The organism is uncultured Croceicoccus sp. (assembly GCF_947496385.1).
GTDB lineage: Bacteria > Pseudomonadota > Alphaproteobacteria > Sphingomonadales > Sphingomonadaceae > Croceicoccus.
Genome location: NZ_CANMCP010000002.1, coordinates 275,755 through 386,943, shown reverse-complemented (window position 1 = coordinate 386,943; position 111,189 = coordinate 275,755). Strand labels below are relative to the sequence as shown.

Genomic DNA, 111,189 nt, shown 5'->3' with positions numbered 1-111,189 from the left:
CTCGTCAGCGCGCGCCGCAGCCTGTATTTCATTCACAAGTATGAATTGCAGAAATCGCTGTCGGAAATTCCGGACAATGCGATCGTGGTCATCAATCTCAACCGGGCCGATTTCGTCGATCCCGACAATATCGAGATCATCAACAGTTTCGTGAAAAATGCCCGGTTCCGCGACATCGACGTCAGCGTGCGCCACGATTCCGATCATCTGGCGAATAGCGGACTCGAAGCGCCGCTCAGGAAGGTAAACTACGCATGAGGACGTTTGAGGAACTGCTCCTGTCGAACAAGGGCTGGGCGCGCGAAATGCAGGAGCGCAAGGCCGATTTCTTCACCGAGCAGACGCGCGGTCAGAACCCGGAGATCCTTTGGATCGGTTGTTCCGACAGCCGCGTGAGCCCGGATCAGATCACGCAGACCCGGCCCGGCGAATTGTTCATTCACCGCAATATCGCCAATCTGGTGCACGAGGATGACGACAATCTCGCCTCGGTCGTGCAATTCGCGGTCGAAACGCTCCGCGTGCGGCACGTGGTGGTGTGCGGCCATTACGGGTGCGGCGGGATCGAGGCCGCGCTCGAGGGGAACACCGAGGGGCCGATCGACAAATGGCTCGAAAACGCGCGCCAGGTCGAGCGTGACCATGCCGAGGAGCTCAAGCATCAGACCGACCATCGCAAGCGGGTGAACCGTCTGGTCGAACTGAACGTGCGGGACCAGCTCGTTCGCCTGTCCAGGTTCGGGCCGATCCGCGCGGCGCATGAACGCGGCGACGAGCTGTGGCTGCACGGCATGGTCTATGACCTGCGTGACGGGCTGATCTCGGAATTGCTGACCATCGGCGGTGATGACGCGGCGGCGCCCCCGCCGGTGCCGCAGACCGTCCTCGCGTCCTGATCCGCCGATTTCCCTTTGGCATCTTTTCACGACCCCGCCGCTCCCAACGGCGGGGTCTTTGCCATGCGCAGCCCTTTGCCCCCGTCGCGACTTGCTAGGCTCCTCTTTACGGGATGTTATCCGGTTCGTGCGATTTTGCGTGCGAAGCTGACCGAAAAGGGCGTCCTTTGAATTATTTATCTCACTACGATGGCGGTGCCCCGATGGCGGGCCGATGCGCATTGGAAGCCCGGGTATGAACCAGCCCGTCGATCCCCGCGCGTTCCGGCAGGGGGGGAATGCGCCCGCCGCCTGCGAAGGATGCCGCACCGCCAAGCCGCTTCCCATGGCGATCACCATGGCGTTTCAGCCGATCGTGAATATCCAGACCGGCCGAATGTTCGCGTACGAGGCGCTCGTGCGCGGGGTGGCCGGCGAATCGGCGGGCGCGATCCTTTCGCAGGTCGAGCCGGACATGATCTATCGCTTCGACCAGACCTGCCGGGTGAAGGCGATCGAGCTTGCGGGCGGGTTGTTTCCCCGCGACGATGGCACACGCCTTTCCATCAATTTCATGCCAAACGCGGTTTACGAGCCGGAGGCCTGCATTCGCGCCTCGCTCGCCGCATCGGCGCGGGTCGGTTTTTCGCCGCAGCGTCTGATGTTCGAATTTACCGAGAACGAGCGCATGACCGACACCGGCCATGTGCGCAACATCATCTCGTCCTACAAGGCGCATGGTTTTACCACCGCGATAGACGATTTCGGATCGGGTTATTCCGGGCTCAACCTGCTGGCGGAACTGACGCCGGACCTGGTGAAGCTGGACATGGATCTGCTGCGCGGGATCGACGAATCCTACGCGCGGCAGCGGATCGTGGCGAATATCGTCAACCTGTGCCGCGAACTGGGCATCGAATGCATTGCCGAGGGGATCGAGACGCCCGGCGAACTCAATGCCGCCCGCGACCTTGGCATCGAGCTCGTGCAGGGCTATCTCATCGCTGCGCCGCAAACCGAGCGTCTGCCCGAAGTCGCGGTGTAAACGGACGCACCCGCGACCCATGCAGCGCGATCAGGCGCGCAGTTCACCTTCCGCCTCGGCGATGTAGTCGCGCGTGAGCGGGAGCGCGCGGCGGTCGCGGCAATACTGTATCTGGTAATTGCACATGCCGCCGTTTTCGAAACTGGACACCGCGCCGGCGAGGTAGAACGTCCACATGCGGAAGAAGCGCGCATCGTACATCGCCTCGATCGCCTCGCGGTGGGCCATGCACCTGTCGTACCATGCGCGAAGGGTTCGCGCGTAATGGAGGCGCAACATTTCGACGTCGCTGGCGATGAGACGGAATTTCTCGCTCGCCGCGACGGTTTCGGACAGGGCGGGAATATATCCGCCGGGGAAGATATATTTGCGGGTGAAGGCATCGGTCGTGCCCGGCCCGCCGATCCGCCCGATCGTGTGCAGCAGCATGACGCCGTCATCGTTCAGCAGATTGGCGCAGTTCTCGAAGAATGTCTCGAATTGCGGACGGCCGACATGTTCGAACATGCCCACCGAAACGATCCGGTCGAAACGGGTGCCGCGCGCCGGAAGATCGCGATAATCGACCAGTTCGAACGTCACCCTGTCGGCGACGCCCGCATCGGCCGCGCGTTCGCGGGCAAGCTCGATCTGCTCGCGCGAAAGGGTGATGCCGTGCACGCGCACGTCGAAATGCCGGGCAAGATAGATCGCCATCCCGCCCCAGCCGCACCCGATGTCGAGCACCGTCTGCCCATCGCAAAGCCGCAGCTTGGCCGCGATATGCGCAAGCTTCGCCTCCTGCGCCTGTTCCAGCGTGTCGACGCCGTCGGGCCAGTAGGCGCACGAATATTGCATGTGGTCGGCATCCAGCATCAGCCGGTAGAGCGCATTGCCGATGTCGTAATGATGCGCGACGTTGCGCTGCGACCCGATGCGATTGTTGACGGCTTCGCGCGCGAAGGCGACCCGGTTGCCCAGCCGGCGGAGCAGGGCCGGCTGCCCGATCGAGCCGCCGCGATCCCACGGGCTGTTCGACCGGAGCAGTTCGACCAGTTCCATGATCCCGCCCTGTTCGATGACGAGCCGCCCGTCCATGAAGGTTTCCGCCGCGCCCAGCCGGGGGTCGAGCACGATGTCGCGCGGCACGCTTGCATCGGTAAAGCGGATCCGGACATCGGGAAACCCGTCCTGCTGCCGGCCATAGAATGCGGGCGACCCATCGGCGAAGGTCACGCCGAGCGTGCCCTTCTTGATGATGCGGCCGAGATAGCGGTGGATCAGTCTGTCGCTCATGACCTGCGACATATTTCACCGCGCCCGCCATTTCCAGACCCATTTGTGAGCATGTGTTACACGCTTGCGCCGCCTCTTTGCGGAGGGATTGCAATGTGCCATATCGGTCCGGGTCCGGGCGGTTCGCATCCCGGCAGAAGGCTTTGCGACGGATGCCGGGGGGCGCCGCGTGCGGCCGGTCGGACCGTCGTTCACATTCGGGATAGCACTGATCATATCATGGGCCATGGGGCGCAATCGTAATGGCGGGACAACGCCTTGGATATCGCGACGCCTTGTCGTGGATGTCGCAGATCATCGGGCCGGATTCGCGCTACGTTTCGCTCGGCCTCATCTATACGCTCGCGATCAGCCTGCTTTCGCTGGCGACGCCGATCTCGGTGCAGATGCTGATCAATTCGGTCGCGCGCACCGCGCTGCCCGCGCCGTTGTGGACGCTGTCGGGCGTGTTGCTGATGCTGCTGCTGATCGTCGCGTTTTTGAGCGCGCTGCGGTTCTATATCATGCATCTGTTCGAACGGCGCTTCTTCGCGCGCGTGGTCGCGCAGATCACGTTGAAGGCGGTGCACGCGCAAAACCCGTTCTTCAATGACGAGAACCGCTACAGCCTGTTCAATCGCTATTTCGACCTGACCATCGTGCAGAAGGCCGTGCCGAGCCTCGTCATCGGTGCGTTCACCATCATATTGCAGGCCGCGGTCGGGCTTGCGGTGACGAGTTTCTATCACCCGTTCTTCCTCGCCTTCAACGCGATCCTGGTGTCGATCTGCGCGCTGATCTGGATCGTGTGGCGGCGGGGGGCGATCACGCAATCGGTGGCGCTGTCCCATGCAAAACATGACGCGGCACACTGGCTGGAAAGCGTGGGCGCGTCGAACGGTTTCTATAAATCCAGCCGCCATCTCGGTTTCGCGATGGACCGGTCGGAGCAGGTGACGGCCCATTACGTCGACACGCACAAGCGCTATTTCCGGTATATCTTCTCGCAGACGCTGGCGTTTTTCCTCGTCTATGCCTTTGCAAGCGCGGCGCTGCTCGCACTCGGCGGGTCGCTGATCCTGAGCGGGGAGCTGACCATCGGGCAGCTTGTCGCGGCGGAGCTCATCCTGTCGGGCGTGTTCTACGGCATTTATCAGCTCGGCTGGTATCTCGACACGTTCTACGACCTCATCGCCAGTTCGGAGGAGCTGATGCTGCTGTTCTCGATTCCTCAGGAAGACGCCGAGGCATCGGGCGAGGCGCCGCGCGACGGGGCGATCCGCATGCGCAATGTGGAGGTCGAGGGCGGTCGGTTCGACTTTTCCGTGAGCAGCGGCGAACAGCTCGTCACCGTGATGGAGCCGGGGGTGGACCGGATGCTCGCGCTCCTGCTCAAACGCCACGCCATGCCGGATCGCGGCATCGTGTCTATCGGCAACAGCGATCTTGGCGCGTTCGACACCTATCTGCTGCGCTCGGCCGTGATGGTGCTCGACCGGCCGACCATCGTGGAGGTCACGATCCGGCAGTATCTTACCCTCGCGGCACCGACGCGGTCGGGCGAGGAGATCGGCCGCGCGCTCGAGCAGGTGGGGCTGAGCCCGCGGATCGCGATGCTGTCGGACGGGCTCGATGCACAGCTTGCGTCGTCGGGCTGGCCGCTGTCCATTGCGGAGGTTATGGCGCTCAAGCTCGCCAATGCCTTGCTCAGCCAGCCGCGCGTGCTGGTGCTCTCGCAATTGTACGACATGATGGCGCTCGACCGGCTACAGGGTGCACTCGACGAGCTGCGCGCGGCGGGCACGACCATATTGCTGAGCACCGGGCGGCCCGAGGCGCTCGAGCGGGACGGCTATCTCTGGCTCGGCCGGACGGAGCAGAAACGGTTTTCCAGCCGCGCCGACATGGTCGCATTCGTCGAAGGCAAGGCGATCCCCAATGCCTGATCGTCCCCAGCACAGCGCCCACTTCACCACGCTGGCCGGCATGCGTCCTCCTCGCATCGCACGCGTCGTCGCGCTCCTGATCTTGGGCGGAATCGCGCTGTCGGCGGCGATCCTGTTCTTCGTCCCCTGGGTGCAGACGGCGCAGGGCACGGGCGAGGTCATCGCGCTCGACCCCGACGACCGGGTGCGCGAGGTGACGTCGCTGATCGCCGGGCGGGTTACCGAATTCTACGTGCAGGACGGCGAGGAAGTGTCCGAAGGCGACCCGATCGCGCGTGTCGAGGATGTCGATCCGCGCCTGATCGAACGTCTTCAGGCCGAGCGCGATCAGCTCATGATGGAGATCGACGCGATCGCGCGGCGGCGGCAGGGCGCCATGCTCGACGTCGACCGCAACCGGCAATTGTTCAACGAAGGGCTGGGCTCCCGCCGCGATTTCGAACAGGCGCAGATTAAGGTCGCGGAGGCCGATGCCACGCTGGCCGATGCGCGCGCGCGGGTGCAGCGCATAGATACCGAACTCAGCCGGCAATCGGCTCAGATCGTGCGTGCGCCGCGCAATGGGCGAGTGCAGCAGATCAATGTCGCGGCGGGAAGCGAGCTCGTCTCGCAAGGCACGGTGCTGGCCGTGATCGCGCCGGAGGAGATCGAGCGCGCCGTCGAGCTTTACATCAACGGGCGCGACGTGCCGCTCATCCATGATGGCAGCCCGGTCCGGCTCGAGTTCGAGGGGTTTCCCGCCGTGCAGCTGAGCGGGTGGCCCTCGCTCGCGCAGGGAATCTATGACGGGCAGGTGCGCTCGGTCGATCCCATCGCGCAGCCGAACGGGCTGTTCCGCGTCATCGTGGAACCGGTTCCGGGAAAGAGCGACTGGCCCGGGCGCCGCTTCGTGCGGCAGGGCAGCAAGGTGATGGGCTGGGTACAAGGCGAGGAAGTGTCGGTCGGCTACGAATTGTGGCGGCAGCTCAACGATTTCCCGCTCGAATTCGGGCCGCGCGCGGATGCGGCCTATGGCGGCGGCGGTGCAGCCGAGGGGGCATCTTCGGGCGCCGGTGGCGGACAGGCGCCGGCGAAATGATCGGACGCGGGCGGGATGGTATCGCGCGGCTGGCGCTGTGTGCCGCGTTGTCGGCAGGCGCGCCCGGCGCGGTGGCGCAGGATGCACCGGACCTCGCGGTCACGCAGCCTGACGAGATGGGCGAACTGGGCGAGGGCACCGTCGTCGCCGACCCGTGGGACCGGAGCCGGCAGCTGCGCTATCCCCGGCCTGCGCAGGACGGGCTTGATACAGCGTCGCTTCCCGACGGTCCGGCAGAGGCGCGCAGCGGTATCCTCACGCTCGACGATGTGCTGCGCTCGTCGGCCCGCACCGCGCCGCAGATCATCGAAACGCTCGCCGGGATCCGGCAGGCCGAGGGGCGCGCGCTGTCCGCGCAGGGTGCGTTCGACATCGTGTTCGATGCCGAGGGGCGTGGGCGGGCGCTCGGCTATTACGACGGCACCTATCTCACCGGAGAGGCGAAGCGGCCGCTGCGCGACAATGGCGGCTATCTCTATGGTAAGTATCGCGTGGCGCGCGGCGATTTCCCGATTTACGAGGACCAGTATTTCACGAACCAGCTGGGCGAGGTGAAGGTTGGCGGGCTGTATTCGCTGCTGCGCGACCGGCTGATCGACGAGCGCCGCGCCAAGCTCAGCATCGCGAGCCAGGACATCGACATCGCCCGCTTCGAATCGCAGGCGACCGCGATCGGCGTGCAGGTGCGCGCGATGCGGGCGTATCAGCAATGGCTGGCCGCCGGCCTGCGGCTCAACGTGTATCGCGACCTGCTCGCGCTGGCCGAGCAGCGGCGCGGCGGCATCTCCCGGCAGATCGAGTTGGGTGCGCGTGCGTCGATCCTGCTGACCGAGAATGATCAGAATCTCGTCCGCCGCCGTGCCCGCGTCATCGATGCGGAGCAGGCATTCGTGTCCGCCGCCAACGATCTTTCGCTGTTCTACCGCGATGCCGACGGCCGACCCGTGCGCCCCACCGCCGCGCAATTGCCGGCAAGCGGCGCCGCGCTGGCGGGGCCGGGGGCGGTCGTCGAAAGCTTCGCCCTGCGCGACCGGCCGGAGATCCGGACCCTCCTCGCCCGCGTGGATCAGGGGCTGGCGAGGCTGGCGCTGGCGGAGAACGATCTGTCACCCCGCCTCGACGCATTTGGCGAGGTCGGCAAGGATTTCGGCGCCGAAGCGCTTGGCGGGCCGAGCCGGACCCCGCTTGAGCTGATCGTGGGGTTCCGCTTTTCCATGCCGCTCGAAAACCGGGCCGCGCGGGGGCGTATCCGCACGGCGCAGGGCGAGCTCGACGCGCTCGAATGGCGGCAGCAGTATCAGCGGGACCAGATCGTCAACGAGATCGAGAATCTCGCCATCGAGATCGAGACGACGCGCCGCCTCGTCGAGATTACCGAACAGGAGCTCGCGCTCGCACAGAAGCTTGCCGCCGCCGAACGCCGCCGCTTTCAGCTGGGAGCAGCCGATTTCTTCATCGTCAATCAACGCGAGGAACTGGTCGCGGATATCGCTGTCCGGCTGGTCGATACGCAATTGCGCTATGCCGCGGCGAAGGCCGCCTATGCCGCCGCGGTCGTCGACCGGGAGGCGCTCGGCCTCGTTCGCTAGCGCCCGCCGGGCTTAGCCTGCAAGCTGCACCACCTGCTGCACCGCGAGGATGACGAACAGCACGGCGGACCCTGCGAGCGTCACATTCGCGACCGCGCCATTGCGGGCGGCGGCAGGCAGCCGGTCCGAATTGTTGAGCAACAGCAGCGTGATCGCCAGAAACGGCATGAAAAGCGCGCCGAACGCACCATAGACGATCACCAGCAGAAAGGGCCGGTCCGCGAAGAGCAGGATCATCGGCGGAAAGGTCAGCCAGCCGAGGTACACGCGATAGGCCGTGCTGCCCTCGCGCCCGCCTTCGACCTCGTCACGCCCGCGCAGCTGATACCACCAGTCGGAGAAGAACAGGCTCATCCCCTGCCACACGCCGAGCAGCGAGGACACCGATGTCGCGGCGAAACCGACGAGGAACAGCGTGGCGACGATCCGGCCGAACCGCGCTTCGAGCACGTCCGACAGGCCGAGCAATCCGCGGTCGCTATCCTCCAGCGCGATACCGGCGGAATGGAGCAGTTCGGCGCCCACGATCAACATGGCGACCACGAAAATGCCGGTCACGACATAGGCGACCGCATTGTCCACGCGCATCATCGGCAACCATGGCGTGCCGCGCCACCCCTTCGCCTGAGTCCAGTAGCCATAGGCCGCGGTCGTAATCGTGCCCCCGACCCCGCCGATCAGGCCGAGCGTGTAGAACAGCGACCCCTCCGGCAGCGAAAATGCCATCCCCCGCGCGAGGTCCGGCAGGCCGGGCGCGACCAGGATCGCAAGGCCGACCATGATGACGAACATCGTACCCACCAGGACCTTCATCACCGTTTCGAAGGTGTCGTAGCGGTTGAACCACACGAACACGAAACCGAACAGCCCCGCGATCATCGCCCAGCTGCGCAGCGAGAGCACCGGGAACAGCGCGGTGAGCGGGAGCGCGGTCGCGCTCATCGCCGTGGCGCCGTAGATGAAGCCCCAGATGACGACGTAGATCCCGAAATACCATCCCGTCCACCGGCCGAGCGAGCGCCAGCCGGCAAGGATGGTCGAGCCGGTGGCGAGGTGATAGCGCGCCGACCCTTCGGAAAGCGCGATCTTCACGATGCATCCCGCCACCGCCGCCCATAACAGCGCATAGCCAAATCGCGACCCCGCGATGAGCGTGGCGACCAGATCGCCGGCCCCGACGCCTGTCGCCGCGACGACGATGCCGGGGCCAAGATGGCGCCACATCCGTCCGCGCGGCGGAGGAGCCTCCCCCGCGTCCGGCCCGGTCGCGGTATGCCGCCCTGCGCTATCGGCTGTGTCGCTCATCGATTTTTGCCTCCCGTTTCCTCGTCGTTACAGGGGCAGGGGGGTAAGCGGAAGCCCGCCGGCAAGGATCAGCGCGCGCCGCCCAGAAGGGTCGGGCCGTCGATCGTGAATTTCAGGCCAAGCACCAGCGCATCGGGAATATCCGTGGTGCGGAACGGGGCGCCGGTCTGATCCGGGTCGATGATATATTGCACGTTCGGCGATATGCGGATCGCGGGCGTGAGCTGCATGCCGTAATGCAATTCCGCCATGTACTGGTGCCGCGCAATATCCGCGGTTCCGCCCGCCGACACGCGCGCTGCGCCCATGCGCGCGATGGCGAGGTCGGAAAAACGTTGATCCGTGATCATGATGCCGAACGTATCGGTGTCGCGGCCCGCGAACGTGCCGGTCTGCACGGCGCCCACCGCCCGGAAATCCGACAGCTCCACCTCGCCCGAAAGATTGGTCATGACCACGCCGAATAGCGAGAGGCCGCGCGGATCGCCGTTTCCGGCGCCGGTGACTTTCTGTTCGGCGCGGAAATAGAGGCCCGACCGGCCCCGGCGCTCCAACGGATCGCGCCCGCTCAGAATCGCGATGCCGCCTGCCTCGTCGCGAAGCGGATCGGCATATTTCCCCCGGTCGATCCACCCGCCGAGAATGTAGCGGCCCGGCAACCCGGACACCAATCCCGCATCCGGCGTATATTCGATCTCCCACGGCATGACGACGCCGGTCGCGCCCGAAAAGCCGAAGACAAAACCGTTGTCGTCGGCGCGCTTGCGCTCGGGATTGACCTCGTAGACGCCAACATGGAGCGCGATGTCGTCGGTGAAGGCGGCGCGGGCATGCGCCATCCAGCTCGACGCCGGGAAATAGGTGAAATTGCTGTTCTTGAAGACGAAGGTCGGATTGCCGCAGATCGCATTGCTCTGAAAATGACAGTAGAGCGGCGAATTGAGGAAATGGATATTGGCGACGCTCTTGCCCGCCTCGATCATGAGCCGGTCGTCAAGCAAGCGCTGTTCGTAGGTGAGGATGGCGAGATGCGTGTTCTGCGTCCCGAAAACCTCCTGAACCGAGGTGTTGTTGCCGATCGCCACGTCGGTCAGGCTCTTGCCATGGCGGTTGGTGACCGCGGCGTGCACCGTGCCGCCCGAAAGGCCCGCGATACGCTCCATGTCGAGATCGGCCCCTACATAGATCTGCCCCGTATAGGCCGCGTCCGTGCGGATCCCGCCGGTGAGATTGGTGGCGCCCTCGCCGGTATAGCTGAGCGCGAGGGTGATGCCCTCCTCGGCGAAGGGCTGGTACGGGTTGCGCGGACCCGTGGCCGGTTCGGGGAGCGAGGGCGGCGGCAGGTCGGCGGGGTCCGACACGGCGCTGCCCGCGTCGCGCGCCACCTGCGCCGTCACAGGCGATGCGAGCATGAGGGCAGGCACGAGAGCGAGGGCGGCGGTCGCCGCGTGGCGCGCGAATGGCGCGGGGGTGGCGGGCAGGGCAGCGCCCGCCCGGACAGAGGTTCCGGACATGGGAAGATACTCCTTGGGGAGAGATGCGTTACGCGGGCGGCGTGCCGGTGGCGGCAGGCGGCGCCGCGCGTTTGAGAAGGCCGATCAGCGCCGCGCTCACCGCCGTTCCCGCCACGATCGCCAGCGCGTAGAGCGCCACATGCGTCACCGCGCCGGGTATCGGCAGCACGAAGATACCGCCGTGGGGTACGCGCAGCTGAACGCCCGCGACCATCGAAATGGCCCCGGCGGTGGACGCCCCGGCGATGAAGGCCGGGATCATGCGAAGCGGGTCGCGCGCGGCAAACGGAATCGCCCCTTCGGTCACGAAGGCGAGACCCAGCACCGCCGCCGCGCCGCCCGCCTCGCGCTCTTCTGCGGAAAAGCGGGCGGCGAAGAGCCGGGTCGCCAGCGCGGCGGCGAGCGGCGGGGTCATGCCGGCGGCCATCACCGCGGCCATCGGGGCGTAGATATTGCTGGCAAGGGCGCCGATGCCGAAAGCGTAGGCCGCCTTGTTCACCGGGCCGCCCATGTCGAAGGCCATCATCGCGCCGAGGATGAGGCCGAGCACGATCGCGCTCGACCCCTGCATCGCGCGCAGCCATTCAGTCATCGCCGAAAGCGCGAGCGCAACCGGCGCCCCGATGGCGTAGATCATCAACAATCCGGTGATCAGCGTGCCGAGCACCGGCAGCACCAGCACCGGCATCAACCCGCGCAGGTTCTTGGGCAACACGATCACGCGGTTGAGCCAGTACACGCCGTAGCCCGCGACGAAACCGGCCACGATCCCGCCCAGGAACCCGGCGCCCAGCGAATTGGCGAGCATGCCGCCGATCATGCCGGGCGCGATGCCGGGCCTGTCCGCGATGGAAAAGGCGATATAGCCCGCCAGCGCCGGCACGATCAGCGCAAAGCCGCCCTCCGCCCCGATCCGGAACAGCGCATGGGCCAGCGTGCCCTCGGCTGCCTCGGCATTGGCGTCGATCCCGCCCAGCGCGAACGCCATGGCGATGAGCAGCCCGCCCGCCACCACGAAGGGCAGCATGAAGGACACGCCGGTCATCAAATGCTTGTAAGGGCCGGTCCGCTCCTTCGCCGCGGGTTGGGCGGTGTCCTGCGCGGCGGGGGTGTCGCCTTGCACCGATGCCTCGGCGAGGGCGCGTTCGATGAGAGCGGCGCCGCCGGAGATGGCGGGCTTCGTGCTGGAGGCAAAGACACGCTTTCCGGCGAAACGGGACCGGTCCACCTCGCGGTCGGCGGCGATGATGACGACATCCGCCGCCGCGATTTCCGCATCGGAGAGCGGCTCTCCCGCACCGACCGACCCTTGCGTTTCGACGCGGATCGCATGGCCGAGCCGTTTGGCGCCTTCCTGCAACCCCTCCGCCGCCATGAAGGTGTGGGCGATGCCGGTGGGGCAGGACGTGACCGCGACGATGCGCCGGTTTGCGGCCATAGGGGCGGTGTCGGCGGGCCCGGTTCCGCTCTCGTCAAATACCGCATCCGGGTCGGCCAGCACGGCGTCCAGCGTCATGCACCGATCCGCGCGTTCGACAAGTTCGGGCGCCATGGTGTCCAGCGGGCCGATCAGCAGCAACGTGCCATCCGCGCCCGGCGCCCCATCGGGCAGCGGATCGACCGCGCCGTTTGGCGTGCGCACCTCGATATCCGCCGAATGCCCCTTGGCACGCGCGGCCTTGCGCAAGGCTTCGGCGGCGAGGAAGGCGCGCACGCCTGCCGCTTCGTCGGCGACGATTACATGGAATTTGGTCATTCGGCCTCTCCCAGCCCGTTCGTGCGTTCCAGCCTTGCCGCATTGTCACGGCGCCCGTGTGTCTCGGGCTTGTCCAGCCAGCGGATTTCGACTTTTGCCGCCAATGTCCCGATCTCGGCGGCGGGGGGGAGGTTCGGTCCCTCCCGGCTCAATTTGCCCACCGCGAAGGCCGTGGCGAGCCGGGCGATCCTTTCAAGCGGCTCCTCCTCGATCAGGGCGGCGGCGATACCGGCCACCATCGCATCGCCCGCGCCGACCGTGCTGGCGATGGTGTCGACGGGAAGACGGGCGGTCAGCGCCCCCTCGCGTGAAACGAACAGCGCCCCGTCCTCACCCGCCGACACCACGACCCATGCCACGCCGCGGCGGTGGAGCCTGTGCGCGGCGTCGAGCAATTCGTCCGTTGTCCCGAGCGGTTGCCCGATCCATTCGGCAAGCTCGTCGCGATTGGGCTTTACTGCATGGGGCGAGGCATCGGCATCGAGCGCCAGCCGAAGCGGCACCCCGCTGGTATCGAGGAGGACGGTGCAGCCCCGTTCGCGCAGCCGCGCCGTCAGGGTCGCGTAAATATCGGGCGGACATCCCGGCGGCACGCTCCCCGCGAGCACGACGAGATCGCCGGCACGCGACACCGTTGCCAGTTCTTCGCAAAGCGCGTCCGCCATTTCCGTGGTAACCGCGGCGCCGCTGAGGTTGATGTCGGTGGTGCCGGCCTCGTCCACGAGCTTCAAATTGGTGCGGGTCGCGCCGCCGACATGGGTCATCCGGTCCGCAACGGATTTTGCATCGAAAAGCGTATCGAACGGCGCCGCATTGTCGGACCCCAGGAACCCGTAGGCCGCGATTTCGCCAACCGGATGCGCCGCCCGCCAATCGGCAAGGCAGCTTGCGACATTGATCCCCTTGCCGCCCGCATGGGCGCGGGTGTCGCGGGCGCGGTGCACGGCGCCGGGGGTGAGCCGGTCCAGCGTGACCGTCTGATCAATGGCGGGGTTGAGCGTGACGGTCAGAATGCTCATGCCGTCGCGCCCTGCGCTTCGTTGGCGGCGCCATGCGGTTCGGTGGGCGAGCCTTTACGGTCGAGCGCGCGAACATCGTCGGCGCCCGCGGCGCGCAGCGCGTGGCCGGCTAGCGTCTCCAGATCGGCGAGGCTGGACGTGCGCAGGCGTGCCTTCACCGCGGGAATATCGCGCGGCGTCATGGACAGTTCCGTCACGCCGAGCCCCGCCAGGATCGCCGCCCCGAAAGGATCGCCGGCAAGCCCGCCGCACACGCCGACCCACCGGCCATGCGCCCGGGCCCCCTCGACACAGGTGGCGATAAGGTTGAGCACGGCGGGGTGAAGGCTGTCCGCCTCGCTCGCCAGTTCGGGGTTCTGCCGGTCGATGGCGAGCGCATATTGCGTGAGATCGTTGGTTCCGACCGAAAAGAAATCGGCATGTTCGGCAAGCACGCGGGCCTGCACCGCGGCGGCGGGCACCTCGATCATGATGCCGATGGGCACCGCGGGGGCGTCCAGCTCGGCCCGGATTTCCTCGCACCGGGCGCGCAGCCTGATCAGCTCCCATGCCGAGGTGATCATCGGGAACATGATGGAGAGCGATCCGCCGCCCTTCGCCGCGCGGTAGAGCGCGCGCAATTGCGGGTCGAGCAGGTCGGGCCGGCGCAGCAGCAACCGCGCGCCCCGCACGCCGAGAAACGGGTTCTCCTCCTGCGGCAGGGCCAGATGCGGGACCTGCTTGTCACCGCCGATGTCGAGCGCGCGCACGATGAGCGGGCGGCCGTCGAGCGCGTCGATCATCGCGCGATAGATGCCATATTGCGCGTCCTCGTCCGGGGTTTCGCCCGCCTCGAGGAACAGGAACTCGGTCCGCATCAGCCCGACCCCTTCGCCGCCCTGCGTCATCGCGAAGGAGACCTGATCGGGGCGGTTCACATTGGCGGAAACCTCGATCCGCACGCCATCGCTGGTGATCGCGGGCTTGCCACGCTCGGCTTCCTGCGCCGCGCGTTGCCGGTCCAGTTTCGCGATCCAGTCGCGCGCGGATTGCAGATCCTGCGCCGCCGGATTGATCCAGATGCGCCCGCTGTCGCCGTCGACGATGGCGGTGGTGCCGGGCCGCGTCGCGAGCAGTTTCGCGCCGCCCGCCACGACCGACGGCAGGCCGAGCGTCCGCGCCAGGATCGCGCTATGCGAGGTGGGCCCGCCGAGTGCGGTGGCGATGCCCGCGACCCGTTCGGTGTCGAGCGTGGCCGTGTCCGACGGCGAAAGATCGGACGCGACGAGGATCACCGGCGCATCGGGAAGATCGGCCAGCGACCCGTTCGACAACGACGGATCGAGCTGTGCCAGGACGCGGCGGCCCACATCGCGCAGATCCGCGGCCCGCGCCGCCAGCACCGGATTGCCGAGCGCCGCGAAACGCCCGGCGATCCGTTCCACCGCATTGTGCCATGACCAGGCGACCCCGTGCCCCTCGACCATCATCTGACACGCGAGGGTGATGAGGTCGGTATCGTCGAGCAATTCGGCCTGCGCCGTGAAGATCGCCGCATCGCCCGCGCCCAGCCGCCGGGTCGTGTCATCGATCAACGCCTTAATATGCGCGCGCGTCGTGCCCAGCGCGGCATCGAGCTCGGCACCGCCCGTCACGAGATCGACCGGCGTGTCGGGCACGTCGAGTTCGGCCGCGGCCAGCACGTGGACGGTGCCGATGGCAAGGCCGGGGCTCGCCGCGACGCCGGTCACCATTTCGGCCTCGTGTTCCGGCTTCCAGCCGTGGATCGGCGCGGCGGCCTTTTCCTCGGCGCGTTCGGCATCGCGCTTTTCACGGGCGGAGAGGCTGCGCGCCGTGCGCACGAGCGCGTCGAGCGCATCGCGCGCGCCGTCCCCCTCGGCCGAGAACACGATTTCATCGCCGGCACGAAGCCCGAGTTGCAGCAGGGAGATCAGGCTGCGCGGGTCGGCGCTTTCGTTCTCGTGGCGCACGCGGAGCCGGGCCTTGCCGGACTTGGCGCTGTCGACCCAGGCGGCGGCGGGCCGGGCGTGCAGGCCGGAGGGGTAGTCGACGACCCATGTCTCGCTCTGCGCGAAATCGGTGGCGTCGGCGGTTTCGCGGTCGGGCGCCTCGTCGGTTTCGAGCGCGCGGGCGATCATGTCCGGATCGTCCGCCTCGATCAGCGCGCGAAGCCGGTCCTCATCCTGAATAAGCCGGGTCAACCGGCGCAGGATGACGATGTGATTGTCGGAATTGGCGGCGATGCCGACGACCAGATGCGCAACCTGTCCGGGGTTCCATTCCACCCCGTCGCGCAGTTGGAGCACCGCGATGCCGCCGTGATGCACGAGCCCGCGATCTTCCTTCAGCCCGTGTGGGATCGCGACGCCTGAACCCAGGAACGTGTTCGCCACCGCCTCGCGCGAGAGCATCGATTCGGCATAGCCGGGATCGACCGCGCCGCCCGCCACGAGAAGCTGGCCTGCCTGGCGGATCGCATCGTCCTTCGACGCGGCGGTGGCGGCGATGCGGATGTGCGATTTGCGCGCGTGCGTCGGCGTGGGGCCTGCCGGCATGGTGATTCTCCCGCTGGGTACGTTTCTTATGCGTGCGAGAAAACGTTTTCTCGGCGTCTTTGTCAAGGGTTGGCTTGCTCTGCGCCGTGATATTCGCCATCGTCGAACCGTTCGGACCACGCGATACGCGCAAAGAAAGAGAACGTTTTCATGGCAGTCGGCATCCGCGATGTGGCACGGGAAGCCAATGTCTCCCCCGCCACCGTTTCCCGCGTGCTCGGCGGAAAGCCGGTCAATCCGGCCATGCGCGAGCGGGTGTTGCAGGCCGTCGAACGCACAGGTTACCGCCCCAATCTCGCCGCCCGGCGGCTGCGCTCGCAGCGGTCCAACACCATCGGGCTGATCGTCGCCGACATCCGCAACCCGTTCTTCACCGCCGTATCCCGCACGATCGAGGATATCGCGGCACAGCGCGGGATGCGCGTGATCCTGTGCAACACGGACGAGGACGCGGCGAAGGAGGCCGCCTATCTCGATCTCATGGCGCAGGAGCGGGTGAGCGGGGTGATCCTGGCCCCTGCGCGGAGGAAGGGTGCCGGGCGCAGGCCACCGCCCAGGCCGGATTTCCCGGTCGTGCTCATCGACCGGACGATACCGGGCGCGACGTTCGATTGCGTGATCCTCGAAAATGCGGCGATGGCTGGCGAGCTGGTCGACCATCTCGCACAGGCGGGGCACAGGCGGATCGTCGGCCTGTTCGGCGCCGACAGCGGGACCGGGCGCGAACGGCGCGAAGGGTTCGAGGAGGCATCGGCCCGGCACGCACTCGACGCGACGAGCCACCTTATCCCCCATGGCGAGACGGAGGGCGCGCAAATGTTGCGCGATCTCCTTTGCACGGCCGAACGTCCCGACGCGATCATGGCGAGCAATGGGGTGATGCTGCTCGGTGTCCTGCGTGCGTTGCGCGCGCTGCACATCGACGTGCCGGGCGATATCGCGCTTGCCGGGTTCGACAATAATGACTGGATGGAATTCGTGGGGCAGGGGCTGACCGTGATAGAACAGCCGGTGGAGGATATTGGTGCCACGGCCATGACGATGCTGCTCGACCGGATCGACAACCCGGATGCCGCCGCGCGCCGGGTCGTGCTGCGCGGACAGCTTGTCGCGCGCGGATCCACCGTCCCCCCGGCTGGTACGCCTGCCCCCGGAACAGGAGCACCTGCATGAAAACGAAACCACCGCTCGGTCCCGCAACCCGGCTCTGCATGTCGCTGTCGGGGCGGCCGGGACGTTCGGGCACGATCTTCCACAACCGGCTCTACGAATTGCTCGGTCTCGATTATATCTACAAGTCGTTCGGGACCACCGACCTCGCCGCGGCGGTGGCGGGCATTCGGGGCCTGGGCATTCGCGGCTGCGCCATCTCGATGCCGTTCAAGGAGGATGTGATCGCGCTGATCGACAGGGTGGAGCCGTCGGTGCGCGCGATCGACAGCGTGAATACCATCGTCAATGACGATGGCGTGCTCATCGGCCATAACACCGATTTCGTGGCGGTGCGCGATATTGTGGCGGCGGCGGGAATCGCGCCAACGACCCCCTTCGTCCTGCGCGGCAGCGGCGGCATGGCCAAGGCGGTGACGGCCGCGTTGCGCGATCTCGGCTTTGGCACGGGCACCATCGTGGCGCGGAACGGCGAAACGGGGCCGGCACTGGCCGAAAAATACGGCTATGGCTGGCGTGCCGATCCGGGCGAACCGGGCGCGGCCATGCTGATCAACGTGACACCGCTTGGCATGGAGGGCGTTGATGCGGACGCGCTGGCCTTTCCGCCCGCGCATGTCGAGGCGGCGCATGTCGCGTTCGACGTCGTGGCGCAGCCGGTCGAGACGCCCTTCATCAAAATGTCGCGCGCGCAGGGCAAACGCGTGCTAACCGGGGCCAGTGTCATCGTGCTTCAGGCGGTCCGGCAATTCGTGCTCTATACCGGGCACACGCCGACGCCCGCGATGATCGAGGAGGCCGCCGCGCTCGCCCATGGGCAGGAGGCCGCCGCCGAAATTGCCGCCGTGCTGGCTGCCTGAAAGCGCAGGAGAATGAACGACATGACGACGACGGACACGATGACCCGGGACGACACCGCAACGCCCCGCATGACCGGGCGCCCCACGCTGAGCCGGTTCCTCATCGATCAGCAACGCCAGCCCGACTCGACCTGCCCGGCGGAATTGCGCCTGCTGATCGAGACGATCGCGCGGGCCTGCAAGGTGATCAATCACGCCATTTCCAAAGGCGCACTCGGCGATGTGCTCGGCAGTCTTCAGTCCGAGAACGTGCAGGGCGAGGTGCAGAAGAAGCTGGACGTGATCGCCAATGATTTGCTGCTCGACGCGAACGAATGGGGCGGGCATCTCGCCGGCATGGCGTCGGAGGAGATGGAGGCGATCCACCCCATCCCGAACCGCTATCCCAAGGGCGAATATCTGTTGCTGTTCGATCCGATCGACGGGTCGAGCAATGTCGATGTCGATCTTTCGGTGGGCACGATCTTCTCGATCCTGCGCGCGCCGGAGGACAGCGCGGGCCGCGATGTGCGCGAGGCCGATTTCCTGCAACCCGGACGGTGTCAGGTGGCCTCCGGCTACGCGATCTACGGGCCGCAGACGCTCATGGTGCTGAGCGTGGGGACGGGCGTGTATGAATTCACGCTCGATAGCGAGATCGGGTCGTGGCGGATGACCGACGGGCCGATCACGATTCCCGGCGGCACGCCCGAATTCGCGATCAACATGGCGCGGCGGCGGCAATGGTCGCCCGGCATCGCCCGCTTTGTCGAAGAGCGTATTCTTGGCACCGAAGGGCCGCTCGGCAAGGATTACAACATGCGCTGGACCGCCTCGATGGTGGCGGACGTGCACCGCATTCTGAAGCGTGGGGGCGTGTTCCTCTACCCCGGCGATCACCGGCGGGACGGCAAGGCGAAGCTGCGGCTGCTATACGAGGCGAACCCGATGAGCTTCCTGATTGAGCAGGCCGGCGGCGCGGCAACCGACGGCGCCACGCGGATCCTCGACATAGACCCGGTCGGCCTGCATCAGCGCGTCGGCGTCATCCTCGGCGATGGCGAAGAGGTGGCTGCCGCAACGCCGTAGCGGCCGGACCATCGGCGCAGATGCGGCGCGTCATGGCCGCGGGGTTATGACTGGTCCGGTCGGCATGACGGCTTTCCGACAAGACCGGTCCGGCCCCACGCCACTGGAAACAGGCGATCGCCGTGAAGCCTTGGCCGAAGGTTTGTACGCGATCGAGGAAGCGCAACTCGCGAACGACCGCAGCCATTGGCGACGAAAGGTCGGATGCGATGCATCCGGCCGATGATGGTCTGCGGCTCCGGGCTTCCTGTGGTGTCTTTGGCTATAGTTTGCGGTTTGTCTGCGTGATGGTTCTTCGGTTCGTGGAGAGCACCGACTCACATCCGCCAAGCGCCATAGTTTGGGAAACTGGCGCGACACTCCGGCGCGTCTGGAAGCAGCCTCAAGGCGCATATGGCCGGGCGGCGATTGTCAGGCCGCGCCCGGAGCGATGTTTTTCTGTCTCGAAAGAGCGTGAAGCGGCCGTTCCGCAGGGACCGTTTGCAACGTTCCTCGACGCGGGCATTTCGACCGGTGCCCAACCCTTCCGGACGGAGCGAGCGACCTTCCACCGGTATGTCCTGGTGCAAGGAACGTAAGCGGTCCGCATCCGCCCGTTGCCTCGGACCATCACGCTCAGATGAGCGGCGGTGCGTCGGGGCGGCGGGCCTCCGACGTTCTGCAGGTGAATCGCAAGCGAGCGCACGTCGGATTCCGGCGCGCACGCTGTGGCAAAGAGCGGTGCTGGCGGAATGGCGTTACCGGTTCTCCGAATGCACCGCGGACGTCCGGCATTGCGCGCGGATTGTCTGGAACAAGGCCGTGAATGGCGGGCGGACGCGGCCCCTACATCGGCAATAACGAGTTTTTCACGTCTGAGGCTTACGGCGGCGCTGAGAAGAAGACGGACGATAAGCTTGAAGCGCCAATATAGAGGCCCCGCCGCCTTCGCGGTCGCGGTGCTCGGAACAGCTCTGCCCTTATCCTCGGCCACCGGGCAATCCATTCCCGCGCCGAGCAGGGTCGTGCCCGAGGCGATCGCGCCGCCTTTACCGGAAATCGGGCGCAACACGATCAATCCGCGACGTGCCGAAATCGTCGGGTCGCCTGACCGGGCCGACGATCTTTCGGTGACGCTGTCCTCGATCCATGTCGCGGGACTCCCCCTGCGTTATCGCAAACAGGTCGACGCACTTGTCGCGCCGCTCGTCGGTGCGCGCGTGAAAGTATTGCGGCTCTACGTGCTCGCCCGGGAGATCGAGGCGATTTTCGCGCGTGACGGCCATGTCCTGACCCGCGTGGTCGTGCCGCCGCAAACGCTTGCCGATGGCGGGGATCTGCGGCTGGAAATCGTCGAAGGTTTTATCGAAGGCATCGATACCGGTGGATTGCCGGGCCGCGTGCGCGGCGCGGTGTCCGCCCCGCTGATCCGCTTTGTCAAACGGCCCGGTATCACGCTGCCGGAGATCGAACGACAGCTTCTCCTCGCCGGGCGCGCGGCTGGCGTGACGCTGCGGTCCGCTCTTGTCGCGGGTCAGGAGGCGGGCGGCACGCGCCTCGTACTGGAGGCCGGCTGGAAACCTGTTTCCGGTACCGTGACGATCGATAATCGGCCGGGCGACGTTTACGACAATGCGAAAATCGACAGCCTCGTCGCGATAAACGGCGTGTTGGGTTCGGGGGAGCGGATCTATGGCTATCTCTCGACCGCGCCCGATCTGGCGCTGACCTCCGCGTCGCCGTTGCGCCGGATTTTCGGCGCCGGTTTCGACATGCCGATCGGTCGCGACGGGCTGGTGTTCCATGTCGACGGGATCACCGCCGATATCAATCCGCGCACCCCGGCGCGCGTGGCAAGGCTCGTCGGGACGTTCGACCGGGTCGGGGCGGGGTTGCGCTATCCGGTGGTGCTGCGGCGGCGGGAGCAGCTCGACGTCGATCTGTCGCTGGAGGCTGTACGCGAAATTCAGAGCTTGCCGCAGTTCGCGACGGATCTCAGCCGCGATCGGCTGCGGACCGTGTCGCTCGCGGTGAACTGGCGCAAATCGTGGGGCGCGGCGATGCAAACCGGCTTGCGCGTGGCCGTTGCGCAGGGTCTCAATGCGCTGGGCGCGCGCGATGCAGCCGATGCGGCGGCGTCCGGCATACCCCTGTCCCGGCTCGGCGCACAGCCTGATTATACGGCGCTGCGTTCCGAAGGCGAGCTGTCCGCGCCGCTGGGCAGGGGGTTTCACGGCACCCTTTTCCTTCGTACGCAAATCAGCGCGAGCGGCGCGCTTCCCACCGCCGCGCAATTTTCGATCGATGCGCAGGACGCGGTGGCCGGATACAGCCTTGGCGCGCTGAACGTCGATGAAGGGGCAACGGCGCGTGCCGAGCTGTCGCGCGCGTTTACGCCGGGCCGCTCCTTCGCCGTTTCGCCCTATCTGCTGGCCGCTTATGGGCGCGGGCGGCTCGACCGACCCACCGCGCTGGAGCGGGGGCGGGGCGATGCGTGGTCCCTGGGCGGCGGGATTCGCGCGCGTCTTCCCGGTTCGCTGAATGGCGTGGCGGAGCTTGCCTATGCCGAAGATACGCTGCGCGAGGCGGGCGGCGTGCGCCTCACCGCGAGCCTGAGCCGCAGCTTCTAAGCGGGGCGAGCATCCGATGGATACCCGACCATGACATTGACGAGAACCGCTCTCCTTGCATCCGCCGCGCTGTTGCCCGCAGTGGCCGTGCCCGCCGCCTCGGCGCAGGATCTGCCGACCGGGGGCCGGGTCGTCGCGGGCGATGCCATGATCGGGACGCCCGTGTCGGGCACGATGACGATTACGCAGGCAAGCGAACGGGCCGTTATCGACTGGACAGGCTTCGATATCGCGCAAGGGCGCGGTGTGGTTTTCGACCAGCCGGGCGTCGATGCCATGATCCTCAACCGCGTAACCGGTTCGACAGGTAGCGAGATCGCCGGGACATTGCGGGCCAATGGTTCGGTCTTCATCGTCAATCCCAATGGCATCCGGCTGTCGCCGACCGGACAGGTTCACGCGGCACGGGGGTTTGTCGCCTCCACGCTGGACCTCGCGAACGAGGCCTTCATGTCGGGCGGAGGAATGCTGTCCGGTGCGGGCGACGGCGCCATCGTCAACAATGGCGGCATCACGGTCGGCGAACATGGATTTGTCGGCCTGCTCGGCAATAGCGTGTTCAGTGACGGAACCATCGTCGCGCCGCTCGGCAGCATCACCATCGGGGCCGCAAGCGTCGCGACCCTCGACATTCAGGGGGACGGTTTTCTGCAACTGGGTGTGCCTGCTGCTCCTGCTGCTGGCGGGACGCATGTCGCCGTCGGCATGGCGCAGGCGCAGGACCTTGCCCGCAATGTCGTCAACCTGCCGGGCGAGGCCACTATGGTCGGGGGCAGCGACGGCAATATCGTGCTGATGGGGCAGATCGAGGCGCGCGGCGGCACCGTCACTGTCATTGGCGGGGGCGCGATTACGCTGAACGGCGTGTCGATCGACGTGTCGGGGATGGAGGCCAGCGGCGCGCAGGACGGCGGGGCCGTGCGCATCGGCGGCGACTGGCACGGGGAAGGACCGACGCTGCGCGCGGCGAACCTGCTGGTTGACGGGCAGAGCGTCATTCGCGCCGACGCCGCCGGTGCGGGGGATGGCGGCAGCGTCGTCCTGTGGTCCGATGGCCGCACCGATTTCGCCGGCACGATCTCGGCGCGGGGCGGCGGGGTCGGCGGCGATGGCGGCATGGCGGAGGTGTCGGGCAGGCACATGCTTGCCTATACCGGCGCCGCCGATCTGCGGGCGGTCGCCGGGCGGACCGGCCATCTCCTGCTCGACCCCTACAATATCACCATTTCGAACGGCCCGAACACCGGTCCCGGCTATGACAGCATCATCAACGCGTCAACGCTCGAAAATCAGCTGGAGACCGCGAGCGTCACGATCTCCACCCGCGGCGGCGGGACGCAGGCCGGCGATATTACCGTGGCGGTGCCGCTGGCCTGGGATGCGAACACGCTCACGCTCCTCGCCGCGGGCAGTGTGAACGTCGATGCGGTGATGACCGCCGGAGGCACGGCGAAGCTAGCCGTACTGACCGCAAATGGCGCGCTGAACGTGCGTGGGGGGCGGGTCGATTTCACCGGCACGGGCAACGGACTGTCGATCAACGGTGACCCCTATACGATCATCACCGCACTGGGCGAGGCAGGATCGGCGACCGGAACCGATCTGCAGGGTATCGATGGGCGGCCCGACGGGTTCTACGCCCTGGGTGCCGATATCGACGCATCCGCCACCGCAGGCTGGAACGCAGGCGCTGGATTTGCGCCCATCGGCGGCGGCGCGGCGGAGTTCACCGGCAAGTTCGACGGACTGGGCCATGTGATATCCGGCCTCACCATTCAACGCCCCGATCAGAGCAACGTCGGTCTGTTCGGCACGGCGGCACGCGCGGCGATCGGCAATGTCGGACTGATCAATGCGCAGGTGGCGGGGAACGAGCAGGTCGGCACGCTGGTCGGGCGGTTCTTCAACTCCAACCTGCGCAATGCCCATGCGTCGGGTTCGGTATCGGGCAATTTCTTTGTTGGCGGGCTGGTCGGTTTCGCCTTCAGCGACAGCACCATTCGCGCGGCGTGGAGCGATGTCGCCACATCGGGAGGCGAAGCTGCGGGCGGGATTGCGGGCGGCGCGATCAATGCCTTCGTGTCGGAGGTGCTGTCCACCGGATCGACCAGCGGGAGCGCCCAACTCGGCGGTATTGCAGGCCTCGTCGACAGCAGCACCATCGCCGATGCGCACGCCTCCGGGCCGGTGTCGGGCACATCACGGCTCGGCGGCCTCCTCGGCGGTGCGTATAATGCCACGGTCATCAACAGCTATGCGAGCGGGAGGGTGCAGGGACAAAGCGATACAGGCGGCCTCGTCGGAGTGGACGCATCGCGCCTGATCGCCAGTTCGTACTGGAACACCGAGACGAGCGGCATCGCGGCAAGTGCGTCGCAAGGCGGGGTCGGCAAGACCACGGCGGAGTTGCAGAAGGCGGCGACCTTTGCCGACTGGAGCCTCGACAATGTCGGCGGGCAGGACGCGGTGTGGCGCATTTACGACGGCTATACAGCCCCGCTTCTGAAGGTATTTTTGACGCCCGCGGTCGTCGACGTCACGGGGCAAGGCACCGCCGTCTATGATGGCACGGGCCAGCTCGCCGGGGTGGCCTACGCCTTGCGAGGCGGTTTGAGCACCGGGCCGGTAAAGGGCGGATTGATCGGCAGGACCGATGCCGGCACCTATGCCATCGGGATGGACGGCCTTTATTCTGGACAGCTGGGATACGATCTGATCGGCGGGACGGTGGGGAGACTGACCATCACCCCGCGCCCCCTCACCATCACGGCGGACGCCATCACGCGCATCTATGGCGACGGCAATCCGGCCCTCACCTATGCCATCACCGAAGGAAGCCTCGTCGCCGACGACGCTTTGCGGGGCGCGCTTTCCACCTCCGCCCGCGGCGATAGCGATGTGGGCCGCTATGCCATCGGCGCGGGTACGCTCACCGCGGGGCCGAATTACGCGGTTCTGTTCCGCGGCGGGACGCTGACCATCGCGCCGCGTGCACTCACCGTGACCTATACCGCCGACATGGCAAGCCGCATCTATGGCGATGCCGGGCCGGCGCTCGGCGGGTCTGTCGCGGTGAGCGGCCTTATGGATGGCGATGCACTATCGGGAATTGCCGTATGGCGCACCGATGCGACCGCCCTGTCCGGCGTGGGCCATTATGGGGTGACCGGATCGGGGCTGTCGGCGGGGGGCAATTATGCGCTGAACACCGTCCAGGCCGCGGGCAATGCGACCGCGCTCACCATCGCGAAACGCGCGATCACGGTGGTCGCCGACGACCAGTTCCGCGTTTACGGCGATGCGAACCCGCAGCTCGGCTATAGCGTGACCCATGGCAGCCTGGTCAATGGGGACACGCTTCACGGCGCACTTGCGACAGACGCGAACGTCAGGAGCGATGTCGGGCAATATGTCATCGACGCAGGCGCGCTGTCCGCCGGCGATAATTACGATCTGACCATCGGCAATGGCGTGTTGCGCATCGCCCCGCGTCCGCTCACCATCATGTATGGCGCCAATGCGGCGGAGCGGATTTACGGGGACGCAAATCCCCCGCTTTCCGGCGAAGTGACGGTCATCGGCCTCGTCAATGGCGATCTGTTGTCGGGAACGGCGGACTGGACAACCGATGCGGGAATACGCAGCGATGTCGGACCGTACCGCGTGACGGGCTCCGGCCTCGACGCAGGCGGCAATTACAGCGTCACTCGATTACAGGCGGATGGAAACGACCGCGCACTGACCGTGAACAAACGCGTGCTCTACGTGGCGGCCGACGATGCCATCCGCCTCGAAGGGGAGGGCATTCCGCCGCTCGGCTATACGATCACCGCCGGCAATCTGGTGAACGGCGACGTGATGACCGGTGCGCTCGCGACCGACCCGATGGCCGCACGCAGGGCAGGGGACTACGCCATCCTTCCCGGCACGTTGACGGTTTCGGGAAATTACGATCTGCAGTTCAGCGCCGGCACATTGTCCGTGCTGGCCCGGCCGGCAACGATCCCCGCGCGGGAGGTTGCAAGCCACGGCAGGATCGGTCAGTTGCCTGCGAATGATCGGGATACCCTCGATTTCTGCAACACGCTCGCCCCCTGCGCCTCGGTTGCGGGCGCCGCGGGCGATGCCGATCGGGAACAGGTCGACGCAGGATCATAGACGGCGGCAGGCTGCCGGTCCGTTCCCGGCCGTCGTAATGGCAGGCTTCCATCAGGCATTGGTTGCCATCGCGTTTGGAACGCGATCGCGCCGAACCGCAAGATCGGTCGGGCAATATCCCCGAACCCGCGCCAGGATGGTGTCGCCACGATGGAGCGGACAGTGACGACAGCACTTCAAAATTACCGAGACCGGATGAAACGGGCGCTCGATAATATCGATCGGCATCTCGACGATCCGCTGGATCTCGACACGGTCAGTGCTGTCGCGGCGTTTTCGAAGTTTCATTTCCACCGGCAATTTACCGCGACTTTCGGACTATCCGTGCATCGCTACGTGCAGCTTGGCCGGATGAAGCGCGCGTCGTTCCGGCTGGCCTATCGTCACGATCACAGCGTGACCCGGATCGCGATGGATGCCGGTTACGACGCCCCCGATGCCTTTGCCCGCGCCTTTCGGCAGCGCTTTGGGCAGTCGCCGTCATCGTTCCGGAAAGCACCCGACTGGGAGCCGTGGCTTGCCGCCTTCGGGCCTCTCACCAACGCGAGGAGCAAGATCATGCACCAGCCTTTTGATGCAAGCGACGTCACGATACGGGAGGCAGACGCCGTTCCGGTGGCGATCATGGAGCACCGCGGACCACCGAACGAGATCGGGGCGACCATTCGGCGGTTCATCGCCTGGCGAAAGGCAAACGGCCTTCCCCCGCGGAGGAGCAGGACGTTCAACATCTTCCATTCCGATCCAGGCGATACCGATCCTCGCGATTATCGCATGGATCTGTGCGCAGCGACGGAGCAGGTTTTCGACGCGGACGAGCACGGCTTGGTGGCCGGGATCATACCGGGAGGACGCTGTGCCGTATTGCGGATCGTCGGGCATACTGACGATCTGGAATCCGCGGCCCTCTATCTCTATCGCGACTGGCTTCCGCAAAGCGGTGAGGAGGCGCGAGACTTCCCGCTTTATTGCGAGCGCATCGCGTTCTTTCCCGACGTGCCTGAACCAGAGGCAATCGCCGACCTTTTCCTCCCGCTCAGATAGCGGCAGGCAACGCGCGGCCCGCCTCCAATCGGCTGGGGTAGCGCTCTGCAGGGAGCGGACGGGCGCATCCTGACTCTGTGGGTCGACGCCATGTCTGCCTTTCGCGATCAATTCACGCGACAATTTCGGCATCGGGACCAGCCGCGTGCAGAGAGGCGCTCGTCCAGCTTGCGCGCATATCTGTGCCGCAGAGACGAAGATCGGGATCAAGCCGGCGGGGCGATTGGGCCGCATGCGAAATGGCACGCGAAGGCCGGGATCGAGACTTGCATCCTGCCCGTTCGTCCACAGCCCTACAGCCGGGATATGGCCGCGACGTGCTGCGCTATGCCCGGGACGAAGCCGCAAGTGTCTTGGCGGCCAATGCCGATCGGCGCTTCCAAGCCCGCGCCCACCGCGATCGAAGCATCGCGACATCGCTCAACAACGAAAAATGAAAATGGTCGGGGAGACAGGATTCGAACCTGCGACATCCTGCTCCCAAAGCAGGCGCGCTACCGGGCTGCGCTACTCCCCGAACCGGGATGGCCTTAAAAGAGCGCGCGGGCAGGCGGCAAGCGATTTCTTTGACCGTGTGCAGAGCGGCGCCGCCGCAGGCGTCAGAAAATTGGTGGGCCCGGCAGGATTCGAACCCGCGACCTAGCCGTTATGAGCGGCCAGCTCTAACCGCTGAGCTACAGGCCCGTTGGGGGAGAGCGGGTAACGTTCCCCCGCCGGTTTGGCAAGCGGCTTTGGCCCGGGCATGCCGCGCGGCACGATACGGCGCGATCCGCCATAGGGCGCGATAAATTGCGACAGGTCGCGGATCATTGCGGCAAATCGCGTTCGCCCGCGTTGCAATGGGAAACAATTTTGCGTAGCAATCCGTTTGTTACGGCATATGGCGGTTCGGCCGCTCGCTTATTGCCCGCCATGGGCGAATCATTCCAATATGGCGAAACGCAACACGCCATGGGCCATCGAAGAGGTTTGTCCGCCACATGATTCATGATGAAATCGACCGTCGCCTGCTTGCCGAATTGCAGGAAGAAGGGCGCATCACCAATGTCGAGCTGGCGCAGCGCGTCGGCCTGACCGCGCCGCCGTGCCTGCGCCGGGTTCGCGCGCTCGAGGAACGGGGCGCCATTCGCGGCTATCACGCCGATCTCGACCCGGCCGCGCTCGGCTTTACCATCACCGTGTTCGCGATGGTCAGCCTCAAGAGCCAGGCGGAGGAATCCCTTCGCGCGTTCGAGGATCAGATGGCCGAATTGCCCGAAGTGCGCGAATGCCACATGCTCAACGGCGAGATCGACTTCATCGTGAAGATCGTCAGCCGCGATCTGCAGAGCTTTCAGGAATTTTTGACGAGCAAGCTCACGCCCACGCCCAACGTCGGCAGCGTGAAGACCTCGCTCGTCATTCGTTCGTCGAAGGTAAAGCCGGGCGTCCCGCTGGAATAGGACGCCCGGGCCGATGCGGGGCGGCGCCTATTCCTCGCGCTGCTCCATCCATTCTTCCAGCCATTTGATGGTGTAGTCGCCGGTCTGGAAATCGTCCTGCCGGATCAGCGTTTCGTGAAGCGGGATCGTCGTCTTCACGCCCTCGATCACCATTTCGCCCAGCGCGCGTTTCAGGCGCATGATGCACCCTTCGCGCGTGCGGCCATACACGATCAGCTTCGCAATCATCGAATCGTAGAACGGCGGAATGCGATAGCCGGCGTAAAGCCCGCTATCGACGCGCACGTGCATCCCGCCCGCGGCGTGATAGCTCGTCACCTGTCCCGGCGATGGGGCAAAGCTGCGCGGATCCTCGGCATTGATCCGGCATTCGATCGCATGCCCGGTAAAGCGCACCTCGTCCTGCGTTACGGAGAGCGGTTCGCCCGCCGCGATGCGGATCTGTTCGCGCACGAGGTCGAGGCCCGTAATGGCCTCGGTCACCGGATGTTCGACCTGCAGCCGGGTGTTCATCTCGATGAAGTAGAACTCGCCGTTTTCCCACAGGAATTCGATCGTGCCCGCGCCGCGATAGCCCAATTCGGCCATCGCGTCGGCGCATGTGCGGCCCATGCGATCGCGATCGGCGTCGCTGATCACGGGGGAGGGCGCTTCCTCGAGCACTTTTTGATGCCGCCGCTGAAGCGAGCAATCACGTTCGCCGAGGTGGATGGCATTGCCATTGCCATCGCCGAACACCTGAAACTCGATATGGCGCGGATTGCCTAGATATTTCTCGATATAGACGGTGGAGTCGCCGAACGCGGATTTCGCCTCCGACTTGGCCTGGCTCATGAGGCTGGGCAGTTCGTCGGCGTTCTGCACGACTTTCATGCCGCGCCCGCCGCCGCCCGATGCGGCCTTCACCAACACCGGATAGCCGATCTCCTCGGCAAGTTGCAGTGCCTCTTCCGCCGTTTCGACCGCGCCGTCGCTGCCGGGGACGAGCGGCAGGCCGAGTGCGCCCGCGGTACGTTTGGCCTCCACCTTGTCGCCCATCGTGCGGATATGCTCGGGCTTCGGCCCGATCCATGCGATGTCGTGAGCCTCGACGATTTCGGCGAATTTGGCGTTTTCGGACAGGAAGCCGTAACCGGGGTGGATCGCGTCCGCCCCGGTGATTTCGGCCGCCGAAATGATCGCCGCCATGTTGAGATAGCTGTCCGTCGCGGACGGCGGGCCGATGCACACGGCCTGATCGGCCAGCCGGACATGCATGGCATCGGCATCCGCGGTCGAATGCACGGCAACCGTTTCAATGCCCATTTCCTGCGCCGCGCGATGCACGCGCAGGGCGATTTCGCCGCGATTGGCGATGAGTATCCGGGTTATCGCCATGAAAGCCTCAATCGACCACGACGAGCGGCTGATCGAATTCGACCGGCTCCGCATCGCCGACGAGGATCTGGCTGACCGTGCCGGCGCGCGGGGCGGGGATGGCGTTCATCACCTTCATCGCCTCGACGATGAGCAGGGTTTCGCCTGCCTTCACCTTGCTGCCGACCGCGATGAACGGCGCGGCGCCCGGCTCTGCGGAGAGATAGGCCGTGCCCACCATCGGCGATTTGACCGCGTCGACCGGCGTGCCGGGCAATTCGGCCTGTTCCGCCGGAGCGGTACCGGCGGATTGCGCGCCGACCGCTGGTGCGGCGGCGGCCGGCGCGGGGGCCATGGCGTAGGCGCCAGCGGGCGCGGCGCGCGAAACGCGGATTTTCCGGCTGCCTTCCTCGACCTCGATTTCGGTAAGATTGGTATCGTTGAGCATGTCGGCCAGTTCGCGCACGAGCGCGCTGTCGATGTTCATGCCCGAATTCTCGGCGGTTTTCTCGCCCATGAAAGTCCCTCGCTGTAAATCCAGCCTGTCAAAGTCTGGCGCTATGCGCGCCGAAAATCGCAATGACAAGGGGGCGGCGCCGGTACGCACCGCCCCGAGGGTCTGTTCGCGCCTAGTCGACGCCCTTCACCTTGCCCCACTGGCGCGCCGCGGTATAGCCGAGATAGCCCGTCCCGAAGAGCGCATAGAGCGGTTCGGGAAGCCCGTTGAGATAGCTTGTCATGCCATTGCCGATCGCATGCGCCGTCGCGGGATTGAAGGCGCCGATCACGCCCATGGGGATGGCGAACAGGATGATGAGATACATGACGTAGAGAAATCCGGGTCGCGCCCGGCTGGTCCATGGGTCGGGCGATTGCGCCTCGGTGACGATCGCCGAAAGCCGCGCCTCGATCTGCTTGAGCTCGTGATCCGCTTCGAGGCTCAGGAGTTCCAGCTTGGCCCGGTCGCGGGCTTCCTTGTCGGGGATGACCTTGTCGATGATGCGGGTGATGGGCCCGATGAGGGATTCGAGAATGGGCATGGCTGCGCTCCTTTGCCGATGGACGCTGGATCGCTAGAATGGTTATATGCTGTAGGAAAATAAAACCATATAGGTTAACTATTTAGATGTCGGGCAGTTCCTGCTCTGCAAAACCCCATCCCGCCAACGCGTCGTCTTCGGCCCGCCGCAACAACCGATCTGCGTCATCGATTGAAAACGGGTGCGCATCCTTGGCATCGTTCAACGCGTCCCAGGTGATCGGCACCGCGACGGGCGCCCCGCTTCGTGCCCGGGCGGAATAGGGCAGCACCGCCGTCGCCCCGCGCTGATTGCGGAGCCAGTCGATGAAAATGCGGCCCTTACGCTTGGCCTTGCTCATCGTCGCGACGAAGCGATCGGGTTCGGTCAGGGACAGCGCCTCGGCAAAGCGGCGGGCGAAATCCTTGTGCGCGTCCCAACCGTGCGCCGGCGATAGCGGAACGACGACATGCACGCCTTTGCCGCCCGAAAGCATGGGAAAGCTGACGAGGCCGATATCGGCCAGCCGGTCGCGAATATCGCTCGCGGCTTTTTTTACGTCGGCAAAATCCACGGCCTCATCGGGGTCGAGGTCGAAGATCATGCGGTCGGGCGCTTCGACATCGTCGGTGCGGCTGCCCCAGCCGTGAAATTCCACGCTTCCCATCTGCACGCAGGCCAGAATGCCGGCGTCATCCTCCAGATAGAGGTAATCCTCCATCCCGCCGTCCTTTTCGGCGATGGCGACGGCGTGCACATGCGGCCCGAACGCGCCGCTGTCGTGTTTTTGAAAAAAGCATTTCTTTGCGCGGCCCCGCGGGCAGCGCACGAGGCTTATTGGGCGCCGTGCGGCAAACGGCAGCATGAGCGGGGCGATCGCCGCATAATAATCGGCAAGCTCGCCCTTCGTCTGTCCGCTATCGGGAAAGACGATGCGCGAGCGGCTGGAGATCTCGACCGGATGCGGCGCGGGCGGTGGGGCGGCGGCGGTTTCGGGCCGCACCTCACCGGCATCCTTGTCCTCGCGAAGGGCGAGGAAGCTGCCGTGACGTACCTTCCCATCCGCGGTGAACTCGGCGAAGGCGACTTCGGCAACGAGTTTCGGCGTCACCCAATGCGCGCCGCGCGCGTCGGTTTTCGCGACCGTGAGCGGCGGCGTCTTGCGCGCGATCCGCTTCATTTGTGACGAAAGATCGTCGAGCGTATCGGCGTCGAAGCCTGTGCCGACCTTGCCCTTGTACTGCAATTCGCCGCCTTCGTTCTGCGCCAGCAGCAAGGAGGCGAACGGGCGTCCCTTCGCCTTTGATTCGCTATACCCCACGATGACGAACTCCTGCCGCCGCGTGCACTTCACCTTGACCCACGCCTTGCTGCGCGCGTGGCGATATTTCGCGTCGATCCGTTTCGAGATGATGCCTTCCTGCCCGGCATCGCACATGGTCCGATACAGCCGCTCGCCCGCGCCGATGACATGATCGGCGACATGCACCGGCGGCGCGGCGTGGCGCAGAAGCGCTTCCAGCCGCTCCTTACGCTCGATATTGGGGAGCGCAGCCAGATCCTCGCCGCCACTCGCGATCAAATCGAAGGCGTGGAACGAGAGCGCATCGCCATCCCCCTGCGCCCCGGCCCCGCGTTTCAGCACGGATTGCAGCGCCGAAAAATCGGGATTGCCATCCTTGCCATAAGCCACGATTTCCCCGTCGAGCAGCGATGGCGGAAGGTCGAGCGCCGCAATATGCGCGGCGAGCGGTCCAAATTTGTCGGTCCAGTCCTTTCCGCTGCGCGTATAGATCGTCACCGCGTCACCCGCCGCCGCGACGATGGCACGATAGCCGTCGAACTTGATCTCGTGCATCCAGCCATTGCCGGTCGGAACCGCGTCGACCAGCGTGGCAAGCTGCGGCTTGGCAAAGGCGGGCGGTTTCGCATCGGGATTGCGCCGCGTTCGGGCGCGTTTCTGGCCGCCCGTCTTTTCATCACCGCCGCCGGATTTCGGGTCGGCATTCGCGGCGATTTCGGCCATGGAACGCCCTGTCGATACGCTGGTGAGGCAACGCTCGACGAGCGGATCGCCGCTCTGCGCATGCGCATCTTCGATCTTGCGCAGCAGCCAGTTTTCGCGGCGTTCGCCCTTGCGCGGGTTCATCCGGACGAGCAGCCATTCGCCCTTCATCCGCTCGCCCGACAGGATGAAATGCAGATGCCCGTCGGCAAGGTCGTCCGCGCTCTTCCCCTCGACAGGTGCCCATGTTCCGTGGTCCCAGATCATGACCGTGCCACCGCCATATTCGTCGTCCGGAATGGTGCCCTCGAACGCGGCATAGGAGAGTGGGTGATCCTCGGTCCGGACCGCCAGCCGCTTTATATCGGGGTCGGGCGAGGGGCCCTTGGTCACCGCCCAGCTTTTCAGAACGCCATCGCTCTCCAGCCGCAGATCCCAGTGCAGGCGGGTCGCATCGTGTTTCTGAACGACGAAACGATTGCCGCCCGGCGCGCCCGCATCGCCGGTGGGCTCGGCGGTCCTGCTGAAATCGCGCTTCGCGTTATAGTCGGCGAGCGGGTCGGATGGTTTTGTCATCGGCGTTCGCGCGGCGCGGTGCCGTCGTCCTGTGACAATCGTCGATCGGGACCCATGTGCCGTTCGAGAATGCGAAGGAGCCTCAGCATCACGATCGAAATGATCGTCGCGACCAGCACGAGCGGCCATTGCGCCGCCCCGCAAGCCACCCCGATGATCGCGGCAAGCCAGAGATTGGCGGCGGTGGTGATATTGTGCAATTGCCCACGCGAAAATACGATCAACCCGGCACCGACGATACCGATGAACGAACCCGCCGCCTCGAACAGGCGAAGGGGGTCCATTCGTTCCGGACCGAGTTGCAGATAAAGGGCAATGATCGAAACGGTCGCCGCCGCGGAGGTAAAGCAGATCAGCCCATGCGTGCGCATTCCGGCCGCATGCCCCCGCAATTCGCGATCCAGCCCCAGGACGAGGCCGAGCACCGCCGCGACGCCCAGCCGCAGCATCAATTGCCAGTCAAGCCATTGGAGCGCGATCGATGGGTTGAGTTCCATGGTCGTCCCGCCGTTCAGGCGCTCTTCTTGCGCGATGTCTTCTTCGAAGGCGATTTGCCATCATCGTCGCCCACCGATTTCTTCAACGCGGCCATGAGGTCGATGACATTGCCGCCCTTGCCGCTTTCCGGCTTCTCGACATCCTCTAGGATCTTGCCGCCCTTGTCCTTCGCCTTCTTCTCGATCAGCCGCTCGAGCGCGTCGGCGTAGCGGTCGTGGAATTCCGACGGATCGAACGGCGCGCTCTTCTTCTCGATCAGTGTCGTGGCGAGTTCGAGCAATTCGTCCTCGGGCTCGTCCTCGCCGATTTCGCCGAAAAAGGCCTGACCCTTGCGGACCTCGTCGGCATAGCGCATCGTTTCGAGCAATATCCCCTTGCCGCAGGGTTTGAGCGCGACGAGCAATTCCTTGCCGCGCACCGAAATCTGCCCCAGCGCGACCTTCTTCGTCTGTCGCAGCGCGTCGCGCAGCACGACATACGCATCCATCGCCAGATCGTCCGCAGGCACCACGAAATAGGGTTTCTCGTAATAGAGGGCGTCGATGTCATGCGCGTCGACAAACTGAACGAGTTCCAGCGTCTTGCGGCTTTCGACCTTCGCCGCCTCGATCTCCTCATCGTCGAGGAGCACGTAATTGTCTTTCGAAATTTCGTAGCCGCGAATGATGTCGTCGCGGTCGATGGGGCCGATGCCCTGCACGATCTTCTCGTAATTGATCGGCTTGCCGCTCGGTTCGTGGATCTGGCGAAAGCTGATCTTCGACCCCGATTTGACGGCGGTATAGATTTCCACCGGAATCGATACCAGCGCGAGCCGGATCTGACCCTTCCAATAGGCGCGTGCGGCCATTGTCGTCTCCCCTTCGTTCGAAGGGAAAGCGCATCAGGCGCGATTCGGTTTCCATCGCGGCGCGCGGGCCCGCTTCCCACGCGCGAGTACGCGGCGGGTGGGGCATTCAGACGGCGATGATGAAAGGAAATTTTGGTCGGGACGAGAGGATTCGAACCTCCGACCCCCACACCCCCAGTGTGATGCGCTACCAGGCTGCGCTACGTCCCGACCGGAACGGCGCCAATAGCGGGGCGCGGATCGCTTGGCAAGGCTTGCGGGACAGAATATGCGATATGGCTCACGGACCATCGGGCGACGGCACCGGGCGGGGGGCGCATTGCCACGCCTGTGCAATGCTGCTAATCGCCGCGCCCTGGACGCTGGCGGTGCCGTGATGGCGCCGTCCCGAGCCATTTCATTTCTGATCGAAAGAAGCCGGTAAACCGTGAACAGTTCCCTGCTCATCCTCGCCGCGGCGCCCGCCGCCGCCGGACCGCCCGCCTTCATGAACCTCATCCTGCTGGCCGCGATGGGCCTCATTTTCTGGTTCCTCGTCTTCCGCCCGCAGATCAAGCGGCAGAAGGCGCATCAGGCCAAGATCGCCGGATTGCAGCGTAACGACCGCGTCGTGACCGCAGGCGGGCTCGTCGGCAAGATCACGAAGCTGGACGATGATTTCGTCGAGATCGAGATTGCCCCCAACGTCCGGGTTCAGGCCGTGCGCCAGACCATCGGCGACGTGATGCCCAAGGGCGGCGTCAAGCCCGCCAACGACTGAGACCGCCCATGCTCGATTTCCCGCGCTGGAAAGTCATCTGGCTCTCCGCGATTACCGCGATCGGGGTGTTCTTCGCCCTGCCGTCGCTCGTTTCCATCGCGGGCGGGACCTGGCCCGATGCGCTGCCCGATCCGGAGGTCAATCTCGGCCTCGATCTCGCAGGCGGCAGTCACATCCTGCTGGAGGCGGATACGGGGCAGGTGCGCGGGCTTCGGCTCGAATCGATGGAAGAGGACGTGCGCCGCGTCCTGCGCGAGGCCGATGACGAAGTCGAGATCGGCGATATTTCCCGCAGCAACGGGCGCCTGTCCTTCATGGTGCAGGACGCCGATCAGGTCGACGCCGCGCGTGAGGCGCTGCTGCCGCTGACCGATGGCGCGGGGCTTACCGGACAGCGCGACTGGACCATCAACGTGGTCGATGGCACGCGTTTCATTGTCGTCCCGACCGAGGCGGGGCTGGAGCAGGGTGTCGAGCTGGCGATGGACACCGCCACCGATGTCGTGCGCCGCCGCATTGACGAGCTTGGCACGCGGGAGCCCACGATCATCCGGCAGGGCGACAATCGCATCGTGGTGCAGGTCCCCGGCCTCGACGATCCGCAACAGTTGAAGGATCTTCTGGGGCAGACGGCGAAGCTTGAGTTCAAGCTGGTCGATGGTTCCGCGGCGCCGGCCGATCTGGCGCAGGGTATCGCCCCTCCGGGCAGCGAGATCCTGAACTTTGCCGCCGGTGGTCAGCAGACCGGCCCGATCGCGGTACGCCGGCTGGGCGGAATTCAGGGCGACAACCTGACCGACGCGCGGCAGGGCTACGATCAGAACGGCGCCCCCGTCGTCAATATCACCTTCAACCAGGAAGGCGGGCGCAAGTTCGCGCAGCTGACCACCGATAACGTCAACAAGCCGTTCGCCATCATCCTCGACGGCGAGGTGTTGTCGGCGCCCAATATCAACGAACCGATCCTCGGCGGATCGGCGCAGATCAGCGGCAATTTCACCGTCGACAGCGCGAATGCGCTCGCCATCTCGCTGCGCTCCGGCGCGCTGCCGATCGATCTTCAGATCGTGGAGGAGCGCACCGTTGGCCCGGATCTCGGCGCCGATTCGATCCGCAAGGGTCTGCTCGCGCTGATCGTGGGGGGCGCGGCGGTCATGGCGTTCATGTTCGTGAGCTATGGCCGGTTCGGCATCTACGCCGACATCGCCATCGTGCTCAACGTGTTGATTATCCTCGGTATCATGGCGATTCTCGGCTCCACCCTGACGCTGCCGGGGATTGCCGGCTTCGTGCTGACCATCGGTACGGCGGTTGATGCCAACGTGCTCATCAACGAACGCATACGCGAGGAACGCCGCCGCGGTCGCCGCGTGGTGCAGGCGGTCGAGGTCGGCTATCGCGAGGCGCAGCGCGCCATTCTCGATGCGAACATCACCAATTTCATCGCGGGCGTGCTGTTGTTCCTCTTCGGCTCCGGGCCGATCCGCGGGTTTGCCATCGTGTTGATCATCGGCATCGTCACCTCGGTCTTCACCGCCGTCACGCTGACCCGCATGTGGGTGGCAAGCTATCTGCGGAAAAACCGCCCCGCCGAGCTGAATATCTAAGGGACGTGCCATGAAACTGCTCAAACTCGTTCCCGACAATACGAATATCCGCTTCCTGCGGTTGCGCGTGCCGTTCTACATCGTCTCGCTGCTGCTGATGGCGGCGAGCTGGGCGCTGGTGGCGACGAACGGGCTCAACCTCGGCGTCGATTTCGTCGGCGGGCAGATGATCCGCGCGACCTTCACCGAAACGGCGGAGGCACCGGTCGCCGAATTGCGACGCAGCATCGGCGGGCTCGGCTATGGCGACCCGGTGATCCAGCGTTTCGGACAGCCGAACGAGGTGTCGATCCGCATGCGCCTGCCCGAAGGGACCGGCCCCGATTCCACCACGCTCGCCGACCGCATGACGCAGGACATCACCCGCGCCATGGAGACGGAGCATCCCGACGTGCGCATCGACGGCGTCGATTCGGTGTCGGGCAAGGTGTCGGAGGAGCTGTTTTCCACCGGGATGTATGCGCTGCTCGCCGCGATGGTGGCGATTGCCATCTATATCTGGGTCCGGTTCGAGTGGCAGTTCGGCGTGGGGGCGCTTTTCGCGCTGATCCACGACGTGTCGCTCACCATGGGATTTTTTGCGATTACGCAGCTGGAATTCGACCTCAATATCGTGGCGGCGATCCTTGCCATCATCGGCTATTCGCTGAACGATACGATCGTGGTGTATGACCGCATCCGTGAAAACCTGAAGAAATATCGCCGGATGCCGATGGAGGAACTGCTCGATCTGTCGGTCAATGAAACGCTGTCGCGCACGGTGGTCACCTCGCTTACGACGCTGACCGTGCTGACGGCGCTGCTCGTTCTCGGGCCGCAGGCGACCTTCGGTTTCGCGGCGGCGATCGCGCTGGGTATTTTCGTGGGCACCTATTCCTCGATCTACATGGCGGCGCCGATCCTCATCTGGCTGAAGGTCGATTCCAACAGTTTCGTGCCGAAGGAAAGCGCAACCGACCGCCAGGAACGGATCGTCCGGGGCGAGGGCTGAGCGCTCAAAAAGGTCAGCGCGGGCCGGGCAGCTCGTCCGGCGCGCGGACATCGGCGAGCGTTTCGGCCTCGTCGATGGTCATGTCGCATTTCGTGATGACGCTGAGCACGCCATTGGTTTCGAGGATGACCCAGTTGGCATCCTCGAACCGGGTGATCCCCTTCTGACGCAGGGCACCGCGCAGCTCCTCGGGTGAAATGCGCGTGCGGCGCATCGCGTCCTCCAGCACGCGGCCCTTGTGCAGCAGCAGCGTCGGCGAGGCCTCGGCCAGTTTCGAGACCATCCCCCCGCGCAGCACGAGCAAGGTCGTCGCATATTGCATGAGGCCCAGCACGACGATGCCCAGCACGGCGTCGGCAAAGGAGATATCCCGGCTCAATATGCCGGACGCCGCCAGCGCGCCGACAGTGACCGTGATGATCCAGTCGAAATTGTTCATCTGTCCCGTGGTCCGCTTGCCCAATATGCGGACGAAGGCGACGATGCCGATGAAGAAGAACACACCGCCGAGCGCCACCTCGGCTAGGCGGGGCCAGTCGCTGATCCAGTCGTTCGGTTCGAAAATCGGTCCGTCTCCTTCGCCATTGGGAACGAGCGTGGACCGGTTTGGGTCCGGTCAGTCGGCGCGCAGCACGCCGCGGGCGATGCGGTCCGCGTCCGATCCCGGCGGCGCATCGGGCAGGGCGCCGAAATCCACGATATACACGGGCGGCGGGGCATAGCCGAATTTCGAGGTCACGGAGAATGCGAGGCAGGGCGGCATGCCGTCGACATCGACCACATCCGGAACACCGAGGTTGCGCGCCTCGGGCGAGGTGGGGTTGCGCATGGTGAAGGAGGCGACACGCTGATCCCGGACAACCGGGGCGCAAACGACGATTTCATCGCCGCTTGACGGCTTGCACGGGGCGGGGGCGGGCGGGAGCGCCATCGCCTTTTGCCGGGCGAGCATGGCGTCGATATCGGCGGGCGTATTCTGCGCGAATGCCGCGCCGGCGCCGCCATGCCATAGCGTGAGCACCAGTGCGGCGCCCGCGCGTTTCACAATTTACGGACCAGCATGACGGCGACCGCCACCCATGCGGGATTGGTCACGACCGTCTGCCGCTGCCCGGCGCCGGTGGGCAGGATGGCGACCGATTGCGCATCGCGGTCGATCATCCGGCCGAACACGAATCGCCCGCCGGGGCGCGGGACCAGCACGTCGCGATTGATCGCACGCGGCGTCTCCGCATCGTCCATCGCGCGCAGCCAGACCTGATCGCCGGCGCGATATTCCCCGGCGCTGGCCGATACCTCCATCACGGTCAGCTTCGCCTCGCCCAGGAGCGATGCCGGTGCGATCGCCTCCCGCGGGGAGGACAGCGGTTCGGCGCCGCTATCGGACAGGCGCGCCACCACCATCGTCGCCTCGCGCGCCTCGCTCGTGAGCAAGGTCTGCGGCTCCACCTTGAGCGCGGCGGCAATGCGATTGAGCCAGTCGATGGACAGCGTGCGCATTCCGGTTTCCAGCCGGCCGACCGTCTGCGGCGTGGTGGGCGGATCGCACCGCTCGGCGAGGTCGGCCAGGGTCAGGCCCTGCTGCTTGCGTATGGCGCGGATGCGATTGATCATGCCGGGTGACTACCACCATCGCGACGAACCGCACAGGTTTTATTTTCCTACAGCATTGAACCGGGTCCATTCCGCTCCCGCCGAACGAAAGGGAGACATGACATGGCAGGCGAATATGCGAATCGCGAGCTGACGAGCGAGGGGCCGCGCCGGACCGGCGGGATCGGGCGCCGGGCACGCGGGGTGACGGTCAACCTGCGCGAATCGCCTATCGCCTGGCTGCATTCGCGCGGCCATCTCGACGAACGGCAATCCGATGCGGGCGAGCGGCTGCGCGCCGATTACGAGCGGGCGCAGCTCGCCCCGTCCGTCACGATGAGCTGGGACCCGGTGCGGATCAAGGGGAGCGGCGACAATGGCCTGACCCCGACGGAAAAGCAGATGTCGGCCAGGCGCCGCTTTGACGAGGCCACCGCGGCCGCCGGGCCGGGGCTCGCCGATGTGCTGTGGCGCGTGGTGTGTGCGGGCGAAACGCTTCCCGATGCGGAGAAGGCGCTGGCCTGGCCTGCGCGCAGCGGGAAGCTCGTGCTGAAACTCGCGCTCGACCGGGTGGCGGGCTATTACCGGATACCGGGCTGAGACCTCAGCCCAGCGCCTCCACCTCCTCGGCGAGTTCGAGCCAGCGTTCCTCGGCCGCGTCCTTTTCCTCGCGCTTTTTGTCGAGCGCGGCGGTCAGCGCGGCGAAACGGTCCGGATCGCTGCTATACAGATCGGGGTCGGCGAGCGCGGCCTCGTCCTCGGCCATCGCCAGCTCCAGCGCCTCGATCCGCTCCGGCAGCAATTCGTAGTCGCGCTGATCCTTGTAGGACAGCTTCGTCTTGCGCTGCGGCGGGGGAGGGGGCGGCGGGGCGGCGGGCTTCGCGGCCTTGGCCTGCCGGGTGCGATCCTCGCGCTTGGCTTCCCAGTCGGCATAGCCGCCGACGACGATATCCACCGTGCCGCTCCCGTCGAGGCCGAGCGTGAGGTTCACCGTCCGGTCGAGGAAATCGCGATCGTGGCTGACGATGAGGACGGTCCCGTCGTAATCGGCGATGACCTCCTGGAGCAGGTCGAGCGTTTCGAGATCGAGATCGTTGGTCGGCTCGTCGAGCACGAGCAGGTTCGATGTCCGCGCGAATTCACGGGCGAGCAACAGGCGCGAACGTTCGCCGCCCGACAGCGTGCCGACCCTCGCGTCGGCAAGGCCGGGATCGAACAGGAATTCCTTCAGATAGCCCTGAATATGCTTGCGAACCCCCCGCACGTCGATCCAGTCGCCCCCTTCGGCCAGCACGTCGCGCAGGCGCTTTTCATCGGACAGCAGGCTGCGCTGCTGATCGATCATCACGCCCGACAGCGTTTTCGCCAGCGTGACGGTGCCGGTGTCCGGCGCAATTTCACCCGTCAGCATTTTGAGCAGCGTGGTCTTCCCCGCGCCGTTGGAACCGACGATGCCGATGCGGTCGCCGCGCTGAATCCGCAGGTCGAAATCGCGGATGATCGTGCGGTCGCCATAGGATTTGGAGACGTTTTCGGCGGTGATGACCGCCTTCGTCTTCGTTCCGTCGGCCACGATGGCGAGCTTCGCCTGCCCCTGCGGCTGCACCATGGCGGCGCGGGTGGCGCGCATCTGGTGCAGCTTTTCGAGGCGGCCCTGATTGCGCTTGCGCCGGGCGGTGACCCCGCGTTCGAGCCAGTGCGCCTCGATCTTGAGCCGCGCGTCCAGCCTTTGTGCCGCGCGCGCCTCGTCGGCATAGACCTTTTCCTCCCACGCCTCATACCCGCCGAAACCGACCTCGTTGCGGCGCAGGCTCTTGCGATCGAGCCACCATGTCGCGCGGGTCAGGCGGGTGAGGAAGGTGCGGTCGTGGCTGATCGTGACGAACGCGCCCTTGTACCGGTTGAGCCAGTCCTCCAGCCAGTCGATCGCGGCGAGGTCAAGATGGTTGGTCGGCTCGTCGAGAAGCAGCAGATCCGGATCCATCGCCAGCGCGCGGGCAATGGCGGCGCGGCGCTTTTCACCGCCGCTCGCGCTGTGCGCCTCGCGCTCCATGTCGATGCCGAGCTGGCCGGCGATGGCCTCCACCTCGTGGCGCTGCGGCGCGTCGTCCCCGCCGAGCGCATAATCCATGAGGGATGCGCAACCGGTGAAGTCGGGTTCCTGCTCCAGCATGACGACGCGCGTGCCGGGCTGTATCGTGCGCTTGCCGCGATCCGCCTCGATTTCGCCGGCGATGAGCTTGAGCAGCGTGGTCTTGCCCGCGCCGTTCCGCCCGATCAGCGCGAGCCGGTCGCGCGGGAGCACGTGCAGGTCGAGCCCGCCATCGCCATCGCCCGTGCCGGGACCGCCGAACAGCCAGCCGCCCCCTTGTTGCAGGCCGAGGCCTTCCCAGCTCAAAATCGGTGCCTGTGCCATGGGCTTGCAGCTAATCGCGCCGTTCATCTTGCGCAAGCGGTGATCATGCTATCATCATCGAGTCACGGAACGATTTCATGATATCGAACCGTCCGTAATCTGGAGAATGATGCTCATGCGCAAACCCGTATTCCTGTTCGCCGCGCCCGCCATGGCGGTTGCCGCCCTGTCCGGCGGCACGATCTCCGCCCATGCGGCCGAGGTGCAGTTGCAGGCCAGCGGCCCCGTCGTCGAACTCGGCGTGAGCGAAACGGTGCTTGCCGATCCCGACATGGCGACCGTTGGTGCGGGCGTCACCACCCGCGCACCCACCGCCAGCCAGGCGATGCAGGAAAACGCGCGCAAGATGACCGCCGTGGTCGAGCGGATCGCCGCGCTCGGCATTCCGGACGACCGGATCCAGACGACCGGCATCTCGCTCAACCCCCGGTATAATTACCGGAACGACGACGTGCCGCAGTTCCTGGGCTATGACGCGACGAACAACGTGCGGATCGAGCTTCGCGACATGGAGCGTGTCGGCGCGGTGCTCGACGCTCTGGTCGAGGCGGGTGCGACCAATCTTTCCGGCCCGGATTTCGGGCTCATCGACCCGAAGAGCGCCCAGGCGCAGGCCCGCCGCGCCGCGTTCGAGCGCGGGATGACCCAGGCGACCGAGCTTGCACGGATGGCCGGCTATACCGGTGTGCGCCTGCTTTCGGTCGAGGAAGCGGTGAGCGAGAACCGCCCGATGCAACGGGACATGATCGTCGTCACCGGCAGCCGAACGGAGGCCGCCAGCAGCCCTGTAAAACCGGGGCAGGTGGGCACGGCGGTCATGCTGACCCTGAAATATGAAATGACGCGATAGGGGCGGGCACGACGCGGACGCGGCAATATTCAGATTGCGTTCAATGGCTTGATACTAACACGGCGACCATCATGACAATTCGCACATCCCATCGTCCCCGCTTCGCCATGCGCGCGCCCGTGGCCGCCGTGCTGGTCGCCGTGTCATGCCTTTCGCTTGCCGTCCCCGCCCATGCGGAGCAGGGGAAGCGCGACGGGCAGGGCGAGGCCCGCCGCGAATTGCGGGCCGGCAACGTGCACACCCTGCGCGAAATCGAATCGCGGGTCCTGCCGCGGATGAAGGGGATGGATTATCTCGGCATGGATGAATTTTCCGCCAATACCTATCGCCTGAAATTCATCCGCAACGGGCGCGTGGTATTCGTCGATGTCGATGCGCGCACCGGGAATATCGTCAATATCATGCGCTGAACCCGGCCGGTTCCGGGCGTGCGATGCGACGTTGCAATGCGCTTGACCGGACCTTTCCGCTCTTTCATCTGTTCATGTCACGAACCGCCCGCCTTTCGCGGGGGCATGAACGGGGAACATGCATGCGTATCCTGATCGTCGAGGACGAACCCACTCTTGGTCAGCAATTGAAGACCACGCTCGAGCAGACGGGCTATGCCGTGGATCTGTCGGTCGATGGCGAAGACGGGCATTTCATGGGCTCGACGGAGGAATATGACGCGGTCATCCTCGACCTCGGCCTTCCCGAGATCGACGGGCTGACCGTGCTGGGCATGTGGCGCAAGGAGGGCAAGACCTTTCCCGTGCTGGTCCTCACCGCGCGCGACAGCTGGTCCGACAAGGTGGCCGGGCTCGATGCGGGCGCCGACGACTACCTTGCCAAGCCGTTTCAGACAGAGGAGCTGATCGCCCGGCTGCGCGCGCTCATCCGCCGTTCGACCGGCAATGCGACGAGCGAGCTCATCGCTGGCAAAGTGCGGCTGGACACGCGCTCGGGCCGGGTCACGCTCGACGGGGAGCCGGTGAAACTCACCGCGCAGGAGTACAAGCTGCTGTCCTATCTCATGCATCACAAGGGCAAGGTCGTCAGCCGCACCGAATTGATCGAACATATCTATGATCAGGATTTCGACCGCGATTCCAATACCATCGAAGTGTTCGTGACCCGTATTCGCAAGAAGCTGGGCGCGGATGTCATCACCACGATCCGTGGCCTTGGCTACAGTCTCGACGATCCCGCCGACGCTCCGCGCGGGTAAGGGCGCGAAGGATCGCGTCGAAGGGCCGTCGGGCGATGCGTCCACGGCCCTGACCGACACGCGTGCGCGCCTCCCGCGGGCGCACACGGGATCGCTCTCGCGGCGCATGATGCTGATCGCGCTGGCGTGGATCTCGATCCTGCTGCTGGCGGGCGGCGTGGCGCTCGACCGGACGCTCAATTCCTATGTCACGCGCAGTTTCGACGAACAGCTCGAATATATCCTGACCGCGATGGTCGCGTCGGCCGAAATCGGGCCGGACGATGCGGTGTGGTTTTCGCGGCCCTTGGGGGATCAGCGTTTCCTGGAGCCGGGGAGCGGCCTCTACTGGCAGATCGTCGGCGAAGGGCACGAGGATTATCTGTCGCGATCCTTGTGGGACAGGCAATTGCCGGTGCGCGAGACCGACAGCATGGACCCGGTCATCTTCGATTCCGCCACGTTCGAGAATGAACCGCTGCGCGTGATACAGCGGCCCATCATCCTTCCCGGCAGCGATACGACATGGTGGTTCACCGTGGCCGCGTCGCGCGGCGAGCTGAATGCACAGATCGGGCGGGTGCGCTCGATCCTCATCTACAGCTTCGTCGTGCTGGGCTTTGGCCTGATCGTGATGGCCGCGTTGCAGACATGGCTCGGCCTGTCGCCCCTGCGCGGGATCAGGCGCGCCATCCATCGCATCCGCGTGACCGGCGTGCCGCGGGTGGAGGAACCGCTCCCGCTCGAGGTGCAGCCGATGGTGGACGAACTGAATGCCCTGCTCGCCCATTCGCAGCGGCAGGCCGAGGAGGCGCGCACCCATGCCGGCAATCTTGCCCATGCGCTCAAGACGCCTCTCACGGTCGTGAACAATGCCGCCGCCGCCCGCGCGCCCGATCTCGACGAGGTGGTCAAGCGCGAGGCCGCGATCATGCGGCGGCAGGTCGATCACCATCTCGCCCGCGCCCGCGCCTTGGGCCGCAGGGTCAGCGGGCTTGCGCGCGCCGACGTGCGCGGCGCGGCGGACGCGGTGGAGCGGGTGGTGGGCCGGCTCTATCCTGACGTGCGGTTCGACATCGACGGTGCCGATACCGCCATGGTCGCGCTGGAACGGCAGGATCTCGACGAATTGCTCGGCAATCTGGTTGAGAACGCGGCCAAATATGGCGGGGGCAGCGTGTTCGTCACCGTCGATGCGGTGCCCGATGGCGAATTGTGCGAAATATGGATCGAGGATGACGGCATGGGCATTCCCGATCCCGAGCGTATCCGTATATTCGACCGGGGCGCCCGGCTCGACACGAATAAGCCGGGCACGGGTCTCGGTCTCGCGATCGTGCGCGACGTGGTGGAAATCTACGGCGGTGAGGTCGCGCTCGAGGAAAGCGAGGATCTGGGCGGGCTGCTGGTCCGGCTGGCCCTGCCGCGCGCGGGATAAAAGGCGCGCGGGCGAAGGCCTGCGCCGATTATTCGCCGCGGGCCTGCTGATGATGGCGGATGACCTCGTCGATGATGAAGCGCAGGAATTTCTCGCTGAATTCCGGGTCGAGATCGGCATCCTCGGCCAGTGCGCGCAGGCGGGCGATCTGCTTTTCCTCGCGCGCGGGGTCGGCGGGGGGCAATTCGGCCTTCGCCTTGAACTCGCCGACGGCCTGCGTGATGCGGAACCGTTCGGCCAGCATGTGCACGAGCGCTGCATCGATATTGTCGATGCTGCGGCGGTAGGCGGACAAGACGTCCGTTGGCGAGCGGCCGCCCTCGGCTTGCGCCTGTTTCGATGTCTGTTTCGATCCGGTCATGCCTCGCGTCTTACCAAGCCCTTGCCCGCTGGCAAGCGCATTGCGGCGATGCCCGGTCGCGGGGCGCCGCCGTTCCGGCGCGATTCGTCGAGATATGGGCAACTTGTCTCTTGCTTTGGCGCGCTATCGCCCCCAAACGACGCTGCGTGAGCGCAACAGTGCACAAATTGACCCCCGGCGAACCGTCGCTGTCTCCGATTCTGGCGCTGACCGCCGATGGGATGAGCGGGGTGAACCGCATCATTCTCGACCGGATGCAGTCGAAAATCCCGCTGATTCCCGCTTTGGCCGGGCACCTCATCGCGGGTGGGGGCAAGCGCATGCGCCCGATGCTGACCCTCGCCAGCGCGGCACTCCTCGAATATGAAGGCGTACGGCATCACAAGCTCGCCGCGGCGGTGGAATTCATCCACACCGCGACGCTGCTGCACGATGATGTCGTCGACAAATCCGACATGCGCCGGGGCAAGGACGCGGCCAATATCGTGTTCGGCAACCCTGCCGCCGTGCTGGTCGGGGATTTCCTGTTTTCGCGCAGCTTCGAATTGATGGTCGAGGACGGCAGCCTCAAGGTGCTGAAGATCCTGTCGGGGGCAAGCGCGGTCATCGCCGAGGGCGAGGTCGATCAGCTCACCGCGCAGCGCAAGGTGGAAACGGGCGAGGAACGCTATCTCCACATCGTCGGTGCGAAGACCGCCGCGCTGTTCGCCGCGGCCTGCCGCATCGCCGCCGTCGTCGCCGAACGCGATCCGAAGGTCGAGGAAGCGCTCGACGATTACGGCCGCAATCTCGGCATTGCGTTCCAACTCGCCGACGATGCCATCGATTACGATTCCGAAGTCGGCGAATCGGGCAAGGACAAGGGCGACGATTTCCGCGATGGAAAGATGACGCTCCCGGTCATCCTCGCCTATGCCCGCGGCGATGCGAAGGAGCGCGCCTTCTGGCAGGACGCGATCCGGGGCAAGCGGAACTCGGACGAGGATCTTGCCCATGCGATCGCGCTCATCGCGAAATATGACGCGGTGACGGACACGCGCGAACGTGCGCGCCATTTCGCCAATCGCGCCATCGATGCCATATCGGGTTTTCCCGCGAACGAGGCGCGCGCCGCGATGATGGAGGCGGTGCAATTCGCGGTGGCCCGCCGCTATTGACCCCGCGATGGAGAGCGCGCCGCTCCCCATAAATGCCGTCCTGCCCGACCTTGCCGCCGCGCTGCGCGAGGGGGCCGGCGCCGTCCTGATCGCGCCGCCGGGCGCGGGCAAGACGACGGCGGTTGCCCCGGCCCTGCTGCACGAGCCGTGGTGCGACGGCGAAATCCTCCTGCTCAGCCCGCGCCGGGTCGCCGCGCGCGCCGCCGCCGAACGCATGGCCGAGACACTGGGCGAACGGGCGGGCGCAACGGTCGGCTATCTTTCCCGCATGGACAGCCGGACATCGGCTCTCACTCGCATCACGGTGATGACGGAGGCGATCTTCGTCAATCGCATCGCCGCCGATCCCGAACTGTCCGGTGTGTCGGCGGTCCTGTTCGACGAGGCGCATGAACGCCATCTCGATAGCGACCTCGGCCTCGCCCTTGCGCTGGAGACGCAGGCGGTGCTGCGCCCCGATCTGCGTCTTCTGGTCATGTCGGCGACGATCGACGGCGCGCGGTTCGCGCAGACGATGGGCGGCGCCCCGGTGATCGAGAGCGAGGGCAAGATCCACCCCCTTACCATCGAGCATATCGGCGCGCGGGCGGAATTGCGGCTGGAGGAGCAGGTGGCGGGCGCCGTGCGCCGCGCGTGGAGCGAGACGGAGGCGGACCGCGATCTTCTCGTATTCCTGCCGGGGGTGCGAGAGATCGAGCGGGCGATGGACACGGTGACGGCGGCGCTGCCGGGCGCGCTCGTCCTGCCGCTCCACGGGCAGGTGGACCCGGCGGAGCAGCGCCGCGCCCTGCGCCGCGACGATGGCGGGCGGCGGCGGATCGTGCTGGCCACGGGAATCGCGGAAACCTCGCTCACGCTCGACGGGGTTTCGGTGGTCGTCGATGCGGGTCTGTCGCGGCGACCGGAATTCGATGCGGAGGCGGGGCTGACCCGGCTCGTCACCGTGCGTGCCAGCCGCGCCGCCATTGCGCAGCGGGCGGGCCGCGCCGCACGGCAGCGCCCCGGCACCTGCTACCGCATGTGGGAGGGCGCAGCCGAAGGCGGGTTTCAGCCCTACGATCCGCCCGAAATCGCAACGGCCGATCTGGCGCCGCTGCTGCTGACGCTGACGCGGTGGGGGAGCGGGGCGGACGAATTGCGCTGGCTCGACCCGCCGCCGGCCGCCGCGCTGCGCGCCGCGAGGGACAGGCTGGAGGCGCTGGGCGCGCTGGATGCCGAGGGGCGGTTGACGGCGCGGGGTGCGGATCTCGACCGGATGGGGATCGAGCCTGCGCTTGCGGCGATGGTCCTGTTCGGGGCGCGGCACGGCGCGGCGGAATCGGCGGCGCGGATCGCGCTTTTGTTGCAGGAGCGCAATCTCGGCGGCGGGGGCGAGGATCTCGCGGGGCGGCTGTCGCGGTGGAATGCCGCGCGGGGCGGGCGTGCGGATGCCAGTCGCAAGCTTGCCGCCCGGTGGGCGCGCCGGGCCGAAAGCCTTGTCGGAACGGACCGGGCGGACACCGGCGATGTCCCGCCGCCAGGCATCCTGCTCGCCCATGCCTTTCCCGACCGGGTCGCGCGGGCGCGGGGCACGAATGGCGAAGACTGGCTGACCGCGGGCGGGCGCGGGTTGCGGCTCGACCCGCTCTCGACGCTGGCGCGGGCGGAATGGCTGGCGGTCGGCGCGGCACAGGGGCACGCGGGCGGGGCGCGCATCATGGCCGCGGCCGAGATCGAGGTGGAGGATGTCGAGCGCTGGCTCGGTGATCGGATCGAGCGGCGCCGCACGCTGCGCTGGAACGAGGGGCGGGCGGAGGCGCGGCTGCAACGCCGGATGGGCCGGATCGTGCTGGCCGAAGGGCCGGATCCGGAGCCCGACCCAGAGGCGATCGCGGCCATGATGGTGGCGCGCGTGGCGCGGGACGGGCTGCAATTGCTGCCATTGGGACGCGCGGCGCACGGCCTGTTGGCGCGCGCGCGTTTTGCAGGGATCGACGCGCTGTCGGACGAGACTTTGCGCGCCGAGGCGGGCACATGGCTCGCGCCGCTGCTTGCGGGCAAGCGCAGTTTCGACGCGCTCGACCCGCGTGGACTGCACGATGCCCTGCGCGCGCGGCTCGACTGGCCGGCGCAGCAGACGCTCGACCGGGTGGCGCCGGCGAACTTCACCTCGCCCGCCGGGACGAGCCACGCCATCGACTATGAAGCGGAAGGCGGCCCGCAGATTGAGTTGCGGGTGCAGGCGTTGTTCGGGCTGGACCGTCATCCCGAATTCGGCAGCCCGCCGCGTCCGCTGCTCCTCCAACTGACCTCGCCCGCGGGCCGCCCGATCCAGGCGACGCGCGACCTTCCCGCATTCTGGCGCGGAAGCTGGGCCGATGTGCGGCGCGAGATGAAGGGGCGCTATCCCCGCCATCGCTGGCCCGAACGGCCGTGGGAGGAGGAGGCCAGCCTTAAAACCCGCAATGCTTTTGAAGGGCGGGGCCGATCCCGCGCTTGATTTCGGCGGCGGCACGGGGCATCGCAAGGGCATTATGGCAGCACGAATCTATCAGCGTCCGAAAAACGCCATGCAGTCGGGGCGTGCGCGTTCCAGCGACTGGATCCTCGAATTCGAAGCGTCGGAGGCGAAGAAGCCCGACCCGCTGATGGGCTGGGCCGGGTCCGGCGATACGCAGGCGCAGGTGCAGTTGCAGTTTCCCGACTGCGACGCGGCGAAGGCCTATGCCGACAAATACGGGATCGCGGTGCATATCGTGCCGACCCCGCCGCGCCGGCTCAAGCTGCAGGCCTACGCCGATAATTTTCGCTGATCGGTCCGCCGGGTCCGTGCCCGGCCGGCCCTATTGCCTGAGCGTGATCAGCCCGTCCTGATACGCGGTGCGGCAATCGCCGGCATCGTGCTGCACATCCTCGACGCGCAATACGGTCGTCGTCATCGCTTCGCCTTCGAAACGCATGTCGTCGCATTCGCCATCGCGCGCCCATTCGCTGCTATCGTCCCCGAAATCGGGCGTTTGCGCCATGGCCGAAGGCGCCATGCCCGGCATCGTCCCGGTCAGCAGGATGGCGGTGGCCGCGGTGCGCAAGGTTCTGCTCGTCATGGTGGTGTTGATTACCGTCCGTATCATGGCGGCGGCGATAGCATGTCGGATTGACCCTTGCCATTTATTGCGCGGATCGGCATATCGCGGGCCGGGAGTCGGGTGGACGTTCGCGTTCGCCAACCTGGTCAGGTCCGGAAGGAAGCAGCCACAACGGATTGCTGCGGGTCGCCCGGCTCCTTCATCACCCCATATCTGCCGCGATCGGTCCGGGTTCCTGCCCGGAACCAGCGAGCTATCCGCAATTTGCACGTCCGCGCCCTTCGACATTGGGGGGTTATCGCACTACATTGCGGGTCATGGCCGATTCACCCGATATCTTTGGCGCCGGCGATCCTGCCCCGGCGCCGCCTCCGCGCGAACCTGACATGGCGGACGATGCCCTCGGGCTCGGGCTGGGCGAACCGGCAACGCCGCCCGCGGCCGTGCCCGACCCGGCGCAACCCTATCGCGTATTGGCGCGCAAGTACCGGCCGCAGACCTTCGGACAGCTCATCGGGCAGGACGCCATGGTGCAGACGCTGGCCAATGCGATCCGGCGCGACCGGCTGGCGCATGCATTCCTGATGACCGGCGTGCGCGGGGTGGGCAAGACGAGCACCGCGCGGCTGATTGCCAAGGCGCTGAACTGCATCGGTCCCGACGGGCAGGGCGGGCCGACCATCGACCCGTGCGGCGTGTGCGAGCCATGCGTCGCCATTGCCGAGGGGCGCCACATCGACGTGATCGAGATGGACGCCGCCAGCCATACCGGCGTCGACGACGTGCGCGAGATTATCGAGGCAGTGCGCTATTCCGCGGTATCGGCGCGCTACAAGATCTATATCATCGACGAAGTGCACATGCTTTCGCGCAATGCGTTCAACGCGCTCCTGAAAACGCTGGAGGAGCCGCCGGCGCATGTGAAATTCCTGTTCGCCACGACCGAGGTGGACAAGCTTCCGGTGACGGTATTGTCCCGGACGCAGCGGTTCGATCTGCGCCGTATCACCGCGCCCATGTTGCAGACGCATTTCGCGTGGGTCTGCGCGCAGGAGCAGGTCGAGGCGGAGGACGAGGCGCTGTCCATGATCGCCGCCGCCGCCGAAGGATCGGTGCGCGACGGGCTCTCGATCCTCGATCAGGCGATCGCCCATGCCGACATGGCGAGCGAGGGCGAAACCACCCGCGTCACCGCGGATCAGGTGCGCGACATGCTCGGCCTTGCCGACAAGGGGGTGCAGCGCCGCCTGCTCTCTGCCGTGCTGTCGGGCGACGGGGCGGGGCTGCTCGATCTGGTCGACCGGCAATATGCGCTCGGCGTGGAGCCGGTTGCGCTCATGCGGGGGCAGATGGAACTCGTCCACCGCATCACGCTGGCACAGCTCGCGCGCGGCGCCGCCGATGCGCCATTGGCGGAGGAGCGCGCGGCGATCGAGCAATGGGCAGGCACGCTGGGCGCGGCGCAATTGCACCGGCTGTGGCAATTGCTGCTTAAAGGACATGACGAGGTGCGGACCGCGCCCGACCCGCTCGTCGCGGCTCAGATGGCACTGCTCCGCATCCTGCACGCCGCGGACATGCCCGATCCCGGCACGCTGATGCGCAGGCTGGACGAAATGGCCGCCCGCCCGGCGATTGCCGCGGGCGGCGGGGGTGATGCGCAGGCCGCCCCCACGGCCACGACCGCCGGCACCGCCGCGATGACGAAGCCCGCTCCGGAATGGACCGATCTCATCGAACAGGTGGAGGATGTCGGCCAGCTGCGCGTGGGGCAGATCATGCGGGACTGGATCCGGGTGGCCGAATTGCAATACGGGATGCTGCGCTACGCCACCGTGCCCGGCTATGGCGAGGACGTCGCCCCCGAATTGCGCGACGCGCTCTACCGCGCCACGGGGGAGCGATGGGAACTGCACCGCGCGGACGGGGGCGAGGCGACACGCCCTTCGCTGGCGGAGGTTGCCCGCGCAAAGGCCGAGGACGAAGCCCGCATCGTGCGCGAGGCGCCGCTGGTGAAGGCGGCGCTTTCCGCCTTTCCCGACGCGCGGCTCATGGACGAGGCCGAAGTGGAACAGATGGACGAGCGGCGTTTCAAACGCGCCTGAAGCCCCTATATATTGACCCGATAACAGGCACGACAGGAGCCAGACGATGAAATCGATGGAAGAAATGATCCAGGCCGCGCAGCAGGCCGCTGAAACGATTCAGAAGCAGATGAACGAGGCGCAGGCCACGCTCGACAATATCGAGGTCGAGGGCGTGTCGGGCGGCGGCATGGTCAAGATCCGCAGCACGGCGAAGGGCCGCATCCTGGGCGTGTCGATCGACGACAGCCTGATAGTGAAGGAGGACAAGCAGATGCTGGAGGATCTCATCACCGCCGCCTTCAACGATTGCCGGACCCGCGCCGACGCCCGCGCGAACGAGGAGATGCAGAAGGTGCAGTCGCAGGCCGGCCTGCCGCCGGGCTTCGACCTTTCCAAGCTCGGTCTCTGATCGCGGGCGGGGATCCCCGCCGTGGTTGCACCCGCGCGATACTGCACCATATTGGATGCGGATCGTAATGCGCGCGCCGGACGATTGGCGTAAGCGCCACTGAATGGAAAATATCTGGATGAGTTCCTACCCGCTTCTACCCTTGCGCGACATCGTCGTATTTCCCGGCATGGTCGTGCCGCTTTTCGTCGGACGTGAAAAATCCGTCGCCGCACTGGAGGCTGCGATGGCCGCGCCCGATGCGGACGACGCCGACGAGGATGAAAACGCATCGGGCAAGCAGATCATGCTGGTCTCGCAGATCGATCCGGCCTGCGACGATCCGGCGGCGGACGACCTGTATGACATGGGCGTGGTCGCGACCGTGCTGCAATTGCTGAAACTGCCGGACGGCACCGTTCGCGTGCTGGTCGAGGGGCAGGAACGCGCGGCGCTCAACGCGGTCGAGGATACCGGCACCATGGTCCGCGCCGAGGTCGAGGTGCTCGACGAGATCACCGCATCGGGCAGCGAGGTCGCCGCCCTCATGCGCCAGGTGATGGAACAGTTCGACGATTATGCGAAGCTGAACAAGAAGCTGTCGGCCGATGCGGGCGAACAGCTTGCCGAGATCGACGATGCCTCGCGGCTCGCCGATGCGGTCGCCGCGAACATCGCCGCCAAGGTGAGCGACAAGCAGGCGATGCTGACCGAGCGCGACCCGGTGAAGCGGCTGGAGATGGGGCTGTCCTTCATGGAAGGCGAGCTCGGCGTGTTGCAGGTGGAGCGCCGCATCCGTGGCCGTGTGAAGCGGCAGATGGAGAAGACGCAGCGCGAATATTACCTCAACGAGCAATTGAAGGCGATTCAGTCGGAGCTCGGCGGCGAGGGTGAGGATGGCGACGAGCTGTCCGAACTGGCCGAGAAGATCGAAAAGACGAAGCTATCCAAGGAGGCGAAGGCGAAGGCCAATGCCGAGTTGAAGAAGCTGAAGGCGATGCAGCCGATGAGCGCGGAGGCCACCGTCATCCGCAATTATCTCGACGTGCTGCTGGGCCTGCCGTGGGGCAAGAAATCCAAGGTCAAGAAGGACATCGCCAAGGCGCAGGAGGTGCTCGACGCCGATCACTACGCGCTGGAAAAGGTGAAGGACCGGATCGTCGAATATCTCGCCGTGCAGGCACGCACCAACAAGCTGAAGGGGCCGATCCTGTGCCTTGTCGGGCCGCCGGGCGTGGGCAAGACCTCGCTTGGTCGTTCGATCGCGCGTGCGACGGGGCGCGAGTTCGTGCGCCAGTCGCTGGGCGGTGTGCGCGACGAGGCCGAGATTCGCGGCCATCGCCGCACCTATATCGGCTCGCTTCCGGGCAAGATCGTCACCAATCTGAAGAAGGCAGGCGCATCCAATCCGCTCTTCCTGCTCGACGAGATCGACAAGCTGGGGCAGGATTTCCGCGGCGATCCGGCCTCGGCCCTGCTCGAGGTGCTGGACCCCGAACAGAACGCGAAGTTTCAGGATCATTACCTCGAGGTCGATTACGACCTCTCCGACGTGATGTTCGTGTGCACGGCCAATTCGCTGAACCTGCCGCAGCCGCTGCTCGACCGGATGGAGATCATCCGCCTCGAAGGTTACACCGAGGATGAGAAGGTCGAGATTGCCGAGCGCCACCTGATCGAGAAGCAGGTCGAGCAGCACGGGCTTACCGAAGGGGAATTCACCCTGACTCAGGAAGGCCTGCGCGATCTCATCCGCTATTACACGCGGGAGGCCGGGGTCCGCACGCTGGAGCGTGAGATCGCGCGGCTGGCGCGCAAGAGCCTGCGAAAGATCCTGGAAGGCGAGATGAAAAGCATCACCATCACGCCGGAAAACCTAGGCGAATTTGCCGGCGTGCGCAAATTCCGCCACGGCGTTTCGGATGAGGAGAACCAGGTCGGCGCGGTCACCGGCCTCGCCTGGACCGAGGTGGGCGGCGAATTGCTGACCATCGAAAGCGTCACCGTGCCCGGCAAGGGACAGGTCCGCACGACCGGCAAGCTGGGCGAGGTGATGAACGAGAGCGTGCAGGCGGCTTTCAGTTTCGTGAAAGCGCGCGCGCCCGCCTATGGCATCAAGCCGTCGATCTTCCTGCGCAAGGACATCCACATCCACCTTCCCGAAGGTGCGGTGCCGAAGGACGGGCCGAGCGCGGGCGTCGGCATGGTCACCTCGATCATTTCCACGCTGACCGGGATTCCCGTGCGCGCGGATGTCGCCATGACGGGCGAGGTGACGTTGCGCGGCCGCGTGCTGGCCATCGGCGGGTTGAAGGAAAAACTGCTGGCGGCGTTGCGCGGCGGCATCACCACCGTTCTCATTCCCGAAGAAAACCGCAAGGATCTGGTGGAAATCCCGTCGAACATTACCGAGCGGCTCGAAATCCTCCCGGTTTCGCATGTGGACGAGGTGCTGGCCCGCGCCCTGGCCGAACCGACCGAGATGATCGACTGGAGCGAGGCGGACGATCTGGCCAGTCAGCCGGCGCCGATCGGTACGGCCGGAACGGTGCCCACCGCGCATTAAAGCTCGGTTTTTACCGCGAACGATAATACCGCGATGTGGCAACAATGCTGCATCGCGGTATTTCGCGTGAGGTGTGGCCCGATGGCGCCTCTTTGCCGCAAACGGATCCAAAATCGCATCTTTTCCGCGGCTTTGGCGCGGATTTGCCTTTGACACGCTGGCCGAAAACCGCTCCATTCCGTGCGTCTTAGGGGCGATTCATTATCGAGCCGCCCGTTAGGGTCACGAGTTTTATTAGCCAATCATACAAGGGGGTTTTCGAACCATGAACAAGAACGAGCTGATCAGCCAGGTTGCCGATGCCAGCGCCCTGTCGCGCAACGACGCGACCAAGGCAGTCGAAAGCGTTTTCGACGTCATCACCGAGGCGCTCGCCAAGGGTGACGAAGTGCGCCTCGTCGGTTTCGGCACGTTTTCGGTCGCAGAGCGCAAGGCATCGACCGGCCGCAATCCGCGCACGGGCGAGCCGATGGAAATCAAGGCTTCGACCCAGCCGAAGTTCAAGGCCGGCAAGGGCCTGAAGGACGCCGTCAACTAAGACGCGCGTTCATCGCACATGAAAACCGCGCGAGGGCACCGGCCCTCGCGCGGTTTTTCGTTGCGCGCAATCCGCGGCGTCAGTTTTCGGGCAAGTCCCGCATCGCACAGGCATAGAGGCTGATCGCCGCGGCATTCGACACGTTCAGGCTTTCCACCGCAGTCGCGATCGGCAGACGCGCGATCTGGTCGCAATGCTGCCCGATATTGTGGCGCAACCCGTCACCCTCTGCGCCGAGTACGAGAGCCACCGGCCCGGTGGTCAGCGCGTCGGCAAGCGTGGCCTCGCCATCGCCGTCGAGCCCGATGCGCCAATATCCGGCCTCCGCCAGATCATCGAGCGCGCGCGAGAGATTGACCACGCGCACCCATGGCAAGGTTTCCAGCGCGCCCGATGCCGATTTGGCAAGCACGCCCGATTCGGGCGGGGCGTGCCGGTCCTGCGTCACGATGCAGGCCGCGCCGAATGCGGCGGCGGATCGCATGATCGCGCCCACGTTATGCGGATCGGTCACATGGTCGAGTACCACGATCGGCGCGCCCGGCTCTCCCAATGCGACATCGTCGAGGAAGATATCGTCGAGCGGATCGCATTCCACCACCAGGTTCTGATGCGGCGCATCGCGGGCGACCAGCCGCGCCATGTCGGTATTCTGCGCATATTCGACGCGCACGTCCTGCGGAAGCTCGATCTGCTCCTCTTCGAGCATGGCGTCGATCGCCTCGCGCGTGCCCCACAGTTTCAGGATGGTGCGATTCTCATTGGCCAGCGCCGCGGCGACCGCGTGCCGGCCCCAGAAGCGCACCGCCCCTTTCGATGCGCGCCCGCTGCCGCGTCCGCCCTGCATCCGGCCGGCGCGTCCGCGCAGTGCTTTTTTCTCGCCTTTTTTTGCCATGTTCTCGCGCCTCGTTCCGTTTTGTGCGCCGCCTGTGCCAGCCTGCCTGTTGACAGGCAAGCGCAGCTTCGCCAAAGGGTGCGCCTCTCGGCCGGACGGACCTTTGCGGTTCGTCGCTTTTGAAGGGGCAAACGCCCCATCGATACGGCACCGGTGTGGACAGGTGGCCGAGTGGTTAAAGGCAGCAGACTGTAAATCTGCCCGCGCAAGCGTACGCTGGTTCGAATCCAGCCCTGTCCACCACCGCCGTTCCATCAAGCTCTCATGCGGCGCGCAATTCGCGGCGATTCGGTGTCATTGCATCCCGCCGATCATACAGCCAATGCGACAGGTCGCGGCCGATGAGTTCGGCCGTCATTTCCATGTCGGGCCTGAAGCTGTGCAGGAGCATGCGGCGCAGGCCGGGATCGAATGGCGGGGCCGGGACGGTGCAACGTTCGCTCTGTGGGGAAAGTCCGACGCGTTCCATGATCCGGGCAATACCGCGATGCTCGCTTGCGATCCGTGCGTGCCAGCAATAGCGCGGCACCCGTTTCATTCCCGATGCGCAATTGCGCCGCGCCGTCAGGTCGAGCCGACAATCATAGGGCGCGCCGAGAAATTCGAGCGTTTCGCGAAGCACGCTTTCGGGGCGCCGGACGAGATCGTCGAACAGGATGAACTTCAGGTTGTCGCGGGGAAACACATCGAGATATTCGCGTATCCGGCGCGCATACATCCCGCCCGCCCGGTAATGGTAACCCCACCAATAGCCGCGCGCGATGCGATCCCCTTCGACGCAGAGCGCGTCGGTGAAATCGCGCAGCGGTTCGTATCCGTCCCGCACGTGATGCATGAATTGCGAGTACGCCCGCTCAACCGGGTTGCGCAGGAGAAAAACGATTTTCGCATCGGGATTTCTCCTGCGAATGGCGCGCGCGACGCCGGGAAAGTAGAGGTAGCCCGAAGAAGCCTCGCCCCTAAGCTGGTGGTCCTGCGCGTCGGCGAAGAGGCGTTCGTAATCGGTCTGCTCGAATGTCATCGCCGCTGCGTAGTGGGGGTCGACATGGGTTCCGATCGTCGCTGCGTTTCGCCCTTCGAAACAGAAGAAGTGAGGTTCCTTGACCGGGGCCGTGAAGATTGCGGATTGCCGGCTCAACCATTGGTGAAAAACCGTGGTGCCGGATTTTGCGGCACCGACGATGAGGAAATTCGGGAATTGCGTCACGCTCTGTCCTTTCGCTCGGATAGGCGAGATGCTGCGCAACGAACGTGCCAGGTTGCAAAAGGGCGCAAAACAGCGGGTTCATGCTCCGAAGCTTTCATGGCATGCTGCGAATAACCGATGCATAATGCGAAAGATTGGCGTTTTGCGAATCCTGGCGACAATGGTCCGATGCGCGCCGCGGCGCGACGCCTTGACCCATGGCGACGCGCCGGTAAGGCACGAGACATGACCCATGCGCCCCTGACCCTGTTCAATTCGCTCACTCGCAAGCCCGAGCCTTTCGCACCTGTCCATGATGGCGAGGCGCGGGTCTACAGCTGCGGCCCGACGGTCTATAATTACCCGCATATCGGCAACATGCGTGCCTATGTCTTTGCCGACACGCTGGGGCGGGTGTTGAGCTGGCGCGGTTACCGGCTGACCCATGTCATCAACATCACCGATGTCGGCCATCTGACCGACGATGCCGATGCGGGCGAGGACAAGCTGGAAAAGGCGGCCAGCGAGCGGGCACAGTCGATCTGGGACATTGCGCGCCATTATACCGATGCGTTCAAGGCGGATGTCGACGCGCTCAATATCCGGCAGCCCGCCGAATGGACCGTCGCGACCGACTACATCGACGCGATGATCGATTTTGCGACATCCATCGCGGACCGGCATTGCTATGAAATCGACAGCGGCCTGTATTTCGATACCGCCAGCGTCGCGGATTATGGCCGCCTGGCCCGCGCCGTCACGGAGGAGGGCGAGGGGCGCATCGACGCGGTCGAAGGCAAGCGCAACGCCGCCGATTTCGCGATCTGGCGCCGGACGCCGCCCGGCGAAACGCGCCAGATGGAATGGGATTCGCCATGGGGCCGGGGGGCGCCGGGCTGGCATCTCGAATGCAGCGTGATGAGCGGGCAGGTACTCGGCTTTCCCTTCGACATTCACACCGGCGGCATCGACCACCGCGAAATCCACCACCCCAACGAAATCGCGCAGAATCAGGCGTTCTGCGGCTGCGGCGGATTGGACGAGGCGGTGCATTCGGGGGCGAAAATCTGGATGCACAACAATTTCCTCGTCGACCGGACGGGAAAGATGAGCAAGTCCTCGGGCGAATTCCTGCGCCTGAAACTATTGCGCGATCGGGGCTATCACCCGCTGGCCTATCGCATGATGTGCCTGCAGGCGCATTACCGCAGCGAGCTGGAGTTTTCCTGGGACGGGCTGCTGGCGGCGCTCACGCGGGTGAAGCGGCTTTTGACGGGTGCGCGCAATGCAATCGGCGCGAGCGGCGAAACAGTCGCGTCGGGCGCGGTGATGGCCGATCTCGCGATCGACAATGCCAGGTTGCGCGCCCTGCTCGACCGGTTCGATGCCGCGCTGGCCGACGATCTCAACACGCCGGTCGCGCTGACCGTGCTGGATGAGGCGGTGACGGCGAAGAAAGTGCCGGCGGAGGAGAAGGCCGCGCTTGTCGCCGCGATGATGGCGGTGCTGGGCCTGCCCCTGCTCGCGCGCGAGGATTTCCGGATCCGTCCCCAATCCGCACAGCTCGACGAAACCGAGGTGGAGGCGGCGATGGACCGGCGCAAGGCGGCACGGGCGGCAAAGGATTTTGCGACCTCCGACGCGATCCGCGACGAACTGGCCGCCAAGGGGGTCGAGGTGATGGACGGCGATCCGCTGGGCTGGGAGTGGCAGCCCGGCTGATCGCCGCCGGCCCCGCTCAACCCTCGTCGAGCAGCAGCACCTCGATTTCCACGCAGAGCCGGGGTTCGGGCAGCAGGCTGTGCTCGACCGAGCGGACCTCCGCATCGGCGACGAGGTGCCGGGGAATCGAAAACTCGTGATCGGCCAGGCTGGCGACGAAGCGTTCGCCCGCCTCCACCGCGTGGACGCCGGTAAAGGCGAGGCTCATGGTGTGGCGCGATCCGGTGAAGGTGATGCTGGCCCAGGGACGCTGCGAGTGGACGACGATGCGCCCTTCGTTTTCCGCGAGGTCCAGCACCGCGGCCGCGAGCCGTTCGCCCGGCGTGCGTTTGGAGCGCATGGCCATGGTCCTTTTGAAATCGAAGCTCTTGGTCAGGATTGGCATTTCATAGGACATGCTGCGTCTCCCCACCCTTGGCGATGTATTTGTTCATGAAATGTTCCACCCGCATTATCGTGCGACGACGCGGTTCGCGACCATTGCGCAAATCGACGACCAGACGCGGATCGCGCACGGCGAGCCTTCCGAACTTCGTTTCCGGCATTCCGGTGCGGCGGAGAAATTTCTCGATGTCCCGAATCAGCAACCTAACCTCCATTCTGCGACCCCAAGATTACGGTGATTCGCCTTGGGAATATCCTTTTGATCTAAAAAGAAATCCTACTTGTCTAGGAAAAAACTTTCGATTACATAGGAAAAATGATCGACGACCCGACACGCGCCCGGCTTCTGGCCCTGGCGGAAAGCAATGGCACCACGCTTGCGGCCCTTTCCCGGCTGATCGGGCGCAATGCGAGCTATCTTCAGCAATTCATACGCAAGGGAAGCCCGCGGAAGCTGGAGGAAAATGACCGCCGCCGCCTCGCGGAATTCTTCGGCGTGGCCGAGGAGGAGCTTGGCGGCTCCGACGGGAAAGAAAAATCCTACGCCAAGGCGGTGAGTGCTCCGGCGGCGGGGCCGGGGGCCGCGATTCGCGGTGCGTTCAAATGGGTGCAGATCCCGCGCTTGCCGCTTGGTGCGTCGGCGGGGCCGGGGGCGTTTTCGGCCGAGGAATCGCCGGTCGGGCAATTGTCCTTTTCCGCCGCGTGGCTGCGCGAGCTGGGATTGTCGAGCCAGACGCTGAACGCGATTACCGTGGCGGGCGATTCGATGGAGACGACCCTTTCGGATGGCGACGAAATCCTCGTGAATCGGGATCTCGCCCGGATCCGCGACGGGATTCACGTGCTGCGCCGCGACGATACGCTTCTGGTCAAACGGTTGCAGTTCAACCCGCCGGGCCGGGTCTCGATCATTTCGGACAATGCAGCCTATCCGCCCGAACATGGCGTTCCGCTCGACGAGATCGAGGTGATCGGCCGGGTGGTGTGGAAAGGCGGGCGGGTTTGATCGCGCGGGGTGCGACCGGAGCGCAGTGCCTGTTTTTTAACCTTTCGGCGCGAGATTGGTTCGAACGGGCGATATGCGGGGGAACCAACCGGTCCTTCATGCTATAGTCATGTGATGAGGGACGAATCGTGGACGGCTTGACGGAAATTTTGATGGAATGGGCGCGGTTCGTGCAGGATCCCGTCATGCTCGCCATCATTTTCCTCGTCGGGACGACGGCGCTCGTCGCATGTTGCGTTCCGGGCGTGATCCTGCCGGCGACCTTTTCCTCCGCCGCGCTGCTCGGCGGATGGCAGGGCGGGCTGATCGTCGCATTGGGGGCCTTGCTCGGCAGCCATATCCTGTTCGTGGTCACCCGGCATGGCATGCGGGCACGTGTTCGCGACCGGCTCGGCGACCGGCTCGACGGGTTCGAGCGGCAGTTCGAGCGGCGGGGCCTTCTCTACATCATCGGCCTGCGCGTTGCCGGTACACCCCATTTCCTGGTGACGGGCGCCAGCGCGCTCAGCACATTGAATCACCGTTCCTTCGCCTTTGCGACAATGATCGGCTTCCTGCCCGCCATCGCGATGACCGCGGCGGCCGGTTCGGTGATCTGAACGCCCGCGCCTGTCTGCGCCTCCCGTCTGCCTTGCATTCGCGGGAAGCGGCGGCCACATTCCGCGCATGACAGACGACACGCCGCAATCCACGCCGCCCGCAAAGGCCGAGCCTCCCATGCGGGCCGCGATCCTCCCCGTGACGCCGTTGCAGCAGAATTGCTCCCTTCTGTGGTGTACACAGACGATGAAGGGCGCGCTGATCGATCCGGGCGGCGATCTCGACCGGTTGAAGGCCGCCGTGGCGAAGGCGGGCGTGACGCTTGAAAAAATCCTCATCACCCATGGCCATGCCGACCATTGCGGCGAGGCGGCGCTGCTGGCGCAGGAGCTGGACCTGCCGATCGAGGGGCCGCAGGAGGCCGACCGGTTCTGGATTTCCCGGCTTCCGGAGGATGGCGGGAGATATGGGCTGCGGGGTACGTGTTTCGAGCCCGACCGGTGGTTGCACGATGGCGATACCGTCACGCTGGGGGCGCTGACACTCGACGTGATCCATTGTCCCGGACATACGCCCGGCCACGTCGTGTTCTACCACGCGCCATCGCAATTTGCCGTCGTCGGCGACGTGTTGTTCAAGGGTTCGATCGGTCGCACCGATTTTCCGATGGGCAGTCATCAGGATCTGCTCGATGCGATCACGGGCAAATTATGGCCGCTGGGCGATGATGTCACGTTCATTCCCGGCCATGGTCCGGTGAGCACGTTCGGTCAGGAACGGCGGACGAATCCGTTTGTCGGCGATGTCGCGATGGCCGGTTGAGGACGCGCATGTTGCGGGCGGGTGACGACACGCCCTTGCGTATCGTGCACAATTCGGTATAGCGCGCGCCTTCGCCGTAACCGATGCGACTGTCTGGCCGACCGCCTGTGGGACACCCCTTGTGGTCCGGTCATGCTTCGCCTAGGGCATCGGCAATTGTCTTATTCATGATTTAACACAGGTGCCGAAATGGCTGTCCCCAAAAGAAAAGTATCGCCGCATCGCCGTGGCAACCGCCGCGCGCACGATTCGCTCAAGCCTGCCGCGTATCACGAGTGCGGCAATTGCGGTGAGTTGAAGCGTCCCCACAATCTCTGCGACGCATGCGGCCATTACAACGGGCGTGAGATCGTTTCCGTCGGCCTTTGACGTCTGGCGACTCGCAACCGGGAGATAGTTCGATGAGCTTGCCGCGTATCGCCGTCGATGCGATGGGCGGCGACGTGGGTGTGCGTGTCATGATCGAAGGCGCGGCACTGGCCCGCCGTCGTCACGACCGTTTCAAGTTCCTGCTCGTCGGCGACGAGACGCAGATCAAGTCTGCGCTCGATCACCATCCCAACCTGCGCGACGCGTCGGAAATCCTCCATGCGCCGGAGCAGGTCGAAGGCGACGAACGCCCGACGCAGGCGCTGCGCCGGGCGCGCCGTACCTCGATGGGGATGGCGATCGCCGCGGTCAAAAGCGGCGAGGCCGGGGCCGCGGTGTCGGGCGGCAACACCGGCGCGCTGATGGCGATGGCGAAGGTGTCGCTGCGCACGATGCCGGGGATCGACCGGCCGGCGCTTGCGGCGCTGCTGCCTACGCTGGGCGACACCGATCTCGTCATGCTCGACCTCGGCGCGAACACGGAATGCGATGCCCGCAACCTGGTGCAGTTCGCAATCATGGGCGCGGCCTATTCGCGCATTGCGACCGGCCTTGCCGAACCGCGGGTGCGCCTGCTCAATATCGGGACCGAAGAGATCAAGGGCACCGATGCCCTGCGCGGCGCATCGGAAAAGCTGCGCGAGGCCTCGCAGACTCTCGCGCTGAGTTTCGACGGCTTCATCGAGGCGGACAAGCTCGCCCGCGGGAGCGCCGATGTCGTCGTCACCGACGGTTTTTCCGGAAATATCGCGTTGAAGGCGGTGGAGGGTGCGGCCCGCTTCGTCACCGACCTTCTGAAGGATGCCTTTCAAAGTTCGCTGCGCTCGAAGCTCGGCTTTCTCATCAGCCGCCCGGCGACCGAATTGCTGAAGCATCATCTTGATCCCAACAATCACAATGGCGCCGTTTTCCTGGGCCTCAACGGCATCGTGGTGAAGAGCCACGGCAATGCGAATGCGGCGGGCGTGGCCAATGCGGTCGCGGTGACCGCGCGCCTTCTTGAGGAAAACCTGACTGAACGCATCACGGCCGATCTTGCCGAGGGCGCCGCGCTGCAGGGCAGCATGCCGGCGGCTGGCGAAACCGCCCCGTCCGCAGGCAGCGACATACGATGACCGACACGATCCGCCGCGCCATCGTGCTGGGATGTGGCTCCGCGCTTCCGGCGCGATGCGTCACCAATGCCGAGCTTGCCGAGACCGTCGATACCAGCGACGCGTGGATCGTGGAGCGCACCGGGATTCGGCAGCGGCATATCGCCGGCGATGGCGAGACGACCGGCACGCTCGCCGCAGAGGCCGCGCGCAAGGCCATGGCCGCCGCCGGGGTGGAGCCGGATGACATCGGCCTGATCGTGCTGGCCACCGCCACGCCGGATCAGACGTTTCCCTCCACCGCGAGCTGGGTGCAGCATGAAATCGGCGCGAAGAATGCCTTTGCGTTCGACGTGGCCGCGGTGTGTTCGGGTTTTCTCTATGCGCTCGGCACGGCCGAATCGATGCTGAAAACCGGGATGGCGAAACGCGCGCTGGTGATTGGCGCAGAGACGTTTTCGCGCATTCTCGATTGGGACGACCGGGGTACATGCGTGCTCTTCGGCGATGGCGCGGGGGCCTTCGTGCTCGAAGCGCGCGACGTCGCTGCGGCGGATGCCGCATCCGCGCCGGGCGTGATCGCGACGCGGCTGCATACCGATGGGGAGCATGGTTCGCTCCTCTATGTCGATGGCGGTCCGTCGACGACGGGGACTGTCGGCAAGCTGCGGATGAAGGGGCGCGAGGTGTTTCGCCACGCGGTCGTCAACCTGGCGCACGTCCTGCGCGAAGTGCTGGACGATGCGGGGATGACGGGGGCCGAGGTGGACTGGGTGGTGCCGCATCAGGCCAATGCCCGGATCCTCGACGCGACGGCGAAAAAGCTTTCGCTTCCGCCCGAAAAGGTGATCAAGACGGTCGACATCCACGCGAACACGTCGGCGGCGAGCGTACCGCTGGCCTATGACGTGGCGGTGCGCGACGGGCGAATCAAATCGGGCGATCTGGTCATGCTCGAGGCGATGGGCGGCGGCTTCACCTGGGGGGCGAGCCTGCTTCGGGTGTAAATTCCCTACGTCGCTTGACGTCAAATTGATAACCTATGATAATGTAAGGGTTCTTCCAGGGTCGCTTCTATACAAAGGAAATGCCGATGCGATCAGCCGGAACTCTGACCCGCGCCGATCTTGCCGATATTATCCACCGCAAGCAGGGGCTTAGCCGTGCGGAATCGCTCAACATGGTTGAGGCGATCCTGCGCTTGATGTGCGATGCGCTGCATTCGGGGGAAAACGTCAAAATTTCCGGGTTCGGGACATTCCTTCTTCGCGACAAGAGCGAACGAATCGGCCGCAATCCGAAGACCGGGGTGGAGGTTCCCATCACCCCGCGCCGGGTCATGACCTTCCGTGCCAGCCAGCTTCTCAAGGAACGTATAAGCGCACGATGAAAAACAGTGACGATCTGTTTGACGATGGAAAGGATCCGCAGGCGTTCCGCACGATCGGGGAGGTGGCGTCCGCGCTTTCGATAAAGCCGCATGTCCTGCGCTATTGGGAGACGCAGTTTTCCGCCCTCGCGCCGATCAAGCGCAGCGGGAACCGGCGTTATTACCGGCCTGAGGACGTCGCGGTCGTGCAGAGGATCGATCGCCTGCTCAACCACGAAGGCTACACGATTCGCGGCGCGGCAAAGGCGCTGGCCGAGCCCGAACCGGCCGCGACGACCGCGGCCGAGGCGCGTCCTGCACCCCCACGCGGCGAGCGTCCCGGCATGATGAGCGACGAGGAAATGTTGACGCGTCTGCGCGCGATTCGCGAAACGCTGTCTCAGATCACGGACGAGACCAAGCCCGCCGACATCTCAGTTTAGATCGGGGCCGAGCGCGGGGTCGAGATCGCGGGGCCGCGTCAGCGCGACAATCCTCCCCTTCGCATCGGGCAGGTCGGCCCAATCGTCGATATCGAATTCCAGAACGGCGAACGCCCCCGTGGGATATTTCACCGCGACCGTATCGCGCATGGCATTGCCGGCATCGTCGGGAACGTGGTCGAGTACGAAATCTTCCAGCCCCGGGTTGTGCGAAACGATCAGCAGCGAATCGCACGACCCGCCCATCTCGGCGGCGACCTCCGCGATCACTTCGGAGGTGGCGAGATAGAGCCGGCGATCCTCCGCCCGGTCGACCGGCGCGCGCCGCCCCATCGCATCGAGCGCGAGATCGAGCGTTTCACGCACACGCTGCGCCGGTGAGGCGACGATACGGTCGAAGGCCGGACCACGCGTGCCGATATGCGCCCCCATCACGGTAGCGGCCCGGCGGCCCTTTGCATTGAGCCCGCGATCAAAATCCCGACCGCTCGGCTGGTGGTCTTCGGATTTGGCATGCCGCAACAGACCGATGATCTTCAAACCGCTTCTTCCTCTACACCCGGCTCGTGACCGGAAATGTCCCTGTCCGAAACACGGCTGTCTAACATTTTTAAAGCTTCGTCCAGAGTGACCCGCGAAACCGGCGTGCCTTCGGGAAAGGCCGACAACAGCCGCGACGGAAAAGCCGGCGATAACACGACGAATGCCCCCGAATCGGCACGGCTGCGGATGAGCCGCCCGAATGCCTGCGCCAGCCGGCCGCGCACGATCGCATCGTCATAGGCTTGCTTGCCGCCTTTCTCGCCGCTCTTCGCACCCGGCACCATGTGGGCGGCGCGGCGCGCGCGGTGCAGGATCGACGGTTTGGGCCAGGGCACCTGCTCCATCACCACCAGCCGCAGCGATTCGCCCGGCACGTCCACCCCGTCGCGCAGCGCATCGGTGCCCAGCAGGCTGGCCTTCGGATCGTCGCGGAAAATATCGACCAGCGTTCCGGTGTCGATCGGGTCGATATGTTGTGCAAACAACGGCAGCCCGCCGCGCGCCAGCCGATCGGCGATGCGGGCATGCACCGCGCGCAACCGGCGGATGGCGGTGAACAGGCCCAGCACGCCGCCGCGCGAGTGTTCGATCAAGCGGCCATAGGCGGCGGCAAGGCCGGCGATATCGCCCTTCTTCACATCGGTGACGATGATCACCTGCGCCTGCCTGGCATAATCGAAGGGGCTTGCCGCCTCGGTCAGCGCAGCCGCCACGCCGAGCTGCACCGCGCCCGAGCGTTCCAGCGCGCGCGCCCAGTCGGGTCCGTCCTCCTGCCGATCGCATAGCGTGGCGCTGGTCTGCATCACGCCATGCGCGGGTTCCAGCACGGTGCGGGCAAACGGCCGCATCGGATCGAGCCAGCGGCGGTGAATTGCGATGTCGAATTCGCGCGCCTCAGCGCGTTCCACGGCGAACCAGTCGACGAAGTCCGCATCCACCGGACCGCCCATGCGCGCACACATCGCCTCCCACGCGATCAGCGTGTCGATCCGCCAGCGCAGCGAATGGCGCGCCCCGTCGATACGCTGCCGCCCCTGAGCATCGAGCCAGTCGGGCGGATCGGCGAGGATCGCTTCCAGCCGGGCCGACAGCGCCATCAACGGTTGCCGCAGGCGGGCCAGCGCATCCTTCGCATCGCTCGCCGCGCCGATGAACGCAGCGTCGAGATCGGTCACTTCGGTTTCTATGCCATAGCCCGCGTCCTGCGCGCTCGCATCGCGGGCGAAGGTCAGCGTGCGCACCGCAGCGAGCAGACGTTCGATCGGGCCCCACGGTTCGCCCTCCGCAATGCGCGAAAGCCAGCCATCGGCGGGCAGCAGGTCGGCGGCCTCGCGCGCTTTGCCAATCGCCGCATCGCCCGCATCGTCATAGCTCGCAACGTCGGAGAGGCGCGCGGCAAGGCCCCGGCGGCGGCCCTTCGACTTGCCCTCCGGCCCGATGACCCAGCGGCGCATCTCGATCGCCTCGCTCCCCGACAGGGCGGCGGCAAAGGTGGAATCGGCCGCATCGAACAGATGGTGCCCTTCGTCGAACACGATGCGGGCGGGGCGCTGCTGCCCCTCGCGTTCGTCGCCATTGCCCGACCCACGCGCGGCGTGGACCATGACCAGCGCGTGATTGGCAATGACGAGATCGGCATGCGCGGATTGGCGGGCGGCGCGCTCGATGAAGCATTTGCGGTAGTGCGGGCACCCGGCATAGACGCATTCGCCGCGCCGGTCCGTCACGGCCGCCATGCCGCGCCGCCGGAACAAGGTCGGCAGCCATCCGGGCAGATCACCGCCCACCATGTCGCCGTCCTCGCTGAACGCGGCCCAGCGCGCGACGATCTGTGCGAAAATGCCGGGGCGGCCTGCGAAGCCGCCTTGCAAGGCATCCTCCAGATTGAGCAGGCAGAGATAGTTTTCCCGCCCCTTCCGCACGACGACGGCGGGGGTTTCGCGCGCCTCGCCCGCATCGACATCGGGCCATGCGCGGCGGCTTTCCCGGCGGAGCTGACGCTGGAGAGCCTTCGTATAGGTGCTCACCCACACCGTGCCGCCGGCCGCCTGCGACCAGAGCGAGGCGGGCGCGAGATAGCCCAGCGTCTTGCCCACCCCCGTCCCGGCCTGCGCGAGCAGCATGTTCGGCTGGCCGACTTCGGGCCGGGGTGCGAAAATGCGCGCCGCGGCACAGGCATATTCGCGCTGCCCCTCGCGGCGTTCGGACCCTTCGCCGGTGAGCTGGTCGAGCCGAGCGGTCACCTCATCCTCCGCAATGGCGACATGCGCCGGTTGCGGGCGCGGCGGGCGCTCCTCCCATTCGGGCAGCTTTGCAAAAAGCCAGGGCTCGGCGCGCTCGGGCCGGCGGACATGCGGGGCCAAAAGGCTCGCCCAGGGCCAGCGCAGGCGGGACAGCGATTGCAGCGTGCTCCACGCGCCGGGCCGCTCGATCCAGTCCTCCGCCTCCACCTGCGCGAACAGCACACCCGCCGCACGGGCGAGCAGATGCGGCACTTCGGCCTCGTCGTGCGGAATGGCGAGGCCTAGAACTTCGGCCAGCCCGCGGGGCGTGGGCACCATGAAGCGGGCCGGGTGAACGAAGGCAAACAGTTCGAGCAGATCCAGCCCCGACAATTCGGGATAGCCGAGCCGGCTCGCCACCAGCGGCGCATTCAGCATCAGCAGCGGTGTTTCCGCCGCCGCCATGATCGCCTCACCCCGCGAAAGACCGCGCACCTCGCCGTCGCGCGAGGCGAGCCAGCACCCCGAATGGCTCGCATGCAGGGCCGGCAGGGCCAGCGCATCGGCGAGGCCGGTGGTATCAGGGGGAAGGGGGGCGGACATTCGCCCCAACATAGGCGGCGTCACGCCAGAATGAAACGGCGCAGCGCGCGAAACCCGTTGATCGCGCGAAGGCCCATGCCGAAAGGCCGCGCCCGATCAGGCGATGGCCGTCTGCGTTTTCTCGGCTGGCAATTTGCATGAACAGCCAGTGTGCCCGCCGATCAACATGGCGGTGATTTCGGCATCGATCCTGTCGCCGTAATTCCATTCGAGCGCGCGGCGGACCAACCGGCCCAGAATGGCGGGGGCATCGCGGCTGTCGTGCCCGTCCGCGCCATGGACGAAGCCCGACACGTGCATCCATTGATGCATCAGATGCGCGGCCATGTTCACATGGTCCCCGGCGATCATGCATTGCGACAGGAACCAGCGCGCGGTGCGGATGGGAAGCGTGCCAAGCTCGGTCGCGCCGATGACGGGTGGACCGTCGCTGTTGCTGTCCGGGCCGGGCAGATCCACGACCGCGATGGACAGGTTGAGCGTGTGGTCGCCGGTCACGCCGGCTTCCTGCCCGATCTGCACGCGTTGCCAGATCTCCTCGCCGGTGAGGCGGCGGACGGAGCCATGCGCGCCCTTCCACTGCGTGTCGCCGTAATCGGCCTTTCGGACGCTGGCGCCGAAGCCGGGCATCGACACCGCTTCGCGCAGGAGCCGGACCGATTCGCGGATGAATGCTTCCTCGGCGTCGTTCGCGCCGGTGATCTCGTGCAGTTGGACAGATACGCTCATGTCAATATCAACGCCAGCGACGAAAAGCGTTCCGTGCTTTTCACGCATTAAATTAAGAGGCGAAAGCGAACGCCCGCTTAACGCCGCGCTACGCAAGGGTTCAGAACAGCGGTTCGGTACCGGGGTTCAGCACCAGCCCGAACGGTGCCCCTGCCACTCCTCCGCCAGCCCTTCGCGCACCAGGATCATGCCGAGCGATGTCCCGCCGCGTTCCACAATGCGCAGCTTGCGCCCGTACATGTCGGTATCGCGGTCGATCCGAGCGAGGCTGAACGGACCGGCGTTGAGCAATTCCTGCAAGCGCAGCGTCGCCTGCTCGCCAAGGGCCAGCTCCGCGTCGCATTCCGGCGTGCTGGTTTCCGGCGTGTTGATGTCGGCGATCCGGATCTTGTCCCCATCCATCCAGAACGTGTCGCCATCGACCACGCAATTGGTGCGCGCCGGGCCGTCGCACATCACGAATTGCTGGCGCAGATCGTCGGCAGGGCCGGGCGCAGGGGACGCGACCTGTTCGGGGCGTGCGGGCGAAAACAGGCCGGGATCGAACCGCAGCCACAGCCCGAGCACGATCAGGACCGCAGAGGCCGCAACCACCATCCACGCCCCGTAATTCGGGCGCCGCTTTTCAGGCCAGAACGCGATGTCGGGCTTGCGCTTCGCATAGCGCGACTGGCGCCGGTTCCCCATCATCCCCGCGCCCTTTCCGCCAGTTGCCGCCGGGTCCACAGCCGGCCACGCGCCGTCTCGCCGCAATCGCGCGGCGGGGGCCGCATGGCCGCGACGACCGATTTTGCGACCCAGCCTGCCTTGCTCAGTGCACCGGTGTGCACCCGCGCGTTCCATGCGTTCGGTCCTGCGCTTTCGACCATGCGTGCGATGTCGCCGTAAATCCCCGTCGCCGACAGGATTGCCCAGCGCGCCCGGAACGGCAGCCGCCCGGCGCCGACCCGTGCCGACGCCTCGTGACAGCGCCCGATGGCGCAGGCATGCGCGACCAGATCGACGAGAGCGGCGCGGTAATGCGGCTTCATATGCTGTCCCGGCGGAATATCCGCCTCCACCAGCCATTCGATGGGGAGATAGCACCGCCCCGCCGCATCATCCTCCCACAGATCGCGCACGATATTGGCGAGCTGAAACGCGAGGCCGAGATCGCATGCGCGGTCGAGCGTATCCTCGTCCGAACGCGGCACCCCCATGACCAGCGCCATCATCACCCCCACCGCACCCGCGACGTGATAGCAATATTGCATCATGTCGGCCTCGGTCCGGGGGCGCCAGTCCTCGCTGTCGAGAGCGAAGCCCGCGATCACGTCATCGGCATCGGCCGCGGTGATCCCGCATTCGCGCGCCACCACGCCGAACCCGTCGAAACTGGCATCGCCGGTCGCCACCCCCTGCAACGCCAATGCGGTGCGCTGACGGATGGTGGCGAGCCGTTCGTGCGGATTGCTTTGATCGCCGAGCGCGCCGCCCATGTCCTGCGCATCGGCGAGATCGTCGCACGCCCGGCACCAGGCATAGAGCAGCCATACGCGCTCCCGCTCCCGCCGCCCGAACAGGCGGCTGGCCACCGCAAAGCTTGTCGAGCCGCGCGCGATCGTATCCGCGGCATGCGCGACAAGCTCGGATCGCGCCGCTATGGTAACCATGCGTCCCCCGCCATCCCGGTTCAGCCCCGCGCGAGATCCGACAGCATCAGCCGCGCCGTCGCCTTGGCGCTGCCGACGACGCCGGGAATGCCCGCGCCCGGATGCGTGCCCGCACCCACGATATAGAGATTGCCGATTTCATCGTCGCGGTTGTGCGCACGGAAAAACGCACTCTGCGTGAGGATCGGCTGCAGGCTGAACGCGCTGCCCAGATGGGCGGACAGATCGTTCGAAAAATCGGTCGGGGTATAGTGGAACTTCGTCACGATGCGCGAATGGATGTCGGGGATGAGCCGGCGGCCCACCTCGTCCAGCACGCGCTTTTCCAGCTCCTTGCCGACCGCGACCCAGTCCACCGGCAATTGCCCCAGATGCGCCACGGGCACGAGCGCGTAAAACGTGCTCATCCCTTCGGGCGCCATCGACGGGTCGGTGACGCTGGGATGGTGGAGATAGATCGAGAAATCGCGCGGCAACACGCCATGCTTGTAGATATCGTCGAGCAAGCCTTCGTAGCGCGGGCCGAACAGGATCATGTGATGCGGGATGCCTGGCCATGTCCCCTCGACCCCGAAATGCACGACGAAGAGGCTGGGCGACCATTTCTTCTTCGCCAGCGATTTCGCCATTTTCGCGCCGCGGCGATTTTCGGACAGCAGGTCGCGATAGCTGTGCATCAAATCGCCATTGGTGGCCACCGCGTCGAAATTCTCGTGCCAGCCGCTGTTCGTGGTGACGCCGGTGGCGCGGTTGCCGACCGTGTCGATGGACGCGACCGCATCGCCGATCCGGACCGTGCCGCCGATCCGCTCGAAATGGCGCACCATCGCGGCGATCAGCCGGTTGGTCCCGCCCTTGGCCCACCACACGCCGCCATCCTTCTCCAGCTTGTGGATGAGAGCGTAGATCGCACTCGTGCTCATCGGATTGCCGCCGACGAGCAGCGTGTGGAACGAGAGCGCCTCGCGCAGTTTCTCGTTCTTGATGTATTTCGACACCATGGAATAGACCGAGCGCCACGCCTGGTTCTTGATCATGGCGGGCGCGGCCTTCATCATGCTGGCAAAGCTGAGGAAGGGGACGTGGCCGAGCTTCACATAGCCTTCCTCGTAAACCGCGGCCGAATATTGGAGGAATTCCTCGTATCCGGCGAGGTCGGCGGGGTTGAGCTTGGAAATCTCGGCGGCGAGTTTCGGGATGTCGTTGGTGTAATCGAAGGTGGTGCCATCCTCCCAATGGAGGCGGTAGAACGGCTGCACTTCCTGCAATTCGATATCGTCGGCCATGTCGTGATCGGACAGGCGCCACAATTCGGCCAGGCAATCGGGATCGGTGATGACCGTCGGCCCGGCATCGAAGGTAAAGCCGTCCCGTTCCCAGTGATAGGCCCGGCCACCCGGCTTGTCCCGCGCCTCGATCACCGTGGTCGCGACCCCCGCCGATTGCAGCCGGATGGCGAGCGCGAGCCCGCCGAACCCTGCGCCGATCACCGCCGCGCGGCGCATGGGCGTATCGCCGTCCGCTGTGGTGGTGTTCATTGCGTGTTCTCCGTGGGCAGCGAAAGGGAGGCGGGGCCGCGCATGCCCGAAAGCGTGGCGATGGCGCGCCGGACCGGCACGGGCGGTTTTCCCGAAAGAATGCGCAGGGCATCGCGCCCCGTGCCCCGACCGGCATAGAACCGCTCTATCAAACCTTCATCCAAAGTATAGAACCTTTGCAGAACCTTGTATCGCTCCTCCGGCTCCGCCGCATCGAAGAGCATCGCGGTCAACATGCGATGGAACCGCCCGCGCCGCCAGTGCCGCGCCGCGTAATCCCGGCTCGCCGCGGCCAGCGACGCGCTGTCGAGGGAGGGCAGGGCGGCGACGTGATGCGCGAACCGCACCGCGTCGGGAAGCGAATAGCTCGTGAGCGGCTGAAACAATCCGGCGCGCACGCCCGCCACGCCGACGTCGCCCGCGCGGCGCCCGAGAAATTCATCGAAATCGCCGCCGGCCACCACCGGCAGGACGCCGGTTTCCTCCCGCGTGACGGTCTCGATGCGCCACCCGCGCCGCGCGGCATAGGCGTCGATCCGGCGGGTCAGCGTGTCCCGGTCGAGGTCGGGCGTATCGCTGTAATAGGTATCCTCGACGAATATCTCGCGGTCCGAAAACGGGAGGAGATAGACGAAGCGATAGCCATCGTGCTGCGCCACGTCGGCATCCATCACCACCGGGCGCGTGACACCGTGGGGTGCGCGCAGGGTCAGCATGCGCCCGGCGAATTTCTGCCACCCACCGGTGAGAGGGGCAAGATCGCCCCGGGCCAGTCCGCGTGCGTCGATCACGCCCTTGGCCGCGATCCGCTGCTGATTGCTCAGCGTGGCGCCGTCGGCGTCCAGCGCCGCGATGTCGGCCCGCGTTACCATCGCGTCGCCACCAAGCGCATCGCGCACCGCCCTGTCGAGATTTTCGGAGGCGATCGTGCGATAAGGCGTCCGCAACATGCGGCGATATTCGGGAAAGACGACGTCGTAGCCATCGTCCCACCGCATCGCGATCAACGGGTCGAGAATTGCGCGATGTTCGGGCGCAATATCGCTTTCGAAAAAGGACCACAGATGATGGCCGCCGATCGCAGCCCCGCGTTCCACCACGCCCACCGACAATTCGGGACGAAGCCGGCGCAGGGTCAGCGCGATCAGCCCGCCCGAAAGCCCGCCGCCCGCGATGAGAATATCGAATGTCCGGCCCATTACCGCCTGCTTACACGGGACAGGCCGGGGCGCAAGCGCGATGGCGCCGCCCGGCAATGCTTTACCTCGCGCCTCGAAGCGGGTAGAACGCAGCCCATCCACCGGGGAGCCTGCTTGGGCTGAGAGGCGGGCTTAGCGCCCCGCGACCCGTCGAACCTGAACCTGTTAAGACAGGCGGAGGGAGTGGCGGTCCTTGCCCGGCAATGCCCGCACGCTTTCCCGCCGGGAAAGAGGAAGCGCACATGGCCGACATCAACTCCCCCTTGGAAAGCCAGCCCGGCAAGAACGGCGCCATCGGCGTCACCACCGGGCCCATTCGCGGCAGCCACAAGATCCACATCGGCCCGACGAAGGAACATGGCATCCATGTCGCCATGCGCGAAATCCGGCTGGAGCCGACGGCGAAGGAAGCGCCGGTGCGCGTGTACGACACCTCCGGCCCCTATACCGACCCGGATGCCGACATCGACATCAATCGCGGCCTCCCGCAGCTTCGCCGCGAATGGATTCTGGGCCGCGGCGATGTCGAGGAATATGACGCGCGCGAGGTCAGGCCGGAGGACAATGGACAGCTCGGCCCCGACCGCAGCGGCGGCGTCCCCCCGTTCCCCAATGTCGTGAAACGCCCGCTGCGCGCAAAGGCCGGCGCCAATGTCAGCCAGATGCACTATGCCCGCCGCGGCATCATCACCCCGGAAATGGAATATGTGGCGGAGCGTGAAAACCTCGGCCGCGCGATGGTGCGGGACCATGTGCGCGACGGGGAAAGCTGGGGCGCGGAGATTCCCGATTACGTGACGCCCGAGTTCGTGCGCGACGAAATCGCCCGCGGCCGGGCCATCATCCCCAGCAATATCAACCACCCCGAATCCGAGCCCATGGCCATCGGGCGCAATTTTCTCGTCAAGATCAACGCCAATATCGGCAATTCCGCCGTCGCGTCGGACGTCGCCAACGAAGTCGACAAGATGGTCTGGTCGATCCGCTGGGGCGCGGACACGGTCATGGACCTTTCGACCGGGCGCAACATTCACGACACGCGCGAATGGATCATCCGCAACAGCCCCGTGCCCATCGGCACCGTGCCGATTTACCAGGCCCTGGAAAAGGTCGGCGGCATTGCCGAGGACCTGACTTGGGAAATCTTCCGCGATACGCTGATCGAGCAGGCGGAGCAGGGCGTCGATTATTTCACCATCCATGCGGGCGTGCGCCTGCCCTACGTGCCGATGACCGCCAAGCGCGTGACCGGCATCGTGTCGCGCGGCGGGTCGATCATGGCGAAATGGTGCCTCGCCCATCATAAGGAATCGTTCCTCTATGAACGGTTCGACGAGATTACCGAGATCATGAAGGCGTATGACGTGGCCTATTCGCTGGGCGACGGCCTGCGCCCCGGCAGCATCGCCGACGCCAATGACGAGGCGCAGTTCGCCGAGCTTTATACCCTTGGCGAGCTGACCAAGCGCGCGTGGGAGCAGGACGTGCAGGTCATGATCGAGGGGCCGGGCCACGTCCCCATGCACAAGATCAAGGAAAACATGGAGAAGCAGCTCGAGGCGTGCGGCGAGGCGCCGTTCTACACGCTCGGGCCGCTCGTCACCGACATCGCGCCGGGCTATGACCATATCACGAGCGGCATCGGCGCGGCGCAGATCGGCTGGTACGGCACGGCGATGCTTTGCTACGTCACGCCGAAGGAACACCTTGGCCTGCCCGACCGCGACGATGTGAAGGTCGGCGTCGTCACGTACAAGCTCGCCGCCCATGCCGCCGATCTGGCAAAGGGGCACCCGGCGGCAAAGGTGCGCGACGATGCGCTTTCCAAGGCGCGTTTCGATTTTCGCTGGCGGGATCAGTTCAACCTGTCGCTCGACCCCGAAACGGCGGAGCAGTACCACGATCAGACGCTCCCGGCGGAAGGCGCGAAGACCGCGCATTTCTGTTCCATGTGCGGGCCGAAGTTCTGTTCGATGAAGATCACGCAGGAAGTGCGCGATTTCGCGGCAAAGCAGAACAGCGACAGCTATCTCGCATCGGAAAACATCCGCCGCGAAACCCCGCCCGAGGCGCGCGAAAACGCCGAGGAAGGGATGGAGGAAATGTCCCGCCGTTATAAGGAAAAGGGCGACCGGCTCTACCTTCCAGAGGACGAGGTCGAAACCGGCCCGGCGGAGTAAGCGCACGATGGACGGCACGGACTCGATCGTGGAACAGGACGCGGACCGCAAGGATCGCCGCCGCCTGCCCATGATCGGGCTCGCGCTTACCGCGCTCTATGTGGCGGGGCTGGTCGCCTATCTGTTCTGGCAGGGGCAGAACCCGGCGGATCTCAGGCTCAACGAGCTGGGCGATTTCCTCGGCGGGGTGTCCAGCCCGCTGGCGTTCCTGTGGCTCGTCCTCGGCTTTTTTCAGCAGAGCCGCGAGATCCGCCTGTCGGGCAAGGCGCTGCATCTGCAGGCGCGCGAAATGCGGCGCAGCGTGGACGAACATCGCCGCATCGCCGGCGGGGGTGAGGGGGGCGACACGCCCTGACCCCGCGCCTTTGCGTCGCAGGTACGAACGACCCGTGTGAACCAATTGTGACAAACTGTGCAACGGGCGCCGCGCGTCCTTTCAAACGGCGCGAAACGCACCATCTTGGTTGGTATAAACAATCGAGAGGAACCGCGTCATGCATGTGCAATTCAATTCCGACAGCAGCGTCATGGGCACCGAAAACGTCGCCGAACGGATCGAGGCGCAGGTCCGCGAAAAGATCGCCCGGTTCGAGGATCGCCTGACCAGGCTGGAAATCCATGTGCGCGACGAAAACGGCCCCAAAGGCGGCGCGGACGACAAGGCCTGCACGATCGAGGCGCGCCCCGCGGGCGGCAAGCCCATCGGCGTGACCGCCCATGCCGCCACGGTGGACGATGCCGCGCGCAAGGCCGCCAGCACGCTGGCGCAGCGGTTGCAGAGCCATTTCGGCAAGAGCGAGCGGCATAGCCGCGATCGCCGCCCTGAAAAGACGTTCTGAACCCGCGCCGCACCGATCACGGCACGGTTGCGCGGGGCGCCCGCGTCGCCGATAAGCGCGCCATGTCGAATTCGTGCACACCATGCGTCTGTCGCCCCCTGCGAACGGGGATCGCCATCCCTCTGCTCGCCGCTCTCGCTCTTGCCGGGTGCCAGTCGGGCGGCGACACCCCCGATGGCGCGCCGGGCGACAGGAATGACAATCGCCCCTTTTCCGGCATTGCGGAAAACGAGACGCTCCATTTTACCGGAACCGAACCGTTCTGGAGCGGGGAGGTGGCGGGCGGCGTCCTCACCTATACCGTGCCGGCGGACGATGGCGTGTCCGACACGGCGATCGCGGTGGACCGGTTTGCGGGGCGCAACGGCGTATCGTTCAGCGGCACGTTGAACGGGAAAAGCCTGACGCTCGCCGCCACGCCGGGGGCGTGCAATGACGGCATGTCGGGGCGGCGCTATCCTTTTGCGGTGACCTTGCAACTGGGCGATGAAACGCGGCTTGGCTGCGGCTGGACCGGGGCGGAGGAGTTCACCGGGCCGGCCTGATGCGGGCGTAAACCCTTGCGGTTCAGCACGCGGAAAGCGTTTTGCCCCAGTTTCGCCACTTTCTTGGAACGAATGCCGACATCCTTTCGTTGTTGAAGCAATTCCCGGCCCGAAATGGCCGCAAATTCTACAATGGGTTCACGAAAGGATTCACCATGAAACATATTGCAACCGCACTGATGGCTTCCGCTGCGCTGGCTCTGTCCGCATGTGGCGACACGGCCGAAGCGCCCGAAGCCGACGCCACCATGGATACCATGGCCACCGACGACACGATGGTCATGGACGGCGAGAATATCGTCCAGATGGCGCAGGGCAATTCCGATTTCTCGACCCTGGTGAGCGCGATTACCGCCGCGAACCTCGGCGATACGCTTTCGGGTCCCGGTCCCTTCACCGTTTTTGCACCCACGAACGAGGCATTCGACGCGCTTCCCGAGGGCACGCTGGCCGAACTCACCGCGCCTGAAGGCCAGGAAGAGCTGACCGGCATCCTGAACTATCACGTGGTGTCGGGCGACGTCACCGCCGAAGCCTTGATGCAGCAGATCGAGCAGGGCGGCGGTTCGGCCGAGTTGACGACCGTCAACGGCGCGATGCTTACCGCCACGACCGAGGGCGGCAATGTCATCCTGACCGACGCGGCGGGCAATACCGCAACCGTCACGCAGGCCGACATGGATGCCTCCAACGGCACGATCCACGCCATCGACGCGGTCCTGATGCCGAGCTGATCGCGCATTACGGAACGATGATTTGCCAAGGGGCGGGCCTGTATGCACAGGCCCGCCCTTCTTGTTATGTGAAAAGGACGGGATACAGCCATGGCGACGAACACGGGGAAGGGACACCGCGCCGGTTCCATCGACGACCGCACGCAGGTGCGGAACCCGCAGACGAAACGCTGGACCAAGCGCGACCGCGAAGAGGGCAGCGCCACCGCGGGCCAGTTCTGGAGCAGAAATCGGACGGCGAGCCGTTCAAAGGCGTCGCGGAGGAGCCGGACGGCCGGCGCAATCGCGACGAATGATGGGCCCTGTTCGCCGAATGCGTTTGCCGGAACGGGCGCGGGCGTGCTACCCATGCAATCGCTGACGTCACAATTGCGACGGATATATCGGTGCCGGTCGGGCCAAAAACTCGCCTCTGACGACAACTTCCTTTCTCTTGACGACATGACGCACGACCCGGCCCGCGATTTTGCGGGGCGGAAACCTATCGTTTCTGGAAAGGAAACATCTATGCCCACTGGTACAGTCAAATTCTTCAACACCGAAAAAGGTTATGGCTTCATTCAGCCCGAAGATGGCGGCGAAGACAGCTTCGTCCACATCTCCGCGGTGCAGGCCGCCGGCATGCACACGCTGGAGCGTGATCAGCGCCTGAACTACGAAGTCGAAACCGGCCGTAACGGCAAGAAGGCTGCGATCAACCTCACCGAGGCGTGATCCCCCTGGCACGCCCCCGCCGGATGACGGCGGGGGCATGCTTTTCGCGTTCCTCCATGAGGGACGCTCGAAATGACCGGAACGGACCGGGGCTACAAACCGTTGATGGGTTCGAAAGTCGCGGGCGTCCCCGTACGTGGCGGCATTGTCTGTTGGAGAATCGAACCCGATGCTTGAAAAAGTACCCGCCTGGCTGGGCTCTGCGCTTAAAAATGTGCGTGCCGGCCATGCCAAGCTGACCATTGCCCGTCTCGGCGGGGAGAATGTGCTGGGAGCCAAGGGCTTCACGCTGAAATCCCCCGCGTTTCAGGATGGCGCCGCGCTGGACCCCTCGTTCACCGCCGACGAGGAAGATGCCGTCGCACCGCCGCTGGAGTGGAGCGATCCGCCGCCCAGCACGCAGGAGCTCGTGCTCATCGTCGAGGATCCCGATGCGCCGGGCGCCGAACCGTTCTGTCACTGGCTCGTGTGGGGCCTCGCGCCGCAGCGGGGCAAGCTGCTCGAAGGCGAAACGCCGCCCAAGGTCGGCAAGAATTCCTACATGAAGGCCGAATGGCTGCTCCCCGACCCGCCCACGGGCCACGGGAGCCATGATTACGTGTTCCAGCTTTACGCGGTCGACATGCCGCTGGCGTTGCCGCCGGGCGCGGGCCGTTCAGATCTGGTTCGCCAGATGGAAGGGCACGTGCTCGCCGCGGCCGTCCTGACGGGAACCTATGCCCGCGAAGACGGCGACGACCACGATTGACATTCACAAGGGGCGGTTCCGATCAGGACGCCCGAACGAGAGGATCAGCACATGGCTGCCAAGAATAACGCTATCAACAAGCCCGTCGCCGTTTCGGAGGATCTCGAAGCGATCGTCGGCAAGGGGCCACTGCCGCGCGGCGAAGTGACCGCGAAGGTGTGGGAATATATCAAGAAGCACGATCTTCAGGCCGCGGATGACAAGCGCATGATCGAGCCTGATGAAAAGCTCGGCAAGGTCATCGGGACCGAGAAGATCTCGATGTTCAAGATGACTGCGCAGGTCTCGAAGCATCTGGGCTGATTGCCCGCACCTACCCGGTCCGGCGGCGCCATGGCCAGTCCATGACGCCGCCGGACCACAATGCCAGCCAGACCAGCACCGGCTGCGCCACCATGCGCGGCAGGTGATAGGCAAGGCCAAGCCCGTGATCCGCGAGGCCCATGTCCATGGCGAAATGGTTGATATTGGCCGGAAACACGCACACGGCATAAAGCGCAAGCCCGACCGCCGCCGCCTTCCGCAGGCGGCCGGACACGGGTTGCACCATGCCGATCGCACCGAGAATTTCGGCAATTCCCGTCAACGCCACGACCGCCTCGGGCCAGGGCACCACATCGGGCATGATGCCGAGAAACGGCGCCGGCGCCGCGAGGTGAAGCACCCCCGCCACGAAATACGCAAGCGCGAGCAGCCACCGCGCCGCGGTCCTGCCTCTCCCTTGCCGAATGGGGCGCGTCCTATCCATCGCCGGGGCATAGCGCAGCCATGAGCGTTCGAACAGGCATCGGCGGCTGGCGCTTTGGCGGTTGGCGCGGGGGCGTGTTCTATCCCGACGATCTGCCCCGCCGCAAGGAACTGCATTTCGCGTCGCGGCAGCTCTCCGCGATTGAGGTGAACGGGACCTATTACCGTTTGCAAAAGCCTGAAACGTTCGCCGAATGGCGCGCGGATGTGCCCGACGGTTTCGTTTTCGCGCTCAAGGCATCGCGCTATATCTGCAATCGCCGCAAGCTCGCCGACGCGGGCGAAGCGGTCGAGCGGTTCTTTGCGCAGGGGTTGACCGAGCTGGGCGATGCGCTGGGCCCGATCCTGTGGCAATTGCCCGATTACCGCGCGTTCGATGCCGAGGATCTGGCTGCGTTTTTCGCGCTTATCCCCCGCGAACGGGACGGCCTGCCGCTGCGGCACGTGATGGAGGTGCAGCATGACAGCTTCCGCTGCGCCGAATTTGTCGATCTGGCGCGGGCGTACGATATTGCCATCGCCTATGTCGACGGGCCGGGCGGGCTGGCGATTGCCGATCTTTCGGGTGGGCTTGGCTATATGCGGTTGAAGGGGGCGCGGTCCGACCTTGCCGCCGGATATGAGGATGCGGCGCTGGACGACATGGCCCGTATCGCGGCGGATTAGGACCAGGGGGTCGCTCCCAATGGCGTCAACCGGATCACCCCGGCGCGCATGGGGGCTATGGACGACGTCTATGTTTTCGTCATCGACGGGGCGAAGGAACGCGCACCTGCCGCCGCAATTGCCCTCGCCGAACGTTTATAGGCCGAGGCGCGCGCGGGTCGCCGCGTCGCGCTGCCCATCGTAAAATGCGTCGATTACCGCGCCAAAGCGTTGGCCGGTCGTCGGCGTATCGCTGTACGCCTCGAACAGGGTCATCGAACTGCGCAGTTTCATCGCATCGACTTCGCCCATGATCTCCACCGCGCCGCGTCGTCCCGCCCAATCGAGAACGGCATCGGTGCATGCGATGAGGCGCGGGCCGAGCACATCGTGCCGCAGATAGGCGCGCGCCTCCGCCGCATCGGCAATGGCATAGCGGCGCGCCATCGCGCTGTGGCCCAAGCCGGCAATCTGCGGAAAGACGAACCACATCCAGTGGGACCGCTTCGCCCCATCGCGCAATTCGCCAAGCGCACGTTCGTAAATGCTGTCCTGTGCCTCGACAAAGCGGGTGAGCGCGGATGCAGACCCGCTCATTTCAGCGGATCATGCCCCCAGTTCATGAGCGAATAGCGCCAGTTCGTATCCTCGACATCGCCATCGGGCCGCTGTTCCAGGTGGCGATGGATGTAGCCGATTACCTTCTGCATATGGTCGTAATCGGCATCGGTGAGTTCATCGACATTGCGGCGCTTGATCTCGACGATGCGGCGGCCCGAACGATGGCCGGTGCTTTCGCCGCCATCGCTGTCACCGACCGATTTCGATTCGTCGGTGTCGAGCCATTCCTCAAGCTCCTTGGGCTGCATGTTCACGCAGTCGCCGAATTGCTTGCGGCATTCCTTCTTCTCGTCGTCGTCCACCGCGGGTCAGTCCTTCTTTTCGGGAAGGTCTTTCCGGTCGGTGGAGGCGAAATCCTCCAGCTCGTCCTCCGACATGGAATCGTACATGTCCTTCGACGCGCCCTGAAGGTCGGAGACTTTCGTCTCGCCGCGCTTTGCCGAAAGGGCCGCGCCGGCGGCCTTCTGCTGTGCCTTGGATTTTGCCGGCATCAGTTCGCCGCCTCAAGCTCGGACCCGAGTTTCAGAACCTCGTCACCGTCTTCCTGCTTGATGAGATAGGCAGGATTGTCCTCGGTGCCGTTCTTCTTGACCTTGGAGCCCTTGAGCGTGCGTTCCACGTCACGCTCGAAACGCTCCTTTACCTGTTCCTTCGCGGTGCCGTTGCCCCAGTTCCACGCGACATACTGGTCTTTCTGAAACTTGTTCTCGGCCATGATGCCGGCTCCTTTCGTTATTGCGGGTCGACCATCTCCGGTTCCTCGCCCTCGGTGCCGACGCCGGGGATCGCGGTATCGGACGCATCGCCAGGCTCATTCGGCGCGGCGGCGCCGGCGGGCAGGACAGGCTGTTCGGGGGCAGTGCCGCTGGCGACATCATCCTCGGTCGTGGCCGCGCCGAAAATCCAGATGGCCGACATGCCGCCCACGATCAAAACGAGGCTGATGATCAGCACCCAGCGCACGATATGCGGCGTCGATCCCGCGCGCGCTTCGGTGGTCGATACGTCAACTTCTTCGCCGTGGCGTTCCATGGTATTTGAGGCTCCTGTCCAAGATTGAAGTCTGATCCCCGCCCAGCGATACGGCCTGTCAGGGATTTATAACAGTGGTATTCGAACGCATGACGGCGCGGTTTCGTTCCTCCGCCGCCATGGATCTGCGCCTGCGTGTTACGGGCGCAGCAACTCGTTGATCGCGGTCTTGCCGCGGGTCTGCGCATCCACGGTTTTCACGATGACCGCGCAATAGAGCGACGGCCCCTCGCTCCCGTCGGGCAGCGGCTTGCCCGGCATGGTGCCCGGCACGACCACGGAATAGGGCGGAACGTAGCCTGTGTGCACCGCGCCCGTCGCACGGTCGACGATGCGGGTCGATGCGCCCAGATACACGCCCATGGAAAGAACCGCGCCTTCGCCCACGCGCACGCCCTCGGCCACTTCGGAACGCGCACCGATGAAGGCGCCGTCCTCGATGATGACCGGATCCGCCTGCAACGGTTCGAGCACGCCGCCAATGCCCGCGCCGCCCGACAGATGCACGTTCTTGCCGATCTGCGCACAGCTGCCGACGGTCGCCCAGGTGTCGATCATCGCGCCTTCGTCGACGAACGCGCCGATATTGACGAAGCTGGGCATGAGCACGACGCCCTTGCCGATATGGCTGCCCCGCCGCGCGACGGCGCCGGGGACGACCCGGAAACCGGCTTCTTCGAAACGCGCATCGGTCCATCCGGCGAATTTCGACGGCACCTTGTCATAGGCGGGCGCGCCGCCCGAACCGTCCGGCACGATTTCATTGTCATTCAGGCGAAAGGACAGCAGCACCGCTTTTTTCAGCCACTGGTTCACCACCCATTCGCCATCGGCACCGCGTTCGGCCACCCGCGCCTCGCCATTGTCGAGCATTTGCAGCGCGGCCTCGACCGGACGGCGGACGTCGACGCTTTCGGGCGTGACATTGGCGCGGTCCTCGAACGCGGCGTCGATTTGCGATATCAGGTCGGCGTGATCGGTCATGATGGGCGGCATCCTCTGGCGACGGCCCGGTGGGGCCAATGGTTTGCGATGGTTCGCCTATCGCCCGTATCGCGACAGGACAAGAGCCTAGGGCGGTTACGCAGGCCATCGTTCAGCTTCGATGCACGCTCGCTGCGCTATCGGCAAGATCGGACGACCTTTCGATGGGGCGGAGGGAGGCCGGGGCAAGGATCGAAGAGACGCAGACGGGGCAGGGACGAAACAACGCATGACGAGAATGCCGGGTCGAAACGCACAGCCCTCGCGGCATGGCAAATGGGCTTGGGCGCTGTCGGGCTCGATGCTGCTCGTGGCGTGCGGCAGCGGTGGTGGCGGCATGACGAGCACGCCCGCGCCGCCGCCAGCCCCCGCGCCGAGCCCTGCGCCCAGTCCCGCGCCAACCCCGGCGCCGACGCCGGCACCCACGCCCACGCCGACGCCGACGCCGACGCCAACACCCGCGCCCAGCCCGACGCCTACGCCTGCGCCCAGCCCGACGCCCACGCCCACACCGACTCCTAGTCCAACCCCGACCCCGACCTTCACGCCGGTGCCGACCAATTTCGATACGGCGGAATATCGCCGCTCGGACGGGCCGGAGCAGCATAATGTCATCTCCGCCTGGCAGAAGGGCGTGACCGGCAAGGGTGTCGCGATCGGGATCGTCGATACCGGCATCGACCCGGACAATCCGGAATTTGCCGGGCGCCTGTCCGCCGCATCCGCCGATGTCGCCGGAGGTCGCGGGTTGGAATCAGAGGACGGGCACGGGACGCAGGTCGCACTGGTCGCGGCGGCGGCTCGCAATGATACAGGCGTGATCGGCATCGCGTATGATGCGACGATCATCGCCCTGCGCGCCGACACGCCGGGCAGCTGCGCCACCGAAGATCCCGAAGATCCCTCCACCGGTTGCACCTTCGGCGACCGGGCCATCGCCGCCGGCATCAATCGCGCCGCCGACGCGGGCGCGCGGGTGGTCAATCTCTCGCTCGGCGGCGGCAGGGCGGGGCGCGAGGTGCGCGACGCGGTGGCGCGTGCGGCGGCCATGGGCGTCGTGGTGGTCGTGTCGGCGGGCAATGACGGCGATTCCACCGACGTGGATATCGACCCGGACAATCCCGATCCCTTCGCCACCGATACGTTGAGCGGGGCGCCCGCCAACGTTATCATTGCCGGGTCGGTCGATGCCGACAATCGCATTTCGGATTTCAGCAACCGGGCCGGAAGTTTCGCCGCATCCTTTCTCTCCGCGCGGGGCGGGCGCGTGTGCTGCGTCTATGAAAACGGGGAGGTTTTCACGACGGAGGAGGACGGCACGAGCTTTGTCTATGTCGTGTCGGGCACCAGCTTTGCCGCGCCGCAGATTTCGGGCGCCGTGGCCTTGCTGGCGCAGGCGTTTCCCAATCTTTCGGGCGATCAGATTGTCGAGATTCTGCTCAACAGTGCGCGCGATCTGGGCGATCCGGGTGCCGATGCCATCTATGGCCGCGGGCTGCTCGACATCGCCGCGGCGTTCGCGCCGCAGGGGGCGACCACGCTCGCCGGTTCCGCCACGCCGGTCAGCTTGAGCGACGTCGGCGGGACCACCGGCACGGCGATGGGCGATGCGGCCGCAGGTGCCCGGATGGGCGCGGTGATTCTGGATGGATATGACCGTGCCTATGCGATGGATCTTGCCGCCTCGCTACGGGAGGCCTCGCCGACGCCGCGCCTGCACCGCGCGATGGCGGGGACGACGCGCAACCTGGCGTTCGATGCCGGGAAAGTCGCCTTGGGCTTTACCATATCGAACGATTCGACACAGGCGCCCGACCCGGTGTCGCGCCTCACCCTGACCGAGGAGCAGGGCCGGCAGGCGCAGGTCCTGGCCGCGGGCGTATCGGCGCGGCTTGCGCCGGATACCAAGGTTGCCTTCGGGTTCCGACAAGGCGCGGAGGGATTGCAGGCGATGCTCCAAGGCGCGCAGCAGCCCGCCTTCATGATCGCGGGCGATGCGCGCGGCGAGCTTGGCGTGATCGCGCGCACCGATGCCGCGCTCGCCTTGCGCCGCGAACTCGGCGATTTCGGCCTCACGCTGAGCGCCGAGGGCGGGACATTGTGGCAGATGCCCGACCGCGACGCGTTGCGCGATGCGCGGGTCCGGCCCGACCGGATGACGCGCTTTGCCGCGACGCTCGACCGGCAATGGAAGGATGTCGACATCGGCCTCTCGCTCGGCTGGATGGCAGAGGATCGCACCATTCTGGGCAGCCGTTTCCACGCCGCACTGGGGCAGGGCGGCGCCGATAGCGTGATGCTGGATGGCGGGTTCGGCTGGCGGATAGGCGATCGATGGCGGCTCGGCGGCGGTTATCGGCATGCCTTTACCCATGCCCGCGAATCGGGCGCGGTGGCAGGGGGATCGCGCCTGTCCGCCAATGCATGGAACGTGGATCTGGAACGGCGGGGCGTCTTCGGATCGGGCGACGCGCTGGCCCTGCGCCTATCGCAACCGCTGCGCGTGACGGGTGGGGGCGTGCGTTTCAACCTGCCGGTATCGTGGGATTACGACCGGGAGCAGGCGGTTTTCGGCGTTCGCACGCTGGCGCTTGCACCCACCGGGCGGGAAATCGCGACCGAGATCGCATGGCGCGGGCGCACCGTGCTGGGTGAGATGGCGGCGAGCCTTTATTACAGGACCGACCCCGGCCATATCGCCGACTTCCCCGCGGATAAGGGCGTCGCGATGCAATGGTCCCACCGCTTCTGATCCGCCGGGATTGCGGCGGCGTCAAACCCCCTCAGGCCCGATTGCCATCCTCGGTCAGTTCGCGCACGAAACGGACGAGCCCCGTCTGACGCGCGCGGCGCAGGCGTTCCGCCTCCAGAATCTGGCGGACCTGGCGGTAACAGGCGTCGATATCGTCATTCACGACGACATATTGGTAATCGTGCCAGTGGCTGATTTCGGCGCGGGCGCGTTCCATCCGGGCGTCGATGACCTGAGGATCGTCCGTGGCCCGCGCGGTCAGGCGGCGGCGCAATTCGTCGATGCTGGGGGGCAGGATGAAGACCGGCACCACGTCCGCCTCGGCCCGCTGGTGCAATTGCTGCGTCCCTTGCCAGTCGATGTCGAAAAGGAAGTCCTGCCCTTCCTTCAATCCGGCCCAGATGTGCGATTTCGGCGTGCCATAGCTGTGCCCGAAGACATGCGCCCATTCGAGAAAGGCGCTGTCGTCGATCATCGCGTCGAATTTTTCGCGGCTGACGAAATGGTAATCCCGTCCGTCGACCTCGCCCGGACGCATCGGGCGCGTCGTCGCCGATACCGACAAAGCGAGCGCGGGATCGGCGGTGAGCAGCTTGCGCGCGATGGTGGTCTTGCCCGCTCCCGAGGGCGAGGACAGGATGAACATCAGGCCCCGGCGTTGCAGGGCGGGGCGTTCGTGCGTGCCGGTGTCGGGCGAATCTGAAGTTCTGTCCATGGCGGCAGATGCGCGCCATGGGCCACCCCGGTCAAGCCGGGACAGCCCTCATGGCGAAATTAGGGTCCTGGAAAAACCGGGGGATCAGCCCTTGGACCGGCCTTCGCGGATCTGCTTGCGCACCTGCTTGCGGCCTTCGCGCTTGGCATCGCTGCCGCGGGCGCGGTCGTAGATCGTCTTGGCGACCAGCCCGCCGCCAACCGCCAGCGCGCCGGGCACGGAGCCTGTCGCCACGCGGGCCAGCACGGCCGAGGACAGCATGCGCGGGAGCGAGCGGCCCTTGACCACCTTGTCGGCGGCGCTGTCGTTATAGCGGACCTTCAAGAGCTGCTTTTCCGCCACGCGCCGGGTGAGCCGGCCCACCCCGCGCAGGACGATGTCGGTGATGATCAGATTGGTCATCGGGTTCGGGCTGATACCCGGAAGGCGGCGACGCTTGGCCATGGGAATTCCTCGCTGTTCAAATCAGGGCTGGTAAAATCTGGCCCCACAACGAAAACGCGTCGAGCCCCCTATTTCTTCTTTCCGAAATCGACGGTCACGACATTGGAGCCGTCATCGCCATCGGTCGTATCATCAACGCCCGGATTGCCGCCCTGTTCCGCATCGGCCCCCGGCCCGCGGATTGCGTCATTGTTCGCATCCTCGTGGGGTTCGGGCTCCGCATCATGGCCGACGGGCTGAAACTGAAGGCCGAAATCCACCGCCGGATCGACAAAAGCGGTGATCGCGGCGTAGGGAATGACCAGCTTTGCCGGCATCTGGTTGAAGCTCAGCCCGACCGAGAAGAAATCATCGGCCACGACCAGGTCCCAGAACTTGTTCTGCAACACGATGGTCATTTCATCGGGGAAACGCGCGAGCAGATGGTCGGGAATGTCGACGCCGGGCGCCTGCGACTTGAAGGTGATGTAGAAATGGTGTCCGCCGGGCAGGACGCTGCCATTGGCTTGCACCTGTCCCAATACGCGGCCCACGACGGCACGCAGGGCTTCCTGCACGATTTCGTCATAGGGGATCATGCTGTCTGGCGGGGTCTCTGTCATGCGTGCTGAATTGGCAACCCGTCCGCCTCCGGTCAAGCGGCAAAACAGGTTGCGCCGCCTGTCCGCGTGCCTATAGCGGGCGCATGCGGACAGGCCATATCAAGCGCAAGACCCACGAAACCGACATCGACGTTTCGGTCGATCTCGATGGCACCGGGCTTTACGACATTTCGACCGGCATCGGTTTTCTCGATCACATGGTGGAGCAATTCTCCCGCCATTCGCTGATCGACGTGCGGATGCGGATCGACGGCGACCTGCATGTCGATCAGCATCACACGGTCGAGGACAGCGCCATTGCGCTGGGACAGGCGCTCGACCAGGCCTTGGCCGACCGCAAGGGAATCAGCCGTTACGGCACCGCCTATTCGCCGATGGACGAAACGCTGGCGCGCGTGGCGCTCGACATTTCGGGACGGCCGTATCTGGTATGGAAGGCCGGCTTTTCGCAGAGCCGGCTCGGCGAGATGGATACCGAGCTGTTCGACCACTGGTTCCATTCGGTGTCGCAGGCGTGCGGCATCACGCTGCATATCGAGCTCCTCTACGGGCAGAACAACCACCATATCATCGAGGCGATCTACAAGGGTTTCGCCCGCGCCATGCGGCAGGCGGTCGAAATCGACCCGCGCAAGGCCGATGCCGTCCCCTCGACCAAGGGGATGCTCGGCTCCGGCACGCTGGAGGTCTGATCGCTTGGGCGGGCATCTTGCTCTCATCGATTATGGCGCGGGCAACCTTCATTCGGTCGCCAATGCGCTGAAAGCCGCGGGCGCGGGCGATATTCGCGTGACCGCCGACCCCGAAACGGTGCGCGATGCCGAACGCGTCGTGCTGCCCGGCGTCGGCGCGTTCGGGGCATGCGCCAATGCCCTGCGCAGCATCGACGGCATGGTCGCCGCGATGGAGGAACGCGTCCTGTCCGGCAGGGCGCCGTTCCTCGGCATTTGCGTGGGCATGCAATTGCTGGCCACGCGCGGGGTCGAACGCGGCGTGCATGACGGGCTCGACTGGATCGGCGGGGAGGTGCGCGCCATTGCCGTGACCGATCCGGCGATCAAGGTGCCGCACATGGGATGGAACGACGTTGCGCCAATGCGCCATCACGACGGCGCCGAGCTGATCGAGGATGGCGAGGCCTATTTCCTGCACAGCTATCATTTCGCCGCCGACGACGGGCGCGATATTGCCGCGCTGACCGATCATGGCGGGGCGATCACGGCGGCGGTGGCGCGCGACAACCTGCTCGGCGTGCAGTTCCACCCGGAAAAGAGCCAGCGTTACGGCATCGCGCTGCTTGAACGCTTTCTCGACTGGCGGCCCTGAACCCGGATTGCATCGGGAACCTGCGCGCCTGCCGATCCTTTGCGAAGGCGAAGGAGAATTTCCCGCATGACCGATACGACCACGCCGACGAACGCGTCCGACGCGCACACCGCCCGCACCCCGCTCACCGGGCGAAAGGCGATCGTCACCGGGGGCACCACCGGCATCGGGCGCGCCATCGCGGTGCTGCTCGCCTCCGAAGGGGTGGAGGTGTTCATCTGCGGCCGGGACGAGGATCACCTTGCCGACGCGCTCGCCCGCATTGCGGAAGTGGGCACCGGCCATGGCATCGCCTGCGACCTCGCGACGAAGGACGGGCTGGACCGGTTTTACCGGGAGGCCGAGGCGACGCTGGGCGGCTATGACATTGCCGTGCTGAACGCGGCGGCGGGTTATGGCGGCCTGACCGACGTGGACGAGGATGAACTGCGCTATGCCATCGCGCAGGATTTCACGCAATATGTCGTCGGCGCGCACAAGGCCGTGACCCACATGCGGGACCATGGCGATATCGTCATGATCGGCAGCTATTCGGTGCACAAGCTGGGCGGCGGATCGACGGTGTATGCGGGGATCAAGTCGGGCATCCACGGTTTTGCCGAGGCGCTGCGCCGCGAGGTTTCGCAGGAAGGGATCAAGGTCACGCTGATCGTGCCGGCGCTCACCGGATCGGACATGCAGAAGCCCGACATCCCGCCCGAAAAGCAGGCCGAGCGTATCAACGCGCAGACCATGATGCGGGCCGAGGACATCGCCGTCGGCGTTCATTTCGCCCTGACGCAGCCGCGCCGCACCGTGGTGCAGGAAATGGTGCTGGTGCAGCGCGACACCGATGCCTGAGTACCGGACTGACCGGCTGGTCTTCGCGCCCGGCGACGTCGATCTGTCCCGTTCGCCGATGGCGGGAGCGTTCGATGCCGAAACCTACGTGCTGGGTGCGTTCAATCCGGGGATGACACGGCTTGCCAATGGCAATCTGCTGCTCATGGTGCGGGTGGCGGAGGCCTTGCGTCACCCGAAGCACGATGGCCATATTCGCGCGATCCGGTGGGACGGCGGCGCATACCGGCTCGATTCATGGCCGCTCACCGAGGTGGACACCGCCGACCCGCGCAAGTTCATGGTGCCGGGCGGCGGGTGGAAGGTGATGGCCTTGACCAGCCTGTCATGGCTTTTGCCGGTGGAATTGTCTGCGGACGGGTTGCAGGTGGTCGCCGTCCATTACGACCGCGCCATTGCGCCTGCTGCCGCTTATCAATGCTATGGCGTGGAGGATGCGCGGATTTCGCGCGTGGGCGAGCGTTGTTACATGACGACCTGCTCCGTCTCGCCGGAGCGGCATTCGACCACGCTCTATACCTCCGAAAATGCGCTGGACTGGACGCTGGAGGGGATCGTCCTCGACCATCAGAACAAGGACATGCTGATCTTCGAAGGGCAGGTCGATGGCAAGTTCTGGGCGCAGACGCGGCCGCTGGGCGATCTTTATTTCGCCTATCCGCCGGGGAGCGAATGGCGCGCCGGCCCGTCGATCAACCTGTCCCGCAGCCCCGACGCGCTGCACTGGAAACCCCATGACAAGCCGGGCATCCGTCCCCATGCCGCGACGATCGCGACCGCGCGCATGGGCGGGGGGACGCCGCCGATCCTGACCGAGATTGCGGGGATGCGCGGCTGGCTATCCCTCTGGCACGGGGTGGAGCCCGGCGGCATCGTGGGCACCTATCGGACCTATTGGTCGCTGCTCGACCCCGGCGATCCGTCGCAAACGCTGGCCACGCAGCATGAACCCTTGATCGAGGCGAATGAAGCGCTGACGCAGCCGCTGTCCGATGCGATGTATATCGACAATGTCGTGTTCACCACCGGCATCGCCGATGCGGGCGACCATTTCGTGGTGGCGTCGGGGGAGGCGGATCTTGCCTGCCGCATCACCCATGTGCCCAAGGGTGCTTTTCGTCCCGCATAGACGGTGCTACGCGCTGCTTCCATGATCGTATTTCCCGCAATCGACCTCAAGGGTGGGCAGGTTGTCCGCCTTGCCGAAGGCGACATGAACCGCGCCACCGTTTATGGCGACGACCCCGCCGCGCAGGCCCGCCTCTTTGCCGAGGCAGGCGCCATGCATCTGCATGTCGTCGACCTCGACGGGGCCTTTGCCGGGGAGGCCCGCAATCGCGAGGCGGTGGAAAGCATCGTCGCCGATTTTCCCGGCCACGTGCAGCTTGGCGGCGGCATCCGCACGCCCGCGGCGGTGGAGGGGTGGTTCGACCTCGGCGTGTCGCGCATCGTCATCGGCACGGCGGCCCTGACCGATCCCGATTTCGTGAAGGACATGGCCCGCGAATATCCCGGCGGCATCGTCGTCGCGGTGGATGCGCGCGACGGGATGGTCGCGACGGCGGGATGGGCCGATGTGTCCGACGTGCCCATCGCCGACATGGCCAGAAGGTTCGAGGATGCGGGCGTTGCCTCTCTCCTGTTCACCGACATCGGGCGGGACGGCCTGCTCAAAGGCTGCAATATCGACGCGACGGTTGAACTTGCACGCGGCAGCAGCCTGCCCGTCATCGCGAGCGGCGGGGTGAAGGGGATCGACGATATTCGCATGTTGTCGCTCCATGCCAATGACGGGATCGAGGGGGTCATCACCGGCCGCGCGATCTATGACGGGCGGCTCGACCTTGCCGCGGCATTGCAGATCGCGGCCAAGAGCGAGGGGCGCGGATGACCGTCCGGGTTCGCGTCATCCCCTGCCTCGACGTGGCGGATGGCCGCGTGGTGAAGGGCGTGAATTTCGTCGATCTCGTCGATGCGGGCGATCCGGTCGAACAGGCGCGCGCCTATGACGCGGCGGGCGCGGACGAATTGTGCTTCCTCGACATTTCGGCCAGCCACGAAGGGCGCGGCACGCTGATCGACATGGTGCGCCGTACGGCGGAGGTGTGCTTCATGCCGCTCACGGTCGGGGGCGGCGTGCGCGGGGCGGAGGATGCGCGCGCATTGTTGCTGGCCGGTGCGGACAAGGTCGCGGTCAATTCCGCCGCCGTGTCCCGTCCGCAAGTGGTGAGCGAAATCGCCGAACGTTTCGGGAGCCAGTGCATCGTTGCCAGCGTCGATGCGCGGCGTGTGGATAACTCCGGTGACAATTCCGGGGAAAAACGGTGGGAAATCTTTACCCATGGCGGGCGCAAGGCGACCGGCATCGACGCGATCGACCATGCGCGGCGGCTCGCCGATCTGGGCGCGGGGGAATTGCTCGTGACCTCCATGGATGGCGACGGGACCAAGCGGGGCTACGACCTCGACCTCACCCGCGCGATTGCCGATGCGGTGCGCGTGCCCGTCATCGCCAGCGGGGGTGTGGGCACGCTCGACCATCTGGTGGAGGGAGTGACGAAGGGGCATGCGAGCGCCGTGCTCGCCGCGTCGATCTTTCATTTCGGGCAGCATTCGATTGCCGAGGCGCATGACGCCCTGCGCGCCGCGGGGCTTCCGGCGCGGGGGTAGGGAACGCGGGTGCGTTTCGCGTTCGGGCCGCTTGCATTCCGCCGGGCAAATTGCCAATCCTTCCGACCATGTCCGAAACCACCCACCCCCACACGCTGAGCCGGCTGGCCGCGACGATCGACGCGCGCAAGGGCGCCGATCCCTCCTCCAGCTATGTCGCCAAACTGCTCGCCGATGCGCCGGCTTTGCCCGCGCGCAAGCTGGGTGAGGAGGCGGTCGAGACGATCGTTGCCGCCCTGAACGGTTCGGACGAGGACCTGATCGGGGAGGCGGCGGACGTGCTGTTCCACCTCTCGGTCGTGATGGCGGCGCGCGGCCTGTCGATCGGCGATGCGCTGACCGAGCTTGACCGCCGCGACGGCGTTTCGGGCATCGTGGAAAAGGCATCGCGCAACGCAGCGCACGAAAGGAGCGAGGCATGACCCCCGTCGATCCGCGCCAACCCTATGACGACGACAATATCTTCGCCCGGATCCTGCGCGGCGATCTGCCGTGTGAAAAGGTGTACGAGGATGACTGGGCCTTTGCGTTCCACGACATCGCGCCGGTCGCCGATACGCATGTGCTCGTGCTTCCCAAGGGGCGCTACGTCACCTGGGACGATTTCAGCGCGAACGCGAGCGCGGAGGAAATCGCCGGTTTCGTCCGCGCGGTGGGGACCGTCGCGCGCGATCTCGATCTCGTCGATGCGGGCTACCGGCTCATCAACAATATCGGTCCGGACGGAGGGCAGATCGTGCCGCATCTTCACGTGCATCTGCTCGGCGGGCGGGTGATGGGGCCGATGCTGTCTGCAAACTGAACGCGGCGCCGGGAAATTTGCGCGGCGGCGTAATTAAGTTTCTTGTCGCCCCGATGGCCACGCGGCTATGACCGCGGCCATGGATCATCGCCTGCCCGAACCTGCGACCGGAAACATGCGCGATGGCGTGCATTACTATGCGGTGCGAGTCTTTTTCGAGGACACCGATCTTTCCGGCGTGGTCTATCACGCCAATTACCTGCGCTGGTTCGAGCGGGCGCGGTCGGACCTGCTCGACCGGCTCGGCATTGATCAGCGCGCCGCCTTCGATGCGGGCGAGGGTGCCTATGCGGTGAGCGATCTTGCCATCCGCTATGCGGCGCCGGCGCGGCTTGGCGATACCGTCATGATCGAAACGCGCGCCGAGAAAATCGCGCGCGCATCCTGCCGCCTGTCGCAGCGTGCGTTGCGGGGCGGGGACCTGCTCTCGCACATGTCGGTGCGGGTCGGTTTTGTCGCACCCGATGGCCGTCCGCGACGACAGCCAGGCGGCTGGATCGAGGCGTTCGCCGCATTCGATACCCCTTCCCACAGCCCGAAAGAGGCCTGCTGAATGTTGCTCAATACCCTTGCCGCCGTGGCGTCCGCGCCGGCCGCACCGACGCGGCTCGATCCGCTCGAACTGTTTCTCCAGGCCGATATCGTGGTGCAGATCGTGATGGCCGGGCTGATCCTCGCCTCGATCTGGGTGTGGGCGATCATCGTGTCCTTCATGCTTAAGATCGGGCGCCTCAATGCGCAGAACCGCCGGTTCGAGAAGGCGTTCTGGCGCGCCGACGATATCGAGGCGATGGTGACCGGCGACAACAAGCCGGTGCCGTCGCGCAATGTCGCCGCGGCCGGGCTCGCCGAGTGGCGCCGGTCCACGCGCGACGGCGTCCGGGACAAGGACGGCCTGCGCCAGCGCCTCTCCGCAACGCTCGACAGCGCGGTCACGGCGGAAAGCGACAGGCTCGCCGCCCGGCTCAATTTCCTTGCCACCGTCGGGTCGGTCGCGCCGTTCGTCGGCCTGTTCGGCACGGTCTGGGGCATCATGAACAGCTTTTTCCAGATCGGCGCACAGGCGAGCACGAGCCTCGCCGTCGTGGCGCCCGGCATTTCGGAGGCGTTGTTCGCCACCGCCATCGGGCTTTTCGCCGCGATCCCGGCGGTCATCGCCTACAACCGTTTCTCGTTCCGGGTGAACGGGTTCGAAACGCGTCTCTACCGCTTTGCCGACCGGTTCAACGCCTCGCTCAGCCGCGAACTGGAGAGCATGTGACATGGGCGTGAAACTCGCATCCCCATCGGGCGGGCGGGGCCGGCGCGGACGCGGCGGGCGCACGCCCATGGCCGAAATCAACGTGACGCCGATGGTCGATGTCATGCTGGTGCTGCTCATCATCTTCATGGTTGCGGCGCCGCTGCTCGCCGCCGGCGTGCCGGTGAACCTGCCCGACAGCCAGGCCGATGCCCTGCCCAACGACAACGAACCGCTCACCGTCTCGCTCGACGAGCAGGGCCGCATCTTCATCGACGAGGAGCGCATTCCCGCCGGTGCCTTTTCCGAGCGTGTCGCGCTGTTCCTGCCCGGCGGCGGGGAGGCGCCGGCGGTCGTGCTGCGCGCGGATCGCGGCCTTGATTACGGGCGTGTCGTGGCGGTCATGGGCGCGCTCAACAATGCCGGTTTCCGTCAGATTTCGCTGGTCACCAACGGTTCATCGGAAAGCCCATAGCCCATGGCGACGATGACGCCGACAACCCCACCCCTCGACGATGGCGAGGCTCCCGGCTTCGGTCGGGAGGACAGGGCTGGCCTTGGTATCGCGATCGCCGCGCATGGCGCCGTGCTGGCCGGGCTGCTCCTCTTTGCCAAGGATCCGCCGCCCGTCCCGGTCGACATTCCCGAGCCGATCACCGTGACCGTTTCGGAAGAGATCGCGCTGGAATCCGTGTCGCCCGATCCGGCCGCCAATCCCGCGCCGTCCGTGGCGGAGCAGCTCGGCGATCCGACCCCGCCCGCGCCGTCGGTGGCTGAGCCTGTGCCCGCGCCGCTCCCGCCGAGGATCGAGCAACCCGCGCCGCAGCCGCAACCGCGTCCCGAGCCGCGTCCGCAGCCACGCCCCGAACCCCGTCCACAGCCGAGGGCCGAACCCAAACCGCAGCCAAAGGCGGAACCCAGGCCGCAGCCCAAGCCCGCCCCCCGTGCCCCGGCACGCGAGGCGCCGCGCGATCCCGCGCCCGCCCGCGGAAGCCGCCTCGGCAGCGATTTCCTCGCCGGCACCGGCGGCAGCGGGCAGGACCGGCAGCAGCCCGCGCAAAAGGCCGGCCCGCTCACCGCCTCGGCGCTGTCCTCCGCCATTTCGCGCCAGCTGCGCCCGCATTGGAGCGCACCGCAGGGCGTGGACGCGGAAAAGCTGGTGACGGTGCTGTCATGGGAAATGAACCGCGATGGCAGCGTGCGCGGGCGTCCGCGCGTCGTGTCGCAGTCGGGCGTGACCGACGCGAACGAGGCGCAGAAGGACCGCCATGCCGAACTCGCCATTCGCGCGGTGCAGCTGGCCGCGCCATTCGACCTGCCCGATGAATATTACGACACGTGGAAACGCGTGGATTCGTTCCGCTTCGACCGGAGATTGTAAGCATGCTGAAATCCGCCCTCTACGCCGCCAGCGCGGCGCTCGCCCTCCTCGCTGCCCCGGTGTTCGCACAGGATGCGCCCACCGGCGGGCTGACCGGCTCCGTCTCGGATGAAAGCGAGTGGCAGGATCTGGGCATTGCGATCCCCGCCTTTGCGACCGATCGCGACGTGCCGACGCCGGCCGCCCCGCGCACGACCGGGGCGCTGGGCCGGGAGCTGGCGCGGGTGATCACGGCCGATCTTAAGAACAATGGCCTGTTCCGTCCCGTGGGCCCGGACGCGCTGCCGACTATCACCTTTCGCGAGGCGACCGCCCCGCAATATGGCAAGTGGTCGCCGCTTGGCGCCGAGATGCTGGTGCACGGCTTCGTAAAGGCGGGGGCGGACAATCAGCTCACCGTGGGCTGCTATCTCTACGATATCGGGTTGCAGCAGGAGCTGGTGCGCGAAGGGTATGTCGTGTCGCCCGGTGACTGGCGCCGGGCCGCGCACAAATGCGCGGACATGGTCTATTCGCGGCTTTCGGGCGAGGATCCGTTCTTCGACAGCCGCATCGCCTATATCGCCGAAACGGGTCCGAAGGATAACCGGGTGAAACGGCTCGCCATCATGGATTCGGACGGCGCCAACCACAGCTTCATCACGAGCGGGAGCACGACCGCGCTCACCCCGCGCTATTCGCCGGATTATTCGAAGATCGCTTATCTGTCGTACAAGGACGGAAATCCGCGCATCTATATCTACGACATCGCGTCCAAATCGCAGACGCTCGTGACGCAGAGCGGCAATCCCACCTTTGCGCCGCGCTGGTCGCCCGATGGGCGCTACATCCTCTATTCCATGGCGGTGTCGGGCAATACCGACATCTATCGCGTGCCGGCCACCGGCGGACAGCCGCAGCGGCTCACCGATACGCCGGGGATCGACATCGGCGGGTCCTATTCCCCCGACGGGCGCCAGATCGTGTTCGAAAGCGACCGTTCGGGCAGTCAGCAGGTGTATGTCATGAATGCCGACGGCACCGGACAGCGGCGCATCAGCTTTTTCGGCGGGCGCGCGGCGACCCCGGAATGGAGCCCGCGCGGCGACCAGATCGCGTTCACGCATATCGCCGGCAATTTCAGGATCGCGACGATGAGCCCCGGTGGCGGAAACCTGCGCCACCTGACCGACGCGTGGCAGGACGAGGCGCCGACGTGGAGCCCCAATGGCCGCATCATCCAGTTCTTCCGCACCACCCGCAACAGCGGCCAGTCGGAACTGTGGCAGGTCGATCTTACCGGTGACAATCTGCGCCGGCTGGACACCCCGGTCGATGCGTCCGACCCGTCGTGGGGACCGGTTTTGCCTTAACAGCGTTGGTGTTGCATGACGTTGGCGCATCTGGCGCCATTCGATCGGCCGGCGACACCCGACCCCGATCCGATTACAGCAGAAGGAGCCTAAGACAATGCGCTTGATGAACCGCTCGAATATGTCCCGCGCCGCGCTTCTGGCGTGCGGCACGCTCGCGCTCGCCGCGTGCAAGACCACGCCCGACCAATTGCCGCCCGAACCGGTGACGACGCCCGCGCCCACCACCACGACCGGCAACACCGGCGCGAACACCGTCGCCCCCGGAAGCCAGCAGGATTTCGTGAATTCGGTCGCGTCGGATCGCGTTTTCTTCGACACCGACGAATTCAACATCGATTTCGCGGATCAGGCCACGCTGCGCAGCCAGGCCCAATGGCTGATGCAATATCCGAACAAGCGCGTCACGATCGAGGGCCATGCCGACGAACGCGGCACCCGCGAATATAACCTTGCGCTGGGCGAGCGCCGCGCCAATGCCGCGCGCAACTATCTCGTCAGCCTCGGCATTCCCGCCACGCGCATCACCACGGTGAGCTATGGCAAGGAACGCCCGGTCGCCATGGGCTCGAACGAGCAGGCCTGGGCACAGAACCGCCGCGCCGTGACCGTCACGGTGCAGTAAAGCAGGGTCGATTTTCTCTCGCGATCTGGCTATTGCGGTGTGATGGCCAGATCGCGACGATCCGTAGACTGGGGTTTTCCCCGATGGCGCGGCTACGAAGCCGGGCGAGAGGCGCAGAACGTGCGCCTGTGCGACCGCGTGGGTTGCGACGAGCCGGGCGATTGTCCGGCGCCCAAATCCCCCAACAGCCCCGAACGCTGGTATTTCTGTCAGCCGCACGCCGCGGAATATAATCGCGGCTGGGATTATTTCGCCGGCCTGTCCGAAGAGGAAAAGGCCGCCCGTGCCGCGCGGGAGCAGCGCGACAATGCCGGCTATCGCGAATCGGCGCATTATGGCTGGGCCGGATCGGGCGATGGCACGCGCAGCGGCGACGAATTGCGCGCGCTGGAGGTGCTCGAACTCGACCCCGATGCCGATTTCGCCGCGATTAAAAAAGCGTGGCGCCTCCTTGCCAAGCGGGTCCATCCCGATGTGAAGCCCGGCGATGCCGAGGCGGCGCAGGAATTTCACCGCCTGCAACTGGCCTATGACGTGCTGAAGGCGGCGGAAGACCGGCGCCAGTGGCAACCGGACGCGCCGCGTTGAACCGCAGCTGTGTTCGCGCGGTCCGCGTGCGTCAGCTCCGCTTTCGGGGACATTTGCCATGATCGGGCGGCGGCGCTACGCTGCCCCATCCGGGAATGCCGAACATATCGCATTGCCCTCTCCATCAGAAAAATGGGACGCCCATGACGGATAACGGATTTTTGAACGCATCGCGGCGCGGTGTCCTTGCGGGCGGGGTGGCATCCGTCGCCATTGCCAAGACCATGCCCGTCGCGGCGCAGGGGGCGGGCACGGCCCGGCCAGCGCATCCGGCGCCTGCAAAGATGGACGTCGCCATGACCGTCAATGGCACCCGGCGCGAGGTCAATGTCGACACGCGCACGACCCTGCTCGACACGCTGCGCGAACATCTGCAGCTCACCGGGAGCAAGAAAGGCTGCGACCACGGCCAATGCGGCGCGTGCACCGTCATGGTCAACGGGGAGCGGGTGAACAGCTGCCTCAGCCTCGCGGTCATGCACGAAGGGGACGAGATTACCACGATCGAAGGGCTGGGCACGCCTGGCGATCTTCACCCGATGCAGGATGCCTTCGTGCGCCACGACGGCTATCAATGCGGATATTGCACGCCGGGGCAGATCTGTTCCGCCGTTGCGACATTGAACGAGATTGCCCGCGACATTCCGAGCCATGTGACGGATGACCTCACTGGGGCGATCCGCCCCACCAACATGGAAATGCGCGAGCGGATGAGCGGGAATATCTGCCGCTGCGGCGCCTATTCCAACATCGCCGATGCCATGGCCGAAGTCGCGAAGGGCTAACTCATGCGAAGCTTTACCTACGAACGCGCCGCATCGCCCGCCGCCGCCGCCGCGAGCGTCGCGGCCCGGCCCGGCGCGAAGTTCATCGCCGGCGGGACGAACCTGCTCGACCTCATGAAGCTGGAGATCGAGACGCCGGTCCATCTTGTCGACGTGCAGGACATCGGCCTCGACGCGGTCGAGGACACGGAAGAGGGCGGCCTGCGCATCGGCACGCTGGTCAGCAATACGGCGCTGTCGGCGCATCCGCGGGTGCGGCGCGATTATGCCGTGCTAACCCGCGCGATCCAGGCGGGGGCGAGCGGGCAGTTGCGGAACAAGGCGACGACCGGCGGCAACCTGCTTCAACGCACGCGCTGTTCCTATTTCTACGACACCAACATGCCGTGCAACAAGCGCGATCCCGGCAGCGGGTGCGCCGGGATCAACGGCCATTCGCGGCAATTGGGCGTGATCGGCACGTCGGATGCATGCATCGCGACCTATCCCGGCGACATGGCCGTGGCGATGCGCGTGCTCGACGCAAGGGTGGAAACGATGCGCCCCGACGGGCAGGCCCGGTCCATTCCGCTGGGCGAATTTCACCGGTTGTGGGGCGATACGCCGCATGTGGAAACCGTGCTGCAACCCGGTGAGATCATCACCCACGTCGTGCTTCCGCCGCCGCCGCCCGGGCAGCATTTCTACGAAAAGGTGCGCGACCGTGCATCCTATGCCTTTGCGCTGGTGTCGGTCGCGGCCGTCATCGCGCCCGATGGCACCGGGCGCGTCGCGTTCGGCGGGGTCGCGCCGCGGCCGTGGCGCGTGGCGGCGGCCGATGCCGCCCTGCCGCAGGGCGCAGGCGCGGTCATTGCTGCCGCCTTTGCCGATGCGCGCCCGACCGAGGACAATCGTTTCAAGATCAAACTGGCCGAACGCACGCTCGCCGGCGTTCTGTCCCAAGTGCGGAGCTAAACCATCATGAAATTCGATAGCCCCGCAGGAGACAATCTGTTCGACCGCGCCCGGATCGTGGGCAAGTCCACGCCCCGGATCGACGGCGCGCGAAAGGTCACGGGCACCGCGCCCTATGCCTACGAACGCCACGACGTCGCGGCAGGACAGGCCTATGGCTGGATCGTGGGTTCGGCGATCGCCAAGGGTCGCATCGTGTCCATGGATCTCGCCGAGGCGCGTGCCGCGCCCGGCGTCATCGCCATCGTCGCCGCGACCGAGCACGAACCGGTCGGCAGCAGCGATTTCAATTTCGCCCCGCTGTTCGGTGGCCGCGAGGTTTCGCATTACCATCAGGCGATCGCCTGCGTCGTGGCCGAAACCTTCGAACAGGCCCGCGCCGCGGCCGGTCTCATCCGCACGCGTTACGAAAGCGCGGACGGTGCCTTCGATCTCAAGGCTGCAAAGCCGGGCGCCCCGATCGCGATGGAGCGCGGGGAACCGGCACGTTCGTCGGTCGGCGATTTCGACGGTGCGTTTGCGGGCTCTGCGGTGACAGTCGATGAAACCTACACCACCCCGGACGAAGCGCATGCGATGATGGAGCCGCACGCGACCATCGCGGCATGGGATGGCGACGCGCTCACCGTTTGGACCTCGAACCAGATGGTCGAATGGGGGCGGCAGGCGCTGGCCTCGATCCTGCGCATGGATGCGGACAAGATCCGCGTCGATTCGCCGTTCATTGGCGGCGGCTTCGGCGGCAAGCTGTTCGTGCGGGCCGATGCGGTGATGGCCGCGCTGGCCGCGAAGGCGGCAAAACGCCCGGTCAAGCTCGCGTTGCAGCGTCCGTTGATGTTCAACAACACCACCCACCGGCACGCCACGATACAGCGTGTGCGCATCGGCGCGGATCGCGACGGGCGGATCGCGGCGATGGGGCATGAATGCTGGTCCGGCAATATCACCGGCGAAGGACCGGAGGACGGCACGCTGCAGACGCCGAAGCTTTACGCGGGCGCGGGGCGGATGACGGCATGCTATATCGCGCAGCTCGACCTGCCCGAAGGCAATGCGATGCGCGCGCCGGGCGAAACGCCGGGGCACATGGCGCTCGAAGTGGCGATGGACGAGCTTGCCGAAAAGCTGGGCATCGATCCGGTCGAACTGCGCATCGCCAACGATGTGAAGGACCGCATCCCCGGCGGCGAGCAGACGAAGATTTCGGACCGCCATCTCACCCGTTGCCTGCGCGAAGGGGCGGAGCGTTTCGGATGGTCGAAGCGTTCGGCGCGTCCCGCGTCGCGGCGCAACGGCCGCTATCTGACGGGGATGGGCGTCGCGGCGGGCTATCGCGCGGCGCCGGCGCGGACATCGGCGGCGCGGGTCGGGATTGACGATGCCGGGCGCATCTCGGTCGCAACCGACATGACCGACATCGGCACGGGCAGCTATACCATTATCGCGCAGACCGCGGCGGAATGCATGGGCGTGCCGCTCGACGATGTGACGGTGCATCTTGGCGATTCGCGCTTTCCCGTGTCGGCGGGGTCCGGCGGGCAATGGGGCGCGGCGAGTGCGACCGCCGGCGTATACGCCGCGTGCGTCAACCTGCGCGAGGCGATCGCACAAAAGCTCGGCTATGACGCGGCGCGGGCCGAATTTGCCGACGGGCGGATCAGCGGCGGCGGGCGCAGCAGCGCGCTGCGCGAGGCAGGCGCGATGTCCGTCGATGGCGAAATGAGCTTTGGCAAGTTCAAGCAGGAGTACGACATCGGCACCTATGCAGGCCATTTCGTGGAGGTGGATGTCGATGTCTTCACCGGCGAGATCCGCATCCGCCGGATGCTCGCCGTGTGCGACGCGGGCCGTATCCTCAACCCGCTTTCGGCGCGCAGCCAGGTGATCGGCGGGATGGTGATGGCCGCGGGCGCGGCGCTGACCGAACACCTGGTGGTGGATAAACGCTTCGGCTTCTTCGCCAATCACGACCTTGCCCAATACGAGGTGCCGGTCCATGCCGACATCCCGCCGCAGGAGGTGGTATTCCTGGACACGCTCGATCCGATCATCTCGCCATTGAAGGCGAAGGGCGTGGGCGAGCTTGGCATTTGCGGCGTGGGGGCGGCGATCGCCAACGCCGCCTATAACGCGACCGGGGTGCGGGTGCGCGACTATCCGTTGACGCTGGACAAATATCTCGACCGTTTGCCCGCGGTGTGACGGCGCGATGAGCGGCGACGGCGACGGCGACGACCGCCACCGCACCGTGCCCAGCGGCCGGCTTTCGCGGCTGGGACAGTTCGGACGGCTGGCGACCGGTGTCGCGGGCGGCATGATGGCGGAGGGTGCGCGCCGGATTGCCGGCGGGGAGCGGCCGCGCATGCGCGACATGTTGCTCACGCCCGGCAATGTGTCGCGGCTGGCCGACCGTTTGTCAAACCTGCGCGGTGCGGCGATGAAGCTGGGGCAGATGATCTCGATGGATGCGGGCGACATGTTGCCGCCCGAACTCGCCGAGATCATGGCCCGCCTGCGCGAAAATGCACATCACATGCCGCCGGCCCAGATGCAGCTTGTGCTGGCCTCCGAATGGGGGGAGGACTGGCGCCGCCATTTCCGCCGGTTCGAACCGCGCCCCATGGCCGCCGCCTCCATCGGGCAGGTGCATCGTGCCACCACGCGCGACGGGCGCGAACTCGCGATCAAGGTCCAATACCCCGGCGTGCGCGAAAGCATCGATGCCGATGTCGATAATGTCGCGAACTTGTTTCGCATATCGAACCTGCTTCCGCGCGAGCTCGACATCGCGCTTTTGCTCGCCGCGGCGAAGGCGCAATTGGCGGAGGAGGCGGATTATTTGCGCGAAGGGGAGCAGATGGCGCGGTTCGGCGCCTTGCTCGCCGACGATGCGGACGTGGTGGTGCCCCTGCTCGACCGCGATCTCACGACGCGCAATATCCTCGCGATGCGTTTCGTTGAGGGGCAGCCCATCGAAACGCTGGAAAGCGAAAGCCAGGATCGGCGGGACCGGGCGATGCGGATCCTGATCGGCATCGTGCTGCGCGAATTGTTCGAATTCCGGCAGATGCAGACCGATCCGAATTTCGCGAACTACCGGTACCAGCCCGAAACGGGCCGGATCGTCCTGCTCGATTTCGGCGCGGCGCGGGGGGTGAGCGATGCGGTGGTGGAAGGATACCGCGAATTGCTCCGCGCAGGGTTGGCGCAGGACCGGGACCGCATCCGCGCCGCCGCCATTGCCGCGGGCTTCATGGCGCCCGCCGTCGCGACGCGGCACCGGGTGCGTGTCGACCACATGATCGACGTGATCGTCGCCGAAATGCACAAGCCCGGCCCGTTCGATTTCGGCGACCGTGCGTTCGTGTCGATCCTGCGCGAGGAGGGCATGGCGATCGCGCAGGACCGGGCGAGCTGGCACCTGCCGCCCGCCGACGTGCTCTTCGTGCAGCGCAAGATCAGCGGGACGGCGCTGCTCGCCGCGCGGCTCAAGGCGAGGGTCGATGTGCGCGCCATGGCCGACCGGATCGTCGGCGAGGGCGCGCCGGAAATCTAGGGCGCCGCCCATTCCTCGACCAGTCCGGCAAAGCGCGCCGGATCGGTTTCGGGCAGGAAATGCTGCGCGCCCGGCACCGCGACCAGATCGCAATCGGGCAAGGCATCTGCCAGCGCGCGGCTCGGCAAGGCGAAGGCGGGGCGCGTATCGGCGCCCATCGCGACGCGGCACGGCGTTTCGATCCGCGCGAGTTCGGCCGGTCCGATTTTCGCCGGGGCCTGCCCCCCGCCCATGAGCAGCGGCATCATCGCGGCATTGGATTCGTAGATGGCCTGCCGCTCCGGCGCCATGCGGGCGAAACCCGGACCGATCAGGGCACGCACCGCGGCGACCGCACCATCCTTCTTCAACGCGGCGCCGACCGGGCCGAAACACGATTTGAAATCGCGTGAGAAGCGTTCGATCTCATCCGCGTCGGACAGGTAATGCGGCAAGCCGGCCTCGTAGAAAAACGCATCCGCAAACAATTCCGGCCGGTCGAGCAGCGCCTGCAACCCTACATGCACGGCATAGGACCAGCACACGATGCGCACGTCGCCGCCCATGCGCGCGGCATGGTCGCACAATTCGCGCGCGTGCAGGGCCGTGCTGAAACCTTCGCCCTCATCCGGCCAGGCCGCATCACCGAAATAGGTGAGGGTGATCGCCTCGGCCTGCCACCCGCCGGGCAGGGCGGCGATCACCGGGTTCCAGATCCGCGCATCGCCCGCCGCGCCGTGAACGAAGAGCAGCCGCGGCGCTGTCATGCCTGCGCCAATGCCTGATCGAAATCGGCGATGAGGTCGTCGGCATCCTCGATCCCGATGGAGACTCGCACGAGATTGTCCGTGATGCCGAGCCTGGCCTTGCGTTCGGGCGGGACTGAGATGTGTGTCATCGCCGCGGGATGGCTCGCCAGCGTTTCGGTCCCGCCGAGGCTGACTGCGAGCTTCGCGATCTTCAGCGCGTCGAGAAAGGCGAAGCTTTCGGCTTCTCCACCCTTCACGAAGACGGAAAAGGTCGATCCGCTGCCGAGGCAATGGCGGTCGTAGATGTCTTTCTGCGACGCATCGGCGATCATGCCGAGATAGCCCAGACGCTCCACCTTCGGATGCTCGGCGAGAAACGCGCACACCTTCGCCGCGTTTTCGCCCGCGCGCGTCATGCGCAGTTCCACTGTCTCCAGACTGCGCAGCAACATCCACGCCGTGTTCGGGTCGCAGATCGTGCCCATCGTATTGCGCAAGGCCCGCACGGGATCGATCCATTTTTTCGCGCCCGACAGGCCCCCCGCTACCAGGTCGGAATGCCCGCCCACATATTTGGTGAGGGAATAGATCACGATGTCGGCCCCATGGTCGAGCGGACGTTGCCACAACGGGCCGAGGAACGTGTTGTCGATGGCGATCGGGGGCACGGTCCCTTCGCCCGCAAACGCCGCGTCGCGAAGCGCGGCAATCGCCTCGATATCGACGAGAGCATTGGTCGGATTGGCCGGGCTTTCGAGGTAGATCATGGCAAGATCGCCGCCGTTTGCCTTCGCCTTCTCCTTCGCCTCGTCGATGGTGCTGGCCATGTCCTCGCGGCTCGCGCCGGCGGCGAAATCGACGTAATCGACGCCGTAACGGGCCATGATCTTGGAAATGAACCCTTCGGTTGCGGCATAGAGCGGGCCGGAATGCAGGATGACATCGCCCGCCTTGCAATTGGCGAGCAGCAGCGTTGCGATCGCCGACATGCCGGAAGAGAACACCAGACTTTCTTCCGCCGCGTCCCAGATGGCGAGCCGGTCTTCCAGAATTTCCTGATTCGGGCCGTTGAAGCGGGAATAGACCAACCCCTCGGCGCCGCCTTCGCGTTGCCCGGTCAGCCCTTCGAAATGGCGCTTGCCCGCCGCCGCGCTTTCGAACGCGAAGGTGGAGGTGAGGAAGATCGGCGGCTTGAGCGCGCCTTCGGACAGGACGGGATCGAAGCCATAGCCCATCATCGCGGTGGTCGGCGAAATCTTGCGCCCGCCAATGGATTCCAGCGCGGGTTTCGGCTTGCGGCGCGGGGTGGGCTGATCGGGTCGGGACGTATCGGTCATGGGTTTGGCGGATCCTCTGTCTTGTCAGGTTTCATTCGTAACCTGTTTCCGCATTCGACGCCAATAAAGCGTCGCCGGCGGGTGCTCGATTACAAATGGGTTGCCCAACCAACGAAGATCGCGCCGCATATATCCGAAGAGGAGGATAGCCCCACGCCCGGCGGAGCAGGCTTGCCACGAAAAATGCCGCCCGGATCGTCTCCGGACGGCATCGTGATCGTCGCGATCGTGCGGGCGCTTATTTCGGCGCCAGCACCATCAGCATCTGTCGCCCTTCGAGGCGGGGAAACGCCTCCACCTTGGCGATTTCGCGAACATCGTCCTGCACCCGCTTCAACAGGTCCATGCCGAGTTCCTGGTGCGCCATTTCGCGGCCGCGGAAACGCAGCGTCAGTTTCACCTTGTCGCCGTTTTCCAGGAACTTGTTCACGTTGCGCATCTTCACATCGTAATCGTGATCGTCGATGTTCGGACGCATCTTGATTTCTTTAAGCTCCTGCGTCTTCTGCGTCTTACGCTGCGCATTGGCTTTCTTCTGCGCCTCGTACCGGAACTTGCCGACATCGAGGAACTTGCACACCGGCGGGTCTGCGTTCGGAGAGACCTCAACCAAGTCCAGCCCCGTCTCAGCCGCGCGCTCGATCGCTTCGCGCGTGTACATGACCCCCAGGTTTTCGCCCTCGTCGTCGATGACCCGAACCTTGTCGGACTGAATCATGGTGTTGTATCGCGGGCCGCTCTTGACCGGCGGTTGCAATGATCGGCGAGGGGGACGTGCTATGGGGCCTTCTCCTGAGGTGGCTTATTAGAAAAAACGGGCGGCCGTCCGCAGAATCGCGAAAGACCGCTTACAGGCGCGCTCTTATCCCAGAATCGCGCCTTTGTGAACTCGCTTACGCACCAGGTGGCCCGCAAGTTCCTTCACTCGCGAAAGAGATGGGGATGAAACGCCCGTTTCGCAAGGGCGCAATCACGCCGCCTGCCACAAGGGAAAGCGCAGCAACCGGCCCGCCGCGGGCACCATTGCCGTAATATGCCGCGCCGGTTGCATGGCATGGACGATCGCCGCATCGCCCGCATCCATGCCCGCCGTCAACGTGCCAAATGCGGGAAGGATCATGCGCGCGCCCGTGCCCGTACCCGTTTCGTCGCCATCGTTCGCGCCGTCGCCGATCACGGCACAGGGCCGGACGATGCGGCGCCCCTTCACCATGATCTGCAGGCGGGGGTGGAAATGGCCGGACAATTCCGGACGGGTTTCGCCGGCCTTCGCCTGATGGCGCAGCACGATGCCGCCGGTTTCCAGTTCCTCGACCTGCGTGCCGCCGGGGGCGTCGGCCTCCCGGTGGCGGTGATGCGCGGGGGCGAGGTAATCCTTCGCATCGTGATTGCCCGTGATCCAGACCCAGTCCACCGCCCGCGTCAGCGCGTCGAGCATGCCGCGTGCATGCGCCTCCAGCCGGCCCGGCCCGCCCGCATCGTGAAAATTGTCGCCCAGCGTGAAGACCCGCCGCGCGCCCGTGCTGCGGATCGCGGCGGCCACCCGTTCGAGCGTTTCCCGGCTGTCATACGGCGGCAGCATCTGTCCGGTGCGCGCGTAAAAGCTCGCCTTTTCAAGATGCAGGTCCGCCACCAGCAACGCATCCTCGCGCGGCCAAAAGAGCGCACGGCCATCGACGATGCGCCATTCCTGATCTGCGAACGAAAGGGGAACCATGCGAAGCCTATTGCCGCAGCCGCGCCGCTTTGGCAAGCGCGGGCCATGACCGAAGCGAAAACCGACTGGACCGCCGAAACCGCCGCCGCGAGGGAGTGGTTCGAACAGCTGCGAACGCGCATCTGCCAAAGTTTCGAGGCGATCGAGCGCGAGGCCGGCAGCGATGCCGCCTTCGAATATACCCCCTGGACCCGCGAGCCGGACGAGGGAGAGACCGACGGCGGCGGCGGGACGCGCGGGTTGATGAAGGGGAAGATCTTCGAAAAGGTCGGCGTGAACGTCTCCACCGTGCATGGCCGGTTCAAGCCGGAATTCGCCGCGACCATCAATGGCGCCAGCGCCGAACATCCGCAATTCACCGCCACCGGCATCAGCCTCGTCGCGCACATGGCGAACCCGCACGTGCCCGCGGTCCACATGAACACCCGCTTCCTCACGACACAGGCGGCATGGTTCGGCGGCGGCGGCGATCTCAACCCGCCGATCCCATATGAGGAGGATACCGCGCAGTTCCACGACGCCTTCCGCAAGGCATGCGAGGGGCACGACGATGCGTATTATCCCCGGTTCAAGAAATGGGCCGACGATTATTTCTTCATCCCGCACCGGGGCGTGCACCGCGGCGTGGGGGGCATATTCTACGACCATCTGGAATGCGCGGACGAGAGGCAGTTCGCCGATAATTTCGCCTTCACCCGCGACGTGGGGGAGGCGTTCCTGGCGTCCTTTCCCGACATCGTGCGGCGCCGCATGGATCATGAATGGGATGACGCGGACTATGCCCGCATGCTCGAATGGCGGGGGCGCTACGCCGAATTCAATCTGGTGCATGACCGGGGCACGCTGTTCGGGCTGAAGACCGGGGGGAATATCGATGCCATCTTGATGAGCCTGCCCCCTCTCGCGGCGTGGAATTGAGCGGAGGGTGGCGCGGCTGATCCTGCTCAACAAGCCGTTCGGCGTGCAGTCGCAGTTCAGCGGCGGGGCGGGCGGCGATGCGCGCGACACGCTCGCGTCCTTCGTCGATGTGCCGGGCGTCTATCCCGCCGGGCGGCTGGACAAGGATAGCGAGGGGCTGCTGCTGCTCACCGACGATGGGCGGTTGCAATCGCGCATCGCGGAGCCGCGCTACAAATTGCCCAAGACCTATTGGGCGCAGGTCGAGGGCGAGCCGGACGATGCCGCGCTCGAACGCCTGCGCCGCGGGGTCGCGTTGAAGGACGGCACGACCCGGCCCGCGCGCGCCGAACGCATGGACCCGCCCGCGATATGGGAGCGCGTACCCCCCGTGCGGTTTCGCAAGACCGTGCCCGACCGCTGGATCGCGCTCACCATTGCGGAGGGGCGCAACCGGCAGGTGCGGCGCATGACGGCGGCGGTGGGGCATCCGACGCTGCGGCTGGTGCGCTGGCAGGTGGGGGAATGGACGCTGGACGGGCTCGCACCCGGCGAATGGCGCGAGATCGCGGTTTAGGGCGCCGCCGGGCGGCACCGGCCCATGCGTTGGAAATATATGGCGAATGCGATTGCAATGCGCGCAATAATCCGCACATCCTGTTTTCGATGCTGCGCCAATACGAACTTGTCGAACGTGTAAAATCCTACGATCCCGATGCGGACGAGGCGATGCTCAACCGCGCCTATGTCTATACCGTGCAGAAACACGGCACGCAGAAACGCGCATCGGGCGATCCGTATTTCAGCCACCCGGTCGAGGTCGCGGGCCTGATGACCGATCTCAAGCTCGATCAGGAAACGATCGTCACCGCGCTGCTCCACGACACGGTGGAGGATACGCTGGCCACCATCGACGACATAGAGCGCAATTTCGGCGCGGATGTCGCGCGCCTCGTCGATGGCGTGACGAAGCTGTCGAAGATCGAGCAGATGGCCGAGAACGAGCGCGCGGCCGAAAACCTGCGCAAGTTCCTCCTCGCGATGAGCGAGGATCTGCGCGTGCTGCTGGTGAAGCTTGCCGACCGGCTGCACAACATGCGCACGCTGCACTTCATCTCCAAACCGGAGAAACGCCGCCGCATCGCGCGCGAGACGATGGATATTTACGCGCCGCTGGCGGAGCGGGTCGGCATGTACGAATACATGCGCGAGATGCAACTGCTCGCCTTCGAACAGCTCGAACCCGAAGCCTATGGCACGATCACCGGCCGCCTCGCGCAGATCCGCAGCCAGGAGGGCGGGCAGGTCGACGACATCGCCTGGGCGATCAAGCAGGCGCTGGCCGAGGCGGGGCTCAATGTCGAGGTGTCGGGCCGGGAAAAGCACCCCTATTCCATCTGGAAGAAGATGGCCGAACGCCATGTGAGTTTCGAACAGATCACCGACATCATGGCGTTTCGCGTCATCACCGACACGGCGGAAGATTGTTACCGGGCCTTGGGCGTGCTGCACCGCACATGGTCGATGATTCCGGGGCGGTTCAAGGATTATATCTCGACGCCGAAATCGAACGGCTATCGCTCGCTCCACACGGCATTGGTGTTCGAGAATTCGATGCGGATGGAGGTGCAGATCCGCACCGGCGAAATGCACCGCACCAATGAATTCGGCCTCGCCGCCCACTGGGCGTATAAGCAGGGCGGGGCGACGCCCGACGGGCAGGTCGGCTGGCTACGCGACCTCATCGAGATTCTCGACACGGCGCAGGATGCGGAAGAGCTGCTCGAACATGCGAAGCTGGCGATGTATCAGGATCGCATCTTCGCCTTTACGCCCAAGGGCGCGCTGTATCAGCTGCCCAAGGGGGCGACGCCGGTGGATTTTGCCTTTGCCGTGCATACCGACCTTGGCGGGACGGCGGTGGGCGCAAAGATCAACGGGCGCCACATGCCGCTGCGCACGCCGCTCTCCAACGGCGACATCGTGGAAATCATCAAGGGCAACGATACCGAGCCGCAGCTCCACTGGCTGAGCTTTGTGGTCACGGGCAAGGCGCGCGCCGCGATCCGTCGTTCGGTGCGGATGAAGGAGCGGGACGAGATGGTCCGCATCGGCGGCGAAATCTACGATTCGGTGGTGGCCCGCCTCCCGCAGAAGATCGGGACGAAAGCGCGCA

Annotated in this window: 113 protein-coding genes, 4 tRNA genes, 1 other RNA gene and 1 riboswitch (2 of these 119 cut by a window edge); of the genes, 72 read left to right on the top strand and 46 right to left on the bottom strand. The window is 65.7% G+C overall.

The genetic code is table 11. The features are described 5' to 3' along the window. From Q0897_RS05715 to Q0897_RS05705, 3 genes are all read left to right on the top strand, one after another. A protein-coding gene (locus tag Q0897_RS05715) for a SulP family inorganic anion transporter (RefSeq protein ID WP_299308126.1) crosses the window boundary here: on the top strand, positions 1–258 show its 3' portion. It extends 1,323 nt beyond the left edge of the window; 258 of the gene's 1,581 nt are visible here — the last part of the coding sequence; its start codon lies off the left edge, out of view; its stop codon occupies positions 256–258. Continuing rightward, positions 255–896: a carbonic anhydrase gene (locus Q0897_RS05710; protein ID WP_299308124.1), complete on the top strand. Its 642-nt coding sequence runs from the start codon at positions 255–257 to the stop codon at positions 894–896. Before Q0897_RS05715 ends, Q0897_RS05710 begins: the two co-directional genes overlap by 4 nt. Before the next feature lie 235 nt (positions 897–1,131). Continuing rightward, positions 1,132–1,920, top strand: a complete 789-nt coding sequence (locus Q0897_RS05705) for an EAL domain-containing protein (protein WP_366519903.1) — start codon at positions 1,132–1,134, stop codon at positions 1,918–1,920. Between the two features lie 30 nt (positions 1,921–1,950). On the opposite strand, the gene Q0897_RS05700 is transcribed toward Q0897_RS05705, so the two are convergent. Next, entirely contained in the window at positions 1,951–3,195 is a 1,245-nt protein-coding gene (locus Q0897_RS05700; protein WP_299308123.1) for a cyclopropane-fatty-acyl-phospholipid synthase family protein, read from the bottom strand. 242 nt (positions 3,196–3,437) lie between these two features. Here Q0897_RS05700 and Q0897_RS05695 point away from each other — a divergent pair, with 242 nt between their 5' ends. The 3 genes from Q0897_RS05695 to Q0897_RS05685 are packed head-to-tail and all read left to right on the top strand — an operon-like array spanning position 3,438 to position 7,787. After that, positions 3,438–5,120, top strand: a complete 1,683-nt coding sequence (locus tag Q0897_RS05695) for an ABC transporter ATP-binding protein (protein WP_299308122.1) — start codon at positions 3,438–3,440, stop codon at positions 5,118–5,120. Next, positions 5,113–6,198, top strand: coding sequence for an HlyD family efflux transporter periplasmic adaptor subunit (locus Q0897_RS05690; protein WP_299308121.1), 1,086 nt, complete (start codon positions 5,113–5,115; stop codon positions 6,196–6,198). Before Q0897_RS05695 ends, Q0897_RS05690 begins: the two co-directional genes overlap by 8 nt. After that, on the top strand, positions 6,195–7,787 hold the full coding sequence (locus Q0897_RS05685; protein ID WP_299308120.1) for a TolC family protein: 1,593 nt from the start codon (positions 6,195–6,197) through the stop codon (positions 7,785–7,787). Before Q0897_RS05690 ends, Q0897_RS05685 begins: the two co-directional genes overlap by 4 nt. Before the next feature lie 12 nt (positions 7,788–7,799). On the opposite strand, the gene Q0897_RS05680 is transcribed toward Q0897_RS05685, so the two are convergent. The 5 genes from Q0897_RS05680 to ptsP all read right to left on the bottom strand — a co-directional run bounded on the left by Q0897_RS05680 (position 7,800) and on the right by ptsP (position 15,936). Further along, positions 7,800–9,092 carry an Nramp family divalent metal transporter gene (locus Q0897_RS05680; RefSeq protein WP_299308119.1) on the bottom strand — a complete coding sequence of 431 codons (1,293 nt, stop codon included), beginning with the start codon at positions 9,090–9,092 and terminating at the stop codon, positions 7,800–7,802. 68 nt (positions 9,093–9,160) lie between these two features. Next, positions 9,161–10,606: a carbohydrate porin gene (locus Q0897_RS05675; protein WP_299308118.1), complete on the bottom strand. Its 1,446-nt coding sequence runs from the start codon at positions 10,604–10,606 to the stop codon at positions 9,161–9,163. A 28-nt stretch (positions 10,607–10,634) separates the two neighbouring features. Beyond that, the gene (locus tag Q0897_RS05670) at positions 10,635–12,362 is read right to left on the bottom strand and encodes a fructose-specific PTS transporter subunit EIIC (protein ID WP_299308117.1); all 1,728 of its coding nucleotides are present in this window, start codon (positions 12,360–12,362) and stop codon (positions 10,635–10,637) included. Then, on the bottom strand, positions 12,359–13,381 hold the full coding sequence (pfkB, locus tag Q0897_RS05665; protein WP_299308116.1) for a 1-phosphofructokinase: 1,023 nt from the start codon (positions 13,379–13,381) through the stop codon (positions 12,359–12,361). The genes Q0897_RS05670 and pfkB overlap by 4 nt, the downstream gene beginning before the upstream one ends. Further along, positions 13,378–15,936 carry a phosphoenolpyruvate--protein phosphotransferase gene (gene ptsP / locus Q0897_RS05660; protein WP_299308115.1) on the bottom strand — a complete coding sequence of 853 codons (2,559 nt, stop codon included), beginning with the start codon at positions 15,934–15,936 and terminating at the stop codon, positions 13,378–13,380. The genes pfkB and ptsP overlap by 4 nt, the downstream gene beginning before the upstream one ends. A 150-nt stretch (positions 15,937–16,086) precedes the next feature. Here ptsP and Q0897_RS05655 point away from each other — a divergent pair, with 150 nt between their 5' ends. From Q0897_RS05655 to Q0897_RS05625, 7 genes are all read left to right on the top strand, one after another. Continuing rightward, positions 16,087–17,109: a LacI family DNA-binding transcriptional regulator gene (locus Q0897_RS05655; protein WP_299308114.1), complete on the top strand. Its 1,023-nt coding sequence runs from the start codon at positions 16,087–16,089 to the stop codon at positions 17,107–17,109. After that, complete coding sequence (locus tag Q0897_RS05650) at positions 17,106–17,966, top strand: shikimate 5-dehydrogenase (protein ID WP_299308113.1); 861 nt, start codon at positions 17,106–17,108, stop codon at positions 17,964–17,966. The genes Q0897_RS05655 and Q0897_RS05650 overlap by 4 nt, the downstream gene beginning before the upstream one ends. Before the next feature lie 69 nt (positions 17,967–18,035). Beyond that, a complete protein-coding gene (locus Q0897_RS05645; RefSeq protein ID WP_299308177.1) occupies positions 18,036–19,034 on the top strand; it encodes a class 1 fructose-bisphosphatase in 999 nt (332 codons plus the stop codon). Positions 19,035–19,930: 896 nt separating this feature from the next. Then, positions 19,931–21,643 (top strand): ShlB/FhaC/HecB family hemolysin secretion/activation protein, encoded by a 1,713-nt coding sequence (locus tag Q0897_RS05640; RefSeq protein ID WP_299308112.1) that lies wholly within the window; start codon positions 19,931–19,933, stop codon positions 21,641–21,643. 30 nt (positions 21,644–21,673) lie between these two features. Next, positions 21,674–25,801, top strand: coding sequence for an MBG domain-containing protein (locus Q0897_RS05635; protein ID WP_299308110.1), 4,128 nt, complete (start codon positions 21,674–21,676; stop codon positions 25,799–25,801). 195 nt (positions 25,802–25,996) lie between these two features. Next, positions 25,997–26,845 carry an AraC family transcriptional regulator gene (locus Q0897_RS05630; protein ID WP_299308109.1) on the top strand — a complete coding sequence of 283 codons (849 nt, stop codon included), beginning with the start codon at positions 25,997–25,999 and terminating at the stop codon, positions 26,843–26,845. 239 nt (positions 26,846–27,084) lie between these two features. After that, positions 27,085–27,282: a hypothetical protein gene (locus tag Q0897_RS05625; protein WP_299308108.1), complete on the top strand. Its 198-nt coding sequence runs from the start codon at positions 27,085–27,087 to the stop codon at positions 27,280–27,282. Positions 27,283–27,285: 3 nt separating this feature from the next. Here the strand turns inward: Q0897_RS05625 and Q0897_RS05620 are convergent. After that, a tRNA-Pro gene (locus Q0897_RS05620) sits at positions 27,286–27,362 on the bottom strand. 91 nt (positions 27,363–27,453) lie between these two features. After that, positions 27,454–27,529, bottom strand: a tRNA-Ile gene (locus Q0897_RS05615). Between the two features lie 296 nt (positions 27,530–27,825). On the opposite strand from Q0897_RS05615, the gene Q0897_RS05610 reads away from it, so the two are divergent. Further along, a complete protein-coding gene (locus Q0897_RS05610; protein WP_202085694.1) occupies positions 27,826–28,287 on the top strand; it encodes an Lrp/AsnC family transcriptional regulator in 462 nt (153 codons plus the stop codon). Positions 28,288–28,314: 27 nt separating this feature from the next. Here Q0897_RS05610 and accC read toward each other — a convergent pair whose 3' ends face one another. The 7 genes from accC to Q0897_RS05575 all read right to left on the bottom strand — a co-directional run bounded on the left by accC (position 28,315) and on the right by Q0897_RS05575 (position 34,801). Then, positions 28,315–29,664: an acetyl-CoA carboxylase biotin carboxylase subunit gene (gene accC, locus Q0897_RS05605; RefSeq protein WP_299308105.1), complete on the bottom strand. Its 1,350-nt coding sequence runs from the start codon at positions 29,662–29,664 to the stop codon at positions 28,315–28,317. Positions 29,665–29,671: 7 nt separating this feature from the next. After that, the gene (gene accB / locus Q0897_RS05600; protein ID WP_299308103.1) at positions 29,672–30,160 is read right to left on the bottom strand and encodes an acetyl-CoA carboxylase biotin carboxyl carrier protein; all 489 of its coding nucleotides are present in this window, start codon (positions 30,158–30,160) and stop codon (positions 29,672–29,674) included. A gap of 112 nt (positions 30,161–30,272) precedes the next feature. Further along, positions 30,273–30,683: a holin family protein gene (locus tag Q0897_RS05595; RefSeq protein ID WP_299308101.1), complete on the bottom strand. Its 411-nt coding sequence runs from the start codon at positions 30,681–30,683 to the stop codon at positions 30,273–30,275. 82 nt (positions 30,684–30,765) lie between these two features. After that, positions 30,766–33,243, bottom strand: coding sequence for a DNA ligase D (ligD, locus tag Q0897_RS05590; protein ID WP_299308100.1), 2,478 nt, complete (start codon positions 33,241–33,243; stop codon positions 30,766–30,768). Then, complete coding sequence (locus Q0897_RS05585; protein ID WP_299308099.1) at positions 33,240–33,740, bottom strand: MgtC/SapB family protein; 501 nt, start codon at positions 33,738–33,740, stop codon at positions 33,240–33,242. Before Q0897_RS05585 ends, ligD begins: the two co-directional genes overlap by 4 nt. Before the next feature lie 14 nt (positions 33,741–33,754). Next, on the bottom strand, positions 33,755–34,591 hold the full coding sequence (locus Q0897_RS05580; protein ID WP_299308097.1) for a Ku protein: 837 nt from the start codon (positions 34,589–34,591) through the stop codon (positions 33,755–33,757). 133 nt (positions 34,592–34,724) lie between these two features. Further along, positions 34,725–34,801 (bottom strand) — tRNA-Pro (locus tag Q0897_RS05575). Between the two features lie 217 nt (positions 34,802–35,018). Between Q0897_RS05575 and yajC the strand changes: the two genes are divergently transcribed. The 3 genes from yajC to secF are packed head-to-tail and all read left to right on the top strand — an operon-like array spanning position 35,019 to position 37,949. Further along, positions 35,019–35,351, top strand: a complete 333-nt coding sequence (gene yajC, locus Q0897_RS05570; RefSeq protein ID WP_236672228.1) for a preprotein translocase subunit YajC — start codon at positions 35,019–35,021, stop codon at positions 35,349–35,351. Between the two features lie 8 nt (positions 35,352–35,359). After that, positions 35,360–36,958, top strand: coding sequence for a protein translocase subunit SecD (gene secD / locus Q0897_RS05565; RefSeq protein ID WP_299308095.1), 1,599 nt, complete (start codon positions 35,360–35,362; stop codon positions 36,956–36,958). A gap of 10 nt (positions 36,959–36,968) precedes the next feature. Further along, positions 36,969–37,949, top strand: a complete 981-nt coding sequence (secF, locus tag Q0897_RS05560) for a protein translocase subunit SecF (RefSeq protein WP_299308094.1) — start codon at positions 36,969–36,971, stop codon at positions 37,947–37,949. A 13-nt stretch (positions 37,950–37,962) separates the two neighbouring features. On the opposite strand, the gene Q0897_RS05555 is transcribed toward secF, so the two are convergent. The 3 genes from Q0897_RS05555 to Q0897_RS05545 all read right to left on the bottom strand — a co-directional run bounded on the left by Q0897_RS05555 (position 37,963) and on the right by Q0897_RS05545 (position 39,563). Continuing rightward, entirely contained in the window at positions 37,963–38,466 is a 504-nt protein-coding gene (locus Q0897_RS05555) for a YetF domain-containing protein (RefSeq protein ID WP_299308092.1), read from the bottom strand. 99 nt (positions 38,467–38,565) lie between these two features. Continuing rightward, positions 38,566–38,994 carry a hypothetical protein gene (locus Q0897_RS05550; protein WP_299308091.1) on the bottom strand — a complete coding sequence of 143 codons (429 nt, stop codon included), beginning with the start codon at positions 38,992–38,994 and terminating at the stop codon, positions 38,566–38,568. Then, entirely contained in the window at positions 38,991–39,563 is a 573-nt protein-coding gene (locus Q0897_RS05545) for a helix-turn-helix transcriptional regulator (RefSeq protein ID WP_299308090.1), read from the bottom strand. Before Q0897_RS05545 ends, Q0897_RS05550 begins: the two co-directional genes overlap by 4 nt. Before the next feature lie 102 nt (positions 39,564–39,665). Here Q0897_RS05545 and Q0897_RS05540 point away from each other — a divergent pair, with 102 nt between their 5' ends. Continuing rightward, positions 39,666–40,142, top strand: coding sequence for a DUF6456 domain-containing protein (locus Q0897_RS05540; RefSeq protein ID WP_299308088.1), 477 nt, complete (start codon positions 39,666–39,668; stop codon positions 40,140–40,142). A gap of 4 nt (positions 40,143–40,146) precedes the next feature. Here the strand turns inward: Q0897_RS05540 and Q0897_RS05535 are convergent, their stop codons facing one another. Then, on the bottom strand, positions 40,147–41,958 hold the full coding sequence (locus Q0897_RS05535; protein WP_299308087.1) for an ABC-F family ATP-binding cassette domain-containing protein: 1,812 nt from the start codon (positions 41,956–41,958) through the stop codon (positions 40,147–40,149). Positions 41,959–42,073: 115 nt separating this feature from the next. Between Q0897_RS05535 and Q0897_RS05530 the strand changes: the two genes are divergently transcribed. The 4 genes from Q0897_RS05530 (at position 42,074) to Q0897_RS05515 (ending at position 45,435) form a co-directional block, all read left to right on the top strand. Further along, entirely contained in the window at positions 42,074–42,808 is a 735-nt protein-coding gene (locus Q0897_RS05530; RefSeq protein WP_299308086.1) for an SIMPL domain-containing protein, read from the top strand. A 71-nt stretch (positions 42,809–42,879) separates the two neighbouring features. Continuing rightward, the gene (locus tag Q0897_RS05525) at positions 42,880–43,218 is read left to right on the top strand and encodes a PepSY domain-containing protein (protein WP_299308084.1); all 339 of its coding nucleotides are present in this window, start codon (positions 42,880–42,882) and stop codon (positions 43,216–43,218) included. A gap of 122 nt (positions 43,219–43,340) precedes the next feature. Further along, the gene (locus Q0897_RS05520) at positions 43,341–44,018 is read left to right on the top strand and encodes a response regulator transcription factor (RefSeq protein WP_299308082.1); all 678 of its coding nucleotides are present in this window, start codon (positions 43,341–43,343) and stop codon (positions 44,016–44,018) included. A 106-nt stretch (positions 44,019–44,124) separates the two neighbouring features. Beyond that, a complete protein-coding gene (locus Q0897_RS05515; protein WP_299308176.1) occupies positions 44,125–45,435 on the top strand; it encodes an ATP-binding protein in 1,311 nt (436 codons plus the stop codon). 28 nt (positions 45,436–45,463) lie between these two features. On the opposite strand, the gene Q0897_RS05510 is transcribed toward Q0897_RS05515, so the two are convergent. Beyond that, positions 45,464–45,796 carry a chorismate mutase gene (locus tag Q0897_RS05510; protein WP_299308081.1) on the bottom strand — a complete coding sequence of 111 codons (333 nt, stop codon included), beginning with the start codon at positions 45,794–45,796 and terminating at the stop codon, positions 45,464–45,466. Between the two features lie 146 nt (positions 45,797–45,942). Here Q0897_RS05510 and Q0897_RS05505 point away from each other — a divergent pair, with 146 nt between their 5' ends. Genes Q0897_RS05505 through Q0897_RS05495 form a run of 3 tightly spaced genes read left to right on the top strand, consistent with a single transcriptional unit; the run spans position 45,943 to position 49,745 of the window. Then, entirely contained in the window at positions 45,943–46,953 is a 1,011-nt protein-coding gene (locus tag Q0897_RS05505) for a polyprenyl synthetase family protein (protein WP_299308079.1), read from the top strand. A gap of 7 nt (positions 46,954–46,960) precedes the next feature. Next, positions 46,961–49,432 (top strand): ATP-dependent helicase HrpB, encoded by a 2,472-nt coding sequence (gene hrpB / locus Q0897_RS05500; protein ID WP_299308078.1) that lies wholly within the window; start codon positions 46,961–46,963, stop codon positions 49,430–49,432. A 34-nt stretch (positions 49,433–49,466) separates the two neighbouring features. Then, positions 49,467–49,745, top strand: a complete 279-nt coding sequence (locus Q0897_RS05495) for an ETC complex I subunit (RefSeq protein ID WP_202085667.1) — start codon at positions 49,467–49,469, stop codon at positions 49,743–49,745. A gap of 30 nt (positions 49,746–49,775) precedes the next feature. On the opposite strand, the gene Q0897_RS05490 is transcribed toward Q0897_RS05495, so the two are convergent. Then, positions 49,776–50,063, bottom strand: coding sequence for a hypothetical protein (locus tag Q0897_RS05490; protein WP_299308077.1), 288 nt, complete (start codon positions 50,061–50,063; stop codon positions 49,776–49,778). 64 nt (positions 50,064–50,127) lie between these two features. On the opposite strand from Q0897_RS05490, the gene ffs reads away from it, so the two are divergent. The 5 genes from ffs to Q0897_RS05465 all read left to right on the top strand — a co-directional run bounded on the left by ffs (position 50,128) and on the right by Q0897_RS05465 (position 55,597). Further along, an RNA gene (gene ffs / locus Q0897_RS05485) (signal recognition particle sRNA small type) lies at positions 50,128–50,222 on the top strand. 113 nt (positions 50,223–50,335) lie between these two features. After that, the gene (locus tag Q0897_RS05480) at positions 50,336–52,123 is read left to right on the top strand and encodes a DNA polymerase III subunit gamma/tau (RefSeq protein ID WP_366519901.1); all 1,788 of its coding nucleotides are present in this window, start codon (positions 50,336–50,338) and stop codon (positions 52,121–52,123) included. Positions 52,124–52,169: 46 nt separating this feature from the next. Continuing rightward, positions 52,170–52,514, top strand: coding sequence for a YbaB/EbfC family nucleoid-associated protein (locus tag Q0897_RS05475; protein ID WP_299308076.1), 345 nt, complete (start codon positions 52,170–52,172; stop codon positions 52,512–52,514). 103 nt (positions 52,515–52,617) lie between these two features. Continuing rightward, complete coding sequence (gene lon / locus Q0897_RS05470) at positions 52,618–55,059, top strand: endopeptidase La (protein ID WP_299308075.1); 2,442 nt, start codon at positions 52,618–52,620, stop codon at positions 55,057–55,059. Between the two features lie 265 nt (positions 55,060–55,324). Continuing rightward, a complete protein-coding gene (locus Q0897_RS05465; protein WP_202085661.1) occupies positions 55,325–55,597 on the top strand; it encodes an HU family DNA-binding protein in 273 nt (90 codons plus the stop codon). 79 nt (positions 55,598–55,676) lie between these two features. Here the strand turns inward: Q0897_RS05465 and rlmB are convergent, their stop codons facing one another. Further along, entirely contained in the window at positions 55,677–56,492 is an 816-nt protein-coding gene (gene rlmB / locus Q0897_RS05460) for a 23S rRNA (guanosine(2251)-2'-O)-methyltransferase RlmB (RefSeq protein ID WP_299308073.1), read from the bottom strand. Between the two features lie 157 nt (positions 56,493–56,649). On the opposite strand from rlmB, the gene Q0897_RS05455 reads away from it, so the two are divergent. Then, positions 56,650–56,735 (top strand) — tRNA-Tyr (locus Q0897_RS05455). A 19-nt stretch (positions 56,736–56,754) separates the two neighbouring features. On the opposite strand, the gene Q0897_RS05450 is transcribed toward Q0897_RS05455, so the two are convergent. Next, positions 56,755–57,699, bottom strand: a complete 945-nt coding sequence (locus tag Q0897_RS05450) for a sulfotransferase (protein WP_299308072.1) — start codon at positions 57,697–57,699, stop codon at positions 56,755–56,757. Between the two features lie 225 nt (positions 57,700–57,924). Between Q0897_RS05450 and cysS the strand changes: the two genes are divergently transcribed. Next, positions 57,925–59,400, top strand: coding sequence for a cysteine--tRNA ligase (gene cysS / locus Q0897_RS05445; RefSeq protein WP_299308071.1), 1,476 nt, complete (start codon positions 57,925–57,927; stop codon positions 59,398–59,400). A 16-nt stretch (positions 59,401–59,416) separates the two neighbouring features. On the opposite strand, the gene Q0897_RS05440 is transcribed toward cysS, so the two are convergent. After that, a complete protein-coding gene (locus Q0897_RS05440; protein ID WP_299308069.1) occupies positions 59,417–59,797 on the bottom strand; it encodes a hypothetical protein in 381 nt (126 codons plus the stop codon). Continuing rightward, positions 59,787–59,987, bottom strand: a complete 201-nt coding sequence (locus Q0897_RS05435; RefSeq protein WP_236672223.1) for a hypothetical protein — start codon at positions 59,985–59,987, stop codon at positions 59,787–59,789. Before Q0897_RS05435 ends, Q0897_RS05440 begins: the two co-directional genes overlap by 11 nt. Before the next feature lie 113 nt (positions 59,988–60,100). On the opposite strand from Q0897_RS05435, the gene Q0897_RS05430 reads away from it, so the two are divergent. From Q0897_RS05430 to Q0897_RS05395, 8 genes are all read left to right on the top strand, one after another. Then, entirely contained in the window at positions 60,101–60,790 is a 690-nt protein-coding gene (locus Q0897_RS05430) for a S24 family peptidase (protein ID WP_299308068.1), read from the top strand. A gap of 128 nt (positions 60,791–60,918) precedes the next feature. Then, entirely contained in the window at positions 60,919–61,389 is a 471-nt protein-coding gene (locus Q0897_RS05425; protein ID WP_299308066.1) for a VTT domain-containing protein, read from the top strand. Positions 61,390–61,507: 118 nt separating this feature from the next. Next, positions 61,508–62,152 carry an MBL fold metallo-hydrolase gene (locus tag Q0897_RS05420; RefSeq protein ID WP_366519904.1) on the top strand — a complete coding sequence of 215 codons (645 nt, stop codon included), beginning with the start codon at positions 61,508–61,510 and terminating at the stop codon, positions 62,150–62,152. Between the two features lie 189 nt (positions 62,153–62,341). Further along, positions 62,342–62,521 (top strand): 50S ribosomal protein L32, encoded by a 180-nt coding sequence (gene rpmF, locus Q0897_RS05415; RefSeq protein WP_202085655.1) that lies wholly within the window; start codon positions 62,342–62,344, stop codon positions 62,519–62,521. Between the two features lie 32 nt (positions 62,522–62,553). After that, positions 62,554–63,636, top strand: coding sequence for a phosphate acyltransferase PlsX (gene plsX, locus Q0897_RS05410; RefSeq protein ID WP_299308062.1), 1,083 nt, complete (start codon positions 62,554–62,556; stop codon positions 63,634–63,636). Continuing rightward, positions 63,633–64,622 (top strand): beta-ketoacyl-ACP synthase III, encoded by a 990-nt coding sequence (locus Q0897_RS05405; protein ID WP_299308061.1) that lies wholly within the window; start codon positions 63,633–63,635, stop codon positions 64,620–64,622. Before plsX ends, Q0897_RS05405 begins: the two co-directional genes overlap by 4 nt. An 86-nt stretch (positions 64,623–64,708) precedes the next feature. Then, positions 64,709–65,005 carry an integration host factor subunit alpha gene (locus tag Q0897_RS05400; RefSeq protein WP_202085651.1) on the top strand — a complete coding sequence of 99 codons (297 nt, stop codon included), beginning with the start codon at positions 64,709–64,711 and terminating at the stop codon, positions 65,003–65,005. Further along, positions 65,002–65,427, top strand: a complete 426-nt coding sequence (locus tag Q0897_RS05395; protein ID WP_299308059.1) for a MerR family transcriptional regulator — start codon at positions 65,002–65,004, stop codon at positions 65,425–65,427. The genes Q0897_RS05400 and Q0897_RS05395 overlap by 4 nt, the downstream gene beginning before the upstream one ends. On the opposite strand, the gene Q0897_RS05390 is transcribed toward Q0897_RS05395, so the two are convergent. The 7 genes from Q0897_RS05390 to crtY all read right to left on the bottom strand — a co-directional run bounded on the left by Q0897_RS05390 (position 65,419) and on the right by crtY (position 73,913). Continuing rightward, positions 65,419–65,967: a histidine phosphatase family protein gene (locus tag Q0897_RS05390; protein ID WP_299308057.1), complete on the bottom strand. Its 549-nt coding sequence runs from the start codon at positions 65,965–65,967 to the stop codon at positions 65,419–65,421. The two genes, Q0897_RS05395 and Q0897_RS05390, sit on opposite strands and share 9 nt — an antisense overlap. Further along, on the bottom strand, positions 65,964–68,795 hold the full coding sequence (locus tag Q0897_RS05385; protein WP_299308056.1) for an ATP-dependent DNA helicase: 2,832 nt from the start codon (positions 68,793–68,795) through the stop codon (positions 65,964–65,966). The genes Q0897_RS05390 and Q0897_RS05385 overlap by 4 nt, the downstream gene beginning before the upstream one ends. Before the next feature lie 96 nt (positions 68,796–68,891). Beyond that, positions 68,892–69,524, bottom strand: coding sequence for a hypothetical protein (locus tag Q0897_RS05380; RefSeq protein WP_299308054.1), 633 nt, complete (start codon positions 69,522–69,524; stop codon positions 68,892–68,894). 126 nt (positions 69,525–69,650) lie between these two features. Continuing rightward, positions 69,651–70,214 carry a thermonuclease family protein gene (locus tag Q0897_RS05375; RefSeq protein WP_299308052.1) on the bottom strand — a complete coding sequence of 188 codons (564 nt, stop codon included), beginning with the start codon at positions 70,212–70,214 and terminating at the stop codon, positions 69,651–69,653. After that, a complete protein-coding gene (locus tag Q0897_RS05370) occupies positions 70,211–71,176 on the bottom strand; it encodes a phytoene/squalene synthase family protein (protein WP_299308051.1) in 966 nt (321 codons plus the stop codon). The genes Q0897_RS05375 and Q0897_RS05370 overlap by 4 nt, the downstream gene beginning before the upstream one ends. A gap of 20 nt (positions 71,177–71,196) precedes the next feature. Beyond that, on the bottom strand, positions 71,197–72,681 hold the full coding sequence (locus Q0897_RS05365; protein WP_299308174.1) for a phytoene desaturase: 1,485 nt from the start codon (positions 72,679–72,681) through the stop codon (positions 71,197–71,199). A gap of 29 nt (positions 72,682–72,710) precedes the next feature. Further along, positions 72,711–73,913, bottom strand: coding sequence for a lycopene beta-cyclase CrtY (gene crtY / locus Q0897_RS05360; protein WP_299308050.1), 1,203 nt, complete (start codon positions 73,911–73,913; stop codon positions 72,711–72,713). 92 nt (positions 73,914–74,005) lie between these two features. Further along, positions 74,006–74,113, top strand: a riboswitch (TPP riboswitch). Positions 74,114–74,155: 42 nt separating this feature from the next. On the opposite strand from crtY, the gene thiC reads away from it, so the two are divergent. The 8 genes from thiC to Q0897_RS05320 all read left to right on the top strand — a co-directional run bounded on the left by thiC (position 74,156) and on the right by Q0897_RS05320 (position 79,976). Next, the gene (gene thiC / locus Q0897_RS05355) at positions 74,156–76,093 is read left to right on the top strand and encodes a phosphomethylpyrimidine synthase ThiC (protein WP_299308049.1); all 1,938 of its coding nucleotides are present in this window, start codon (positions 74,156–74,158) and stop codon (positions 76,091–76,093) included. Between the two features lie 7 nt (positions 76,094–76,100). Beyond that, on the top strand, positions 76,101–76,448 hold the full coding sequence (locus Q0897_RS05350; protein WP_299308047.1) for a hypothetical protein: 348 nt from the start codon (positions 76,101–76,103) through the stop codon (positions 76,446–76,448). A 139-nt stretch (positions 76,449–76,587) separates the two neighbouring features. Further along, positions 76,588–76,932 (top strand): HPF/RaiA family ribosome-associated protein, encoded by a 345-nt coding sequence (locus Q0897_RS05345; protein WP_202085641.1) that lies wholly within the window; start codon positions 76,588–76,590, stop codon positions 76,930–76,932. Positions 76,933–76,994: 62 nt separating this feature from the next. Further along, positions 76,995–77,477, top strand: a complete 483-nt coding sequence (locus Q0897_RS05340) for a hypothetical protein (protein WP_299308046.1) — start codon at positions 76,995–76,997, stop codon at positions 77,475–77,477. Positions 77,478–77,632: 155 nt separating this feature from the next. Continuing rightward, on the top strand, positions 77,633–78,211 hold the full coding sequence (locus Q0897_RS05335; RefSeq protein ID WP_299308044.1) for a fasciclin domain-containing protein: 579 nt from the start codon (positions 77,633–77,635) through the stop codon (positions 78,209–78,211). A 507-nt stretch (positions 78,212–78,718) separates the two neighbouring features. Further along, a complete protein-coding gene (locus Q0897_RS05330) occupies positions 78,719–78,925 on the top strand; it encodes a cold-shock protein (protein WP_299308173.1) in 207 nt (68 codons plus the stop codon). A gap of 169 nt (positions 78,926–79,094) precedes the next feature. Then, positions 79,095–79,673 carry a YbhB/YbcL family Raf kinase inhibitor-like protein gene (locus tag Q0897_RS05325; RefSeq protein WP_299308042.1) on the top strand — a complete coding sequence of 193 codons (579 nt, stop codon included), beginning with the start codon at positions 79,095–79,097 and terminating at the stop codon, positions 79,671–79,673. A gap of 51 nt (positions 79,674–79,724) precedes the next feature. Continuing rightward, on the top strand, positions 79,725–79,976 hold the full coding sequence (locus Q0897_RS05320) for an SWIB/MDM2 domain-containing protein (protein ID WP_299308040.1): 252 nt from the start codon (positions 79,725–79,727) through the stop codon (positions 79,974–79,976). A 10-nt stretch (positions 79,977–79,986) separates the two neighbouring features. Here Q0897_RS05320 and Q0897_RS05315 read toward each other — a convergent pair whose 3' ends face one another. Further along, on the bottom strand, positions 79,987–80,421 hold the full coding sequence (locus tag Q0897_RS05315; RefSeq protein WP_299308039.1) for a DoxX family protein: 435 nt from the start codon (positions 80,419–80,421) through the stop codon (positions 79,987–79,989). A gap of 20 nt (positions 80,422–80,441) precedes the next feature. Between Q0897_RS05315 and Q0897_RS05310 the strand changes: the two genes are divergently transcribed. Continuing rightward, positions 80,442–81,086: a DUF72 domain-containing protein gene (locus Q0897_RS05310; RefSeq protein ID WP_366519900.1), complete on the top strand. Its 645-nt coding sequence runs from the start codon at positions 80,442–80,444 to the stop codon at positions 81,084–81,086. Between the two features lie 135 nt (positions 81,087–81,221). On the opposite strand, the gene Q0897_RS05305 is transcribed toward Q0897_RS05310, so the two are convergent. From Q0897_RS05305 to dapD, 6 genes are all read right to left on the bottom strand, one after another. Beyond that, the gene (locus Q0897_RS05305) at positions 81,222–81,662 is read right to left on the bottom strand and encodes a DUF1810 domain-containing protein (RefSeq protein WP_299308038.1); all 441 of its coding nucleotides are present in this window, start codon (positions 81,660–81,662) and stop codon (positions 81,222–81,224) included. Then, complete coding sequence (locus Q0897_RS05300; RefSeq protein WP_236672221.1) at positions 81,659–81,988, bottom strand: DUF3140 domain-containing protein; 330 nt, start codon at positions 81,986–81,988, stop codon at positions 81,659–81,661. The genes Q0897_RS05305 and Q0897_RS05300 overlap by 4 nt, the downstream gene beginning before the upstream one ends. Positions 81,989–81,994: 6 nt before the next feature. Then, positions 81,995–82,177 (bottom strand): DUF3008 family protein, encoded by a 183-nt coding sequence (locus Q0897_RS05295; RefSeq protein WP_299308036.1) that lies wholly within the window; start codon positions 82,175–82,177, stop codon positions 81,995–81,997. Beyond that, on the bottom strand, positions 82,177–82,404 hold the full coding sequence (locus Q0897_RS05290) for a DUF2945 domain-containing protein (protein ID WP_299308172.1): 228 nt from the start codon (positions 82,402–82,404) through the stop codon (positions 82,177–82,179). Before Q0897_RS05290 ends, Q0897_RS05295 begins: the two co-directional genes overlap by 1 nt. A gap of 14 nt (positions 82,405–82,418) precedes the next feature. Continuing rightward, the gene (locus Q0897_RS05285; protein ID WP_299308035.1) at positions 82,419–82,718 is read right to left on the bottom strand and encodes a hypothetical protein; all 300 of its coding nucleotides are present in this window, start codon (positions 82,716–82,718) and stop codon (positions 82,419–82,421) included. A 138-nt stretch (positions 82,719–82,856) separates the two neighbouring features. Next, positions 82,857–83,702 (bottom strand): 2,3,4,5-tetrahydropyridine-2,6-dicarboxylate N-succinyltransferase, encoded by an 846-nt coding sequence (gene dapD, locus Q0897_RS05280; RefSeq protein WP_299308033.1) that lies wholly within the window; start codon positions 83,700–83,702, stop codon positions 82,857–82,859. Positions 83,703–83,931: 229 nt separating this feature from the next. On the opposite strand from dapD, the gene Q0897_RS05275 reads away from it, so the two are divergent. After that, the gene (locus tag Q0897_RS05275; RefSeq protein WP_299308032.1) at positions 83,932–86,454 is read left to right on the top strand and encodes a S8 family peptidase; all 2,523 of its coding nucleotides are present in this window, start codon (positions 83,932–83,934) and stop codon (positions 86,452–86,454) included. Between the two features lie 31 nt (positions 86,455–86,485). Here the strand turns inward: Q0897_RS05275 and gmk are convergent, their stop codons facing one another. The 3 genes from gmk to Q0897_RS05260 form a co-directional block, all read right to left on the bottom strand. Continuing rightward, a complete protein-coding gene (gene gmk / locus Q0897_RS05270; RefSeq protein ID WP_202085622.1) occupies positions 86,486–87,169 on the bottom strand; it encodes a guanylate kinase in 684 nt (227 codons plus the stop codon). Between the two features lie 84 nt (positions 87,170–87,253). Continuing rightward, entirely contained in the window at positions 87,254–87,613 is a 360-nt protein-coding gene (locus Q0897_RS05265; protein ID WP_202085621.1) for a hypothetical protein, read from the bottom strand. Positions 87,614–87,681: 68 nt separating this feature from the next. Then, positions 87,682–88,215 (bottom strand): ClpXP protease specificity-enhancing factor SspB, encoded by a 534-nt coding sequence (locus Q0897_RS05260; RefSeq protein WP_299308030.1) that lies wholly within the window; start codon positions 88,213–88,215, stop codon positions 87,682–87,684. 83 nt (positions 88,216–88,298) lie between these two features. Here Q0897_RS05260 and hisB point away from each other — a divergent pair, with 83 nt between their 5' ends. The 19 genes from hisB to Q0897_RS05165 all read left to right on the top strand — a co-directional run bounded on the left by hisB (position 88,299) and on the right by Q0897_RS05165 (position 104,334). Continuing rightward, complete coding sequence (gene hisB, locus Q0897_RS05255; protein WP_299308029.1) at positions 88,299–88,907, top strand: imidazoleglycerol-phosphate dehydratase HisB; 609 nt, start codon at positions 88,299–88,301, stop codon at positions 88,905–88,907. 4 nt (positions 88,908–88,911) lie between these two features. Continuing rightward, the gene (hisH, locus tag Q0897_RS05250; protein ID WP_299308028.1) at positions 88,912–89,541 is read left to right on the top strand and encodes an imidazole glycerol phosphate synthase subunit HisH; all 630 of its coding nucleotides are present in this window, start codon (positions 88,912–88,914) and stop codon (positions 89,539–89,541) included. Between the two features lie 66 nt (positions 89,542–89,607). Further along, complete coding sequence (locus Q0897_RS05245) at positions 89,608–90,381, top strand: SDR family oxidoreductase (RefSeq protein ID WP_299308027.1); 774 nt, start codon at positions 89,608–89,610, stop codon at positions 90,379–90,381. Next, entirely contained in the window at positions 90,374–91,510 is a 1,137-nt protein-coding gene (locus Q0897_RS05240) for a glycosidase (protein WP_299308025.1), read from the top strand. Before Q0897_RS05245 ends, Q0897_RS05240 begins: the two co-directional genes overlap by 8 nt. Before the next feature lie 21 nt (positions 91,511–91,531). Then, positions 91,532–92,272, top strand: coding sequence for a 1-(5-phosphoribosyl)-5-[(5-phosphoribosylamino)methylideneamino]imidazole-4-carboxamide isomerase (hisA, locus tag Q0897_RS05235; RefSeq protein ID WP_299308023.1), 741 nt, complete (start codon positions 91,532–91,534; stop codon positions 92,270–92,272). Continuing rightward, complete coding sequence (gene hisF / locus Q0897_RS05230; protein ID WP_299308022.1) at positions 92,269–93,051, top strand: imidazole glycerol phosphate synthase subunit HisF; 783 nt, start codon at positions 92,269–92,271, stop codon at positions 93,049–93,051. Before hisA ends, hisF begins: the two co-directional genes overlap by 4 nt. 68 nt (positions 93,052–93,119) lie before the next feature. Further along, the gene (locus Q0897_RS05225; protein ID WP_299308021.1) at positions 93,120–93,473 is read left to right on the top strand and encodes a phosphoribosyl-ATP diphosphatase; all 354 of its coding nucleotides are present in this window, start codon (positions 93,120–93,122) and stop codon (positions 93,471–93,473) included. Then, positions 93,470–93,853, top strand: coding sequence for an HIT domain-containing protein (locus Q0897_RS05220; RefSeq protein WP_202085613.1), 384 nt, complete (start codon positions 93,470–93,472; stop codon positions 93,851–93,853). The genes Q0897_RS05225 and Q0897_RS05220 overlap by 4 nt, the downstream gene beginning before the upstream one ends. Before the next feature lie 115 nt (positions 93,854–93,968). Further along, the gene (locus tag Q0897_RS05215) at positions 93,969–94,406 is read left to right on the top strand and encodes a YbgC/FadM family acyl-CoA thioesterase (protein WP_299308171.1); all 438 of its coding nucleotides are present in this window, start codon (positions 93,969–93,971) and stop codon (positions 94,404–94,406) included. After that, positions 94,407–95,114 (top strand): protein TolQ, encoded by a 708-nt coding sequence (tolQ, locus tag Q0897_RS05210; RefSeq protein ID WP_299308019.1) that lies wholly within the window; start codon positions 94,407–94,409, stop codon positions 95,112–95,114. A gap of 1 nt (position 95,115) precedes the next feature. Then, positions 95,116–95,568, top strand: a complete 453-nt coding sequence (locus Q0897_RS05205; RefSeq protein ID WP_202085610.1) for an ExbD/TolR family protein — start codon at positions 95,116–95,118, stop codon at positions 95,566–95,568. A gap of 12 nt (positions 95,569–95,580) precedes the next feature. Then, positions 95,581–96,474, top strand: coding sequence for a hypothetical protein (locus Q0897_RS05200; RefSeq protein ID WP_299308017.1), 894 nt, complete (start codon positions 95,581–95,583; stop codon positions 96,472–96,474). Between the two features lie 2 nt (positions 96,475–96,476). Beyond that, positions 96,477–97,826 carry a Tol-Pal system beta propeller repeat protein TolB gene (gene tolB, locus Q0897_RS05195; protein WP_299308016.1) on the top strand — a complete coding sequence of 450 codons (1,350 nt, stop codon included), beginning with the start codon at positions 96,477–96,479 and terminating at the stop codon, positions 97,824–97,826. Between the two features lie 106 nt (positions 97,827–97,932). Continuing rightward, entirely contained in the window at positions 97,933–98,451 is a 519-nt protein-coding gene (gene pal, locus Q0897_RS05190) for a peptidoglycan-associated lipoprotein Pal (protein ID WP_299308015.1), read from the top strand. A 42-nt stretch (positions 98,452–98,493) separates the two neighbouring features. Beyond that, a complete protein-coding gene (locus tag Q0897_RS05185; protein ID WP_202085605.1) occupies positions 98,494–99,039 on the top strand; it encodes a J domain-containing protein in 546 nt (181 codons plus the stop codon). A 143-nt stretch (positions 99,040–99,182) separates the two neighbouring features. After that, complete coding sequence (gene paoA, locus Q0897_RS05180) at positions 99,183–99,824, top strand: aldehyde dehydrogenase iron-sulfur subunit PaoA (protein WP_299308014.1); 642 nt, start codon at positions 99,183–99,185, stop codon at positions 99,822–99,824. Between the two features lie 3 nt (positions 99,825–99,827). Next, positions 99,828–100,778 carry a xanthine dehydrogenase family protein subunit M gene (locus Q0897_RS05175; protein ID WP_299308013.1) on the top strand — a complete coding sequence of 317 codons (951 nt, stop codon included), beginning with the start codon at positions 99,828–99,830 and terminating at the stop codon, positions 100,776–100,778. A 6-nt stretch (positions 100,779–100,784) separates the two neighbouring features. After that, a complete protein-coding gene (gene paoC / locus Q0897_RS05170) occupies positions 100,785–102,980 on the top strand; it encodes an aldehyde oxidoreductase molybdenum-binding subunit PaoC (RefSeq protein WP_299308012.1) in 2,196 nt (731 codons plus the stop codon). A gap of 7 nt (positions 102,981–102,987) precedes the next feature. Continuing rightward, the gene (locus Q0897_RS05165; protein ID WP_299308010.1) at positions 102,988–104,334 is read left to right on the top strand and encodes an AarF/ABC1/UbiB kinase family protein; all 1,347 of its coding nucleotides are present in this window, start codon (positions 102,988–102,990) and stop codon (positions 104,332–104,334) included. Here the strand turns inward: Q0897_RS05165 and Q0897_RS05160 are convergent. From Q0897_RS05160 to pdeM, 4 genes are all read right to left on the bottom strand, one after another. Continuing rightward, entirely contained in the window at positions 104,331–105,080 is a 750-nt protein-coding gene (locus tag Q0897_RS05160; RefSeq protein ID WP_299308008.1) for an alpha/beta hydrolase, read from the bottom strand. The genes Q0897_RS05165 and Q0897_RS05160 overlap by 4 nt on opposite strands. Next, positions 105,077–106,399: a cystathionine gamma-synthase family protein gene (locus Q0897_RS05155; protein ID WP_299308007.1), complete on the bottom strand. Its 1,323-nt coding sequence runs from the start codon at positions 106,397–106,399 to the stop codon at positions 105,077–105,079. The genes Q0897_RS05160 and Q0897_RS05155 overlap by 4 nt, the downstream gene beginning before the upstream one ends. A 238-nt stretch (positions 106,400–106,637) precedes the next feature. Next, positions 106,638–107,156, bottom strand: coding sequence for a translation initiation factor IF-3 (gene infC, locus Q0897_RS05150; protein WP_202085596.1), 519 nt, complete (start codon positions 107,154–107,156; stop codon positions 106,638–106,640). A gap of 213 nt (positions 107,157–107,369) precedes the next feature. Further along, positions 107,370–108,116 (bottom strand): ligase-associated DNA damage response endonuclease PdeM, encoded by a 747-nt coding sequence (pdeM, locus tag Q0897_RS05145; protein ID WP_299308003.1) that lies wholly within the window; start codon positions 108,114–108,116, stop codon positions 107,370–107,372. A 45-nt stretch (positions 108,117–108,161) separates the two neighbouring features. Here pdeM and hemF point away from each other — a divergent pair, with 45 nt between their 5' ends. From hemF to Q0897_RS05130, 3 genes are all read left to right on the top strand, one after another. Next, complete coding sequence (gene hemF / locus Q0897_RS05140; RefSeq protein ID WP_299308002.1) at positions 108,162–109,034, top strand: oxygen-dependent coproporphyrinogen oxidase; 873 nt, start codon at positions 108,162–108,164, stop codon at positions 109,032–109,034. Positions 109,035–109,041: 7 nt separating this feature from the next. Next, a complete protein-coding gene (locus Q0897_RS05135; RefSeq protein ID WP_299308000.1) occupies positions 109,042–109,590 on the top strand; it encodes a pseudouridine synthase in 549 nt (182 codons plus the stop codon). Between the two features lie 89 nt (positions 109,591–109,679). After that, a protein-coding gene (locus tag Q0897_RS05130) for a bifunctional (p)ppGpp synthetase/guanosine-3',5'-bis(diphosphate) 3'-pyrophosphohydrolase (RefSeq protein WP_299307999.1) crosses the window boundary here: on the top strand, positions 109,680–111,189 show its 5' portion. It continues 581 nt past the right edge of the window; only the first 1,510 of its 2,091 coding nucleotides appear in the window; its start codon is at positions 109,680–109,682; the stop codon falls past the right edge of the window.

Excerpts from the sequence above, each read along its gene's own strand:
- Q0897_RS05710 (WP_299308124.1), top strand. The coding sequence starts at position 255 with ATGAGGACGTTTGAGGAACTGCTCCTGTCGAACAAGGGCTGGGCGCGC.
- Q0897_RS05705 (WP_366519903.1), top strand. The coding sequence starts at position 1,132 with ATGAACCAGCCCGTCGATCCCCGCGCGTTCCGGCAGGGGGGGAATGCG.
- Q0897_RS05700 (WP_299308123.1), bottom strand. The coding sequence starts at position 3,195 with ATGAGCGACAGACTGATCCACCGCTATCTCGGCCGCATCATCAAGAAG.
- Q0897_RS05695 (WP_299308122.1), top strand. The coding sequence starts at position 3,438 with ATGGCGGGACAACGCCTTGGATATCGCGACGCCTTGTCGTGGATGTCG.
- Q0897_RS05690 (WP_299308121.1), top strand. The coding sequence starts at position 5,113 with ATGCCTGATCGTCCCCAGCACAGCGCCCACTTCACCACGCTGGCCGGC.
- Q0897_RS05685 (WP_299308120.1), top strand. The coding sequence starts at position 6,195 with ATGATCGGACGCGGGCGGGATGGTATCGCGCGGCTGGCGCTGTGTGCC.
- Q0897_RS05680 (WP_299308119.1), bottom strand. The coding sequence starts at position 9,092 with ATGAGCGACACAGCCGATAGCGCAGGGCGGCATACCGCGACCGGGCCG.
- Q0897_RS05675 (WP_299308118.1), bottom strand. The coding sequence starts at position 10,606 with ATGTCCGGAACCTCTGTCCGGGCGGGCGCTGCCCTGCCCGCCACCCCC.
- Q0897_RS05670 (WP_299308117.1), bottom strand. The coding sequence starts at position 12,362 with ATGACCAAATTCCATGTAATCGTCGCCGACGAAGCGGCAGGCGTGCGC.
- pfkB (WP_299308116.1), bottom strand. The coding sequence starts at position 13,381 with ATGAGCATTCTGACCGTCACGCTCAACCCCGCCATTGATCAGACGGTC.
- ptsP (WP_299308115.1), bottom strand. The coding sequence starts at position 15,936 with ATGCCGGCAGGCCCCACGCCGACGCACGCGCGCAAATCGCACATCCGC.
- Q0897_RS05655 (WP_299308114.1), top strand. The coding sequence starts at position 16,087 with ATGGCAGTCGGCATCCGCGATGTGGCACGGGAAGCCAATGTCTCCCCC.
- Q0897_RS05650 (WP_299308113.1), top strand. The coding sequence starts at position 17,106 with ATGAAAACGAAACCACCGCTCGGTCCCGCAACCCGGCTCTGCATGTCG.
- Q0897_RS05645 (WP_299308177.1), top strand. The coding sequence starts at position 18,036 with ATGACCGGGCGCCCCACGCTGAGCCGGTTCCTCATCGATCAGCAACGC.
- Q0897_RS05635 (WP_299308110.1), top strand. The coding sequence starts at position 21,674 with ATGACATTGACGAGAACCGCTCTCCTTGCATCCGCCGCGCTGTTGCCC.
- Q0897_RS05630 (WP_299308109.1), top strand. The coding sequence starts at position 25,997 with ATGAAACGGGCGCTCGATAATATCGATCGGCATCTCGACGATCCGCTG.
- Q0897_RS05625 (WP_299308108.1), top strand. The coding sequence starts at position 27,085 with ATGGCACGCGAAGGCCGGGATCGAGACTTGCATCCTGCCCGTTCGTCC.
- Q0897_RS05610 (WP_202085694.1), top strand. The coding sequence starts at position 27,826 with ATGATTCATGATGAAATCGACCGTCGCCTGCTTGCCGAATTGCAGGAA.
- accC (WP_299308105.1), bottom strand. The coding sequence starts at position 29,664 with ATGGCGATAACCCGGATACTCATCGCCAATCGCGGCGAAATCGCCCTG.
- accB (WP_299308103.1), bottom strand. The coding sequence starts at position 30,160 with ATGGGCGAGAAAACCGCCGAGAATTCGGGCATGAACATCGACAGCGCG.
- Q0897_RS05595 (WP_299308101.1), bottom strand. The coding sequence starts at position 30,683 with ATGCCCATTCTCGAATCCCTCATCGGGCCCATCACCCGCATCATCGAC.
- ligD (WP_299308100.1), bottom strand. The coding sequence starts at position 33,243 with ATGACAAAACCATCCGACCCGCTCGCCGACTATAACGCGAAGCGCGAT.
- Q0897_RS05585 (WP_299308099.1), bottom strand. The coding sequence starts at position 33,740 with ATGGAACTCAACCCATCGATCGCGCTCCAATGGCTTGACTGGCAATTG.
- Q0897_RS05580 (WP_299308097.1), bottom strand. The coding sequence starts at position 34,591 with ATGGCCGCACGCGCCTATTGGAAGGGTCAGATCCGGCTCGCGCTGGTA.
- secD (WP_299308095.1), top strand. The coding sequence starts at position 35,360 with ATGCTCGATTTCCCGCGCTGGAAAGTCATCTGGCTCTCCGCGATTACC.
- secF (WP_299308094.1), top strand. The coding sequence starts at position 36,969 with ATGAAACTGCTCAAACTCGTTCCCGACAATACGAATATCCGCTTCCTG.
- Q0897_RS05545 (WP_299308090.1), bottom strand. The coding sequence starts at position 39,563 with ATGATCAATCGCATCCGCGCCATACGCAAGCAGCAGGGCCTGACCCTG.
- Q0897_RS05540 (WP_299308088.1), top strand. The coding sequence starts at position 39,666 with ATGGCAGGCGAATATGCGAATCGCGAGCTGACGAGCGAGGGGCCGCGC.
- Q0897_RS05535 (WP_299308087.1), bottom strand. The coding sequence starts at position 41,958 with ATGGCACAGGCACCGATTTTGAGCTGGGAAGGCCTCGGCCTGCAACAA.
- Q0897_RS05530 (WP_299308086.1), top strand. The coding sequence starts at position 42,074 with ATGCGCAAACCCGTATTCCTGTTCGCCGCGCCCGCCATGGCGGTTGCC.
- Q0897_RS05525 (WP_299308084.1), top strand. The coding sequence starts at position 42,880 with ATGACAATTCGCACATCCCATCGTCCCCGCTTCGCCATGCGCGCGCCC.
- Q0897_RS05520 (WP_299308082.1), top strand. The coding sequence starts at position 43,341 with ATGCGTATCCTGATCGTCGAGGACGAACCCACTCTTGGTCAGCAATTG.
- Q0897_RS05515 (WP_299308176.1), top strand. The coding sequence starts at position 44,125 with ATGATGCTGATCGCGCTGGCGTGGATCTCGATCCTGCTGCTGGCGGGC.
- Q0897_RS05510 (WP_299308081.1), bottom strand. The coding sequence starts at position 45,796 with ATGACCGGATCGAAACAGACATCGAAACAGGCGCAAGCCGAGGGCGGC.
- hrpB (WP_299308078.1), top strand. The coding sequence starts at position 46,961 with ATGGAGAGCGCGCCGCTCCCCATAAATGCCGTCCTGCCCGACCTTGCC.
- Q0897_RS05495 (WP_202085667.1), top strand. The coding sequence starts at position 49,467 with ATGGCAGCACGAATCTATCAGCGTCCGAAAAACGCCATGCAGTCGGGG.
- Q0897_RS05490 (WP_299308077.1), bottom strand. The coding sequence starts at position 50,063 with ATGATACGGACGGTAATCAACACCACCATGACGAGCAGAACCTTGCGC.
- Q0897_RS05480 (WP_366519901.1), top strand. The coding sequence starts at position 50,336 with ATGGCCGATTCACCCGATATCTTTGGCGCCGGCGATCCTGCCCCGGCG.
- Q0897_RS05475 (WP_299308076.1), top strand. The coding sequence starts at position 52,170 with ATGAAATCGATGGAAGAAATGATCCAGGCCGCGCAGCAGGCCGCTGAA.
- lon (WP_299308075.1), top strand. The coding sequence starts at position 52,618 with ATGGAAAATATCTGGATGAGTTCCTACCCGCTTCTACCCTTGCGCGAC.
- Q0897_RS05465 (WP_202085661.1), top strand. The coding sequence starts at position 55,325 with ATGAACAAGAACGAGCTGATCAGCCAGGTTGCCGATGCCAGCGCCCTG.
- rlmB (WP_299308073.1), bottom strand. The coding sequence starts at position 56,492 with ATGGCAAAAAAAGGCGAGAAAAAAGCACTGCGCGGACGCGCCGGCCGG.
- cysS (WP_299308071.1), top strand. The coding sequence starts at position 57,925 with ATGACCCATGCGCCCCTGACCCTGTTCAATTCGCTCACTCGCAAGCCC.
- Q0897_RS05440 (WP_299308069.1), bottom strand. The coding sequence starts at position 59,797 with ATGTCCTATGAAATGCCAATCCTGACCAAGAGCTTCGATTTCAAAAGG.
- Q0897_RS05430 (WP_299308068.1), top strand. The coding sequence starts at position 60,101 with ATGATCGACGACCCGACACGCGCCCGGCTTCTGGCCCTGGCGGAAAGC.
- Q0897_RS05420 (WP_366519904.1), top strand. The coding sequence starts at position 61,508 with ATGCGGGCCGCGATCCTCCCCGTGACGCCGTTGCAGCAGAATTGCTCC.
- rpmF (WP_202085655.1), top strand. The coding sequence starts at position 62,342 with ATGGCTGTCCCCAAAAGAAAAGTATCGCCGCATCGCCGTGGCAACCGC.
- plsX (WP_299308062.1), top strand. The coding sequence starts at position 62,554 with ATGAGCTTGCCGCGTATCGCCGTCGATGCGATGGGCGGCGACGTGGGT.
- Q0897_RS05405 (WP_299308061.1), top strand. The coding sequence starts at position 63,633 with ATGACCGACACGATCCGCCGCGCCATCGTGCTGGGATGTGGCTCCGCG.
- Q0897_RS05400 (WP_202085651.1), top strand. The coding sequence starts at position 64,709 with ATGCGATCAGCCGGAACTCTGACCCGCGCCGATCTTGCCGATATTATC.
- Q0897_RS05395 (WP_299308059.1), top strand. The coding sequence starts at position 65,002 with ATGAAAAACAGTGACGATCTGTTTGACGATGGAAAGGATCCGCAGGCG.
- Q0897_RS05385 (WP_299308056.1), bottom strand. The coding sequence starts at position 68,795 with ATGTCCGCCCCCCTTCCCCCTGATACCACCGGCCTCGCCGATGCGCTG.
- Q0897_RS05380 (WP_299308054.1), bottom strand. The coding sequence starts at position 69,524 with ATGAGCGTATCTGTCCAACTGCACGAGATCACCGGCGCGAACGACGCC.
- Q0897_RS05375 (WP_299308052.1), bottom strand. The coding sequence starts at position 70,214 with ATGATGGGGAACCGGCGCCAGTCGCGCTATGCGAAGCGCAAGCCCGAC.
- Q0897_RS05370 (WP_299308051.1), bottom strand. The coding sequence starts at position 71,176 with ATGGTTACCATAGCGGCGCGATCCGAGCTTGTCGCGCATGCCGCGGAT.
- Q0897_RS05365 (WP_299308174.1), bottom strand. The coding sequence starts at position 72,681 with ATGCGCCGCGCGGCGGTGATCGGCGCAGGGTTCGGCGGGCTCGCGCTC.
- crtY (WP_299308050.1), bottom strand. The coding sequence starts at position 73,913 with ATGGGCCGGACATTCGATATTCTCATCGCGGGCGGCGGGCTTTCGGGC.
- thiC (WP_299308049.1), top strand. The coding sequence starts at position 74,156 with ATGGCCGACATCAACTCCCCCTTGGAAAGCCAGCCCGGCAAGAACGGC.
- Q0897_RS05350 (WP_299308047.1), top strand. The coding sequence starts at position 76,101 with ATGGACGGCACGGACTCGATCGTGGAACAGGACGCGGACCGCAAGGAT.
- Q0897_RS05345 (WP_202085641.1), top strand. The coding sequence starts at position 76,588 with ATGCATGTGCAATTCAATTCCGACAGCAGCGTCATGGGCACCGAAAAC.
- Q0897_RS05340 (WP_299308046.1), top strand. The coding sequence starts at position 76,995 with ATGTCGAATTCGTGCACACCATGCGTCTGTCGCCCCCTGCGAACGGGG.
- Q0897_RS05335 (WP_299308044.1), top strand. The coding sequence starts at position 77,633 with ATGAAACATATTGCAACCGCACTGATGGCTTCCGCTGCGCTGGCTCTG.
- Q0897_RS05330 (WP_299308173.1), top strand. The coding sequence starts at position 78,719 with ATGCCCACTGGTACAGTCAAATTCTTCAACACCGAAAAAGGTTATGGC.
- Q0897_RS05325 (WP_299308042.1), top strand. The coding sequence starts at position 79,095 with ATGCTTGAAAAAGTACCCGCCTGGCTGGGCTCTGCGCTTAAAAATGTG.
- Q0897_RS05320 (WP_299308040.1), top strand. The coding sequence starts at position 79,725 with ATGGCTGCCAAGAATAACGCTATCAACAAGCCCGTCGCCGTTTCGGAG.
- Q0897_RS05315 (WP_299308039.1), bottom strand. The coding sequence starts at position 80,421 with ATGGATAGGACGCGCCCCATTCGGCAAGGGAGAGGCAGGACCGCGGCG.
- Q0897_RS05310 (WP_366519900.1), top strand. The coding sequence starts at position 80,442 with ATGAGCGTTCGAACAGGCATCGGCGGCTGGCGCTTTGGCGGTTGGCGC.
- Q0897_RS05305 (WP_299308038.1), bottom strand. The coding sequence starts at position 81,662 with ATGAGCGGGTCTGCATCCGCGCTCACCCGCTTTGTCGAGGCACAGGAC.
- Q0897_RS05295 (WP_299308036.1), bottom strand. The coding sequence starts at position 82,177 with ATGCCGGCAAAATCCAAGGCACAGCAGAAGGCCGCCGGCGCGGCCCTT.
- Q0897_RS05285 (WP_299308035.1), bottom strand. The coding sequence starts at position 82,718 with ATGGAACGCCACGGCGAAGAAGTTGACGTATCGACCACCGAAGCGCGC.
- dapD (WP_299308033.1), bottom strand. The coding sequence starts at position 83,702 with ATGACCGATCACGCCGACCTGATATCGCAAATCGACGCCGCGTTCGAG.
- Q0897_RS05275 (WP_299308032.1), top strand. The coding sequence starts at position 83,932 with ATGACGAGAATGCCGGGTCGAAACGCACAGCCCTCGCGGCATGGCAAA.
- gmk (WP_202085622.1), bottom strand. The coding sequence starts at position 87,169 with ATGGACAGAACTTCAGATTCGCCCGACACCGGCACGCACGAACGCCCC.
- Q0897_RS05265 (WP_202085621.1), bottom strand. The coding sequence starts at position 87,613 with ATGGCCAAGCGTCGCCGCCTTCCGGGTATCAGCCCGAACCCGATGACC.
- Q0897_RS05260 (WP_299308030.1), bottom strand. The coding sequence starts at position 88,215 with ATGACAGAGACCCCGCCAGACAGCATGATCCCCTATGACGAAATCGTG.
- hisB (WP_299308029.1), top strand. The coding sequence starts at position 88,299 with ATGCGGACAGGCCATATCAAGCGCAAGACCCACGAAACCGACATCGAC.
- Q0897_RS05245 (WP_299308027.1), top strand. The coding sequence starts at position 89,608 with ATGACCGATACGACCACGCCGACGAACGCGTCCGACGCGCACACCGCC.
- Q0897_RS05240 (WP_299308025.1), top strand. The coding sequence starts at position 90,374 with ATGCCTGAGTACCGGACTGACCGGCTGGTCTTCGCGCCCGGCGACGTC.
- hisA (WP_299308023.1), top strand. The coding sequence starts at position 91,532 with ATGATCGTATTTCCCGCAATCGACCTCAAGGGTGGGCAGGTTGTCCGC.
- hisF (WP_299308022.1), top strand. The coding sequence starts at position 92,269 with ATGACCGTCCGGGTTCGCGTCATCCCCTGCCTCGACGTGGCGGATGGC.
- Q0897_RS05225 (WP_299308021.1), top strand. The coding sequence starts at position 93,120 with ATGTCCGAAACCACCCACCCCCACACGCTGAGCCGGCTGGCCGCGACG.
- Q0897_RS05220 (WP_202085613.1), top strand. The coding sequence starts at position 93,470 with ATGACCCCCGTCGATCCGCGCCAACCCTATGACGACGACAATATCTTC.
- Q0897_RS05215 (WP_299308171.1), top strand. The coding sequence starts at position 93,969 with ATGCGCGATGGCGTGCATTACTATGCGGTGCGAGTCTTTTTCGAGGAC.
- tolQ (WP_299308019.1), top strand. The coding sequence starts at position 94,407 with ATGTTGCTCAATACCCTTGCCGCCGTGGCGTCCGCGCCGGCCGCACCG.
- Q0897_RS05205 (WP_202085610.1), top strand. The coding sequence starts at position 95,116 with ATGGGCGTGAAACTCGCATCCCCATCGGGCGGGCGGGGCCGGCGCGGA.
- Q0897_RS05200 (WP_299308017.1), top strand. The coding sequence starts at position 95,581 with ATGACGCCGACAACCCCACCCCTCGACGATGGCGAGGCTCCCGGCTTC.
- tolB (WP_299308016.1), top strand. The coding sequence starts at position 96,477 with ATGCTGAAATCCGCCCTCTACGCCGCCAGCGCGGCGCTCGCCCTCCTC.
- pal (WP_299308015.1), top strand. The coding sequence starts at position 97,933 with ATGAACCGCTCGAATATGTCCCGCGCCGCGCTTCTGGCGTGCGGCACG.
- Q0897_RS05185 (WP_202085605.1), top strand. The coding sequence starts at position 98,494 with ATGGCCAGATCGCGACGATCCGTAGACTGGGGTTTTCCCCGATGGCGC.
- paoA (WP_299308014.1), top strand. The coding sequence starts at position 99,183 with ATGACGGATAACGGATTTTTGAACGCATCGCGGCGCGGTGTCCTTGCG.
- Q0897_RS05175 (WP_299308013.1), top strand. The coding sequence starts at position 99,828 with ATGCGAAGCTTTACCTACGAACGCGCCGCATCGCCCGCCGCCGCCGCC.
- paoC (WP_299308012.1), top strand. The coding sequence starts at position 100,785 with ATGAAATTCGATAGCCCCGCAGGAGACAATCTGTTCGACCGCGCCCGG.
- Q0897_RS05165 (WP_299308010.1), top strand. The coding sequence starts at position 102,988 with ATGAGCGGCGACGGCGACGGCGACGACCGCCACCGCACCGTGCCCAGC.
- Q0897_RS05160 (WP_299308008.1), bottom strand. The coding sequence starts at position 105,080 with ATGACAGCGCCGCGGCTGCTCTTCGTTCACGGCGCGGCGGGCGATGCG.
- Q0897_RS05155 (WP_299308007.1), bottom strand. The coding sequence starts at position 106,399 with ATGACCGATACGTCCCGACCCGATCAGCCCACCCCGCGCCGCAAGCCG.
- pdeM (WP_299308003.1), bottom strand. The coding sequence starts at position 108,116 with ATGGTTCCCCTTTCGTTCGCAGATCAGGAATGGCGCATCGTCGATGGC.
- hemF (WP_299308002.1), top strand. The coding sequence starts at position 108,162 with ATGACCGAAGCGAAAACCGACTGGACCGCCGAAACCGCCGCCGCGAGG.